Consider the following 115343-nt stretch of genomic DNA (forward strand, 5'->3'; position numbering starts at 1 on the left):
CGATGACCACCGACACCACCGTCCAGGACGCCGCGTCCGGCGCCACCGACCCCGGCGAGACCGTGCTCGACGCACGCGGCGTGACCATGCGCTTCGGCGGCCTGACCGCCGTCCGCAATGTGAACCTCACCGTCAACAGCGGCGAGATCGTCGGTCTGATCGGCCCCAACGGCGCCGGCAAGACCACCTTCTTCAACTGCCTGACCGGCCTGTACATCCCCACCGAGGGCGAGGTCCGCTACAAGGGCCAGGTGCTGCCGCCGAAGTCCTTCAAGGTCACGGCGGCCGGTATCGCCCGTACCTTCCAGAACATCCGGCTGTTCGCCAACATGACGGTCCTGGAGAACGTCCTGGTCGGCCGGCACACCCGCACCAAGGAGGGCCTGTGGTCCGCGCTGCTGCGCGGCCCCGGCTTCCACCGCGCCGAAGCGGCCTCCCGGGCCCGGGCCATGGAACTCCTGGAGTTCGTCGGCCTGGAGCGCAAGGCCGAGCACCTGGCCCGCAACCTGCCCTACGGCGAGCAGCGCAAGCTGGAGATCGCGCGCGCCCTCGCCAGCGAGCCGGGGCTGCTGCTGCTCGACGAGCCGACGGCCGGCATGAACCCGCAGGAGACCCGGACCACCGAGGAACTGGTCTTCAAGATCCGCGACAGGGGCATCGCCGTCCTCGTCATCGAGCACGACATGCGCTTCATCTTCAACCTCTGCGACCGGGTCGCGGTCCTGGTACAGGGCGAGAAGCTCATCGAGGGCGACAGCGCGACCGTGCAGGGCGACGACCGGGTCATCGCCGCGTACCTCGGCGAGCCGTTCGAGAACGCGCCCGGTGACGAGGAGGCCGCCGAGGTCGAGGCGGCCGAGGCGCATGCCGAGTCCACGACCGACGCCGTGCCCGGCAAGGAGAACGACCGATGACCGCACTGCTCGAAGTAGAGGACCTGCGGGTCGCCTACGGCAAGATCGAGGCCGTCAAGGGCATCTCCTTCAAGGTCGAGGCCGGCCAGGTCGTCACCCTGATCGGCACCAACGGCGCCGGCAAGACGACGACCCTGCGCACGCTGTCCGGGCTGCTCAAGCCGGTCGGCGGGCAGATCCGGTTCAACGGCAGGTCGCTGAAGAAGATCCCGGCGCACAACATCGTCTCGCTGGGCCTGGCCCACTCCCCCGAGGGCCGGCACATCTTCCCGCGCATGACCATCGAGGACAACCTGCGCCTCGGTGCGTTCCTGCGCAACGACAAGCCGGGCATCGAGAAGGACATCCAGCGGGCGTACGAGCTGTTCCCGATCCTCGGCGAACGGCGCAAGCAGGCCGCGGGCACCCTCTCCGGCGGTGAGCAGCAGATGCTCGCGATGGGCCGGGCGCTGATGTCCCAGCCCAAGCTGCTGATGCTGGACGAGCCGTCCATGGGGCTGTCGCCGATCATGATGCAGAAGATCATGGCGACGATCGCGGAGCTGAAGTCCCAGGGCACGACGATCCTGCTGGTCGAGCAGAACGCGCAGGCGGCGCTGTCGCTGGCCGACCAGGGGCACGTCATGGAGGTCGGCAACATCGTCCTGTCGGGGACCGGACAGGACCTGCTGCACGACGAGTCGGTCCGCAAGGCCTACCTGGGCGAGGACTGACACCAGGGTTCGATACGCCGAGGCCCGCGCTCCCTTCTCCGGAGCGCGGGCCTCGGCGTCGCTACGACGGCCGGTCAGCCCTTGTTGGACTTCTTCTCGTCGCTGTCCACGATGACCGCCTCCGCGACCTGCTGCATCGACATGCGGCGGTCCATCGACGTCTTCTGGATCCAGCGGAACGCGGCCGGCTCGGTCAGGCCGTACTCGGTCTGCAGGATGGACTTCGCGCGGTCGACCAGCTTGCGGGTCTCCAGGCGCAGGGTGAGGTCGGCGACCTCCTTCTCCAGCTGCTTCAGCTCGGTGAAGCGGGAGACGGCCATCTCGATCGCCGGGACCACGTCGCTCTTGCTGAACGGCTTGACGAGGTACGCCATGGCGCCCGCGTCCCGCGCCCGCTCGACCAGGTCGCGCTGCGAGAACGCGGTGAGCATCAGGACCGGGGCGATGGACTCCTCGGCGATCTTCTCGGCCGCCGAGATGCCGTCCAGCTTGGGCATCTTGACGTCCAGGATGACCAGATCGGGGCGGTGCTCGCGGGCGAGTTCGACCGCCTGCTCGCCGTCGCCGGCCTCGCCGACGACGGTGTACCCCTCCTCCTCCAGCATCTCCTTGAGGTCGAGCCGGATCAGGGCCTCGTCCTCGGCGATGACGACACGGGTCGTCAGCGGAGGCACGTGCGACTTGTCGTCGTCGGGTGCGTCGACTGGCTGGGGCGACTCGGCGGCGGTCACGGGGGCTCCTCGTTCAGGGCAGGGGTGCTGCTGACAAGAGCCTACCTAGCTGCGATAAGGTAGGGGCACAGCGGGTGACCGCTGACCTTCACATTGAAGGGGCCCCGGTAGCCCAGCGGTAGAGGCCATGGATTCAAAACCCATCCAGCGTCGGTTCGAATCCGACTCGGGGCACTTTTCCTTCAGTTCCAAGGTCACAAATCATAAGCGGATGCGCACGTTCTCGTGAACATCCGCTTATTACTGTGTGTCGCCGCGATCCATCTCGCACGTTGTTCACATGTACGACGTAAGCACACGCAAGCGAGCCCTCGCACTGGTGGCTCAGGGTCGAAGCCTGAACTCCGTCAGCAAGGAGACGGGCGTATCCCGGGCTGCGATTCGCTCCTGGCAGCACCGCCTGGAGCCGCTCCCCCGCATGGCATCTCCGGACCCCGGACCACCCGCTGACGAGCGCGCGTACGCCTACCTGCTTGGTCTCTATCTCGGCGACGGCTGCATCAGCCCCCATGTGCGCGGCACCGGGTACTACCTCAGGATCGCGTGTGCCGACGCGTGGCCGGGTCTGATGCAGCAGTGCAGCGACGCCATCACGAAAGTGCGTCCCGGCATCGGCGTCTACATCCTTCAGAAGCAGGGCTACTCAATGGTGACCAGCTACTCCCGACACTGGCCACGTCTGTTCCCGCAGCACGGCCCCGGCAAGAAACACGAGCGCCCCATCGTTGTCGAACCCTGGCAGCAGGCGATCGTCGACGCCCACCCCTGGGAATTCATCCGCGGCCTCATCCACTCCGACGGCTGCCGCATCACCAACTGGACGACCCGCATGGTCAGCGGTGAGCGGAAGCGCTACGAATACCCGCGTTACTTCTTCACCAACAAGTCCGACGACATCCGGACCCTCTACACGGACACCCTCGACAAGCTCGGCATCGGGTGGACGCACTGCACCCGCGGCGGCACCCCGTACAACATCTCCGTCGCCAGGAGAGCCGACGTGGAACTCATGGACGACCACGTCGGCCCCAAGCACTGACGGGGATCCGTCCCGTCACTTCGGGCTGTCGTCCTCGCCGATGTGGTGGACGCGCACCATGTTCGTCGAGCCGGACACCCCCGGAGGCGAGCCCGCCGTGATGACCACGATGTCGCCCTTCTCGCAGCGGCCGTACTTCAGCAGCAGCTCGTCGACCTGGTCGACCATCTTGTCCGTCGAGTCGACGTGCGGGCCGAGGAAGGTCTCGACACCCCAGGTCAGGTTGAGCTGGGAGCGGGTGGCCGGTTCCGGGGTGAAGGCGAGCAGCGGGATCGGCGAGCGGTAGCGGGACAGCCGGCGGACGGTGTCTCCCGACTCGGTGAACGCGACCAGGAACTTCGCGTTCAGGAAGTCGCCCATCTCGGCGGCGGCCCGGGCGACCGCGCCGCCCTGGGTGCGGGGCTTGTTGCTCTCGGTCAGCGGCGGCAGCCCCTTGGCGAGGATGTCCTCCTCGGCCGCCTCGACGATCTTCGCCATCGTCCGGACGGTCTCGACGGGGTACTTGCCGACGCTGGTCTCGCCGGACAGCATCACCGCGTCCGTGCCGTCGATCACCGCGTTGGCGACGTCGGAGGCCTCGGCGCGGGTGGGCCGGGAGTTGTCGATCATGGAGTCGAGCATCTGGGTGGCGACGATGACCGGCTTGGCGTTGCGCTTGGCCAGCTTGACGGCGCGCTTCTGCACGATCGGCACCTGCTCCAGCGGCATCTCCACGCCCAGGTCGCCGCGCGCGACCATGATGCCGTCGAAGGCGGCCACGATGCCCTCGATGTTCTCGACGGCCTGCGGCTTCTCCACCTTGGCGATCACCGGGAGCCGACGGCCCTCCTCGGCCATGATGCGGTGGACGTCCTCGACGTCCTGGCCGCTGCGTACGAAGGACAGGGCGATCACGTCGAAGCCGGTGCGCAGCGCCCACCGCAGGTCGGCCTCGTCCTTGTCGGACAGGGCCGGGACGGAGACGGCGACGCCGGGGAGGTTGAGGCCCTTGTGGTCGGAGACCATGCCGCCCTCGACGACCGTGGTGTGCACTCGGGGTCCGTCGACGTGGGTGACCTCCAGGCAGACCTTGCCGTCGTCGACGAGGACGCGCTCACCGGGGGTGACATCGCCGGCCAGACCGGCGTACGTCGTCCCGCACTGCCGGCGGTCGCCCTCGGCGCCCTCCTCCACCGTGATGACGAAGGAGTCGCCGCGTTCGAGGAGTACCGGTCCCTCGGTGAAGCTGCCGAGGCGGATCTTCGGGCCTTGAAGGTCGGCGAGCATCCCGACGCTGCGACCGGTCTCGTCGGAGGCCTTGCGGACACGCTGGTAGCGCTCCTCGTGCTCGGCGTAGCTGCCGTGGCTGAGGTTGAATCGGGCGACGTCCATTCCGGCCTCGACCAGGGCCTTGATCTGGTCGTACGAGTCGGTGGCGGGCCCCAGAGTACAAACGATCTTTGCTCGGCGCATACTTCGAGCCTAGGCCTTACCGGCGGGTAGAGAATTGGTCGCACATGACGACCCAACAACCTTTGAGTGAAGGCCTATTGACAAGTGTTGAATTGTGCGGTGACCCGCTCCGATGAGCATCTCGCACATGTTGAACGCAGGAATGCCGCCGCTCATACATTCGAAATACCGAACGGGCGCCTCGTGGTCACAGCTCCGGCGGCGCCATCGTGAATCGCGCGCCGACCTGAGCGGTCACGCGCAGTCGCGGAGGTTCGAGATCGAGGGGTTCGGCGGGCTCGGCGGTTTCGGCGGCGGCCGCCATCCGGCGGACCCCGCCGCCGAAAGCCGCCCGGCGCGGCTGAGGACCGTCGGTCCCCGTGTCGGCAAGCTCGACCAGGGAGGCCAGGGAGGTGCCGAGGGCGCTCGCGTACTCCCGGGCGCGCTGCACCGCCTCGGCGACCGCCTGCCGCCGCGCCTCGCCGTGCACGGGTGAGTCGGGACGCAGCGACCACCAGGGGCCGTCGACCCGGGTCAGCTCCAAGTCGGCGATTCTCGTGACGAGTTCGCCGAGGACGGTGAAGTCCGCGAACTCGGCGGTGAGCTGTACCCGCCCGTGATAGCCGCGCACCCGTTCGCCCCGCCCGCGCTCGGCGAACTCGGGGGCGATCGAGAAGGTCCCGGTCGACAGCCGTTCCACCGCGTCGCCGTACGACTTGATGAGGTCGAGGGCGGCGGTGTTGCGGCGGGTGAGGTCGTCCAGGGTGGAACGGCGGTCGCGGCCACGGGCGGCGACCGTGACGCCGATGCGGGCGAGTTCGGGCTCGACCTCCAACTCGGCCTCGCCGCGGACGACGAGAAGCGGGGCGTCGGGCGTGCCGGCCGGCCGGTGTTCCTCAGGTGAGGTCATACGCCCCACTCTGTCATGTCATCCCCGCTTGTGCGGCCCGCAGTTCACCGTTCAGGTCACCAGATCGCAACCTCCCGGACCTGTTGCCGTCGGTCCTGCCCGAGACAGAATCTACGCGCGTCGTTGACCATTTCCCGAGGAGATCAAGACATGCCCTTGAATCGCCGGAAGTTCCTGACGAAGTCCGCCGCCACCGGCGCGGGAGTGGCGGTCGCCGGAGTGGCGGCGGCTCCGGCGCGGGCCGCCGAGGCCTCCCCGAAGCCCGCCAAGCACCCCAAGCGGTACTCCCTCACCGTCATGGGCACCACCGACCTGCACGGAAACGTCTTCAACTGGGACTACTTCAAGGACGCGGAGTACACCGACGCCAAGGGCAACGCGCTGGGTCTGGCGCGCGTCTCGACCCTGGTGAACCAGGTGCGCGAGGAGAAGGGCCGTCGCAACACGCTGCTGCTGGACGCCGGTGACACCATCCAGGGCACCCCGCTGACGTACTACTACGCCAAGGTCGACCCGATCACCGCCAAGGGCGGCCCGGTGCACCCGATGGCACAGGCCATGAACGCGATCGGGTACGACGCGGCGGCGCTCGGCAACCACGAGTTCAACTACGGCATCGAGACCCTGCGCAGGTTCGAGGACCAGCTGCGCTTTCCGCTGCTCGGCGCCAACGCGGTCGACGCGAAGACCCTGAAGCCCGCCTTCCCGCCGTACTTCATGAAGAAGTTCCACGTCCCGGGCGCCCCGCCGGTCAAGGTCGCCGTGCTCGGCCTGACCAACCCGGGCATCGCGATCTGGGACAAGGCCTACGTGCAGGGCAAGCTGGCCTTCCAGGGGCTCGAGGAGCAGGCCGCGAAGTGGGTGCCCAAGCTGAAGGCGATGGGCGCGGACGTGGTCGTGGTCTCGGCCCACTCCGGCACCTCGGGCACCTCGTCCTACGGCGACCAGGTGCCCTACGTCGAGAACGCGGCCGCGAACGTGGCCAGGCAGGTGCCGGGCATCGACGCCATCCTGGTCGGCCACGCGCACGTGGAGATCCCGGAGCTGAAGGTCACCAACGAGGCCACCGGCAGGACCGTCGTCCTCTCCGAGCCGCTGTGCTACGCCGAGCGCCTCACCCTCTTCGACATCGAGCTGGTGTTCGCCAAGGGCAGGTGGGAGGTGGAGTCGGTCGCCGCCTCGCTGCGCAACTCCAACACGGTCGCCGACGACCCGAAGATCACCCGGCTGCTGAAGGACGAGCACGCCAAGGTGGTGGCGTACGTCAACCAGGTCGTCGGCTCCGCCACCGAGACCCTCACCACGGTCGAGGCCCGCTACCGGGACGCCCCGATCATCGACCTGATCACCAAGGTCCAGGAGGACGTGGTCAAGGCGGCCCTGGCGAGCACCGAGTACGCCGCGCTCCCCGTGCTCGCGCAGGCCTCGCCGTTCTCCCGGACCTCCCAGATCCCGGCCGGCGAGGTCACCATCCGGGATCTGTCCAGCCTCTACGTCTACGACAACACCCTGGTCGCCAAGGTGATGACGGGCGCTCAGCTCCGCGCCTACCTGGAGTACTCGGCGGAGTACTTCGTGCAGACGGCGGCCGGCGCGCCTGTCGACGTGGAGAAGCTGACCAACGCGGGCAACCGTCCGGACTACAACTACGACTATGTCTCGGGCCTGCGGTACGAGATCGACATCGCGCAGCCGGCCGGGTCCCGGATCAGGAACCTCACCTACGACGGTGCGGCCCTCGACGACGCCCGGCAGTTCGTGCTCGCGGTGAACAACTACCGTGCCAACGGCGGTGGCGCGTTCCCGCACGTGGCCTCGGCCAAGGAGCTGTGGTCGGAGTCGACGGAGATCCGCACCCGGATCGCGGAGTGGGTGACCGCCAAGGGCGTCCTGGACCCGAAGGACTTCGCGTCGGCGGACTGGAAGCTGACCCGCGACGGCACGCCGGTGTTCTGACGTGGCGGAGGGCGCCGGTCCCCGTACCGGCGCCCGTCGCTCAGTCGACCAGCGGGGTGAGCTGCCTCGGCCGCTGCCCGTTCTGTGTCGGAACCCTCTCCTCCGACCGATCCAGGCCGAAGCTGGTGAAGGCCGTGCGGGTGGGCAGCGGGTAGGGCTCCTTGCCGGTCAGGGAGTTGAGGATGGTGGCGCTGCGCCAGGCGGCGAGGCCCAGGTCGGGGGCGCCGACACCATGGGTGTGCAGTTCGGCGTTCTGCACGTACGCGGATCCGGTCACCGACGGGTCGAGGACGAGCCGGAACCGCTCGTCCACGCGCGGGCGTTCGCTGCTGTCCCGGCGCAGATAGGGGTCGAGCCCGGCGAGCAGCCGGCCCAGGGGGCGCTCGCGGTAGCCGGTGGCCAGCACCACGGCGTCGGTGGCGAGCCGGGAGCGGCTGCCCTGCTGGAGGTGTTCCAGGTGGAGTTCGATCTTGGTGGTGGCGATGCGTCCGGCCGTTCGGACCTGGACCCCGGGCGTGAGGACGGCGTCGGGCCAGCCGCCGTGCAGGGTGCGGCGGTAGAGCTCGTCGTGGATGGCGGCGATGGTGTCGGCGTCGATGCCCCGGTGCAGCCGCCACTGGGAGGCGACCATCCGGTCCCGGACGGGCTCGGTCAGGGCGTGGAAGTAGCGGGTGTGGTCGGGCGTGAAGTGTTCCAGGCCGAGTTTGGAGTACTCCATGGGCGCGAAGGCCTCGCTGCGTCCGATCCAGTGCAGCTTCTCGCGGCCGGCCGGGCGGTGCCGCAGCAGGTCGAGGAAGACCTCGGCGCCGGACTGTCCGGAGCCGACGACGGTGACATGCTCGGCGGCGAGGAAGGCCTCCCGGTGGTCGAGGTAGTCGGCCGCGTGCACGACGGGCACGCCCGGTGCCTCCACCAGGGGCTTGAGCGGGTCGGGCACGTGGGGAACCGTGCCGACCCCGAGCACGACGTTCTTCGTGTACGTACGGCCCAGGGCCTCGGCCTCCCCCTCGGCGTCGAGCTGGGTGAAGTCGACCTCGAACAGGTCCCGTTCGGAGTTCCAGCGGACCGCGTCCACCTGGTGCGAGAACCGCAGCCCGGGCAGGCTCTCGGCGACCCAGCGGCAGTACGCGTCGTACTCGGCGCGCCGGATGTGGAAGCGCTCGGCGAAGTAGAACGGGAAGAGCCGGTCGCGGGACTTCAGGTAGTTCAGGAACGACCAGGGGCTGGCGGGGTCGGCGAGGGTCACCAGGTCGGCCAGGAACGGGACCTGGATGGTGGCTCCGTCGATCAGCAGCCCGGGGTGCCAGTCGAAGCCGGGGCGCTGCTCGTAGAAGACGGCGTCCAGTTCGGCGAGGGGGTGGGCGAGGGCGGCGAGGGAGAGGTTGAACGGTCCGACGCCGATGCCGACCAGGTCGCGGGGTGCTTCCGGCTCCTGGTGTGGGGGGGTGGGCAGCGAGCTCATTGGGGCGTCGTTCCTTCCACGAGTTTGAGGAGGACGGCCAGTTCGTCCGGCCGGGTGTGGGGGTTGAGGAGGGTGGCCTTGAGCCAGAGCCGGCCGTCGAACCGGGCTCGGCCGAGGACGGCCCGGCCGTCGTGCAGCAGCCTGCGCCGTATGCCGGCGACGTCCTCGTCGGTGGCTCCGGTGGGGCGGAACAGAACCGTGCTGATGTTCGGGCGGTCGTAGAGTTCAAAACCGGGGTGCTCCTGGACCAGGGCCGCGAACTCCCGGGCCCGTGCGCACACCTGGTCGACCAGTGCGCCGAGTCCGGAGCGGCCCAGGGTCCGGAGGGTGACCGCGATCTTGAGGACGTCGGGGCGCCGGGTGGTGCGCAGGGACCGGCCCAGCAGGTCGGGGTAGCCGGCCTCGGTGTCGTCGTCGGCGTTGAGGTAGTCGGCGCGGTGGTGGAGCACGCCGAACTCGGCCGGGCGGGCGACCGCGAGGAGGCCGGCGGCGACCGGCTGCCAGCCGAGTTTGTGCAGGTCGAGGGTGACGGTGTGGGCACGCTCCAGACCGGCGAGCTTGTCCCGGTGCCGGTCGCTGAAGGCGAGGCCGCCCCCGTAGGCGGCGTCGACGTGCAGCCGGGCCCCGTGGGCCGCGCACAGGCCGGCGATCTCGGGGAGCGGGTCGATGAGACCGGCGTCGGTGGTGCCGGCGGTGGCGGCCACGACGAACGGTTTCGGCAGGTGGGCGAGGGCGGCGTGCAGGGCGGCCGGGTCGAGGGTGCCGTTCGGCGCCGGGACCACGACCGGGTCGGGCAGGCCCAGCAGCCAGGCGGCCCGGGGCAGCGAGTGGTGGGCGTTGGCGCCGCAGATCAGCCGGGCACCGCTGCCCAGGGCCTCGCGGGCGAGGAGCAGGGCGAGTTGGTTGGACTCGGTGCCGCCGCTGGTGACCACGGCGTCGGAGAGGCCGATGGCATGGGCGAGGGTGCGGGTGACCATGGCCTCCAGGGCGGAGGCGGCCGGGGCCTGGTCCCAGGAGTCCAGCGAGGGGTTGAGGGCGCTCGCGGCGAGGTCGGCGGCGGTGGCGACGGCGAGCGGCGGGCAGTGCAGATGCGCCGCGCACAGCGGGTCGGCGGGGTCGGCCGCGCCCGCCGCGAGGACGGTCACCAGGGTGCGCAGGGCGTCGGGGTCGCCGTCGTCCGGGAGTACGTCTCCGACGGCGTCCGCGACCCGCTCGGCGACCGCCTCCGGACCGCCTGCCGGCAGCGGTCCGCCGCGGGCCCGGCCGCCGTCGCGCAGCGCGTCGAGCACCGTGTCGAGCAGGGGCCGCAGGGCGTCGGGGCCCTGGGGTCCGGATGCGAGGGGCGGCGTGCTCATGGGTCTCCTCGGGGCGCCGGCCGAAAGGGGTTGTCCATGGGGGGAGTTCCAGCTTGTACGGGATTGGGTCTGCGCGCCCCCAAAGCTCAACGATCGAGACCCGAAAGTGGGTACTGCCGTGCGGGGAAAACTTGTCGGGGCGGTGTGCCCGGGGTGCGTCGGAGCAGGCGGCGACGGGGCGTTGAGGCCGGGGCTGACCGGGGTTAACGTCGGTCGGGTGGTTGACGCGTGGATGATCGACGTGCCCGGTGAGCGGGTGCTGGTGCGGGAGCCGCTGCCCTCGGACGAGGCGTCGCTGCTCGACCTGTTCGAGGCGTGCGAGGACTGGTTCGTGGCGGCGACGGGACTGCCGTCCGGGCCGGGCGACGTGCAGAGCCTGTTCTACGGCCTCCCCGAGGGCGCCGACCCGGATGACAAGGTGCTGCTCGTGCTGGAACGGGACGGGGTCGTCTCGGGCCTGGTGGACGCGGTACGCAACCATCCGGTGCCCGGGGCGGTCGCGGTGGGCCTGTTCCTGCTGGCGCCCTGGGCACGGGGCCGGGGCCTCGGGCGGGCGCTGGCCGAGTCGCTGCTCGCGCACGCCGAGGGGGTGTCCCTGGTGACGGCGAGCGTGCCGCCGGGCTGGCGGTCCGGGGAGTGCTTCCTGGAGCGCCTCGGCTTCACGCTGGGCGTGGAGGCGCCCAGGGCGACCGAGGTGGGCAACCGCCGCGCGGGGCCCCGGGAAGGGGGCGTGCGGCGGGCGGAGCTGCGGCCGGCGACGGGCTGAGGGCCCTGGTCAGGACGTCGGAACCTGCGAGGCCGTCAGGATCTCGCGGTCTTCGAGGCCGTCAGGGACGTCAGGGCTGGAAGTCGGTCGCGTGGTCCTCGGCCCACTGCTCGAACGTGCGGGCCGGGCTGCCGGTGATCTCCTCGACGGTGGCGGTGATCTCGGGAGCGACGCCTACGGTGTCCGCGAAGGTCTTCAGGAGGCCCCTGACCAGCTCCGGCGGTGTCTGCGGGAAGAGCAGCGGGCCCGCCTCCTCCGGTCCCACCTCGACGAAGGCCAGGTCCCGGCCGACGGCCCGCCCGATCGCGGCGATCTGGTCGGTGTTGGTGGTCGCGGCGGGGCCGGTGAGGCGGTGGACGGCACCCTCGTGGCCGTCGTCGAGGAGGGCGCGTTCCGCGACGGCGGCGATGTCGTCCTCGTGGATGGGGGCCGTGAGCATGTCGGCGAAGACACCGCGGACGGTGTCGCCGGCCCGGATCTGGGGCGCCCACTGGAGGGCGTTGGTGGCGAACGCGTTGGGGCGTAGGAACGTCCAGGCGAGGCCGCTGTCGCGGATCTGCCGCTCGGCGGTGGCGTGCATGGCGTGGATCGGGTGGGACTCGTCGGCGCCCTCCCGGATGATCCCGGAGGAGAGCAGGACGGCCTGCCGCACCCCGGCCGTGCGGGCCGCGTCCAGCAGCTCGGGCATCCGACCGCCCGCGCCCTGGACGTACAGGAAGACCTTGTCCGCGCCCTCGAACAGGGCGGCCTGGTCGTCCGGCCGGAACCTCACCACCTCGGCCTTGTCGGGCAGGCCGGCCGTCTCCGGGGCGCGGGTCAGGGCCCGCACGGCCCGTCCGTCGGCGACGAGACGTGCGACGAGGGCGCGGCCGACGTTGCCGGTGGCACCGGTGACTACGATCACGGTTCTCTCCCTGGGGCTCTGGTGCTCCTTCGACACCGAGCCTAGGAGCGGCGACCGGTCCCCGCATCGTCATCGGGGACCAGCCGCGCCCGTGTCGCCCCAGGTCCGCCGCCCTACGCCTCGCGGACCCGCAACGCCCGTTCCAGGTCGTCGAGTTCGTCGGTCAGCCGGCGGCGCAGGGCCGTGACCGGGTCGGTGTCGCGCAGACAGGCCCGGCCCAGGGCGAGGTTCTCGGCGTCGACGGCGTGGGTGGGGAAGGCCTCCCGGCCGGCGGCGACCGCGATGGCGGGGCCGCGCCGGGCGGCGACGGCGGCCGCGTCCCCGTAGTACCGCGGCACGTACTCCCGGACCAGGTCGGCCTGTTCGGGGTGCCAGAAGCCCTGGGCGGTGGCGGTGAACAGGTAGTTGGACAGGTCGTCCGTGCTGAACATCGCCTCCCAGGCCCTGCGCTTGGCCTCCGGGTCGGGCAGTGCGGCCCGGCAGCGGGCGGCGCCCTCCTGGCCGCTGGCGCTGGGGTCGCGGGCCAGCTCGGCGGCGATCTGCGCCTCGTCGGTGGCGCCGAGGACGGCGAGCCGGCCCAGGATGCGCCAGCGCAGCTCGGGGTCGAGCTCGGGGCCGCCCGGCACGGTGCCCTCGGCGAGCCAGGCGGCGATGGTGTCGGGGTGGGCGGCCGCGCGGACGAAGTGCCGTACGGCGATCAGGCGCAGGCCGGGGTTGTCGCCGTCCTCGGTGCGCCGGATGAAGTCGCGGCACAGGGCGGAGACGGTGGCGAGGGCGGCCGGGCGGTCCTCGGGCCTGAGGTACCGGTCGACGACATGGACCGCGGTGAAGGCCAGTACGCCCTGGACGAGGGCGAGGTCGGTCTCGCGCGGGAGATGGACGCGGGCGGTCTCCAGGTAGTCGGCGGGTGCGAGTTCGCCGTCGCGGACCGCGTCCCGCAGGGCGTTCCACACCACCGCGCGGGTGAGTGGGTCGGGCAGGCCCGACAGGACGGCGCGGACGGTCCTGGCGGACTCGGCGTCGAAGCGGACCTTGGCGTAGGTCAGGTCGCCGTCGTTGAGCAGGATCAGCGCGGGGCTCTTGCCCAGGGCCTGTGGGGCGCTCTGCGGGACGTCGAGGTCGATGCGCTCGCGCAGGGTCAGCCGGCCCTCGTCGGCGAGGTCCCGGTCGTAGACGCCGACGCAGACGCGGTGCGGGCGGCTGCCGGTGCGCTCGACGGTCAGGGTGCGGGTGCCGTCGGGGGCGGTGGCGAGGACCGGGGTGAGGGTGTCGACGCCGGTGGTGCGCAGCCAGGCGTCGGCCCAGGCGGGCACGTCACGCTCGGTGGCGGCGGCGAGGGAGTCGATGAAGTCGGCCAGGGTGGCGTTGCCGAACCGGTGCCGCCGGAAGTGGATGTTGATGCCGGCGAGGAAGTCCTTCTCGCCCATCCAGGCGACCAGCTGGCGCAGTGCGGAGGCGCCCTTGGCGTAGGAGATGCCGTCGAAGTTGAGCAGGGCGGCGGCGGTGTCGTCGACGGCCTCGGGGGCGACCGGGTGAGTGGAGGGGCGCTGGTCGGCGTCGTAGCCCCAGGCCTTGCGGGAGACGCCGAAGTCGACCCAGGTCTCCGTGAAGCGGGTGGCTTCGGTGAGGGTCTGGTAGCCCATGTACTCGGCGAACGACTCGTTCAGCCAGATGTCGTCCCACCACCTGAGGGTGACGAGGTCGCCGAACCACATGTGGGCCATCTCGTGGGCGATGACCATGGCGCGGGTCTGCCGCTCGGTGTCGGTGACGGCGGAGCGGTAGACGAACTCGTCGCGGAAGGTGACCAGGCCGGGGTTCTCCATGGCGCCGGCGTTGAACTCGGGGACGAACGCCTGGTCGTAGGAGTCGAAGGGGTACGGCTCCTCGAACTTCTCGTGGTAGCGGTCGTAGCACGCGCGCGTGATGTCGAGGATCTCCTCGGCGTCGGCGTCGAGGTACGGCGCCAGCGAGCGGCGGCAGTGGATGCCGAAGGGCAGACCGCGGTGCTCGGTACGCACCGAATGCCAGGGGCCGGCGGCGACGGCGACCAGGTAGGTGGAGATCAGCGGGGTGGCGGCGGCCCGCCAGCGGCCGTCGCCGAGGTGCTCGGTGACCCCGTTGGCGAGCACGGTCCAGTCCTCGGGGGCCTTGACGGACAGCTCGAAGACCGCCTTCAGGTCGGGCTGGTCGAAGGCGGCGAAGACGCGCTGTATGTCGTCCAGGAAGAGCTGCGTGTAGACGTACGTCTCGTCGTCCGTCGGGTCGGTGAAGCGGTGCATGCCCTCGCCGGTGCGGGAGTAGCGCATCGTGGCGTCGACGCGCAGCTCGTGCTCCCCGGCGGTGAGGTTCTTCAGGGGCAGCCGGTCCTGGTCCAGCGCCCCGGGGTCGAGGGGCTGTCCGTCGAGGCTGACGGCGCGCAGTTCGACGGGCTTCATCTCGACGAAGGTGTCGCCGTCGGATCGGGCCGTGAACCTGATCACGGTCCGGGAGTCGAAGGTCTCGTCCCCGGTGGTCAGGTCGAGGTCGATCGTGTAGCGGTGGACGTCGAGGAGCTCGGCGCGGCTCTGCGCTTCGTCGCGAGTCAGTACGGACATGCGGGCCATGCTGCCCGATGACACCGACAACGCACAGAGGTGGGGGCGGTACGCGGCTTATGTCCGATCCGTAGTCGCGCGGCGGGACGGGACGGCACGGGCGGGCGCGGCACGGCCGGCGGCGGCCCGGCCGTTGCACGCCCGTTCGGGCACCGGCTCACCGCCGGCGGACCGGCGGGGCCGGGGCGCTCGTCGGGGCGTACGGCCGGGTCAGTGCGCGTCCGCGGTCCGGTCGCCGACGGTGTCCTCGGCGATGGACTCGTGGTGTCTGATCACCTCGGCGATGATGAAGTTCAGGAACTTCTCGGCGAAGGCGGGGTCGAGCTTGGCGTTCTCGGCGAGGGCGCGCAGCCGGGCGATCTGGCGGGCCTCGCGGGCCGGGTCGGCCGGGGGCAGCCGGTGGACCGCCTTGAGGCGGCCGACCTGCTGGGTGGCCTTGAAGCGTTCGGCGAGCATGTGGACGACGGCCGCGTCGATGTTGTCGATGCTGTCGCGCAGCCGGCCGAGCTCGGCGCGGACGGCGGGGTCGACGTCACCGGTACCGGTGTTGCTGGTGGTCATGGGCGTCAACCCTAAGGGGACTACCGCGTGATCACTAAGGGCCTTCACCGAGGCCGTCTCCGCCGAGGCCCTCCACGTCGAGACCGTCCTCGCCGAGGCCGTCGTTCCAGTCGTCCGGGACGGCGCGGCTCTGCTGGGCGCGGAAGCGCACGGGGGCCATGCCGACGCGGCGGGTGAACAGGCGGGAGAAGTAGGCGGGGTCGTCGTAGCCGACGCGGCGGGCCACGGCGGCCACGGACAGTTCGGTGGTGGCGAGGAGTTCCTGGGCGCGGCCGAGCCGGATGCCGATCAGGTAGTCCTTGGGGCTGCACCCGGCGATCCGGCGGACCGCGGTACGCAGCTCGGCCGGGGTCATGCCGTGCCGGGCCGCGTGGTCGGCCACGGTCATGCCGGTGCAGGCGTCCCGGGCGAGCGCCTGCAGCACCGGGTCCCCGTCGGGGGCGAGGTCGGCACGCGCGCGACGCAGGGCGACCAGGAGCTCGTGCACGGCGGCGCCGGTCTCGACCTCCAGGAGGGGGTTTCCGTGGCGGGCGGCCCGGGCGATGCGGGCGATGACGTCCCGGGGTCCGGCGGCGTCCGCGAGGGGCACCACGGGACGCTCGGGCTCGATGTAGCCGAGTTCCGTGTAGGTCGCGGTGTCGGGCCCGGTGAAGGTCACGAAGCCCTCGTCCCAGCCGCTGTCCGGGTCGGGCCCGTAGTGGTGCGGGACGCCCGGTGTCAGCCACACCAGCGCGGGCGCGGTCACCGTCGTACGGCGCCCGTCGGGTGCGCGGTACCAGCCCCGGCCGGAACTGATCACCACGGCGACGTGCCCGTCGAGCACGCGCGGGCCGACGGCGGGCACCGCGCCGTACTGGAGGCCGACGCCCTGGCAGACCAGGCCGAGACGGTGCTGGACGGGGCCGGGTGTGAAGAACCGCATCCAGGTGTGGAAGACGGGCGCCCCTCCCGGCACTGCGCGCTCCTTCTTCTCGGCTCTTCAGTCCAACTGCTGCCGATCTTTGTCCATGGTCTCGGCGCCCACCAGGGGTCCAGGGTGAACCTATGAGCGACTTCACGGTGGGCGAAACGGATTTCCTGCTCGACGGCCGCCCGGTACGGCTGCTGTCCGGCGCGCTGCACTACTTCCGGGTGCACGAGGCACAGTGGGACCACCGGCTGGCGCTGCTGCGCGCCATGGGGCTGAACTGCGTGGAGACCTACGTCCCGTGGAACCTGCACGAACCGCGCCCGGGCTCCTTCCAGGACGTCCAGGCCCTCGGCCGCTTCCTGGACGCGGCGCGGGACGCCGGCCTGTGGGCGATCGTGCGCCCCGGGCCGTACATCTGCGCGGAGTGGGAGAACGGCGGTCTGCCGCACTGGGTGACGGGCGAGCTGGGCGCCCGGGCACGCACGCGTGACGAGCGTTTCCTCCAGTACGTGGACCGCTGGTTCCGCCGGCTGCTGTCCGAGGTCGTACCCCGGCAGCTGGACCGGGGCGGCCCGGTGATCATGGTCCAGGTCGAGAACGAGTACGGCAGCTACGGCTCCGACGCCGACTACCTGGCGCACCTCACCGGCCTGCTGCGCGCGGAGGGCGTCACGGTGCCGCTGTTCACCTCGGACGGCCCCGAGGACCACATGCTCACCGGCGGCTCGGTCCCCGGGCTGCTCGCGACGGTGAACTTCGGCTCCCACGCGCGCGTGGCCTTCGAGACGCTGCGCCGGCACCAGCCGCGGGGCCCGCTGATGTGCATGGAGTTCTGGTGCGGCTGGTTCGACCACTGGGGCGGTGAGCACGTCGTACGGGACGCGGAGGACGCGACGGCGGCGCTGCGGGAGATCCTCGGCCACGGGGCCTCCGTGAACGTCTACATGGCGCACGGCGGCACCAACTTCGCCGGCTGGGCGGGCGCCAACCGGCCCGGCGGCGAGCTGCACGAGGGCCCGCTGGAGCCGGACGTGACCTCGTACGACTACGACGCGCCGATCGACGAGTACGGCCGCCCCACGGAGAAGTTCTGGCGCTTCCGGGAGGTGCTGGCCGAGTACCACGCCGAGCCGCTGCCCGAACCGCCGCCCGCCCCGGCCGTGTTGCCTTCGGCGGCGGACGTGGCGATCACCGGCTGGGCGCCCCTGGCCGGCGTCCTGGAAGCGCTCGGCGGCCCGGAACGCGTGCACGCCGTCCCGCCCACCTTCGAGGAGCTGGGCATCGGCCGGGGCCTGGTCCGCTACGAGGCGGACGTGCCGGGACCCCGCCGGCCGTATCCGCTCACCGCGCGGGGGCTGCGCGATCTGGCGGTCGTGTACGTCGACGGGGAGCGGGCCGGCGTGCTCACCGAGGAGGAACCCCAGCTCAAGAAGCCGATCGCCGGCCCCGCGCGCGTGGAGCTCTGGGTGGAGTCCCTGGGCCGCGTCAACTACGGCCCCCGCTCGGGCGAGACGAAGGGCATCACCGGCGGCCTCCTGCACGAACGCCAGTTCCTGCACGGGGTACGCGCGCGGGGGCTGGATCTGGACGCGTTCGAGGGGGGTGTGGAGGCGGTTGCCTTCGACCCGCTCCCGCAGGACGGCACGCCCGGGCTCTACCGGGGCACGGTGACGGTCCACGGCGCCGGGGACGCCCGCGTGGAACTCCCCGGCTGGACCCGGGGCTTCGTCTGGATCAACGGCTTCAACCTGGGGCGGTACTGGTCCGCCGGCCCTCAGGAGTCGCTGTACGTGCCGGGTCCGGTCCTGAGGGAGGGCACGAACGAGGTCTGGATCCTGGAACTCCAGGGGACGGACCAAGGAACGGCACGCGTAGCGCCCCTCTAGGGCGCGGGGAACTGCGCGACAAGCCCCCGCGAGCCCGCAGGCACCGAACAGCCTTCCGCCCCCGATTTTCGTCCGTCCCCCCGCATACTGAGAAAGACAGCTCCGGCGACGTCGGTGGGGGTAAGGGACGTGGCGAACGGCGGCCCGGTGGAACACGGCTACCCGCACCTGGACACCGTGCGGGCCGCCATCACGGCGTTGTACCGGCGCCTGTCGTACGACACCGTCCAGACCTTCGCGACCAGCGTGCTCCCCGCCGACGTCGCGTTCTGCGACACCGACGACCTCCACCTCGGCGCCCAGCGGGTCGCCCACGAGATGGTCCGGCACTTCCGGCTGCCGGACGCCCGGATGATCGTCGGCTTCCGGGAGATGACCCACGCGGCGAACGTCGAACTCACCGCGGGCCCCGAGTACTTCATCGAGCTGAACGACCGTTTCCGCACCCACCGCAGGGACATCGGCGCGGCCCTCGCCCACGAGGTGATGCACGTCTACCTGCACCGGCTGGACCTGTCCTTCCCGAGCACCCCGGCGAACGAGATCCTCACGGACACGGCGACCACCTACCTGGGCGCGGGCTGGCTGCTGCTCGACGCCTACCGGGAGCACGGGGAGGCGTCCCAGAAGCTCGGCTACCTCACCCCGGAGGAGTTCGGCTACGTCCTGGCGAAGCGAGCCCTGGTCTTCCATGAGGACCCGTCCGTCTGGTTCACCAGTCCGCAGGCCTACACGGCGTACGAGAAGGGCATGGCCCGGGCCCGCCAGGACGAGGAGCAGCCGCCGCTGACCGCGGCGGGCTGGGCGGGCCGCCGCCGCTACGCCCGGGACCGCCGGCACGCCCCCGCGGCCCCGGCCCCGCACTCCGGTACCCCCTACACCTTCACGCCCGACGGCGGCGGTCAGTTGCGGGTCTCGTTCCCGTGCCCCACCTGCCACCAGCGGATCAGGGTGCCGGTCCGGGGCCGGGTCCGGGCCCGGTGCTCACTGTGCCGGACGGTGCTGGAGTGCGACACGTAGGCCGACCCGCCGGTCAGGCTCCGTACACCGCCCCCGGCGCCGTCGCCTCGGCCAGCAGTTTCAGTGCCGTCTCCCCCGCCTCGGCCGGGCTCCGGCGGGCGCCCTTGCCGGCGGTCGGCCCCGCTCGCCAGCCCTCCATGACGGTGATCCGGCCGCCCTCGGTCTCGAACACCCGCCCGCTGACTCCGGCGCTCGCGGCGGAGCCCAGCCAGACCACCAGCGGGGAGACGTTCTCGGGCGCCATGGCGTCGAACCCGGAGCCCGGGGCGGCCATGGTCGCGGCGAAGGCGCGCTCGGTCATCCGGGTGCGGGCGGCCGGGGCGACGGCGTTGACCTGGACGCCGTAGCGGGCCAGTTCGGCGGCCGCGACCAGGGTGAGGCCGACGATGCCGGCCTTGGCGGCGCTGTAGTTGCCCTGCCCGACCGAGCCCAGCAGTCCGGCTCCGCTGCTGGTGTTGACGATCCGGGCCACCGGGGTGCGACCCGCCTTGGCCTCGGCCCGCCAGTGTGCGGCCGCGTGCCGCAGCGGCAGGAAGTGCCCCTTGAGGTGCACCCGCACGACCGCGTCCCAGTCGTCCTCGCCGAGGTTGACGAGCATGCGGTCGCGCAGGAACCCGGCGTTGTTCACGAGGGTGTCGAGGCGGCCGTAGGTGTCCACGGCCGTCCCGATCAGCGAGGCGGCGCCGGCGGTGGTCGCGATGTCACCGCCGTGCGCGACCGCCTCACCGCCGGCCGCGCGGATCTCGTCCACGACGGCCCCGGCGGGACTGTCCGGGCCCGGCACGCCGTCGAGGCCGACACCGAGGTCGTTGACCACGACCCGGGCGCCCTCGGCGGCGAAGGCCAGCGCGTGGGCCCGGCCGAGCCCGCGCCCGGCGCCGGTGACGACCACGACCCGGCCCGCGCAGATTCCGCTCATCTCAGTCCTCCTGGTCGGACGGCTTGTTGGCAGTTGCGGCATCGAGAAAGGGGGGCCGTTCCCCGCCGCCGTGCACGAGCAGGCTCGCCCCGCTGATGTAGGCGGCCGCGTCGGAGGCGAGGAAGACGGCGGCGGCGCCGATGTCGGACGGGGCGGCGAGGCGGCCCAGCGGGACGGTGCGGGAGACGGCGTCGACGCCGTCCTGGCCGCCGTAGTGCAGGTGGGCCAGCTCGGTGCGGACCATGCCGACGACCAGCGTGTTGACCCGGACCTCCGGCGCCCACTCCACCGCCATGGACCGGGCGAGGCTCTCCAGTCCCGCCTTGGCAGCGCCGTAGGCGGCCGAGCCCGGCGAGGGGCGGCCGCCGCTGACACTGCCGATCATCACCACCGCTCCACGGGCCCGCCGCAGGTGCTCGTACGCGGCGAGGGAGGCGGTGAGCGGGGTGAGGAGGTTCAGCTCGATCACCCGGGCGTGCCGCTCGGCGTCCGCCTCGTCGAGCCGCCGGTAGGGGGTGCCGCCCGCGTTGTTGACGAGCACGTCGACCCGGGGCAGGGCGTCGAAGAAGGCGCGCACGGCGGGCGGGTCGCGCAGGTCGAGAGGGGTGAACTCGACGCCGTCGAGGGGTTGTCCGGGCGGTCGGCGGGCACAGGTCAGAACGTGTGCGCCGGCCTCGGCGAAGGCCCGGGCGATCCCGGCGCCCACGCCCCGGGTACCGCCGGTGACCACGACGGTCCGGCCGTGCATCGAGTCGTCCACAGGGCCTCGGGCCAGGTTTTCCACAGGGCCTCCCGCTTGCTCGCACCGGCTGCTAGCTTCGAAGCCTCACACCTAACAAATGTTTGGTGGAAAGGTAGCTGAGTGCGAAGGTAGCTGATGCGTCCATGGGTGTCTCCACCTCGTTTCCAGAAAAGGGCGTCACGCTGGTCACCGTCGATCACCCGCCGGTGAACGCGCTGCCGGTGCGCGGCTGGTTCGCGCTGGCGGACGCGGTGCGCGCGGCGGGCCGCGACCCCGAAACCCGGTGCGTGGTGCTGGCGGCGCAGGGCCGCGGTTTCAACGCGGGCGTGGACATCAAGGAGATACAGGCAGAGGGGAACGAGGCGCTGCTCGGCGCCAACCGGGCCTGCGCGGAGGCGTTCGCGGCGGTGTACGAGTGCGAGACCCCGGTGGTGGCGGCCGTGCACGGCTTCTGCCTGGGCGGCGGGATAGGCCTGGTGGGCAACGCGGACGCGATCGTGGCGAGCGAGGACGCCGTCTTCGGGCTGCCCGAGCTGGACCGGGGCGCGCTGGGCGCGGCCACGCATCTGGCCCGGCTGGTCCCGGCGCATCTGATGCGGGCGTTGTACTACACCTCGCGCACGGCGACGGCGGCCCAGCTGCACGCGCACGGCTCGGTGTGGCGGGTGGTGCCGCGCGGGGAGCTGTTCTCCGCGGCGCTGGAGCTGGCGCGGGAGATAGCCGCCAAGGACGGCCGGCTGCTGCGCCTGGCCAAGGCCGCCATCAACGGCATCGACCCCGTCGACGTGCGGCGCAGCTACCGCCTGGAACAGGGCTTCACCTTCGAGGCCGCCCTCAGCGGGGTGGCCGACCGGGTCCGTGACACCTTCGGGAAGGAGGGTGCGGGGAGTGACTGACAAGACGATGACCGCGGACGAGGCCGTCGCACGGCTGAGCAGCGGCATGACCCTGGGCATCGGCGGCTGGGGTTCCCGACGCAAGCCGATGTGCCTGGTCAGGGCCGTGCTCCGGAGCGGCATCGACGACCTCACCGTGGTCTCCTACGGCGGCCCGGACGTCGGGATGCTGGTCGCGGCCGGCCGGGTGCGCAGGCTGGTGGCGCCCTTCGTCACCCTCGACTCCATCCCGCTGGAACCGCACTACCGGGCGGCGCGCGAGCGCGGGGCCCTGGAGCTGACGGAGGTCGACGAGGGCATGTTCATGTGGGGCCTGCACGCGGCCGCGAACCGGTTGCCCTTCCTGCCGGTGCGCGCGGGGCTCGGCTCGGACGTCATGCGGGTCAACCCCGGCCTGCGGACGGTGACGTCGCCGTACGACGACGGGGAGACCTTCGTGGCGATGCCCGCCCTGCGCCTGGACGCGGCCCTGGTCCACGTCAACCGCGCCGACCGGCTGGGCAACGGACAGTATCTGGGCCCGGACCCGTACTTCGACGACCTGTTCTGCGAGGCGGCGGAGACGGCCTATGTGTCCTGCGAACAGATCGTGGACACGGCCGAGTTGACGAAGGCGGCGGCCGCGCAGTCGCTGCTGGTCAAGCGGCTGCACGTGACGGGGGTCGTGGAGGCGCCGGGCGGTGCGCACTTCACCTCCTGCGCACCCGACCACGGGCGGGACGAGGAATTCCAGCGGCTGTACGCGACGACCCCGTGGGCGGAGTTCTCCGAGCGGTTCCTGGCCGGGGACGAGCAGGCCTACCGCTCCGCGGTGCGGAACTGGCAGGAGGAGCAGGGCTGATGGGTGTACTGCGCGCCGACTACTGCGTCATCGCCTGCGCCGAGGCCTGGCGCGGCTCCGGTGAGATCCTGGCGAGCCCGATGGGCCTGATCCCCTCCCTGGGCGCCCGGCTGGCCCGGCTCACCTTCGCCCCCGACCTGCTGCTGACCGACGGCGAGGCCCTGCTGGTCCGCCCGGACGGCACCCCCGAGGGCTGGCTGCCCTACCGGCAGCACCTCACCCTGGTGGCCGGTGGCCGCCGGCACGTGATGATGGGCGCGAGCCAGCTCGACCGGTACGGCAACCAGAACATCTCGGCCATCGGTGACTGGTCGCGACCCCGCCGCCAGCTGCTCGGGGTGCGCGGAGCACCCCTGAACACACTGAACAACCCGACGAGTTACTGGGTCCCGAAACACTCCCGACGGGTGTTCGTGGCGAAGGTCGACATGGTGTGCGGGGTGGGGTACGACCGGGTGGCCGAGCACCCGGGCACGGAACGCTTCCACCGCATCCCGAGGGTCGTCACCGATCTGGGCGTCTTCGACTTCGAGACGCCGGACCGCTCGATGCGGCTGGCCGCACTGCATCCGGGGGTGAGCGTGGGGCAGGTGCGGGAGGCCACGGACTTCGAGCTCACCGTCCCGGAGGAGGTGCCGTACACCCGCGAACCCGGCCCGGAGGAACTGCGGCTGCTCCGTGAGGTGCTGGATCCCGGCGGCGCGCGGACGAAGGAGGTCGCGGGCTGATGGAGACCGCGCTGACCCGGCTGGTCGGGGTCCGGCATCCGATCGTGCAGACGGGGATGGGCTGGGTGGCGGGCCCCCGGCTGGTCTCCGCGACGGCCAACGCCGGGGCGCTCGGCATCCTGGCCTCCGCGACCATGACCCTCGACCAGCTGCGTGCCGCGATAGCCGAGGTGCGATGCCGTACGGACGCCCCGTTCGGGGTGAATCTGCGGGCGGACGCGGCCGACGCCGGCGACCGGGTCCGGCTGATCGTCGACGGGGGTGTGCGGGTGGCGTCGTTCGCGCTCGCCCCCTCCGCCGAGCTGATCGCCGAGCTGAAGGGGGCGGGCGTGGTGGTGATCCCCTCGGTCGGGGCCCGGCGGCACGCCGAGAAGGTCGCGGCCTGGGGTGCGGACGCGGTGATCGTGCAGGGCGGTGAGGGCGGCGGGCACACCGGTGAGGTGGCGACGAGCGTGCTGCTGCCGCAGGTGGTGGACGCGGTACGGATACCGGTGGTGGCCGCCGGGGGCTTCTTCGACGGCCGGGGGCTGGTGGCGGCGCTGGCCTACGGGGCGGCGGGGGTGGCGATGGGGACCCGTTTCCTGCTCACCTCGGACTCGACCGTGCCGGACGCGGTGAAGGCGAGATATCTGGCGGCCACGGTCAGGGACGTCACGGTGACCAGGGCGGTGGACGGGCTGCCGCACCGGATGCTGCGCACCCCGCTGGTCGACTCCCTGGAGAACACCGGCCGCACGCGACGGCTGCTGCGAGCCGCACGCCACGCGGCCGTCTTCCGCGGACTCTCCGGCCTCACCTGGCCGCAGATGGCCCGCGACGGCCTGGCCCTGCGGCACGGCAAGTCCCTGTCCTGGAGTCAGCTGCTGCTCGCCGCCAACACCCCGATGCTGCTCAGGTCGGCGATGGTGGACGGCCGCACGGACCTCGGGGTGATGGCCTCCGGACAGGTCGCCGGCGTGATCGACGACCTGCCGTCGTGCGCGGAGCTGGTGGCCCGCATCGTGAAGGAGGCCGAGGAGGTGCTTCAGGGGCTGGAGCGGCTCAGAGCCGCTCGATGATCGTCACATTGGCCTGGCCGCCGCCCTCGCACATCGTCTGGAGACCGAAGCGGCCGCCGGTGCGCTCCAGTTCGTGCAGGAGGGTGGTCATCAGCTTGACCCCGGTGGCGCCGAGCGGGTGGCCGAGGGCGATCGCGCCGCCGTTGACGTTGACCTTGGCGGGGTCGGCGCCGGTCTCCTTGAGCCAGGCGAGGACGACCGGGGCGAAGGCCTCGTTGATCTCGACGAGGTCGATGGCGTCGATGGTGAGGCCGGTCTTCTTCAGGGCGTGCGCGGTGGCCGGGATCGGGGCGGAGAGCATCCGGATGGGGTCCTCGCCGCGGACGGAGAGGTGGTGGACGCGGGCGCGGGGGCGTAACCCGTGTTCGCGGACGGCCCGTTCGGAGGCGAGCAGCATCGCGGCGGCGCCGTCGGAGACCTGGGAGGAGCAGGCGGCGGTGATGGTGCCGCCGTCGACGACCGGCTTCAGGGCGGCCATCTTCTCCAGGGAGGTGTCCCGGCGCGGGCCCTCGTCCACGGCGGCCGGGCCGTAGGGCACGATCTCGCGCTCGAAGCGGCCCGCGTCGATGGCGCGCAGCGCCCTGCGGTGGGAGTTCAGGGCGAACTCCTCCTGGTCCCGGCGGCTGATGCCCCACTTGGCGGCGATCATCTCGGCGCCGGCGAACTGGTTGACGGGCTGCCTGCCGTACCGGGCGCGCCAGCCCTCGCTGCCCAGGAAGGGGCCCTCGGTCAGCCCCAGCGGCTCGGCGGCCTGCCGGGAGGCGAAGGCGATCGGGATCTGGGACATGTTCTGGACACCGCCGGCGACCACCAGGTCCTGGGTGCCGGAGAGCACGGCCTGCGCGGCGAAGTGCACGGCCTGCTGGGAGGAGCCGCACTGCCGGTCGACGGTCACGCCCGGCACCTCCTCGGGCAGCCCGGCCGCCAGCCAGGCGGTCCGGGCGATGTCGCCGGCCTGCGGTCCGACCGCGTCGAGGCAGCCGAAGACGACGTCCTCGACGGCCGCCGGGTCGATGCCCGACCGCTGGACCAGGGCGGTCAGCACATGAGCGCCCAGATCGGCCGGGTGGACACCGCTCAGTCCACCCCCGCGCCGCCCGACGGGCGTACGCACCGCTTCGACTATGTAGGCCTCGGCCATGTCAGCGACTCCCTCGACAGAAAGGGGTTTTCAGCGAATGGGTGAGCTATTCACGGACGGCGATCCCGTCCAGCACCATCGACAGGTACTGCCGGGCGATCTCCTCCGGGCTGTGCTGTCCGCCGGGCCGGTACCAGGAGGCGGCGACCCACACGGTGTCGCGCACGAACCGGTAGGTGAGCCGGACGTCGAGGTCGGCGCGGAAGACGCGCGCGGCGACCCCGTGCTCCAGCGTGGACAGCCACGCCTTCTCGAACTTGCGCTGCGACTCGGCGAGGAAGGTGAACCTCTCCTGCGCGACCAGTTGCTTGCTCTCCTTCTGGTAGATCGCCACGGCGGCACGGTGCCGGTCGATCTCCCGGAAGGACTCGGTGACCAGGGCTTCGAGGGTCTCGCGGGGACCGAGCCCGGCGTCCAGGACGGTGTCGTAGCCGCCCCAGAGCTCGTCGAGGAAGGTCCGCAGGATCTCCTCCAGCATCGATTCCTTGGAGTCGAAGTGGTAGTAGAGACTGCCCGCGAGCATGCCCGCGTGGTCCGCGATCTTGCGTACGGTGGTGGCGTTGTAGCCCTGCTCGGCGAAGACCTCGGCGGCGGTTTCGAGGAGTTCGCGGCGTCGAGCCGGCGCGGCGGCGGCCGCGCGCCTGCTTGTGGCGGTCACCTGGGGCTTCTTCTTGGTCGGCACGGGTCCATTGTCGGCGCTCCGGTGGTCAGGGATGCTGACTGCTGACGGAGACGACCTCTCCGGTGAGGTACGAGGAGTAGCCGGACGCCAGGAAGACGATCGCGTTGGCCACCTCCCAGGGCTCGGCATACCGCCCGAAGGCCTCGCGCGCGGTCAGCTCCGCCAGCAGTTCGGCGGAGGTCACCTTCACCAGGTGCGGATGCATGGCGAGGCTGGGCGCCACGGCGTTGACCCGCACTCCGTACTCGGCCGCCTCGATGGCCGCGCACCGGGTCAGCGCCATCACCCCGGCCTTGGCGGCGGCGTAGTGCGCCTGCCCGGCCTGGGCACGCCAGCCGACGACGGAGGAGTTGTTGACGACGACCCCGCCCCGTCCGCTCTCGCGGAAGAGCCGCAGGGCGGCGCGCAGGCACCGGAAGGTGCCGTTGAGAGTGACGTCCAGGACCCGCGCCCACTGCTCGTCGTCCATGTCGACCAGGGTCGAAGTCCCGCCCAGGCCCGCGTTGTTGACGACGATGTCCAGCCGCCCGTGGTCCCGTACGGCGGTGTCGAACAGGGCCCGCACCTGCCCCTCGTCGGTCACGTCGCAGGGCACCGCGGTCACGGCGCCCGGATGCGCACCCGACAGCTCGGCCTCGTACTCCTTCAGCCGGCGCGCGTGCGCGTCGCTGATGAGCACGCGCGCGCCCTCCTCCAGGAAGCGGCGCGCGGTCGCACCGCCGATCCCCGCCCCGGCCGCGGCGGTCACGACGGCGGTGCGCCCCTCCAGCAGCCCGTGCCCGGGCACGTATTCCGGACTCTCGACGCCTGTCATGGGCCCACGCTAACCTACCAAACACTTGTTAGGGAAGGACGGTGACGACGACCGTGGACCTGACCCACACCCCGGCCGACGAGGAGTTCCGCGCCGAAGCCCGCGCCTGGCTGGCGGAGCATGTACCCGACCCGCCGCTCCCCTCCCTGGAGACCGCGGAGGGCTTCGCGGCACATCGCGCGTGGGAGGCCGAACTGGCCGCGGACCGCTGGTCGGTGGTGTCCTGGCCCGAGCGGTACGGCGGCCGGGACGCGGGGCTGATCCGCTGGCTGGTCTTCGAGGAGGAGTACCACGCGGCGGGCGCGCCAGGCCGGGTCGGCCAGAACGGCGTCAGCCTGCTCGCCCCGACCCTCTTCGACCACGGCACGGAGGAACAACGCGCCCGGGTGCTGCCGCCGATGGCCACCGGCGAGGTGGTCTGGGCGCAGGCCTGGTCCGAGCCCGGGGCCGGTTCCGACCTGGCCTCCCTCACCTCCAGGGCGGTGCGGACGGACGGCGGCTGGCTGCTCCGCGGCCAGAAGACCTGGTCGTCACGGGCCGCGTTCGCCGACCGCGCGTTCGGCCTGTTCCGCAGCGATCCGGACACGCCCAAGCCGCACCAGGGGCTCACCTATCTGATGTTCGACCTGCGCGCCCCGGGGGTCACGGTCCGCCCGATCGGCCGCCTCGACGGCAAACCGGCGTTCGCGGAACTCTTCCTGGACGACGCGTTCGTCCCCGACGAGGACGTGATCGGCGAGCCGGGCCAGGGCTGGCGGACAGCGATGTCGACGGCGGCCAACGAGCGAGGGCTGACGCTGCGGTCACCGGGACGGTTCCTGGCCGCCGCCGACCGGTTGCTGCACCTGTGGCGGGCGCGGGGCGCCCCGGAGTCCGCCGCGGGCCGGGTCGCCGACGCGGTCATCGGCGCCCGCGCCTACCAGCTCTTCACCTACGCGGCCGCCTCCCGTTTCCTGGACGGCGAGGCGCTCGGCCCCGAGTCCAGCCTGAACAAGGTGTTCTGGTCCGAGCTGGACCTGGCACTGCACGAGACGGCTCTCGATCTGCTGGGCCCGGAGGGCGAGTCGGCGGACACCTCGTGGTCCGAGGGATACGTCTTCTCCCTCGCCGGGCCCATCTACGCGGGCACCAACGAGATCCAGCGCGACATCATCGCCGAGCGCCTGCTCGGCCTGCCGAAGGGACGCCGCTGAGATGCGTTTCCTCCTCGACCCCGAGCAGCGCGACTTCGCCGCCTCCCTGCGGGCGCTGCTGACGGCGGCGGACACTCCGGCGGTGATACGGGAGTGGAGCCGCGGGGAGCACAGGAGCGGACGGGCCCTGTGGGGGCGTATCGGCGCGGCGGGGGTGTTCGGTCTCGCGGTGCCCGAGGAGTACGGCGGGGAGGGGCGCCGGGCCGTCGAGCTCGCGCTCGCGTTCGTGGAGTTGGGGCGGCATGCGGTACCCGGGCCGCTGGTGGAGACGGTGGCCGCGGCGGTGCTGCTCGGTGAGAGCCCGGATCTCGCCAAGCGGTTCCTGCCCGGGATCGCCTCGGGAGAGACCCTGGCGACGGTGACGGTCGCCGAGCACGGGTACGGGTACGCGCTGGACGGGGACGCGGCGGATGTGCGGCTCGCCGCGACGCCGGAGGGCTTGCGGCTGTCCCCCGGCGCCGGTGCGGTACGCCGGTCCCTGGACCCCGCGCGCCGGCTCACCCCGCTCGCCCCGGTCGGTGAGCTGATCAGCGCGGAGCCGGCCTGGGCGGGTGCGCTGACCTGGGCGCGGCTGGCGGTGGCCGCGCAGGCGCTGGGGGTCGGGCTGGCGCTGCTCGACAGCACGGTGGCGTATGTGAGGCAGCGGAGTCAGTTCGGGGTGCCCGTCGGCTCGTTCCAGGCGGTCAAGCACCGGCTGGCCGATGTGAAGATCGCGCTGGAGTTGGCCCGGCCGGTGGTCTTCGGGGCGGCGGTGACGATGACTCCGTCGGATGTGGCCGCGGCGAAGCTCGGCGCGTGCGAGGCGGCGTACCTCAGCTCGCGGGCCGCGCTGCAACTGCACGGGGCGATCGGCTACACGGCGGAGTACGACCTGTCGTTGTGGCTGACCAAGGCGCGGGCGTTGCGGGCGGCTTGGGGGACGCCGGAGGAGTGCAGAGACACGGTTCTCCACGGCCGTACGTGAACTGCGGGCCGGTGGGGGGCGGGGCGCCCACGCGGCGGTAGCCGCATATCCGGTACAGCCCCGCGCCCCTGAAGCGACGCCTAGTGGTGATCGCCGCTCGTGAGCTCCTTGTACTCCTCCTGCGTCGGCTTCGGGATGTGGGTGTCCGGGCCGAACATGCCCTTCGCCAGGCTCGCGCGTACCCGCTGGACGACCGTGGCCTTTCGGCGCACCCCGTTCGCGTCCTCCAGCGGGCCGATCTCGTACGGCGGGTTCTGTTCGTGCTGGGTGAGGACGAACAGGCTGCCCTGGCTGAGGGGTTCGTGGACCTCGATGTACTCGCCGTGCGGAAGCATCTTGATGAGGCCGGTCTCCCTGCCGTGCAGCACCTTGTCGCGGTCCCGGCGCTGCAGGCCCAGGCAGACCCGCTTGGTGGCGATGAAGGCGAGCACGGGAACGACGAAGACGGAGATCCGCACGAACCAGGTGATCGAGTTGATGGAGAGATGGAGATGGGTGGCCACGATGTCGTTGCCGCCGCCGATCAGCAGGACGAAGTACAGGCTGAGCCAGGCCACTCCGAGGCCGGTGCGGACGGGGACGTTGCGCGGCCGGTCGAGGATGTGGTGCTCGCGCTTGTCGCCGGTGATCCACGCCTCGACGAACGGATAGACGCCGATGGCCACGAGGAAGAGCGGGAAGACCGAGAAGGGGATGAGGACACCCAGCGCCAGCGTGTGGCCCCAGGCGTTGATCTCCCAGCCGGGCATCACGCGGATCAGCCCCTCGGAGAAGCCGAGGTACCAGTCGGGCTGGGCGCCGGTCGTCACCAGGTCCGGACGGTAGGGGCCGAAGGCCCACACCGGGTTGATGGTGGCGATGGCGCCGATGACCGCGAGGATGCCGAAGGTGAGGAAGAAGAAGCCGCCGGCCTTGGCCATGTAGACCGGCAGGAAGGGCATGCCGACGACGCTCTTCTGGTCGCGTCCGGGCGCGGGGTACTGGGTGTGCTTGTGGTAGAAGACCAGGATCAGATGGGCCACCACCAGTCCCAGCATGATCCCGGGGAGCAGCAGGACGTGGATCGGGAAGAACCGGGAGATGATGTCGTGGCCCGGGAACTCCCCGCCGAACAGGAACATCGAGATGTACGACCCGACGATCGGGATCGACAGGATCGCGCCGTCGGCGAACCGGACGCCGGTGCCGGAGAGCAGGTCGTCGGGGAGCGAGTAGCCGGTCAGGCCGGTGAGGATGGCCAGGAACAGCAGGGTCCAGCCGAACAGCCAGTTGACCTCGCGGGGCTTGCGGAAGGCGCCGGTGAAGAACACCCGCATCATGTGGACGAGCATCCCGGCGACGAATACCAGCGCCGCCCAGTGGTGGATCTGCCGGATCAGCAGTCCGCCGCGTACGTCGAAGCTGATGTGCAGCGTCGACTCGTACGCCTTGGTCATGATGATGCCGTTCATCGGCCCGTAGGAGCCGTGGTACACGACCTCGGCGCCGCTGGGCTCGAAGAAGAGCGTGAGGTAGATGCCCGTGAGGATCAGGATGAGGAAGCTGTAGAGGCAGACCTCGCCCAGCATGAAGGACCAGTGGTCCGGGAACACCTTGCGCATGTTGGCCTTGGCCAGGCCGTATATCCCGAGCCGCCCGTCGGCCCAGTCCGCGAGCTTCTCACCCTTGCCCGGCGGGTTCTCCCTGCCCGCCGAAGTCCCCACCCGTGCCGAGCCGTTCACCGTTCGTGCCGCGTCGTCCATACGTCGCGTCGCCTCCCCGCCGGATCATCCCTCAGGGTGGCACGACAGGCCCCCGACAGCCAACGGTGCCGCTCGAAGTCGGTCGGCTCAGCCGGCTCGTACGATGCCCGCCGCCCGGGCCGCCGCCAGCCACTGCGGGAACTCGCCGACGAGAAGGTCGTACAGCCGGCCGTCCGGCATCTTCATCGGGTCCGAACCGGCGTGGAAGAAGCCCGCGTTGTCCACCGCCCGCCTGTCCGGCACCACCAGTTCGTCGAGCTTGCGCAGGAAGTCGAACTGTTTGCTGTGCGGGTCGCCGAAGCCGACGAACTGCCAGAACAGCGGCAGCTTGGCCGCCTTGCACAGGTAGCGTTCGGCGGCGAGCTTGTTGATCGGGCCGCCGTCGGTCTGGAAGACGACCAGGGCGGGCGCGGTGGCGCCGCTGTCGAGGTAGTGGTCGATGACGGCGTCCATGGCCAGGTGGTAGCTGGTCTTCCCCATGTGCCCGAGCCCGGCCGCGATCTTCTCGATCCGGCCCTCGTGCCCGGCGAGTTCGATGTCGGTGACCGCGTCGATGTCGGTGGAGAAGAAGACGACGGGGACGCGGCCGTCGTCGTCCAGGTGCGCGGAGAGGCCCAGCACCCGGTCGGCGAGGGCCTGCACACTGCCGTCGGCGTAGTACGGCTTCATGGAACCGGAGTAGTCGACCACCAGGTAGACGGCGGCCCGGAGTCCGTCGAGTCCGTGCTTGGTGAGGGAGATCCCGGCGGAGCGGTAGGAGCCGACGAGCGCGGGCGCGGTCTGCGCCACCTTGCTGGGACTGATCGCGGCCATCCCCGCTCCCCCTGATTCCCCCGGATGCACGGTCGGGATGCCGAGGTTACTTGATCGGGGAACTGCTGCGGCACCTGCCCAGTCGTCCGGTCGGGGACTGGCGGGCAGGCGCCGCATGGTGTTCCGTACGCCTTTGTACGGGACGTTCTCAGGGGTGGGTCAGACCATCAGCGAGCGGTCCGTCGGGCGGATCGGGGCCGGGAGTTCGCTCGCTCCGGTCAGGAAGCGGTCGACGCCCTTCGCGGCCGAGCGGCCCTCCGCGATCGCCCAGACGATCAGGGACTGGCCACGGCCGGCGTCACCGGCGACGAAGACGCCCGGCACGTTGGTCTGGAAGTCGGCGTCGCGGGCGACGTTGCCGCGCTCGTCGAGGTCGAGACCGAACTGCTCGACCAGGCCGTTGTCCTGGTCGGTGCCGGTGAAGCCCATCGCGAGGGTGACCAGCTGGGCCGGGATCCGGCGCTCGGTGCCCGGCTTCGGAGTCAGCCTGCCGTCGATGAACTCCACCTCGGTGAGGTGCAGCCACTGGACGTTGCCGTCCTCGTCGCCCTCGAAGTGGGTGGTGGAGACGGAGTAGACCCGCTCACCGCCCTCCTCGTGCGCCGAGGTGACCTTGTAGAGCATCGGGAAGGTCGGCCACGGCTGGTGCGGCGCCCGGTCCTCGCCCGGCCTGGGCATGATCTCCAGCTGGGTGACCGAGGCCGCGCCCTGGCGGTGGGCGGTACCCACGCAGTCCGCGCCGGTGTCGCCGCCGCCGATGACGACGACGTGCTTGCCCTCGGCCGAGATCGGGGAGGTGACGTAGTCGCCCTCCTGGACCTTGTTCGACAGCGGCAGGTACTCCATCGCCTGGTGGACGCCCTTCAGCTCCCGCCCGGGGACCGGGAGGTCACGGGCGGTCGTGGCACCGGCGGCGATCACGATCGCGTCGTACCGCTTCTTCAGGTCGGTCGCCTTGAGGTCGCGGCCGATCTCGATACCGGTACGGAAGCGGGTGCCCTCCGCGCGCATCTGCTCGATACGGCGGTTGATGTGCCGCTTCTCCATCTTGAACTCGGGGATGCCGTAGCGGAGCAGGCCGCCGACGCGGTCGGCGCGCTCGTAGACGGCGACCGTGTGGCCGGCCCGGGTCAGCTGCTGGGCGGCGGCGAGGCCGGCCGGGCCCGAGCCGATCACGGCGACGGTCTTGCCGGACAGGCGCTCCGGGGCCTGCGCGGCGACGGTGCCCGCGTCCCACGCCTTGTCGATGATCGAGACCTCGACGTTCTTGATGGTGACGGCCGGCTGGTTGATGCCGAGCACACAGGCCGACTCGCACGGAGCCGGGCAGAGGCGACCGGTGAACTCCGGGAAGTTGTTGGTCGCGTGCAGGCGCTCCGAGGCGGCCGTCCAGTCCTCGCGGTAGGCGAAGTCGTTCCACTCGGGGATCAGGTTCCCCAGCGGACAGCCGTTGTGGCAGAACGGGATCCCGCAGTCCATGCACCGGCCGGCCTGCTTGCTGATGATCGGCAGCAGCGAGCCGGGGACGTAGACCTCGTTCCAGTCCTGGACGCGCTCGGTGACGGGACGGGTCCGGGCGACCTCACGGCCGTGCGTCAGGAAGCCCTTCGGGTCAGCCATTGATCGCCGCCTCCATCATCTTCTCGGTGATCTCGGTCTCGGAGAGACCCGCTCGCTCGGCGGCGTCCTTGGCGGCGAGCACTGCCTTGTACGTGCTGGGGATGATCTTGCTGAACCGCCGCACCGCCTCGTCCCAGTCGGCGAGCAGCTTCTCGGCGACCGTGGAGCCGGTCTCCTCGGCGTGCCGGCGCACCACGTCGTGCAGCCACTGCTTGTCCGTGTCGTCCAGGGCCTCGACGGCGTCCACGTTGCCGGCGTTGACGTTGTCGCGGTTCAGGTCGATGACGTAGGCGATGCCGCCGGACATACCGGCCGCGAAGTTACGGCCCGTCTCGCCCAGGACCACCGCGTGACCACCGGTCATGTACTCGCAGCCGTGGTCGCCCACGCCCTCCGAGACCACCAGCGCACCGGAGTTGCGGACGCAGAACCGCTCGCCGGTACGACCGCGCAGGAACAGCTCGCCGCCGGTCGCGCCGTACGCGATGGTGTTGCCCGCAATGGTGGAGAACTCGGCGAGGTGGTCGGCGTTGCGGTCGGGGCGCACGATGACCCGGCCGCCGGAGAGGCCCTTGCCGACGTAGTCGTTGGCGTCGCCCTCCAGGCGGAGCGTGACACCGCGCGGCAGGAAGGCTCCGAAGGACTGGCCGGCCGAGCCGGTGAAGGTGATGTCGATGGTGTCCTCGGGCAGGCCCGCACCGCCGAACTTCTTCGTCACCTCGTGGCCGAGCATGGTGCCGACCGTGCGGTTGATGTTGCGCACCTTGATCTGGGCGCGCACCGGCTGGGCGTCGGTGGCGCTGGAGGCGGCCAGGGCGTCCGAGGCGAGCTTGATCAGCTCGTTGTCCAGGGCCTTCTCCAGACCATGGTCCTGCCGGACGGTCTGGTGCAGGGCCGCGCCCTCGGGCAGCTCGGGCACGTGGAAGAGCGGGGTCAGGTCCAGGCCCTGCGCCTTCCAGTGGTTCACGGCGCGGGTGACGTCGAGCGCCTCCGCGTGGCCGACGGCCTCCTCGATGGAGCGGAAGCCCAGCTCGGCGAGGATCTCGCGGACCTCCTCGGCGATGAACCGGAAGAAGTTGACGATGTACTCGGCCTTGCCGGAGAAGCGGTCGCGCAGCACCGGGTTCTGGGTGGCGACGCCGACCGGGCAGGTGTCCAGGTGGCAGACGCGCATCATGATGCAGCCGGAGACGACGAGCGGCGCGGTCGCGAAACCGAACTCCTCGGCGCCGAGCAGCGCGGCGATGACCACGTCCCGGCCGGTCTTCAGCTGGCCGTCGGTCTGGACCACGATCCGGTCCCGCAGGCCGTTGAGCAGCAGGGTCTGCTGGGTCTCGGCGAGGCCGAGCTCCCAGGGGCCGCCCGCGTGCTTCAGCGACGTCAGCGGGGAGGCGCCCGTGCCGCCGTCGTGGCCGGAGATGAGCACGACGTCCGCGTGCGCCTTCGACACACCGGCGGCGACCGTGCCGACGCCGACCTCCGAGACCAGCTTGACGTGAATCCGCGCCTGCGGGTTCGCGTTCTTGAGGTCGTGGATCAGCTGGGCCAGGTCCTCGATGGAGTAGATGTCGTGGTGCGGCGGCGGCGAGATCAGGCCGACGCCCGGGGTGGAGTGCCGGGTCCTGGCGACCCACGGGTAGACCTTGTGGCCGGGCAGCTGGCCGCCCTCGCCGGGCTTGGCGCCCTGGGCCATCTTGATCTGGATGTCGTCGGCGTTGACCAGGTACTCGGAGGTCACGCCGAAACGGCCGGACGCCACCTGCTTGATGGCGCTGCGCCGCGCGGGGTCGTACAGCCGGTCCGGGTCCTCGCCGCCCTCACCGGTGTTGGACTTGCCGCCCAGCTGGTTCATGGCGATGGCGAGGGTCTCGTGGGCCTCGCGCGAGATGGAGCCGTACGACATGGCGCCGGTGGAGAAGCGCTTGACGATCTCGGAGACCGGCTCGACCTCGTCGACGGAGATCGGCGCGCGGCCTTCGTCACCGGACTTGAAGCCGAAGAGCCCGCGGAGCGTCATGAGCCGCTCGGACTGCTCGTTCACCCGGTCCGTGTACTTCTTGAAGATGTCGTAGCGGTTGGCACGCGTCGAGTGCTGGAGGCGGAAGACCGTCTCCGGGTCGAACAGGTGCGGCTCGCCCTCGCGGCGCCACTGGTACTCGCCGCCTATGTCCAGGGCGCGGTGGGCCGGCGCGATGCCGGAGGCCGGGTACGCCTTGGCGTGGCGGGCGGCGACCTCCTTGGCGATGACGTCGATGCCGACGCCGCCGATCTTGGTGGCGGTGCCGTTGAAGTACTTCTCGACGAACGCGGTGTCGAGACCGACGGCCTCGAAGACCTGGGCGCCCCGGTAGGAGGCGACCGTGGAGATGCCCATCTTGGACATGACCTTGAGGACGCCCTTGCCGAGGGCGTAGATCAGGTTGCGGATGGCCTGCTCGGACTCCATGCCCGGCAGGAAGGTGCCCGCGCGGGTCAGGTCCTCGACGGACTCCATGGCCAGGTACGGGTTGACGGCCGCGGCGCCGAAGCCGATCAGCAGGGCCACGTGGTGGACCTCGCGGACGTCACCGGCCTCGACCAGCAGGCCCACCTGGGTGCGCTGCTTGGTGCGGATGAGGTGGTGGTGGACGGCCGCGGTGAGCAGCAGCGAGGGGATCGGCGCGTGCTCGGCGTCCGAGTGCCGGTCCGACAGGACGATCAGCCGGGCGCCGTTCTCGATGGCCGCGTCGGCCTCGGCGCAGATCTCCTCGATCCGCGCGGCGAGGGTGTCACCGCCGCCGGAGACCCGGTACAGGCCGGACAGGGTCGCGGCCTTGAAGCCGGGCATGTCGCCGTCGGCGTTGATGTGGATGAGCTTGGCCAGCTCGTCGTTGTCGATCACCGGGAAGGGCAGCACGACCGAGCGGCACGAGGCGGCGTTCGGGTCGAGCAGGTTGCCCGCGGGGCCGAGGGACGAGCGCAGACTCGTCACCAGCTCTTCCCGGATCGCGTCCAGCGGCGGGTTGGTGACCTGCGCGAACAGCTGGGTGAAGTAGTCGAAGAGCAGCCGCGGGCGCTCGCTGAGCGCCGCGATCGGCGAGTCGGTGCCCATGGAGCCGATCGGCTCGGCACCGGCCTTGGCCATCGGCGCGATGATGACGCGCAGCTCTTCCTCGGTGTAGCCGAAGGTCTGCTGGCGGCGGGTGACCGAGGCGTGGGTGTGCACGATGTGCTCACGCTCGGGCAGGTCGCTCAGCTCGATCTCGCCGGCCTCCAGCCACTCGGCGTAGGGCTCCGCGGCGGCGAGGCCCGCCTTGATCTCGTCGTCCTCGATGATGCGGTGCTCGGCGGTGTCGACGAGGAACATCTTGCCGGGCTGCAGCCGGCCCTTGCGGACGACCTTGGCGGGGTCGATGTCGAGGACGCCGACCTCGGAGCCGAGCACGACCAGGCCCTCGTCGGTGACCCAGTAGCGGCCGGGACGCAGACCGTTGCGGTCGAGAACGGCGCCGACCTGGGAGCCGTCGGTGAAGGTGACACAGGCGGGGCCGTCCCAGGGCTCCATCATCGTGGAGTGGAAGCCGTAGAAGGCACGCCGGGCCGGGTCCATGGAGTCGTGGTTCTCCCACGCCTCCGGGATCATCATCAGCACCGAGTGCGGCAGCGAGCGCCCGCCCAGGTGCAGGAGTTCCAGCACCTCGTCGAAGGAGGCCGAGTCGGAGGCGTCGGGCGTACAGATCGGGAAGACGCGGTCCAGCTTCTCCTGCGGGCCGAACAGGTCGGAGACCAGCTGGGACTCGCGGGCGACCATCCAGTTGCGGTTGCCCTTGACGGTGTTGATCTCACCGTTGTGGGCGACGAAGCGGTAGGGGTGCGCGAGCGGCCACGACGGGAAGGTGTTGGTGGAGAACCGGGAGTGCACGAGCGCGATCGCGGATGCGAAGCGGCGGTCGGACAGGTCCGGGAAGAAGGGCTCCAGCTGGCCGGTGGTCAGCATGCCCTTGTAGACGATGGTCCGGGCGGACAACGAGGGGAAGTAGACGCCCACCTCGCGCTCGGCGCGCTTGCGCAGCACGAACGCCCTGCGGTCCAGCGCGATGCCCTCGCTGGCGCCGTCGGTGACGAAAACCTGCCGGAAGACCGGCATGGTGGAGCGGGCGGTGGCGCCGAGCAGCCCCGGGGCGACCGGAACCTCGCGCCAGCCGAGGACGGTGAGGCCCTCCTCGCCCGCGATCGTCTCAATCCGCGAGATGGCGTCCTGGGTGCCGTCCTCGGGCAGGAAGGCGATACCGGCGGCGTACGAACCGGCCGCCGGCAGTTCGAAACCGGCCACCTCGCGGAAGAAGGCGTCGGGCACCTGGGAAAGCAGTCCGGCACCGTCACCGGAGTCGGGCTCGGAGCCGGTCGCGCCGCGGTGCTCCAGGTTGCGCAGAACCGTGAGTGCCTGCTCGACCAGCGCGTGGCTCGCCTCGCCGGTGAGGGTGGCCACAAAGCCGACGCCACAGGCGTCATGCTCGTTGCGGGGGTCGTACATACCCTGCGCAGCAGGGCGAGCATCCATGAACGACCAGTTCAGGCCATTCGTGGAGTGCTGGGACGGCTGGCGCGGCGTACGCATCGGCTCTCCCGTCGTCGTCAGTGGCATATAGCAGGTGCCGAGGGACGACGCTGGCCCTCTGCGTTTTTGTTGCGAAATTTCACGCAGGTTACATGATGGAGCGGTTCTCGGGAACTGGATACACCGTTCCAACATGCGGACGCCGTAGGGGTTTACGGCGGGGTACCGCTCATGCGGTGAAGGTGGTGGGGGACCGATCCGGACAGATCCGTGTCCATCGGTCCGCAGGGGCGGGGGTGAGCGTCGCCGACACCCCACATGTGCACGTCAGGCGTCCTTGCCTGCGGTGCTTACGGCTCATGCCCAGTGGTTAAGCATTCGAAACCAGCGAGTAACGGCTACTTATGCGGCCCAACGCATAAGTAGCGGTCCAGCTATCCTACGGCGGTTCCGAACAGGCTGCCCAGGGCGTACGTCACACCGGCCGCGGCGCCACCCAGCGCGAGCTGCCGCAGACCGCTGAACCACCAGGTCCGCGCGGTCACCCTGGCCACCACGGCACCACAGCCGAACAGCCCGACGAGCGCCAGCAGCAGGGCGGGCCAGAGCGCGCCGGCGCCGAGCAGGAACGGCAGTACGGGCAGCAGCGCGCCCAGCGCGAACGAGCCGAAGGACGACACGGCGGCGACCAGCGGCGAGGGCAGGTCGCCGGGGTCGATGCCGAGCTCCTCGCGGGCATGTATCTCCAGCGCCTGCTCCGGGTCGGCGGACAGCTGCCGGGCGACCTCCCGCGCGAGCGGCGCGTCGACCCCTCTCGCCTCGTAGAGCGCGGCGAGCTCTGCCTCCTCGTCCTGCGGATGCCTGCGCAGCTCCCTGCGCTCCACGTCCAGCTCGGCCTCGACGAGCTCGCGCTGCGAGGCGACGGAGGTGTACTCGCCGGCGGCCATCGAGAAGGCGCCGGCGGCCAGCCCCGCGAGTCCGGTGATGACGATGGTCTGATGGCTGACGGCCCCGCCGGCGACGCCGGTGATCAGGGCGAGGTTGGAGACGAGCCCGTCCATGGCACCGAAGACCGCGGGCCGCAGCCACCCTCCGTTCACGTCCCGGTGGGTGTGGTTGTCGCGGTGCGCCTCGTGCAGCGTCGCCTGGGTCTCGATGACGGCCATGCGGGTCCCCCAACAGGTCTCGAACATGCCTCACCTAAGCTGAGGCAAAGCTAAGTCTGGACTGATTCCATCTTTTGACAACCTTGACACTACGCCCCGCCATTCCCTGCCGCCAGCAAGGAAAGGCTCGGCTAACCTGCGGCTTTACCCTTCTCCACTCAGTTGTGCGATGTACTGCACAAATGTCGACCGGGTGATGTGGCGGCCCGGCAGGCTGCGGTCAACCGCCGTTGGTGGGACACATCCGCAAACGGTTCCGCGCCCCGGCGCGAAGCCCCTCCCGGAGAGGCCCGCCCATGTCATCGATCGTCTGCACCCCGCCGGCCCCCGCCCCCGACGAGCGCGCCTCCCCGCTGCACGACCGGGCACGGGGCGCGCTGCTGGGCCTGGCGGTGGGCGACGCGCTCGGGGCGCCGGCGGAGAACATGAAGCCCTCCGAGATCCGCGCCCGCTGGGGCCGCATCACGGGGTACGTCACCGACACCCCGGCCGGCACGGACGACACCGAGTACGCGATCTTCTCCGGCCTGCTCCTCGCCCGCCACGGCTCGGCACTCACCCCGGCCCATGTCGAGGCGGCCTGGCACGAGTGGATCGCCGACCGCGCCGAGGGCCCCTTCAAGGGCGCCGGCTTCAGCGAGCGGGGCACCCTGGAGAACCTCCGCCGGGGCCTCGCCGCCCCCATCTCCGCCCAGCACCGGCACGCCTGGAGCGACGGCCTGGCCATGCGGGCGGCCCCCTTCGGCGTCTTCGCGGCGGGCCGGCCCGTCGAGGCGGCCCGGCTGGTCGCGATCGACGGTTCGGTGAGCCACGAGGGCGAGGGCATCTACGGCGGCCAGGCGGTGGCGGCGGGCGTGGCGGCGGCGATGGCGGGAGCCCCGCCGACGGCGGTGGTCGCGGCCGCGCTGGCGGTGATCCCGGACGACTCCTGGACGGCACGCTCCCTGCGCCGAGCCGTCTCGGTGGCCCACCGGGGCGAACGGGCGGTGCGCTCCGCGGTCGTCATCGGCGGCTACCCGTGGACCGACCTGGCCCCGGAGGCGGTGGCCCTGGCCTTCGGCGCGTACGCGGCGGCGGACGGCGACTTCCGGGACGCGGTACTGACGGCCGTCAACATGGGCCGCGACGCGGACACGACGGCGGCGGTGGCGGGGGCGCTGGCGGGGGCGACGCAGGGTGAGAAGGCGATCCCGCCGGACTGGGCTGCGGCAATCGGCCCGGCGAGGGGAAGCTGCCTGCCGGCGATGGCGGGCCGACACGTACTGGAGGTGGCGGCACTCCTGACAGGAGCGCCCCCGAGAACACCGGCCCCGACCTCCTCCCCACCAACCGACCCACCCCCTCCGCCCCACACCGCCCCCCACCCCACGACACCCACCTCTCAGCCGACCGAGCCCCCCTCGACCCCAATCTCCCTGCCGACCGAACCACGACCCTCGACGCCGACACCTCTGCCGACCGAGCCACGGACCTCCGCACCGACATCTCCACCGACCGAGCGGCCCTCGGCCCCGGTCTCCCTATCCGCTGAAGCACGACCCTCGACGCCCACCTCCCTTGCACCCGAGCAGCCCACGCCCCCGGCCTACCCGCCGACCGAGCCACGGACCTCCGCACCGACATCTCCACCGACCGAGCGGCCCTCGGCCCCGGTCTCCCTGTCGGGCGAGCGGCGGACTTCGGTGGCGGACTTCGCACGCACCGAGCCACGACCCTCGACGCCGACCCTTCAAGAAACCGAGTCGGGTGGTGGGTGGGCGAGGGATCGGGGCGGTCGGGGGCGGAGCCCTCTGGGGGGCGGCTGCGGCGAGGGGCTGCGGTGATGCGGCGTCGTATCGAGGGGCTCCTGCTCGGCCTCGCCGCAGGCGACGCCGCCGGCTGGCCCGCCGCCCGGCACCGCGCCGCCCGCATGCCGGAGTGGACCCGCCGTCTCACCCGGGAACTCGACACCTTCGCCGAACAGAACGCGACCACCACCCTCCCCGTCCCCATCGCCCTCAACCAGCCCCCCGAGCCCCTCCGCCTCGGCCCCTCCGACGACGCCGAGTGGGCGGCCTTCGCCGCGGAGGCCGTCCTGCGTGCCGGCGACGACACCGCCCTCGCCGACCTCAGCCGTGAGCTCCGTACCCGCGCCGCCATCGACCTGACCTGGACCGCCATGGCCTCCGAGGTCGCCGCCGCCGCGGAACGCGCCCCCGAGATCGAGTCGGCCGTCCTCCCCCTGCGCGCCCGCATCTCCGTCCGCGCCGGCCTCGGCAACCTCGCGACCGGTCTGCGCCCGCCCGCCACCGGCCACGACAACCCGCACTACTTCGACGACGCCGCCTGCGTCCGCGCCTGCGCACTCGCCGTCGCCCACCCCGGCGACCCCCAACGCGCCGCCGACCTCGCCGAGTTCGACGCCCACTACACCCAGGACGGCGACGGAGTGCACGGCGCCCGCGCCATGGCGGCGGCCCTCGCCCTCGCCCTCGTCGGCGCCGAGGTGGAGACCTGCGTGGCCGCCGCGCTCGCCGAACTCCCCGAGGCCACCGAGATCGGCCGCAACGCCCGGCACGCCCTGACCCTCACCGCCACGGCCGACACCGCCTTCGCCCTCGTCCCCCTCCTCGAACACCAAATCGTCGACCACGTCTACAGCTACGGCATCGCCGCCGCCGAAACCGTCCCGGTCGCCCTCGCCCTCGCCACCGCCGCGCGCGGCCGGATCGCCGAGGCCGTCCCCGCCGCCGCCTGTCTCTCCCGGGTCGCCGACTCGGCCCCCGCCCTGGCCGGCGCACTCACCGGCGCCCTCGGCGGCGGTGACTCGATCCCGCCGCCCTGGCGGGACGCCTGCCGCACCCTCTCCGGCTGCGCCCTCCCCCGCCTCACCGGCACCGACCTCGTGGAACTCGCCGAACTCCTGGAAGCCACGCAACCGGCCCGTCCAGGTGGATGATTCGGTGCATGACGCCCAAAGCACAAGAAAGCACCGGCGCTTCGCTGGACGAACGGATCACCGGAGCCCTCGTCGGAGCCGCCGTGGGTGACGCCCTCGGCGGCCCGGTCGAGGGCTACTCCCCCGACCAGATCCTGGAACGCCACGGCGGCCGCGTCCACGGCGTCGTCGGCCCCTGGAACGGCGACGCCTGGCGCACCGCCCGCCCCCTCGCCCCGTACCACAAGGGCGACGGGCACGTCACCGACGACACCTTGATGACCCATGCGCTGGTACGGGTGTACGACCGCGTCCGCGACCACCTCGACGCGTACGCGATCGCCGACCACCTGGTCCCCGACCTGATGACCAACCCCCGCTGGATCCCGGAGCTGGAGACCGAGACCATCCCCCTCCAGCGGGTCTTCCTCGCCGAGAAGTGGCTGGCGACCCGCCTGCACTATGGCCATGTCGACCCCCGCGAGGCCGGCACCGGCAACATCGTCAACTGCGGCGCGGCGATGTACATGGCCCCGGTCGGCCTGGTCAACGCGGCGAACCCGCGGGCCGCGTACGCCGAGGCCCTGGACATCGCCGGCGCCCACCAGTCGTCGTACGGCAGGGAGGCGGCGGGCGTCTTCGCGGCGGCGGTGGCGGCGGCCGCCGCGCCCGGAGCGACAGCGGACTCCGTAGTCACCGCGTGCCTGTCCCTGGCGAAGGACGGCACGCGCACGGCGATCGAAGCGGTCTGTGAAGTGGCCGCGCACCACACCGACTTCGAGTCTGCCCTCACCCCCCTCCGGGAGGCGGTCACCCCCTACGACACGGTCGGCCCCGACTACCGCGCCCCCTCGCTCGGCGCCCGCCGCCCCTCCCGCCTGCACGCGATCGAGGAACTCCCCGTCGCGCTCGGCATGTTGCTGGTGGCAGGCGGCGACTACCGGCACGCCGTCCTCGGCTCCGTCAACTACGGCCGGGACTGCGACTCGATCGCGACGATGGCGGGTGCGATCGCCGGGGCGCTGGGCTCCGCCGTACCGGAGGAGTGGTCGAAGCGGGTCGCCGAGGCGAGCCGCCTCGACCTCTGGGAGCCGCCGCGCACGCTGGCCGTCGTGGCCAGGGAGGTCTTCCTCCGCGACACGGACCTCCGGCGTGCCCACGAGGAGTCCTTCACGCGCCTCGGGGGCCCGGGATGCTCCGCCTGACCTGGGTCCAGCCGGAGGATCTGCTGGGCCACGAGATCCGCCAGGCCCGGCAGGACGGGCGGGAGCCGTCGGCCGTCGAGGCGAGGTGGCGGGCGGCGGGCGGCGCGTCCGCGCCGAGCCGGGCCGGTGCGTCACCGGAGCGGGCGTCCCGCTATCTCCGCCAACTGGCGGAGGACCTCCTCGACGAACTCGCGGACCTGCCAAGCAGGTTGAACGAGCCGACGGATCTGGCAGCGATCAAGGCGCTGTGTCCGCAGTGGCCGACCGCGCAACGGGGAGGGCGGTGCGGACCGTCGTGCGACTGCGGGTGCGATGTGGTTGCTCGCGCAGTTCCCCGCGCCCCTGACGGGGCGCCGGCAGGCGAAACCCCCGAGCCCCCGCCCACCCGCGCCTACCACGCCGCCTGGCTCGGCAGAGCCGTTGGCTGTCTCCTCGGCAAACCCGTCGAGAAGCTTCCCCTCCACGCCATCCGCGAACTCGCCCAAGCAGCCGGCAACTGGCCCCTGAACCACTACTTCACCGCCCGCGGGGTCCCCGCCGAGCTCCTCGCCGCCCACCCCTGGAACCGCCGCTCCGCCGCCACCTCTCTCGTCGAGAACATCGCCGGCATGCCCGAGGACGACGACCTCAACTACCCCCTCCTCAACCTCCTCCTGCTCCAGCGCCGCACCAGAGCCTTCACCACCACCGACGTAGCCGCCCTCTGGCTCGACGAACTCCCGGCCGGCCGCACCTTCACCGCCGAGCGCGTCGCCTACCGCAACCTCCTCACCGGCGTCGAACCGCCGCACACCGCCCGCCACCGCAACCCCTTCCGGGAGTGGATCGGCGCCCTGATCCGCGCCGACGTGCACGGCTGGACCAACCCCGGCGACCCGGCCGCCGCGGCCGAACAGGCCCATCGCGACGCCGCCCTCACCCACACGGCCAACGGCGTCTACGCGGCGATGTTCACGGCGGCCACCATCGCCACCGCCGCCAGCGGAACCCACGACATCCACGCCTGCCTGCGCTCCGGCCGCACGGTGATCCCGCCCCGGTCCCGCCTGGCACAGGCGATCGACCGGGCGATCCGGCTGGCCGAGACCCACGAGGACTTCGAGGCGGTCGTGGCGGAGCTCCACCGCACCCACTCCCCCACCCACCACTGGGTGCACGCCATCCCCAACACCGCGCTGATCGCCGCCGCCCTCACCCACGCGGACGGCGACTTCACCGGCTCCGTCTGCCGTGCGGTGAGCGGCGGCTGGGACACCGACTCGAACGGCGCGACGGCCGGCTCGGTCGCCGGGCTGCTCGCCGGCGACCCCGACGCCCTCCCCGACCGCTGGACGACCCCGCTCAAGAACCGACTCGCCACCTCCGTCGCCGGCTTCGACGGCACCGGCTTCGACACCCTCGCCCACCTCACCCACCTGGAGGCGACCCGCCCATGACCCAGATCGCCGTACTCGGCAGCACGAACATGGACCTCGTCGCGTACGTCGAGAAGGCCCCGCAGCTCGGCGAGACCGTGACCGGACGGGAGTTCCGTACGATCCCCGGCGGCAAGGGCGCCAACCAGGCGATCGCCGCCGCCCGCGCGGGCGCCACCGTCTCGATGATCGGCGCGGTCGGCCATGACGCCTACGGCACCCGGATGCGGGAGTCCCTCGAACACTCCGGCGTGGACACCGACTCGCTGCGCACGATCGAGGGCCCCTCCGGCACCGCGCACATCGTCGTGGACGACGAGGGCGGCAACGCGATCGTCGTGATCCCCGGCGCGAACGGCACCGTCGACCATCTCTCCCCCGGCGACGAGGGCGTCATCGCCTCCGCCGACACCCTCCTGCTGCAACTGGAGATCCCGCTGCCCGCGGTCGTCGCCGGTGCGCAGGCCGCCCGCCGGCACGGCGTCCGGACCATCCTCACCCCGTCCCCCGTCCGCCCTCTCCCGTCCGAACTCCTCGACAGCATCGACCTGCTGGTGTCCAACGAGCGTGAGGCCGCCGCGCTCACCGACCGCGCCGACCCGCGGGACGCGGCCGCCGCCCTGCTCGGCCTGGTGCCGCAGGTGGTGGTCACCCTGGGCGCCGCCGGCAGCCTCTACCTCACCCGGGACGCCGCGCCCCTCGTCATCCCGGCGCCCCGGGTGACCGCCGTCGACTCGACGGGCGCGGGCGACACTTTCGTCGGCGCCCTCGCGGTCGCCCTGGCCGAGGAGAAACCCATCCGGGAGGCCCTGTCCTGGGCGGCGGCCGCGGCCGCGCTCGCCGTACAACGGGAGGGGGCGTCGACGTCCATGCCGTACCGTCCGGAGATCGAGGCCCAGTACACCGCATGAGTACGACAACACAGCCCCAGCCCCTCGCCGGTCTGCGCGTCCTGGACCTCGCCACCCTCTTCGCCGGCCCCCTCGCCGCCACCCTGCTCGGTGACTTCGGCGCCGAGGTCGTCAAGGTCGAGCACCCCGGCAAACCCGACCCCTCCCGGGGGCACGGCCCGGCCAAGCAGGGCGTCGGCCTGTGGTGGAAGCTGCTCGGCCGCAACAAGCGGACCATCACCCTCGACCTGTCCAAGCCCGGTGGCCGCGCCACGCTGCTCCGGCTCGCCGCCACCGCCGACGTGATCGTGGAGAACTTCCGGCCCGGCACCCTGGAGAAGTGGGACCTCGGCTGGGAGGAACTCTCCGCCGCCAACCCCCGGCTGATCCTGACCCGGGTCACCGCCTTCGGCCAGTTCGGCCCCTACGCCCACCGCCCCGGCTTCGGCACCCTCGCCGAGGCGATGAGCGGCTTCGCGGCGATCACCGGCGAACCGGACGCCCCGCCCACGCTGCCCCCGTTCGGGCTCGCCGACTCCATCGCGGCACTGGCGACCGCGTACGCCGTGATGACCGCGCTCGCCGCCCGGGACCGCACCGGCGAGGGCCAGGTCGTCGACATGGCGATCATCGAACCGATCCTCACCGTCCTCGGCCCCCAGCCCACCTGGTACGACCAGCTCGGCTACGTCCAGGCGCGCACCGGCAACCGCTCCGCCAACAACGCCCCGCGCAACACCTACCGCACGGCGGACGGGACCTGGGTCGCCGTCTCCACCTCGGCCCAGTCGATCGCGGAACGCGTACTGCGGCTGGTCGGGCGCCCGGAGCTGATCGACGAGCCGTGGTTCGCGACCGGCGCCGACCGGGCCGCGCACTCCGACGTCCTGGACGCGGCCGTCGGCGACTGGATCGCCACCCGCTCCCGTGCCGAGGTGCTGGCCGAGTTCGAGAAGGCGGAGGCGGCGGTCGCCCCCATCCAGGACGTGCGGGACGTGATGGCCGACCCGCAGTACCTGGCGCTGGACACGATCACCACCGTGCCCGACCCCGAACTGGGGCCGCTGCGCATGCAGAACGTCCTCTTCCGGCTCTCCTCGACCCCCGGCGCGATCCGCTGGACCGGCCGCCCGCACGGTGCCGACACGGACGAGGTCCTCACCGAGCTGGGCCTGACCCCGGCCCAGCTGCTGGCCCTGCGCGAGGAGGGCGCCGTATGACCCCCGCCCCCTTCCCGCTGACCTGGCTGTACGTCCCCGGTGACCGGCCGCATGTCGTCGCCAAGGCGCTGGCCTGCGGCGCGGACGTGGTGGTGGTCGACCTGGAGGACGCCGTCGCCCCCGACCGCAAGGACTGCGCCCGCGCCGCCACCGCCGACCTCCTGGCCCACCCCCAGCCGGTCCCGGTGCACGTCCGGGTCAACGGCCTGGACACCCCCTGGGCCGCGGCCGACCTGCGGGCCCTGCTCGGCCTCCCCGGCCTCGCCGGACTGCGTCTCCCCAAGGTGACCGGCCCCGACGACATCCACCACATCGCCTCCCGGACCGCCGCCCTCCCTCTCTACGCCCTCCTCGAATCGGCCCTCGGCATCGAGCACGCCTACGCCATCGCCACCGCCCACCCCGCCCTGCGGGGCATCTCGCTCGGGGAGGCGGACCTCCAGGCCGACCTGGGCGTGTACGACGACATCGGCCTCGACTGGTCCCGTTCCCGGATCGTGGTCGCCGCCCGGGCCGCGGGCCTCGCCCCACCGCCCCAGTCGGTCCACCCCGACACCCGGGACCTCAAGGGCCTCGCCACCTCCTGCGCCCGCGGCCGCGCCCTGGGCTTCCTGGGCCGCGCCGCCATCCACCCCCGGCAGCTCCCGATCATCGAACGCGCCTATCTCCCCACCCAGGCCGAACTGGAACAGGCCGAAAAGATCATCAAGGCGGCCACCACGGAACAGGGCGCCCAGGCCCTCCCGGACGGCAGCTTCATCGACGCGGCGGTGGTGGCGACGGCCCGCAGAACCCTGTCCCTGCTGAACCGCCGCTGACACCGACGGCCCGATCCCTTCTTCGGCCCTTCGCCGGCGAGCTTCTTCCGCCGTGGCGGCGAGCGCTTCCGCGGCGGTGTCCGGCGGTGCCGGGCTCGCCGGGATCCGTCGGCACGTACGCGAAGAGGGCGCCCGGTTCCGTCCCGGGCGCCCTCTTCGTCGTATCGCGGCAGGTCAGCTCTTCTTGGTCGCCGACCCGGCCTCGGCTTCGTGCTCGGCTTCGGCCTCGTCCTTGGCCTCGTGCTCGGCTTCGTCCTTGACCTCGTGCTCGGCCTCGCCTTCGGAAGCCTCCGCCTCGGAAGCCTCCTTGGTTTCGGCAGCCGCGGCGGCGTCACCCGTACCGTCGGTCTCCCCGTCGGAGACGCCCGGCTCGACCACCGGCTCCCGGCCCGGCCGCTTCTTCGCGGAGAGCACGATGTACAGCACCGCGAGCAGGAACACGATCATCGCGGTCCAGTCGTTGAGCCGCAGGCCGAGGATGTGGTGGGCGTCGTCGACGCGCATGTACTCGATCCAGCCGCGGCCCACGCAGTACGCGGCGACATACAGCGCGAACGCCCGCCCGTGCCCCAGCTTGAATCGGCGGTCGGCCCAGATCACCAGGAAGGCGACGCCGATGCACCACAGCGACTCGTAGAGGAAGGTCGGGTGGTAGTAGCCGGGGACCCGGCCGCCCTCGGACGAGGTGATGTGCAGGGCCCACGGCACATGCGTCTCGCGGCCGTACAGCTCCTGGTTGAACCAGTTGCCCCAGCGGCCGATCGCCTGGGCCAAGGCGATGCCGGGGGCGATGGCGTCGGCGTAGGCCGGGAGCGGGATGCCCCGGCGCCGGCAGCCGATCCACGCACCCACCGCGCCGAGCGCGATCGCGCCCCAGATACCGAGGCCGCCCTGCCACACCTTGAACGCGTCGACCCAGTCACGGCCCTCGCTGAAGTACAGCTCGTAGTCCGTGATCACGTGGTACAGACGCCCGCCGACCAGGCCGAACGGCACGGCCCAGACGGCGATGTCGGCCACGGTGCCGGCCCGCCCGCCCCGGGCGATCCAGCGCCTGTTTCCGAGCCAGACGGCTACGAAGACACCGATGATGATGCAGAAGGCGTAGCCGCGCAGCGGAATGGGACCGAGGTGGATCACCCCGCGCGAAGGGCTGGGAATGTAGGCAAGATATTCCATGGCAGGGTCGACGCTACCGTGCCGGACCGGGCCGACGGCAACCAGCCCGGCTACGGCTCCATAACAGGGGCGTGAGAAATGCTTACCCCGCTCACCCCTTGTTGGCGTCCTCCACTAGCTGCTTCAGCTTGGCCGGGGTCATGGTCTGGTCCTGGTAGATGTTCTTGCCGTCGAGCAGAACGGTCGGGGTGCCGCCGAACTTGGCCGCCTGGAAGGCCTCGTTGGACTTCACGACCCAGGCGTTGTGCTTGCCGTCCTTGACACATTTCTGGAACGCCGGCGTATTCAGGCCCTGGACCTTGCCGGCCAGCTCGATCAGCTTGTCGTTGCTCGAGAAGGTGTCGTCGGTTTCCTTCGGCTGGTTCTCGTACAGCACGTCGTGGTAGTCGCGGAACTTGCCCGCGTCCTGGGCGCAGGCCGCCGCGTTGGCCGCGTTCCGGGAGCCGCTGCCGCCGAGGTTGCCGTCGATCAGCGTGACCAGGTGGTACTCGATTCTGAGCTTGCCGGAGTCGGTCAGCTCGTGGAGCGTCGGGCGGTACGCCGTCTCGAAGGCCTGGCAGGCCGGGCAGCGGAAGTCCTCCCAGATGGTGAGCGTCGCCTTGGCATCGTCCTTGCCGACCGGGATCGCGAGGCTGTCCTTGCCCTGCGCGCCCGAGGGCGCCACGACCGGGCCCGAGCTCTTGCTGTTCTTGTCCTTGCCCGCGTTCGCGGCGACGACGCCGATCACCGCCGCCAGGCCGAGGACACAGACGACGCTCGCGCCCACGATCAGCGCGCGCCGTCGCTTCTCCGCGGACTGATGCTTCTCGCGGTCGGCTGCGATCCGCTCGCGGGCCGTCCGCTTTCCGTCACGATTCTTCTCGCTCACACCACCAGAACGAACCGGGGAGGCGCACCGCGCCTCCCCGGTCCCAGGTCCACCCGTTCGAGTGACCGAATGGTCCGTGGTGTTCCGTTACGCCTGTCCGCGCACGCCCTTCGCCAGGTCACCGGCGAGTTCCCGGACGGCCACCACGCCGGCCGCGTCGTCCGGCGCGTCCAGCATCCGCTTCACGAAGGCCGAGCCGACGATCACCCCGTCGGCGAAGCCGGCGACCTCGGCGGCCTGGGCCGCGTCGGAGACACCGAGGCCGACGCAGACGGGCAGCCCGGTGCCGGTGCCACGGGTGCGTTCCACCAGGTCCTGGGCCTGTGCGCCGACGGATGCCCGGGTACCCGTGACGCCCATCAGGGAGGCCGCGTAGACGAAGCCGCTGCCGGCCGCCGTGATCTGCGCGAGCCGCTCGTCCTTACTGCTGGGCGCCACGACGAAGACCGTCGCGAGGCCGTGCTTCTCGGCGTGCTCCCTCCACAGGGCCGACTCCTGGACGGGCAGGTCGGGCAGGATGCAGCCCGCGCCGCCCGCCTCGGCCAGCTCGGCGGTGAAGCGCTCGACGCCGTAGCGGTCGATGGGGTTCCAATACGTCATGACGAGGATCGGCTTGCCGGTGGCCGCGTAGGCCTCCTTGACCGTGCGCATGACGTCCGCGATCTTGACGCCGCCGCGCAGGGCGATGTCGTCGGCGGTCTGGATGACCGGGCCGTCGAGCACCGGGTCGCTGTGCGGCAGCCCGACCTCGACGACGTCCGCGCCGCCGTCCAGGACCGCCTTGATCGCCTCGATGCCGCCTGCCACCGTCGGGAACCCGGCCGGGAGGTAGGCGATCAGGGCGCTGCGGCCCTCGGCCTTGGCACCCGCGAGGGTGTCGGACAGCAGTTGGATGTTCCCGCTCACTTGGCGTCCCCCTCGATCTCGGCGGTGGCGGTGGCGTCGGCGGCGACCTCGGCGTCGGTGTCGTACAGCCCGAAGTAGCGCGCGGCGGTGTCCATGTCCTTGTCGCCGCGGCCGGACAGGTTGACGACGATCAGGCCGTCCTTGCCGAGCTCCCGGCCGACCTCCAGGGCGCCGGCCAGGGCGTGCGCGCTCTCGATGGCCGGGATGATGCCCTCGGTGCGGGACAGCAGACGCAGGGCCTGCATGGCCGCGTCGTCGGTGACCGCGCGGTACTCGCCGCGGCCGGAGTCCTTGAGGTAGGAGTGCTCCGGGCCGATGCCCGGGTAGTCCAGACCGGCCGAGATCGAGTACGGCTCGGTGATCTGGCCCTCGTCGTCCTGGAGGACGTAGGACCGGGAGCCGTGCAGGATGCCGGGCTCGCCGGCGGTGAGGGTGGCGGCGTGCTCGCCGGTCTCGATGCCGTGTCCCGCGGGCTCGCAGCCGATGAGGCGGACGCCCTCGTCGGGGATGAAGGCGTGGAAGAGGCCGATGGCGTTGGAGCCGCCGCCGACGCAGGCGATCGCCGCGTCGGGGAGGCGGCCGGCCCGCTCCAGGAGCTGGCGGCGGGCCTCGACGCCGATGACCCGGTGGAAGTCGCGGACCATCGCCGGGAAGGGGTGCGGGCCGGCGACCGTACCGAAGAGGTAGTGGGTGCGGTCGACGTTGGCCACCCAGTCACGGAACGCCTCGTTGATGGCGTCCTTCAGGGTGCGGCTGCCGGACTTCACGGAGATGACCTCGGCGCCGAGCATGCGCATCCGGGCCACGTTGAGGGCCTGCCGCTTGGTGTCGATCTCACCCATGTAGATGGTGCATTCGAGGCCGAACAGCGCGCAGGCGGTGGCCGTCGCCACGCCGTGCTGGCCGGCGCCGGTCTCCGCGATCACCCGGGTCTTGCCCATGCGCCTGGTGAGCAGGGCCTGGCCGAGCACGTTGTTGATCTTGTGCGAGCCGGTGTGGTTGAGGTCCTCGCGCTTGAGGAAGATCCGGGCGCCGCCCGCTTCCGCGGCGAACCGGGGGACCTCGGTGAGGGAGCTGGGGCGGCCGGTGTAGTTGACCAGCAGGTCGTCGAGCTCGCGGGCGAACTCGGGGTCGTGCTTGGCCTTGTCGTACTCGACGGCGACCTCGTCCACGGCGGCGACGAGGGCCTCCGGGATGAACTTGCCGCCGAAGGCGCCGAAGTAGCCCTCCGGGGAGGGCACCTGGCCTTCTGGGTCAGGGAAGAAGTAGTCGCTGGGCATGCGGAAACCTCACGGTGAGTGCGTGTGAAAAGACACTATTCGCCGTGGGGCGTGGGGATTGTCTGTCGGCCGCGAGCCGTCAGTGGTTGCTCGCGCCCGCGCGGCGGCAGCCGCACATCGACGAGAGCCCCGCGCCCCTGATGGGGCGCTGCCATCGCATGCCGTTCACCTGACCCGGCTCGGCACCGATGACGTAACGCACGCGGCGGCCGTGGACGCGCCTCGCCGGGGCTCGGCAGCCCCGGGGGCGGCAGCCGCGCGCGAGGCGGGCGTACCGGTCCACGTTCGTCACGGTCACAGTCATCGGTGTCAGCCTACCGGGTGATCAGGGGCGGCCGTGGCGCAGTGCCGGGTGTTCGCCCGCCGCCACCAGGTCGGCCACCGCCGCCTTGGGGTCGCGGCCGGTCACCAGGGACTCGCCGACCAGGACCGCGTCGGCGCCCGCGTTGGCGTAGGCGATCAGGTCGTGCGGGCCGCGGACGCCGGACTCGGCGACCTTGACCACGGTGTCGGGGATCTCCGGGGCGACCCGCTCGAAGGTGGAGCGGTCGACCTCCAGGGTCTTCAGGTTGCGCGCGTTGACGCCGATAACCTTGGCGCCCGCGTCCACCGCGCGCTCGACCTCGTCCTCGTCGTGCACCTCGACGAGCGGGGTGAGGCCGATGGAGACCGCGCGCTCGATCAGCGACTCCAGGGCCGGCTGGTCGAGGGCGGCGACGATCAGCAGCGCGAGGTCGGCGCCGTACGCGCGGGCCTCCCACAGCTGGTACGACGTGACGATGAAGTCCTTGCGCAGGACCGGGATGTCCACACGGGCCCGGACCGCCTCCAGGTCGGCCAGCGAGCCGCCGAAGCGGCGCTGCTCGGTCAGGACCGAGATGACGGCCGCGCCGCCCGCCTCGTAGTCCGCGGCGAGCCCGGCCGGGTCGGCGATCGCGGCCAGCGCACCCTTGGACGGGCTGGAGCGCTTGACCTCGCAGATCACCTTGACGCCGTCGCCGCGCAGTGCGGCCACGCCGTCCTTGGCGGCGGGTGCCTTCGCCGCGCGCTCCTTGAGCTCGTCGAGGCTGACGCGCGCCTGCCGCTCCGCGAGGTCGGCACGGACTCCGTCGATGATCTCGTCGAGCACACTCACGCGAGCGGTCCCCTTTCGGTTCCGGACGGTTCTTCCGAGCGGGTCGAAACCCCTGCGGGTCAAAACCCATGGTCACATCGATGGTATCCGCAGGACGGCGCCGACCTCGCATCCGGCCGAGGCCCGATCCCCCTACCTGGACGTTTGCCAGTCGATCAAGGATGCAACCAGCCGACGAAGGGCAGGTTCCGGACAACGGTGAAGACCAGCAGCACCGCGCCCAGCGTCCACATCGGGACCGGCCTGAGTTCGATCCGGACGGGCCGGCCGCGTGCCGCGCGCACCACCCAGACGGTCCACACCACGGCGAAGGCCAGATAGGCGGCCACGCCCGCCGCGTTATCCCGCAGCGCGGCCAGGAAGTCGCCGTGGATGAACGCGTGCGCGCTGCGCAGGCCGCCGCAGCCGGGGCAGTACAGGCCGGTGAGCCGGTACAGGGGGCAGACCGGGTAGTGGCCGGGCTGGTTGGGGTCGACCGTGCCGACGTAGGCGAAGGCCCCGACGACGGCGGCCAGCACCCCCGCGGGCACGGCCAGCCGTCCTCGCAGGGAGGGCGGCGCCGGGGCGGCTGCGCTGGAGGTGTCGGCGTTCACGCCTCGCATTGTGCCCCGTACGGTCGGCACATGCGCGCGAGGGGCGTCCCGATCTCTCGGGACGCCCCTCGGGAAGCGCTGCGAGCGCTGCCGGTCAGCCTTCGGCGGTGACCGGCTCGCGGGTGACGGCCGGCGCGGTGTGCGCCGTCACCAGGGCGGTCTGCTTCGGCATGCCGAGGCCCATGGCGCGCATGATCATGCCGACCACGCCACCGAGGACCACGATCACCATGCCGGCCCAGAAGCCCGCCGGCTGGGCCATCACCATGAAGGCGCCCGCGACGCAGAAACCGATGAAGGCGATGGTGACGCCCGTCCAGGCGGCCGGGGTGTGACCGTGGCTGCTGCCCGCCATGACTTGCTCCTCGTTAGCTGGTGCGTGTCGTACGTGCCGTCCGTGGCCGCGCTCGTACGGGTCCGTTCCGGACGCTCGACTTCCATTGTCCCGTATGCGCACGCCCGCCGTGAGCGGGGGTGGCGTCTGATTCGCCACACCCGGGCACTCGAGGCCTCGTCAGTCGCCCGAAGGGGCGCGGGGCTGTGTTCGGCGGCTCCGCCACGTGGGCGCGACCAGCCGCGACGCGGCGCCGCAGACGGCAGACGGCAGACGGCAGACGGCAGACGGCAGACGGCAGACGGCAGACGGCAGACGGCAGACGGCAGAGCATCTCATCGCGGCGCCCCAGCGGAGCGCTCAGGCTCCCGTAGGGTCCTCGCCCCGGTCCAGGGCCTTCCAGATGTCCTCGGGCCGGTCCGGGTCGACCGGCTTCGGCGCGCGGCGCGGCCGCTCCGCCCCCGTGCCGCGCTCGTAGCGGCCGGACATGGCGGGCCAGAGGCGGCCGTAGCGCAGCGCGAGCAGTCCGGCGATCAGGATGAGCGCGCCGCCGGCCGCGGCGACGTACGGCCAGCCGGTGTGGCTGAGGGCGTCGACCGCGGCAGAGGTGTCGCCACTGGCCTCGGCGGCCTTCTCGTCCAGCGCGGAGCCGTCGGAGGCGCCCGCCAGGGCGGCGACGACGATACCGGCGCCGGAGAGCGCGAGGAGCCCGGAGACCAGGAAGCGGCCGGCCCTGCGGACGGCGAAGACGGCGACGAGCGCGGCGAGGCCCACTATGGCGAGGGCCGCGGGGACGCCCGTGACGTCGCTGCCCCTGGCGGTCAGCGGGAAGGCGCCACCGGCCACCGTCGCGGTGCCCTCCGCCCAGCGCTGCCGGCTGGACAGCAGGGCCACGGCCGCGCCGAGCGCACCGAACAACAGCGCGACGGCGAGGCTGCGGCGGCCGGACCCGCTGGGCGCGGCGGCTTCGGAACGGGGGTGAGGAACGGCAGTCACGTACTCCACTATCGCTTGAACCCCGGGCGAACGGTCACCCGGGGTTGAGTGAGAAGCGCCCTACTTGCCCAGTCTGTTGGCCGTGTGCACCGCGCGCAGCACCGCCGCCGCCTTGTTGCGGCACTCCTGGTCCTCCGCGACCGGGTCGGAGTCGGCGACGATGCCCGCGCCCGCCTGGACGTACGCCGTGCCGTCCCGCAACAGGGCGGTGCGGATGGCGATCGCGGTGTCGGAGTCGCCGGCGAAGTCGAGGTAGCCGACGCAGCCGCCGTACAACCCTCTTCTGGACGGCTCCAGTTCGTCGATGATCTGCATCGCCCGGGGCTTGGGGGCGCCGGAGAGGGTGCCGGCCGGGAAGCAGGCGGTCAGGACATCGAAGGCGGTGCGGCCCTCGGAGACCTTGCCGGTGACCGTCGAGACGATGTGCATGACGTGCGAGTACCGCTCGACGGACATGAAGTCGACGACCTCGACGGAGCCCGGTTCGCAGACCCGGCCCAGGTCGTTGCGTCCGAGGTCGACGAGCATCAGGTGCTCGGCGCGCTCCTTGGGGTCGGCCATCAGCTCGTCGGCGAGGTCCTGGTCCTCGCGCGGGGTGGCCCCGCGCGGCCGGGTGCCGGCGATGGGGTGGACCATGGCCCGCCCGTCCTCGACCTTGACCAGGGCCTCGGGGGACGAGCCGACGACGTCGAAGCCCTCGAAGCGGAAGAGGTACATGTACGGCGAGGGGTTGGTGGCCCGCAGGACGCGGTAGACGTCCAGCGCGCTCGCCGTGCACGGGGTCTCGAAGCGCTGCGAGGGGACGACCTGGAAGGCCTCGCCCGCGCGGATGCGCTCCTTGATGTCCTCGACCGCGGCCTGGAAGTCGGGACCGCCCCACAGGGCGGTGTACTCGGGGAGCTCGGAGGGGGGCAGGGCGGCCGGGGGCTGGGCGACCGGGCGGGAGAGGTCGGCCTCCATGGCGTCCAGGCGGGCGATCGCGTCGCTCCAGGCCTCGTCGACGCCGGTGTCGAGGTCGTTGTGGTTGATCGCGTTGGCGATCAGCAGGACCGAGCCCTCCCAGTGGTCCATCACCGCGAGGTCGCTGGTGAGGAGCATGGTCAGCTCGGGCAGCCCGAGGTCGTCGCGCTCCCCCGGGCCGATCTTCTCCAGGCGGCGCACGATGTCGTAGCCCAGATAGCCCACCATGCCGCCGGTGAACGGGGGCAGGTCCTCCGCGTGCGGGGTGTGCAGGGCCTCGATGGTGGCGCGCAGGGCGGCCAGCGGGTCGCCGTCGACGGGCACGCCGACCGGCGGGGCGCCGAGCCAGTGGGCCTGGCCGTCACGAGCGGTGAGAGTGGCCGCGGAGCGGACGCCCACGAACGAGTAGCGAGACCATTGGAAGGCTGTGCGGCCGTTCTCGGCGGACTCCAGCAGGAAGGTGCCGGGGCGCTCGGCGGCGAGCTTGCGGTAGAGCGCGACCGGGGTGTCGCCGTCGGCGAGGAGTTTGCGGGTGACCGGGATGACGCGCCGGTCGGTCGCCAGCTTGCGGAAGGTCTCCAGTTCCATGGCGGCAGACCTTACTGATCGGAGGCCGGGTCGCCGGAACCGGCGCCGTCCTTGAGGAGCACGTCGGCGTCGAAGCAGGTGCGGTCGCCGGTGTGGCAGGCGGCGCCCACCTGGTCGACCTTGACCAGCAGGGTGTCGGCGTCGCAGTCGAGGGCGACGGACCTGACCCACTGGAAGTGGCCGGAGGTGTCCCCCTTGACCCAGTACTCCTGGCGGCTGCGCGACCAGTAGGTGCAGCGGCCGGTGGTGAGGGTGCGGTGCAGCGCCTCGTCGTCCATCCAGCCGAGCATCAGTACCTCGCCCGTGTCGTACTGCTGGGCGATGGCGGGCAGGAGGCCGTCGGCGCTGCGCTTGAGGCGGGCGGCGATCTCCGGGGCGAGGCCGCTGGGCGGGGGCGTACCGGTCGTACTGGTCATGGGTGCCATTGTGCCGCGCGGCACCGACAGTCACGGACCGTGTCCACTGTCCGGACCGTGCGTGGGGCCGTAGGCTGGCAACATGTCGACCTTCGCCAAGCGTGAACGGCTTCTGCTCGCCGACCTCTTGGAGACCGCCGGTCCCGAGGCGCCGACCCTCTGCGAGGGCTGGGTGACCCGTGATCTGGCCGCGCACGTGGTGGTGCGTGAGCGCCGGCCGGACGCGGCCGGGGGCGCGCTGATCAAACAACTCGCGCCACGCCTGGAGAAGGTGATGGCCGAGTTCGCCGCGAAGCCGTACGAGGAGCTGATCCAGCTGATCCGTACCGGCCCGCCGCGGTTCTCGCCGTTCCAGCTCAAGCAGATCGACGAGACGGCCAACACGGTGGAGTTCTACGTCCACACCGAGGACGTCCGCCGTGCCCAGCCGGACTGGGCGCCGCGCGAGCTGGACCCCGTCTTCCAGGACGCCCTGTGGTCCCGTCTGGAGCGCACCGCACGGCTGCTGGGCAGGGGGGTGCCGACGGGCCTGGTGCTGCGCCGTCCGGACGGCCAGACGGCCGTCGCCCATCGCGGCGCCCCGGTGGTCACGGTGACCGGCGAGCCCTCCGAGCTGCTGATGTTCGCCTTCGGCCGGCAGAACGCGGCGAAGGTCGCGGTGGACGGCGACGAGGACGCGATCGCCAAGCTGCACGAGGCCAAGCAGCTGGGCATCTGAGGAGCCCGTGATGATCAAGGTCGCGATGACCAACGTGTACGTCGACGACGTGGTCAAGGCGCACGCCTTCTACACCGACGTCCTCGGCTTCGAGACCCGCACCCGGCTGGACCTCGGCGGAGGCACCCTGTTCATCACGGTCGGCGCGCCCGGCGGCGCCCAGCCGGACCTCCAGCTGCTCCTGGAGCCCGGCCAGGGCACCATCGCGGAGCCCTACCGCAAGGCCGTGTACGAGGCGGGCCTGCCGGCCATCGTCTTCTCGGTCGACGACATCCGCGCGGAGTACGACCGCCTGCGCGCCCTGGACGTCCGCTTCGCCCACGAGCCGCAGGAACAGGGCCCGGTGATCGCGGCCGTCCTGGACGACACGGTCGGCAACCTGATCCAGCTCACCCAGCCGAAGGGCTGAGGAGCCGCGGCCGGGCCGAGGCCCGGCGTGGTGTCAGCGGACGGGGTGGCCGGCTCCTCGCAGGGCCTGCTTGACCTCGCCGATGCGCAGGTCGCCGAAGTGGAAGACGGAGGCCGCGAGGACGGCGTCCGCGCCCGCTGCGACGGCCGGGGCGAAGTCGGCCAGCTTGCCGGCGCCGCCGGAGGCGATGACCGGGATGGTGACGTGCTTGCGGACGGCTGTGATCATCTCCAGGTCGTAGCCGTCCTTGGTGCCGTCCGCGTCCATCGAGTTGAGCAGGATCTCCCCGGCGCCCAGTTCGGCGGCCCGGTGTGCCCACTCGACCGCGTCGATGCCGGTGCGGCGGCGGCCGCCGTGGGTGGTGACCTCGAAGGTGCCTTCGGGGGTGCGGCGGGCGTCCACCGACAGGACCAGGACCTGCCGGCCGAAGCGCTCCGCGATCTCCCGGATCAGGTCCGGACGCGCGATCGCCGCGGTGTTGACGCCCACCTTGTCGGCGCCGGCCCGCAGCAGTTTGTCGACGTCCTCGGCCGTGCGCACCCCGCCGCCGACGGTCAGCGGGATGAAGACCTGCTCGGCGGTGCGGCGCACCACGTCGTAGGTGGTCTCCCGGTCGCCGGAGGACGCGGTGATGTCCAGGAAGGTCAGCTCGTCGGCGCCCTCCGCGTCGTACACCTTGGCCATCTCGACCGGGTCGCCCGCGTCGCGCAGGTTCTGGAAGTTGACGCCCTTGACGACCCGGCCGTTGTCCACGTCCAGGCAGGGGATGACTCGGACCGCCAGGGTCATGCCGTGGTCTCCCCTCGGTATGCCTCCACCTCGACCTCGACGACCAGGCTGGGGTCCACGAAGCCGGAGACGATGATCATGGATGCGGCGGGCCGGACGGAGTCGAACAGTTCCTTGTGGGCGCGTCCGACATCGTCCACGTCCCGTGCGTGGGTGACGTACATACGTGTCCGGACCACATCGTCACGGCCGAGGCCCAGCTGCTCCAGCGCCGCGAACGCGACGTTGAAGGAGTTGACCGTCTGTTCGTAGGGGCCGCCCCCGGCGATCTCGCCGTCCACTATGGAGGTGCAGCCGGAGACCAGGACCAGGCCGTTGGGCAGTTCCACCGCGCGGGAGTACCCGAAGGCGTCTTCCCAGGGCGCGCCCGTCGTGACACGTCGCAGCTCGCTCACGGGGACACCGCCTCCAGTGCTTCTTCCAAGGTGAACGCCTTGGCGTAGAGGGCCTTTCCGACGATGGCGCCCTCGACACCGAGGGGTACCAGCTCGGCCAGCGCGCGGAGGTCGTCCAGCGACGACACGCCGCCGGAGGCCACGACCGGCCGGTCGGTCGCCGCGCAGACGTTCTTCAGGAGCTCCAGGTTCGGGCCCTGGAGGGTGCCGTCCTTGGCGATGTCGGTGACGACGTACCGCGCGCAGCCCTCCTGGTCGAGGCGGGCCAGCGTCTCGTAGAGGTCGCCGCCGTCGCGGGTCCAGCCGCGGCCGCGCAGCGTCGTGCCCTTGACGTCCAGGCCCACCGCGATCTGGTCACCGTGCTCGGCGATGACCTTGGCGACCCACTCCGGGCTCTCCAGGGCGGCCGTGCCGAGGTTCACCCGGCGGCAGCCGGTGGCCAGGGCGGCCGCCAGCGAGGCGTCGTCCCGGATCCCGCCGGAGAGCTCCACCTTGATGTCCATCGCCCCGGCGACCTCGGCGATCAGCTCGCGGTTGTCGCCGGTGCCGAACGCGGCGTCCAGGTCGACCAGGTGCAGCCACTCGGCGCCCGACCGCTGCCAGGCGAGGGCGGCCTCCAGGGGGGAGCCGTAGGAGGTCTCGGTCCCCGACTCGCCGTGCACGAGGCGGACGGCCTGGCCGTCGCGGACGTCGACGGCGGGGAGGAGTTCGAGCTTGCTCACAGTGTTCCGATCCAGTTGGTGAGGAGCTGGGCGCCGGCGTCGCCGGACTTCTCGGGGTGGAACTGGGTGGCCCACAGGGCGCCGTTCTCCACGGCGGCCACGAACGGCTTGCCGTGCGTCGACCAGGTCACCAGCGGGGCCCGCAGCGCGGCGTTGTGCGTCTCCAGCGACCAGTCCTGGACGGCGTAGGAGTGCACGAAGTAGAAGCGTGCGTCGGCGTCCAGGCCCGCGAACAGCTCGGAGCCGGCCGGCACGTCCACGGTGTTCCAGCCCATGTGGGGCACGATCTCGGCCTGCAGCGGCTCGACCGAGCCGGGCCACTCGTCGAGGCCGTCGGTCTCCACGCCGTGCTCGATGCCGCGCGCGAACAGGATCTGCATGCCGACGCAGATGCCCATCACCGGCCGTCCGCCGGACAGCCGCCGGTCGATGATCCAGTCCCCGCGAGCCCCGCGCAGGCCCTCCATGCAGGCGGCGAAGGCGCCGACGCCGGGCACCAGCAGGCCGTCGGCGTTCATCGCCCTGTCGAAGTCACGGGTTATCTCGACGTCGGCCCCGGCGCGGGCGAGCGCCCGCTCGGCGGAGCGGACGTTCCCGAAGCCGTAGTCGAAGACGACGACCTTCTTGGTGGATCCGCTCAATTCCACACCTCCAGCCTCACGACACCCGCCACCAGGCACATCGCGGCGCCGATCGAGAGCAGCACGATGAGGCTGGTGGGCATCTTCTGCTTGACGAAGGAGATGATTCCGCCGACCAGGAAGAGGCCGACAACGATCAGTATGGTGGACAGCCCGGTCATGGCTTTACAGCGCGCCCTTCGTCGACGGGAGGATGCCGGCCGCGCGCGGGTCGCGCTCGGAGGCATAGCGCAGCGCCCTGGCGAGCGCCTTGAACTGGCATTCCACGATGTGGTGTGCGTTGCGCCCATAGGGCACGTGCACATGGAGGGCGACCTGGGCCTGGGCCACGAAGGACTCCAGGATGTGCCGGGTCATGGTGGTGTCGTACTCGCCGATCATCGGGGCCATGTTCTCCGGCTCCGTGTGCACGAGGTACGGGCGGCCCGACAGGTCCACCGTGACCTGGGCGAGGGACTCGTCCAGCGGGACCGTGCAGTTGCCGAAGCGGTAGATGCCGACCTTGTCGCCGAGCGCCTGCTTGAAGGCGGCGCCGAGGGCGAGGGCGGTGTCCTCGATGGTGTGGTGCGAGTCGATGTGCAGATCGCCGTCGGTCTTCACGGTGAGGTCGAACAGGCCGTGCCGGCCGAGTTGGTCGAGCATGTGGTCGTAGAAGCCGACACCGGTGGCGATGTCGGTCTTCCCGGTGCCGTCGAGGTCGATCTCGACGAGGACCGAGGTCTCCTTGGTGGTGCGCTCCACGCGCCCTACGCGGGTCATGCGTCCAGCTCCTTCTTGACTTCACGTACCGCGTCGAGGAACGCGTCGTTCTCTTCGGGGGTTCCGGCGGACACCCGCAGGAAGCCGGGCACGCCGTTGTCGCGGACCAGGACCCCGCGGTCGAGGATCGCCTGCCAGACGCGGTGGGGGTCCTCGAACCGCCCGAACTGCACGAAGTTCGCGTCGGACGCGGTGACTTCCAGGCCGAGCGCGCGCATCTCGGCGACCAGCCGGTCCCGCTCGGCCTTCAGCTGCTCGACGTACTTCAGCAGGGTGTCGGTGTGCTCCAGGGCGGCCAGCGCGGTCGCCTGGGTGATCGCCGACAGGTGGTACGGCAGCCGGACGAGCTGTACGGCGTCCACCACCGCGGGGTGCGCGGCGAGGTAGCCGAGGCGCAGACCGGCCGCGCCGAAGGCCTTCGACATGGTCCGGGAGAGGACGAGATTCGGCCGACCTTCGAGCAGCGGCAGCAGCGAGGCGCCGTGGCTGAACTCGACGTACGCCTCGTCGACGATGACCATGGACGGCCGGGCCGCCTGGGCCGCGTCGTACAGCGCGAGGACCGTCTCGGCGGGCACCGCGTTGCCGGTGGGGTTGTTGGGGGTCGTGATGAACACGACGTGCGGCCGGTGCTCGGCGATCGCACGGCCGGCGACCTCGACGTCGAGGGTGAAGTCGTCCTCGCGCGGGCCGGAGATCCACTCCGTGCCGGTGCCGCGCGCGATCAGCGAGTGCATCGAGTACGACGGCTCGAAGCCGAGCGCGGTACGGCCGGGTCCGCCGAAGGTCTGCAGCAGTTGCTGGATGACCTCGTTGGAGCCGTTGGCCGCCCAGACGTTCTCGACTGCGAGCTGGTGGTTGCCGGTCTTCGTCAGGTACCTGGCCAGCTCGGTGCGGAGCTGGACCGCGTCCCGGTCGGGGTAGCGGTTCAGGTCCCGGGCGGCCTCGCGGACCCGCTCGGCGATCCGCTCGACCAGCGGCTCGGGCAGCGGGTAGGGGTTCTCGTTGGTGTTCAGGCGTACGGCGACGTCCAGCTGGGGCGCGCCGTAGGGGGACTTGCCGCGCAGCTCGTCCCGTACGGGGAGATCGTCGATTCCGAAGTTCACTTGCTCGCCGGTACCTTCCACCCGAACCTCGCCTTGACCGCCGCGCCGTGTGCCGGCAGGTCCTCCGCCTCCGCCAGCGTGACCACGTGGTGCGCGACGTCGGCCAGCGCCTCCCGCGTGTAGTCGACGATGTGGATGCCTCGCAGGAAGGACTGCACGGACAGCCCGGAGGAGTGGCAGGCGCAGCCGCCGGTGGGCAGCACGTGGTTGGACCCGGCGGCGTAGTCGCCGAGGGAGACCGGCGCCCAGGGGCCGACGAAGATCGCGCCCGCGTTGCGGACCCGGTCGGCCACCGCCGCGGCGTCCGCGGTCTGGATCTCCAGGTGTTCGGCGCCGTACGCGTCGACGACCCGCAGGCCTTCCTCGACGCCGTCGACCAGGACGATCGCGGACTGCCGGCCCTCGAGCGCCGGGACGATCCGGTCGTCGACGTGCTTGGTGGCCGCGACCTGCGGTTCCAGCTCCTTCGCCACCGCGTCCGCGAGCTCGACGGAGTCGGTGACCAGGACGGCGGCGGCCAGCGGGTCGTGCTCGGCCTGGCTGATCAGGTCGGCGGCGACGTGCACCGGGTCGGCGGTGGCGTCGGCGAGGACCGCGATCTCGGTCGGGCCGGCCTCGGCGTCGATGCCGATCCGGCCGGTGAAGTAGCGCTTGGCGGCGGCGACCCAGATGTTGCCGGGGCCGGTGACCATGGTGACGGGCGGGCAGGACTCGGTGCCGTACGCGAACATCGCGACGGCGGAGGCTCCGCCGGCCGCGTACACCTCGTCGACGCCGAGCAGGGCGCAGGCGGCGAGGATCGTCGGGTGCGGCAGGCCGCCGAACTCCGCCTGCGGCGGCGAGGCGAGCGCGATGGACTCGACGCCGGCCTCCTGCGCGGGCACGACGTTCATGACCACGGACGAGGGGTAGACGGACCGGCCGCCGGGCGCGTAGAGCCCGACCCGTTCGACCGGCACCCACTTCTCGGTGACCGATCCGCCGGGGACGACCTGGGTGGTGTGGCTGCTACGGCGCTGCTCGCGGTGGACCAGACGGGCGCGCCGGACGGACTCCTCCAGGGCCGCGCGCACGGCCGGGTCCAGCTCCTCCAGCGCCCTGGTCAGGGCCTCGGCGGGCACCCGCACCTGCTTCAGGGCGACCCCGTCGAACCTCTCGGCGAAGTCGATCAGCGCCGCGTCGCCCCGATGATGCACGGCCTCGCAGATCGGACGCACCTTCTCCAGGGCGGCCGAGACGTCGAAGTCGGCTCGGGGCAGCAGGTCGCGCAGGGCCAGTCCCTCGGGGAGGGCGTCGCCGCGCAGATCGATTCGGGAGATCACAGGCTCAATTCTCTCAGACGGCACTCGGGGCCCGTTCGCGCGTATCAATGGCTGATACAGAACGTGAGCCGAAAGCCGGTACATAGCCTGGCCGGAACCCGGAAGATCACCTTCACGTGTTGTGTTCGAGAGGTGACGGACCGGGCATCACCGCTGGGCGAACACCTGACTGACGAGTAGCTGAGGAAGAAGGAAGAGCCGTGACCGAGGGGGTCCGGGACGGGGATCTGCCGGACGATCTGACCGCGGCCGAGGCCGGCATGTGGCAGGCCTTCCGCAACGGCAGTGTGTACGACCTGAGCAGCGGCGACGCGCAGATGGACGATCCGCACGGCGGCCACCCCTGGGGGCCCGAGCGGACCGTGCGGGCGCGGATCGTCTGCTGGCTGCTGCTCGACGGCCCGCCGGCGCTCGCGGGCCGGGTGGCCGCGCTGAAGCTGGCCGGCCTGCGGATCACCGGCGCCCTGGACCTGGCGGGTGGCACGGTCACCCCGTACGTGGAGCTGCGCGGCTGCCGGTTCGACGACGAGGTCCTGCTGCCGGAGGCGCACTTCACCACCGTCCGGTTCGTGGGCTGCGCGGTGCCACGCCTCGAGGCGGCCCGGGTGCGCACGGAGGGTGACCTGCACCTGCCGCGCTGCCGCTTCCTGGGCGGGGTCCGGCTGACCGACGCGCACATCGGCACCGACCTGCTGCTGAACCAGGCGGTGGTGTACCGGGACCGCAGCGGCCGGTCGATCGCGGCGGACGGCATGACGGTCGGGCAGGATCTGCAGGCGGAGCTCCTGGAGTCGTACGGGGAGCTGAGCCTGCGCAGCGCCAAGGTGGGCGTCTCGCTGAGCCTGCGCGGGGCCCGGTTGCGCAATCCACACGGGCGGTTCGCGCTGAACGCGCCCCAGCTGACCGTCGGCCGCACCCTGTACCTGACCCCCGCCGGGGTGGGCGGCCCCTGGCAGAGCGGCACGACCCCGGCGCGCGGGACCCGGATCCAGCGGTTCGAGTGCCAGGGCGGGATCCGGCTGGACGACGGGCGGTTCGGGGACGCCGTCGACCTGGAGCGGGCGCGCTTCACCTTCACGGACGACCAGGAGCTGTCGCTGCGCCGGGTGCAGGCTCCGGAACTGCGGTTCCTCGGGGAGGAGCCGCAGCGTGGCCGGGTGGTGCTGTCGGGCGCCCGGACCGTGAACCTGGTGGACCGGGCGACCAGCTGGCCGGGCCCCGGGCGGCTGCACATGGGCGGCTTCGCCTACGAGAACCTGGTTCCGCAGGGCCCGTTCCCGCTGACCCGGCGGCTCGGCTGGGTGGCGGCGGCGACCGCCGAGTACAACCCGGAGCCGTACGAGCGGCTCGCGACCGTGCTGCGGGCCGCCGGCGAGGACGAGGACGCGCGCGAGGTGCAGCTCGCCAAGCAGCGCCGGCGCCGCGAGACGCTGCCGGTCGCCGCCAAGTTCTGGGGGTACGCGCAGGACCTGACGGTGGCCTACGGCTACCGGCCGGGCCGGGCGGCGGTGTGGATGGCGGTGCTGTGGGCGGCGGGCACGCTCGCCTTCGCGCACGCCCCGCATCCGCCGATGACCTCCGGCGGGCATCCGGTCTGGGACCCGGCGCTGTTCGTCCTCGATCTGCTGCTGCCGGTGATCGACCTGGGCCAGGTCGATCAGTGGCGCCTCAGCGGGGGCTGGCAGTGGGCGGCCGCCGCGATGATCCTGCTGGGCTGGATCCTGGCGACGACGGTGGCGGCGGGGGCCACCCGGCTGCTGAGGCGCGGTTAGGCGCGGTGGGCGCCGTCAGGCGCTGGTCGGGCACGGTAGGCACGGCGGGGCGCGGTAGGGCACGCTAGGCACGGCTGGGTGCGCCTGGCAGGTACCCCATAGGTGAGCAACAGTCACCTTTTACCTTCCCTTGACCTGTAACCGTACAACTTTCACGGAGTTGGCCTGGTGGTCTGGCGCGCGCTCGACCTGCGGACTTTCAATGGCGACACCATGGCTTCGCTGCGCGCGCTGTTCCGCCCCACACGGACGGCAAGGATCACCCCACGCCCCGCCCTCGGTCCGCTGCCGGCCGACGACGAGGTCTTCCTCGACGCGCCCGACGAACGGCTCGCCCCCGTGCTGGTCGCGGCGGGCCGTGGCGAGTACCAGCCCGCCGCACGACTGCTGGCCGGTACCCGGGCCGCGGCCGAGTGGGAGGCGCGGGACCGCTACGTGCACCGGCTCGCCCTCTTCGCCCGCTCCCGGGCCGAGTGGCTGGGCGACTGGTCCGCGGCCGCTCCCCACGACCCGGACCTGCTCCTGCTCCGGGCCCAGCTGGCGGTGGACCAGGCCTGGCCCTCCCCGGCCCGGACCGAGTTGCTACGCGCGGTGAGTCCCCTGATCACGGCCGCCGCACGGGGCGACGACCGCGACCCGGTGCCCTGGCGGGTGGCGCTGGACCACGCGCGCGGCTCCGACGCCGGTCACAAGTACTTCGAGGAGCTGTGGGAGGCGGCGGTCCGGCGCGCCCCGCACCACTACGGCTGCCATGTGGCGGCCCTGCGCTATCTGGGCACGTACTGGCACGGCTCGCACGGCGAGTGCTTCGACTTCGCCGACCTGGCCGCCCAGGACGCCCCGGCCGACTCCCTCGTCCAGGCCCTCCCGGCCCGCGCCGCCTTCTCCTACCTCGCCGACGGCTGCGGACCGGTGGTGCCGCGCGCCCGCCTGGAGGCGGCGGCCGACCGGGCGATCGCCCTCTCCGGGCGGTTCCCGGCGGCCGACCCCTGGCCGGCCGAGGTCCGCAACAAGCTGATGTACCTCCTGGTCCGGCTGGAGCGCTGGGAGGCCGCCCGCACCCAGCTGCACCTGATCGGCCCGTACGTCACGTCGTTCCCCTGGGACCGCCTGTCCGACGACCCGCTGGGCCATTTCGTACGGCTGCGGGCGCACCTGCTGGCCGGTACCGAACCGCTCCCCGAGACCGGACCGGTCCCCTCGCAGCGGAGCGCGGGACGCCCACAGGCCGAGCACGGCGGACACGTTCCCGCCGATGACCACTAGGCTGTGGCGCCGTGACCACCGTCCGTCTTCCCCTCTTCCCACTGAACTCGGTGCTGTTCCCGGGGCTCGTGCTGCCGCTGAACGTCTTCGAGGAGCGCTATCGCGCCATGATGCGCGATCTCCTGAAGACCCCCGAGGAGGAACCACGCCGGTTCGCCGTCGTGGCGATCCGCGACGGCCACGAGGTGGCACCGAGCGCGCCGGGCATGCCGGATCCGACGGCCCAGCCCGACCGGGGGCCGACGGCCGGCTTCGGGCCCGACCCCCTCAAGTCCTTCCACCGGGTGGGCTGCGTGGCGGACGCGGCGACGATCCGGGAGCGGGCGAACGGCACGTTCGAGGTGCTGGCGACCGGGACCAGCCGGGTGCGGCTGCTCTCCGTCGACGCGTCGGGGCCGTTCCTGACGGCGGAGCTGGAGGAGCTGCCCGAGGAACCGGGCGACGAGGCGGGCGCGCTGGCGGAGGGGGTGCTGCGGGCCTTCCGCCAGTACCAGAAGCGGCTGGCGGGGGCGCGGGAGCGCTCGCTGTCGACGGGCGTCGAACTCCCCGACGAACCGTCCGTGGTCTCCTACCTGGTCGCCGCGGCGATGATGCACGACATCCCCACCAAGCAGCGGCTGCTCCAGGCGCCCGACACCGCGTCCCGGCTCCGCGACGAGCTGAAACTGCTTCGCTCCGAGACGGCGATCATCCGTAACCTGCCGTCACTGCCCGCGGCGGAGCTGACGCGGACGCCGACGAGCCTGAACTGAGCCGGGGTTTCCTGACATGCCGAAGAAGTCGAAGAAGCAGCAGTCCGGCGGCACCCCGGCGACGGTGGCCCTGACCGCGGCGGGCGTGGACTTCACCGTCCACTCCTACGACCACGACCCCTCCCACCCGTCCTACGGCGAGGAGGCGGCGGAGGCGATGGGTGTGTCCCCCGACCGGGTCTTCAAGACCCTGGTCGCGGACGTCGACGGCGCACTCACGGTCGCGGTGGTGCCGGTGGCCGGCAGCCTGGACCTGAAGGCCCTGGCGACGGCGGTCGGCGGCAAACGCGCGGCGATGGCGGACCCGGCCCTGGCCGAGCGCACGACGGGCTACGTCCGCGGTGGCATCTCCCCGCTGGGCCAGCGCAAGAAGCTCCCCACGGTCCTGGACGCGTCGGCGTCCAGCCACCCCACGATCTGCGTCTCGGCGGGCCGCCGCGGCCTGGAGGTCGAGCTGTCCCCGACGTCCCTGGCCGACCTGACGGACGCGACCGTGGCACCCATCGGGCGTGCGTGACCTCTCGACGCGGCTCCCGTTCTCGGTTAATTACGGGAGACATGTCAAAGAAGACACGGAAACGAAAGTGGCGCACGAAGAAGGGCCACGCGAACCACGGTCGCCGTCCGGCATAGGGAATGGGAGCACGGGCGAACTGCCGACCACGGCCCGCCGCGGTCGGATCGCGCGGTTCCCCGCGCTCGTGAGCCTCGCAGCCGGTCCGCACCCCCACCACTCGGCCCGTCCGGCGTTCGAGGACGAGGCCGTTCAGACCGATGCGGGGGTCCGGGGCGGCAGCCGCCGGGTGCGGGGGCCGAAGGGGGCCGAGCCCCCTGGACAGATGGGACGGGTAAGGGCGGCGGGGGCGGAGAACTACGCCGGCGGAGCCGCGTACGGTCCGTCCTCGTAGGGCGGCTCCGGATCCCGCGGCCCGAACAACGCCGTCAGCCCCAGGTGCACCACCAACGCCGACAGCGACCACGCCAGCAACGCCCCCTTCGCCCCCAACTTCAGCGGCGCCGAGAACGTGACCCCCTTGCCCACGGCCTTCGCGTGCGCGATCACGTCGTGCTCCGGCCCCAGCCACACGCCCAGCCGCCACGCCAGCAGCGACCCGAGCACCCCTCCGACCCCCAGCGCCACCACCAGCGGCACGCCGCCGCGCCGCTGCCACAGGAACGCCACCGCCGCGCTCACCGCCCCGAACGCCAGCGCCAGCAGCGTGAACGTCCCGTCCACCCCCACCGCCTGCTCGCCCTCGGTGTCCTCGAGGTAGACCACCCAGCCCTTGGTGGTGTGGTCCCCCACCAGCGGGACGTGTGGCGCCAGCCACAGCCACAGCAGGCCGAGCAGCACCCCGCTCACCGCCACCGCGAGAACGATCACCGTGGCCTGACGCAGCTCGGTCTTCATCCCGGGACCGTCCTGTCCGTACGATGCTTCGACCGTCCTGGCAGGCGGCGGCGCCTGCCAGGCCTGGTGCGAGGACTGGTCGTGCGGCGGCGGAGGCGGCGTCAACGGTGCGGTCACCCTGACATCGTGCCAGGTCGGCCTGTGCGGCGCGTCACCGGACGGCGGCCCGACGGTACGCCCAGGTGGCGACGGCCAACGAGACGACCCCCACCCCGGCGCACACGCCCAGGTCAGCAAGGACGACGGCCCAGTCGGGCCGCGCCCCGAAGGTCCGGGCGTAGGCCTCCACGCCGTACGTCGAGGGCAGCAGGTCACGTGCGAACTGGATGATCCCCGGCATCCGGTCCGGCGGCAGCACACCGAGCAGCAGTGCCGCCGACATGCCCAACTGCCCCAGCAGCGTGGCGAGTTCGGGCCGGGGCGCGAGCAGCCCACAGGCGGCGCCGAGCCCGGACAGAGCGGCCCCCGCCAGCGGGATCACGGCCAGCAGAATCCACAGGTTGCTCAGCGGCAGCCCGAACAGCACACACCCGAAGACGGCCGTCACCAGCGTCCCCGGCACGGTGAAGGAGGCGTACGCCGCGGCCGCCCCGAGCACCACGGAGGCCGGCGGCACCGGCAGCGTGGCGTAGTGGTCGAGGCCGCCGCTCGCCCGCAGCTGCCCGAAGTACTGCGCGAGCAGGTTCAGGGCCACGTAGGCGACGACGACCACCGACGACCCCGCCACCACGGACTGGGCCTCGCCCCGGCTGTCCACCACCCCGCGCATCATGATCATGATGCCGACGGACTGGAAGGTCGCGACGAACAGCAGCGGGATGCGCGCCACCCGGGCACGGGACAGCTGCGCCCGGTAGACGGCCGCCAGCGACGGCCACAGACGCGCACGCGGGCCCAGCTCGGCCGCCGCGCGCGGCGCCGTCTCCTCCAGGGCCAGGGCACCGCCCGGCAGAACCTCCGCGGGTACGACACTCACGTCGCGCAGCTCCTCTTCCCAACGGCATCCACGGCACGTACGGCCGCCGCGCCTTCCCGTACGGGCCCGGTCGCCCCGGCGTTCACGCTCATGCCTTCACCAGCCCCTGCCGTGCGGCGCCGCCCAGCTCCAGATAGACGTCCTCCAGGCTGGGCGTGGCGAGGGTGAAGTCGTCGAGGGCCGCGAAGGCGGCCCCGCCGGTCACCGTGGCGACGACGGCACGCGCCTCCTCGGGTGCGAGCCGCAGCGTCCAGCGCCGGCCGGACTCGACGGCACGCTCCCGCAGGACGGCCACCTCGGGCACGTCCAGCGGGGGCCGATCCCGCCACACCAGTTCCACCCGCACCTCGCCGGCGACCCGTTCCTTGAGCCCGGCCGGGGTGTCACAGGCGATGACCCGCCCCTGGTCGAGCACGGCGACCCGGTCGAGCACCGTCTCGGCCTCGATCACGTTGTGGGTGACCAGGACGACGGTCGCGCCGTGCTCGGCCCGGCGCCGGTCGACAGCGGCCCACACGGCCCGCCGGGCCACCGGGTCCATCCCGGTCGTCGGCTCGTCGAGCACCAGCAACGGCCGCTGTCCGACCAGCGCCGCGGCGAAGCAGGCCAGCCGCCGCTGGCCGCCGGAGAGTTTCTTGATCGCCCGCCCGGCGAGGGGCGCGAGCCCCAGCTCCGCCAGCACCGCGTCCCGCTCGGCACGGGCCTGCCGTACGTCCAGGCCGCGCAGCCGCCCGGTGGTCTCGGCGGCGAGGGACACGGTCAGCTCGTCGAGGGCGCTGGACTCCTGGCCGAGGTAGGCGAGGATCCGCGCGGCCCGCTCAGGATGTCGCACGATGTCGTGGCCGAGGATCTCGACGGTGCCGGCGTCGGGCCGCAGCAGCCCGGTGAGCTGTCGTACGAGGGTGGACTTGCCGGCTCCGTTCGGCCCGAGCAGCCCGAAGATCTCCCCGCGCCGGACATCGAGGTCCACCCGGTCGGTGGCCCGGACCTCGGGCACCGCGGGAGTCCCACGCCGCCCTTTGACCGCGGCGTAGGTCTTCGTCAGCCCACGCACGGCACACACCACGTCGCTCTGCTGCCGAAGTGCCCGACCCACGCCCGTACTCACAAGGGACGAGACTACGGGGTCGGTCCCGTTTACTCGCCTTTGGGGCCGTCGGCTTCACGACCCCGGGGCCGACTCATTCGCCGGCGCATGCTCCGCGGCCCCCGCCGGCACGTCGATCTCGCGCCAGAACCCCGCCCGAATGGCGTACCGGTCGTGCTCGTCGATCTGGTCGTCCTTGTGCGCCAGCAGCCCGAACCGGGCCGCGTACCGCAACAGCTCCCCGTCGATCCGATGCGGAATCCGCGGGTACATCCCGGACAGCTTCTGCACGTGGTTCTGGTCGCCCAGCCGCGAGATCCACCGCCGTGCGAACACCTGCCCGACCTCGTACGGATCCCCGCCGACGGTCGTGATGTCCTCCTCCCGGTCGGCCCACCGCTGCTCCGCCGTCGTCAGCTGGGCCAGCGTCGGCATGGAGACGGCCTCCGCGGGCTCCGCGACGGCGCCCGGCCGGTCCACCCACCCCTTGTCGGAGGACCACCGCAGGGTCGCCGTGGTCGCCGTGGGCTGCACCGGCTGCGCGCCCGGCGCCCGCAGCGCGGCGAGGTCCTTCGGCGTGGGCACCCCCTTGGGCGCCGGCACCCGATCGGCCGCCCCGTTCTCCGCCGCGCCCGCCACGGGCGCCCGCTCGGCCTCGTCGGCCCCCGGCTCGGCCGCGGCCGCCAGCCCCGAGTCGGGCAGCGGCGCCGAGAGGATCGCGGCGATCTCCGGCCGCGGCGCCGGCGGCGGCGCGCAGACCCCGGTCAGCTCCTTCGCCCGCACCGCCTGGGTGATCCACGCGCGGTCCAGGACCCGCCGCTCGTCGGCCTCCGCGACCAGGTCCTCGGACTGGTTGTAGTCCCCGTCGGCGGCCTGCACGGCCCACAGGTGCACGGCGACCCCGTGCTCCTTCGCGGCCATCATGCCCGGCAGCAGATCACCGTCGCCGGTCACCAGCACGACGTCCGAGCAGGCGCGGTTGCGGGCCAGCTCGGTCAGCTCGGCGTGCATGGCCGCGTCCACGCCCTTCTGGGCCCAGCGTCCGTCGCTGCGGGTCAGCGCGCCGAGCCGGACGGTGACCCGGGGCATCACGCGCAGCCGTCGGTGTTCCGGCTGCGGGACGCGGTCGGGGGCGCCGTCGAACCAGTAGATGCGCAGCAGTGGACGCTCGGTGTCGGATTCCGCGCGGTCGCGCAACGCCTGGATGAGCGCGGCGTGGTCGACGGTGATCCGGGATCGGGAGGGCTCACCGGCGAGGAGACTGGCGGCGGCACCCAGCAGATACCCGGCGTCCACCAGGACAATGCAGCGGTCCACGCGACTCACCCTCTTTCCGGGAGGTTTGCTTTCGGGGCTTCCTTCGAGTCTGCCCGACGGCGCGGGGGTTAACGGCCCGAACTCGATCTTCGGCGTGGCGTTTCGGCTCCTCGCTCTCCGACAAACCCTGTCACACACGGTAATTATCCGAAATGCGTCTGTTGTCAGCCTATGTGAATCTGAATTCGGCCCCTAGATCCCCCACAGGAGGCAGATCACCATGGCCAAGAACAAGAACCGCAAGGGTGGCTCTCAGAACCGCACCTCGCAGACCGAACAGACCCACGAGCACCCGCAGCGTACGTCGACGGAGTCCCAGGACTCGCCGGTGTCGCACATCCAGGGCAGCCCGGCGGACGTTGCTCGCAAGAAGCAGAAGAGCTTCGGCCACAACTGAGCGGACTGACCAGGTCCCGCCGGGCTGTTGAAGCCCAGGGACGCGGAAGGGGCGCACCCGGTGCGGGTGCGCCCCTTCCGCGCGCGTACGACCGGAGAACCTATCCGGCCAGGCAGGACGGGCCGAGCAGCACCTTCAGGTCGCCGAACAACGCCGGGTCCGGCTTCACCCGGTGCCGGTCCAGGCGCAGCACGGTCGTCTTCGTCGGCCCCTGGAGCTTGATCCGGACCTCGCTGTCGCCCTTGTGGTGGCTGAGGATCTCGCCGAGGCGGCTGACCATCGGCGGGGTGATCCGGGTGGCCGGGATGGTGAGGATCACGGGCGCGTTGGCACCCGCGGCGGACAGGTCCGGGATCGCCAGCTCCATCGCCACCAGGCGGGGCACGTCCTCGCGCTTGTCGAGGCGGCCCTTGACGAACACGACCGCGTCCTCGACGAGTTGGGTCGAGATGAGCTGGTAGGTCGCCGGGAAGAACATGCACTCGATGGAGCCCGCGAGGTCCTCGACGGTGGCGATCGCCCAGGCGTTGCCCTGCTTGGTCATCTTGCGCTGCAGGCCGGAGATGATGCCGCCGATGGTGACGACCGCGCCGTCGGCGTGCTCACCGCCGGTCAGCTGCGCGATGCCCGCGTCGGCCTTGTCGGAGAGCACGTGCTCCAGGCCGAAGAGCGGATGGTCGGAGACGTACAGACCGAGCATCTCCCGCTCCTGGGCGAGCAGATAGGTCTTGTCCCACTCGTCGGTGGTGAACTCCACGTCGAGGCCGAACCCGGGCTCGCTGCTCTCCTCCTCGCCCATCCCGCCGAAGAGGTCGAACTGGCCCTCGGCCTCCTTGCGCTTGACCTGCACCACGTTGTCGATCATCGGCTCGTACTGGGCGGTGAGGCCCTTGCGGGTGTGCCCGAGCGCGTCGAAGGCGCCCGCCTTGATGAGGGATTCCGTGGTCCGCTTGTTGCAGGCGGTGGCGTCGACCTTGTCCAGGTAGTCGGGGAAGGAGGCGAACTTCCCCTTCGCCTTGCGGGCCTTGATGATCGACTCCACGACACCCGTGCCGACGTTGCGCACGGCCTCCAGGCCGAAGAGGATCACGTCGTCGCCCTGGGCGGCGAAGTTGTGCACCGACTCGTTGACGTTCGGCGGGAGCACCTTGATGCCCATGCGGCGGCACTCGTTGAGGTAGACGGCCGACTTGTCCTTGTCGTCCTTGACCGAGGTGAGCAGCCCGGCCATGTACTCGGCGGGGTGGTTCGCCTTCAGATAGGCGGTCCAGTACGAGACCAGGCCGTACGCGGCGGAGTGCGCCTTGTTGAACGCGTATCCGGCGAACGGGACCAGCACGTCCCACAGCGCCTGGATGGCCTCGTCGCTGAAGCCCTTGTCCCGGGCGCCCTTCTGGAACAGGACGAAGTTCTTCGCCAGTTCGTCGGGCTTCTTCTTGCCCATCACACGGCGCAGGATGTCGGCCTCGCCGAGCGAGTAGCCGGCGATGATCTGCGCGGCCTTCTGCACCTGCTCCTGGTAGACGATCAGGCCGTAGGTGACGGCCAGGACCTCTTCCAGGGGCTCCTCCAGCTCCTTGTGGATCGGGGTGATCTCCTGGAGCTTGTTCTTGCGCAGCGCGTAGTTGGTGTGCGAGTCCATGCCCATCGGGCCGGGACGGTAGAGCGCGGAGACGGCGGAGATGTCTTCGAAGTTGTCGGGCTTCATCAGACGCAGCAGCGAGCGCATGGGGCCGCCGTCGAACTGGAAGACGCCGAGGGTGTCGCCGCGCTGGAGGAGTTCGAAGGTCTTCGGGTCGTCGAGCGGCAGGGCCAGCAGGTCGAGGTCGATGCCCTTGTTGGACTTCACCATCTTGACGGCGTCGTCCATGATCGTCAGGTTGCGCAGGCCGAGGAAGTCCATCTTCAGCAGGCCGAGCGACTCGCACTGCGGGTAGTCCCACTGCGTGATGGTCACACCGTCGGTGTGCCGCACCCAGATCGGGGCGTGGTCGACGATGGGCTCGCTGGACATGATCACGCCGGCCGCGTGCACACCCATCTGCCGGACCAGGCCCTCGACGCCCTTGGCGGTGTCGATGACCTTCTTGACGTCCGGCTCGTTCTCGTACATCCCGCGGATCTCGCCCGCCTCGTTGTACCGCGGGTGCGAGGGGTTGGTGATGCCGTCCAGGTCGATGCCCTTGCCGAGGACGTCGGCGGGCATCGCCTTGGTGAGGCGGTCGCCCATCGCGTACGGGTAGCCCAGCACGCGCGCGGAGTCCTTGATGGCGTTCTTGGCCTTGATCTTGCCGTAGGTGCCGATCATGGCGACCTTGTCGGCGCCGTACTTCTCGGTCACGTACCTGATCACCTCGACGCGCCGGCGCTCGTCGAAGTCGATGTCGACGTCGGGCATGGAGACGCGCTCGGGGTTGAGGAACCGCTCGAAGATCAGACCGTGCGGGATCGGGTCGAGGTCGGTGATGCCCATGGCGTACGCGACGATCGAACCGGCCGCGGAGCCTCGGCCGGGGCCGACCGCGATGCCGTTGTTCTTGGCCCACATGATGAAGTCGGCGACCACGAGGAAGTAGCCCGGGAACCCCATCTGGATGATGACGTCCAGCTCGTACTCGACCTGCTTCTGGCGGTCGTCCGGGACGCCGCCGGGGAAGCGGCGCTCCATGCCGCGGCGGACCTCCTCCTTGAACCAGGTGACCTCGGTGTAGCCCTCGGGGATGTCGAACTTCGGCATGAGGTTCTTCGCCTCGAACATGCCGGTGGTGTCGACCATCTCGGCGACCAGGAGCGTGTTGGCGCAGCCCTGCTGCCAGGCGTCCGAGGAGTCGACGGCGTACATCTCGTCCGTGGACTTCAGGTAGTAGCCGGTGCCGTCGAACTTGAAGCGGTCCGGGTCGGAGAGGTTCTTGCCGGTCTGGATGCACAGCAGGGCGTCGTGGGCGGTCGCCTCGTGCGCGTACGTGTAGTGCGAGTCGTTCGTCACCAGCGGCGGGATGCCGAGCTTCTTGCCGATCTCCAGGAGGCCGTCGCGGACCCGGTGCTCGATCTCGATGCCGTGGTCCATCAGCTCCAGGAAGTAGCGGTCCTTGCCGAAGATGTCCTGGTAGTCGGCGGCCGCCTTCAGCGCCTCGTCATACTGGCCGAGGCGGAGCCGGGTCTGCAGCTCGCCGGAGGGGCAGCCGGTGGAGGCGACGATCCCCTCGGACCACTGGGAGATCGTCTCCTTGTCCATCCGGGGCCACTTCTGCAGCCAGCCCTCGGCGTAGGCGTCGGAGGAGAGCCGGAAGAGGTTGTGCAGGCCGGTACTGTTCACCGCCCACATCGTCTTGTGGGTGTAGCCACCGGAACCGGAGACGTCGTCCCGCTTCTGGTGCGGCTGGCCCCACTGGATCTTGCGCTTGTTGCGCCGCGACTCGGGCGCGACGTACGCCTCGATCCCGATGATCGGGGTGACTCCGGCCTTCTGCGCGGTGTGGAAGAAGTCGTACGCCCCGTGCAGGTTGCCGTGGTCGGACATGGCGATGTGCGTCATGCCCATCTCGTTGCAGGCGTTGAACATGTCCTTCAGCCGCGCGGCACCGTCCAGCAGCGAGTACTGGGTGTGGACGTGCAGGTGCGTGAACGGCGGCTTTGACACGGTTTCGGCCTCCAGAGGAAACAAGCGTCGACGATCTTCCGACCGACTGCGGACCGACTGCGGACAGTCTGGTGGGACGGCGAAATCCTATGCCTCGGCACTGACAATCCGCCCGCCACCCCGCGTACCTTCAGGCGAAGAAAGCGGGCACTCCCCCGGACCTTCGCACGTTGGCCCGAAGGAGAGATCCGCCCCACATGTCACGCACCACCCGTACCAGGAGGCACCCAGCGATGCCGGACCCCCAGCTCAACGGCGAGCAGCGCGGCGAGGAGATCCTCGCCGTCTTCGACACCGCCTTCGGCGAGCTCCTGGCCGCCGACCCGGCCGCGTTCCGCGTGAAGTTCCGGAAGATGGCGGCCTCGGCCTTCGCCTTCTACCGGGGCACGGCGGCGCTCTTTTACCACGACGTGGACGCCGAGAAGCGCGGCGGCCCGTTCCTGGACGAGCGCACCTCGCGCGTGTGGATCCACGGCGACCTGCACGCGGAGAACTTCGGCACGTACATGGACTCCAACGGCCGCCTGGTCTTCAACGTCAACGACTTCGACGAGGCCTACGTCGGCCCCTTCACCTGGGACCTGAAGCGCTTCTCGGCCTCCATCGCGCTGGTCGGGTACGCGAAGGCCCTCAGCGACGAGCAGATCACCGAGCTGGTCGAGGTGTACGCGGGCGCCTACCGGGAGCGGATCCACGCGCTGGCGACCGGCGCCAAGAGCGACGAGGTGCCGCCCTTCACCCTGGACAGCGCCGAGGGCCCGCTGCTCGGCGCGCTGCGCGCGGCCCGCTCGCTGACCCGCTTCGAGCTGCTGGACTCGATGACGGAGATCCGCGACTGGGAGCGCCGCTTCGCCTCCGGCGGCGGCTCCATCGAGCTGGACGCCGCCACCCGCTACAAGGTCCTCGCCGCCTTCGACGGCTACCTGGAGACGCTTCCCGAGTCGTCCCTGTCCCGCCCGGACTCCTACCGCGTGAAGGACGTCGTCGGCCGGCGCGGCATCGGCATCGGCTCGGCCGGCCTGCCGTCGTACAACATCCTCCTGGAGGGCTCCACGGACGCCCTGGAGAACGACGTCGTGATCTACATCAAGCAGGCCCAGACCCCGGCCGTCTCCCGGCACATCACGGACCCGGCCATCCGCGACTACTTCCAGCACGAGGGCCACCGCACGGTGATCTCCCAGCGCGCCCTGCAGGCGCACGCCGACCCGTGGCTGGGCTGGACCGAGCTGGACGGCTCCGGGCAGCTGGTCGCCGAGGTGTCCCCGTACGCGGTCGACCTGGACTGGAGCGACATCGACGACCCGGAGGAGATCGCGGCGGTCGTCGCGGACCTCGGCCGGGCCACGGCGTCGATGCACTCGGCGGCGGACGACACCTCCGGCGAGTCCCTGGTGCCGTTCTCCACCGAGCGGGCCATCGACGCGGCGATCGCGGCGGACCCCGACGACGGCGCGGGCTTCGATCAACTCCTTGTGGACTTCGCGCACAGCTACGGCGCACGCGCGCGTGCCGACCACCAGATCTTCGTCGACCTGTTCCGCAACGGCCGTATTCCGGGCCTGTAACCTTCGCGGATTCACAGGGCTCTTTTAGGGGTCCCTTACATGAGTACGTGACAGACTCTCCACCGCTATGGACATATCCGGGACCCAGCTCAGAGCCGTGCGCGCGGCGCTGTTCACGGCATTCGTCGTGACGCTCAGCACCGCGTCGCACGTGCTGCTGTCCCGGGCCCCGCTGCCGTTCACCACGGTGGCCGCGGTCGCCGCCGGCGTGTTCGTCACGGCGTACGCGCTGGCGGGCCGCGAGCGCGGCTTCGGCCGGATCGCGGCCCTGCTGGTCCCGCTGGAACTGGCCGCCGACACGGTCTTCACCACCGGCCAGCACGCCTGCTACGGCCGGGCCGGCGGCCCCATCGCCGGCCCGCTGCGCGCGGTCGGCTTCGACGTGCTGTGCCACGGCGGCGCCGTCGGCACCCCGCTGGCCCAGATGACCGGCGGCTCCCGGGCCACCGCGGCGCTCGCCCACGCCGACCCGACCGCGGCCTGGCTGCTGCTGGCCGCGCACGTCGGCGTCGGTCTGCTGGCCGCCGCCTGGCTGCGTCGCGGCGAGCGCGCCCTGACCCAGCTGCTGCGCGCGGTCGCCGCCACCACCTTCCGCCCGCTGCTCCTCGCGGTCGCCGCGGGCACGGTCCGCCTGGTTCCGGTACGACGGCTGCCGCGTCCGGCGCCGCGTGCGGCCGCCGCCCGCGACCTGGTGCTCGTGCACTCCCTGGGACGGCGTGGACCGCCGTGCTCCCGGGCGCTCGCCCTGCCCTCCGCCTGAGCGCCCCTCCCTCGCCAGCAGGCCCGTCGTTCGAACACGACGAGTCCCCCACACGTATCCCGCGTACGACATGTGCGCGTCCCATATGGAGATCACCAACATGAGCCAGCGGAACAGCCAGTCCGCCAAGAACGCGGCCCGGGAGCGACTGCGCGTCGAGCGCGAGAAGCAGGCCAAGCGCGCCAAGGTCAAGCGCCAGGTCGTCGTGGCCTGCTCGGTCGTGGCCGTGCTGGCCGCGGCGGGCGGCATAGGTTACGCCGTCGTCCAGGCCAACAAGCCGGGCTACTGGGAGGACGAGAAGGACGCCAAGGTCGTCGCCCCGGCCAACACCACGGGCACCGACGGCACCACCGTCGTGATCGGCAAGTCCACCGCCCCGAAGACCCTCAAGGTCTACGAGGACCCGCGCTGCCCGATCTGTGCCCAGTTCGAGCAGACCGTCGGCTCGACGGTGAAGAAGGACATCGACGACGGCAAGTTCAAGATCCAGTACATCGGTGGCACGTTCATCGACGGCGACTCGCTGGGCAAGGACAAGATCGGCGCCAACGGCGAGGGCTCCAAGAACGCGATGAGCGCCATGGGCGCCGCGCTGAACGTCAGCCCCGAGGCGTTCCTGGAGTACAAGACCGCCCTCTACTCCACGAAGTGGCACCCCGAGGAGACGGACGACAAGTTCAAGAACGACAGCTACCTCATCCAGGTCGCCAACACCGTCCCGGCGCTGAAGAACAACAAGGCGTTCCAGGACGCCGTGAAGTCCGGCAAGTACGACGCCTGGGCGCTGGCCATGTCGAAGACCTTCGACACCAACAAGGACGGCGTGACGGGCACCCCGAGCTTCGTCATGAACGGCCAGATACTCAAGGCCGACTCCAACGGCAACCCGCCGATGACGGTCGCGGCCTTCAACTCGTTGGTGGACGCGGCCCTCAAGGCGTAACGCGCCGCAGTGCACAGGTACAGCACCCGCTCCGGGTGAAGAGCAGGCGAACTTTTTCTGGTTCGCCTGCTCTTGTTCATACCGGTCAGTAACCTGATCGGACGTGACCAGTCGATACAGATCAACTCAGGCTTCCGAGGGTGCCAACTCCCTCTCCCCGCGCCGCCGTACGGTCGTCAAGGCCGCGGCGGCGACGGCTGTCCTGGCCGCCCCGCTCGCCGCCGCGCTGCCGGCCCGGGCCGCCTCGGACGCCCCTGCCTTCCTGCACGGCATCGCCTCCGGCGACCCGCTGCCCGACGGCGTCCTGCTGTGGACCCGGGTGACGCCGAGCGCCGACGCGACCCCGGGCTCCGGTGTCGGCGCCGACACCGAGGTCAGCTGGGTCGTCGCCACCGACAAGGCGCTGACCAACGTCGTCTCCCGCGGCTCCACCACCGCGACCGCCGCCTCCGACCACACCGTCAAGGCCGACATCCGCGGGCTCGCCCCGGCCACCGACTACTGGTTCCGCTTCTCGGCCGGCGGCACGGACTCCGCGGTGGCGCGCACCCGCACCGCCCCGGCGACCGACGCCGCCGTCTCCGGCCTGCGCTTCGGTGTCGTCTCCTGCGCCAACTGGGAGGCCGGCTACTTCGCCTCCTACCGTCACCTGGCCGCCCGGAGCGACCTGGACGCGTGGCTGCACCTCGGCGACTACATATACGAGTACGGCACCGGCGAGTACGGCACCCGGGACACCGTGGTCCGCCAGCACGCGCCGACCCACGAGATCATCACCCTGGCCGACTACCGCACCCGGCACGGCAAGTACAAGACCGACGCCGACCTGCAGGCCCTGCACCTCAAGGCGCCGGTCATCGCGATCTGGGACGACCACGAGTTCGCCAACGACTCCTGGTCCGGCGGTGCCGAGAACCACACCGAGGGCGCCGAGGGCACCTGGACGGCCCGTCAGGCCGCCGCCAAGCAGGCCTACTTCGAGTGGATGCCGGTCCGCCCGGCCATCGCCGGCACCACCTACCGCCGGCTGCGGTTCGGCAAGCTCGCCGACCTCTCCCTGCTCGACCTGCGCTCCTTCCGCTCCCAGCAGGTCTCCACGGGCAGCGGCTCGGTCGACGACCCGGACCGCACCATCACCGGCCGCGCCCAGCTCGACTGGCTGAAGGCCGGATTGAAGGCCTCCGACACCACCTGGCGGCTGGTCGGCAACTCGGTGATGATCTCGCCGTTCGCCATCGGCTCGCTCTCCGCCGACCTGCTCAAGCCGCTCGCCAAGCTGCTCGGCCTGCCGCAGGACGGTCTCGCCCTCAACACCGACCAGTGGGACGGCTACACCGACGACCGCCGCGAGCTGCTGGCCCACCTGCGCTCCAACGCGATCGGCAACACGGTGTTCCTGACCGGCGACATCCACATGGCCTGGGCCAACGACGTGCCGGTGGACGCCGGCACCTACCCGCTCTCCGCCTCCGCGGCCACCGAGTTCGTGGTCACCTCGGTGACCTCCGACAACCTGGACGACCTCCTCAAGGTCTCCCCGGGTGTCGTCTCCACCGTCGCCGCGCCGGTCATCCAGCTGGCCAACCGCCATGTGCACTGGGTGGACACCGACCGGCACGGCTACGGCATCCTGGACATCACCGCCGCCCGGGCGCAGATGGACTACTACGTCCTCTCCGACAAGACGAAGGCCGACGCGACCTCGTCCTGGGAGCGTTCGTACCGCACCCGCAGCGGCACTCAGAAGGTCGAGCGCACCTACGACCCGGTGTAGCCGTCACCTACAGCGTGTCGAGGAAGCCGAGCGCCACCCGCCAGGTGGCCTCGGCGGCCTCCTCGTCCCAGTCCGGCAGCCCGGGGTCGGTGTAGAGGTGTCCGGCGCCCGGGTACCGGTAGATCTCCACATCGGCGCCGGCCCGGCCCATCTGCAGGTACCAGGCGCTCAGCCAGTCGTCCGTCTCGAAGGCGTCCGGTTCGGCCACGTGCAGCTGGACCGGCAGCTCGTCCACCGAGACGTTCGGCGCGATGTCCGAGGTGCCGTGCAGGAGCAGCAGCCCACGCGCCCGCTCGTCGCCCAGCGCCAGCGTCTGTGCGATCGAGGCGCCCAGCGAGAACCCCGCGTACACCAGTCCGCGCTCCGAGTAGGGCGCCGCCGCCAGCACGGCCCGCTTCAGCAGCTCGTCCTTGCCGATCGACTCGTTGAACTCCATGCCCTCCTCGACCGTGTCGAACGTGTGCCCCGCGAAGAGGTCCGGCGTCCACACCTCGTGCCCCGCGGCACGCAGCCGGTCCGCGGCCTCGCGCACCGCGGGCCTGAGGCCATGGGTCGAGTGAAAGAGCATGATGTTCATGCGCCCATGGTGCCAGCCTGCACCGACGGCACTTGTGACGCCCTCGACACCGGTCGGCATGTTCAGGACCCCGTCGATCTGGTTACGTTCGGACCCATGGACATGGAGAACCTACTCCGCCCGCTGATCGTGGTCGGCGGCGCCGTCGTCCTCACCCTGCTGATCGGCTGGGCGACCGACCTGCTGCTGCGCAAGGCCGACGCCCGGCACAGCGAGACACCCCTGTGGGGGCTGCTGCGCCGGGCCCGCATCCCCTACCAGCTGGTGCTGTGCGCGGCGCTGCTCAGAGGCTCCTACGGCAAGGCTGAGCTGCTCCTGGGTCACCGGGTCGCCGTCGGTCAGATGCTGACCCTGGTGCTGATCGGGTCGGCCGCCTGGCTGGTGGTGCGGATCGCGGCGGCCGTCGTCGACACCTCGTACACCCGCTATGCCCGGGGCCACACCGACGCGGCCCGGGTCCGCCGGGTACGCACCCAGGTCTCGCTGATCATGCGGGTGGTGACGGCGATAGTCGGCGTGATGGCCGTGGCGGCGATGCTGCTGACCTTCCCGGCGATGCGCGCGGCCGGCGCCTCGCTGCTGGCCTCCGCCGGGATCCTCGGCATAGTCGCCGGTGTGGCCGCCCAGTCCACGCTGGCGAACATGTTCGCGGGTCTGCAGATCGCCTTCGGCGACATGGTGCGCCTCGGCGACACCGTCGTGGTCGACGGCGAGTGGGGCACGGTCGAGGAGATCACCCTGACCTTTCTGACGGTACGGACCTGGGACGAGCGGCGGATCACCATGCCGGTGTCGTACTTCACCTCCAAACCCTTCGAGAACTGGTCCCGGGGCACTCCGCAGATGACCGGGGTCGTCTACTGGCACCTCGACCACTCGGCGCCGATCGAGTCGATGCGCGAGAAGCTCCGGGACATCCTGCGCGAGTGCCCCGCCTGGGACGGGCGGGACTACAGCCTGGTCGTCACCGACGCCACGCCGAACACCATCCAGGTGCGGGCGCTGGTGACCGCCAAGGACTCGGACGACGTGTGGAAGGTCCGGGTCGTGGTCCGCGAGCAGATGATCACCTGGCTGTCCGCCGAGCACCCCTACGCCCTGCCCCGGGTGAACACCGCCGACGCGGTCCTGCCGCCGGGCGGGATCATCCCCTCCCAGGACGGGGCGGCGGCCCGGCGTCTGCACGAGCCGCCCCGCACCGGCCGCGGCGCCTGACCGCTCTCCTTCCCGTCAGTGGCCGCGCTCGGCGCCGCCGTTGACCTGGACGATCTGCGAGGTGACGTGTCCGGCGGCCGGGGAGGCCAGCCAGTGCAGGGTGGCGGCGACGTCGCCCGGTATGCCGGCCCGCCCGGTGGCCGTCTCGGCGACGAGCCGGGCCCGCCGCGCCTCCTCGACCGGGCCGCCGAAGAACTCGGTGTCCTCGACGTACCCGGGCGCGACCACGTTCACGGTGACCCCGCGCGGTCCCAGCTGCCGGGCCAGGTCGTGGGCGTACGGATGCAGGGCCGCCTTGGCGGCGGCGTAGGAGCCGGTCCCCGAGCCCCGGTAGGCGGCGATGGAGCTGAGGAACAGCACCCGTCCGCCGGGGTCGGCGAGCCGGTCCTTCAGTGCCTCCGTGAGCAGGACGGCGGTCAGCGTGTTCTGCTGGAAGTTTCCCGTCCAGGTGCGGGCGACGGCGTCGAGCGGGTCGCCGGCCTCCGCGTCGGGCGCGAACGCCGTGTTGCCTCCGGCGCTGTGGACGAGCACGTCCACGGTGCCGATCTCGTCGGCGACGTACCGTGCCACGCCCCGTACGCCGGCCGGTTCGGTCAGGTCGGCGGCGTACCAGAGCGCCCCCGGCACCCCGGCCTGCTCCAGCACCTCTCTACGCCGCCCGAGCAGCAGCACCCGATCCCCGTCGGCGGCGAACACCCGCGCCGCGGCGAGCCCGATCCCTGTTCCGCCACCACTGATCACAATGTTCCGAGCCATGATCCGAGACTACGAGCGCACCGCCGACCCCGCCTTCGGATATCCACAACGGCCATACGTTTGTATTACTGCACGTGTGTATTACCGCGCTCGGGGGCGGACGGTCAGCGCAGGCTACGGACGTCCAGATGCCGCAACACCCGGTCCACGATCTCCGGATCCGCCCCCGGCTCGCTCCGCGCTGCCAGCACCTCGTGCCGCGCCGCGCTGAGCATCTCCTGCTGGATCCGCCGCAGCCGCTTCAACCGCCTGGCCCGTTTGTCGTGCCCCTCACGCCGCTCGTCCTCCACCACCTCGGGGCTGATCCGGAACCCGATCTCGAAGGCCCGCCGCAGCATCTGCTCCGTCACCTCCTCCGGCAGGTCCTCGACCTGCTCGATCTCCTTCAGCCGCCGCCGTGCCGCCTTCGCCGCCCGGACCGCCAGTTCCTTCTCGAACTCCTTCTCCTGGTCGGTGTCGGCCCGCACCCCCAGCCGCTTCACCAGCCACGGCAGGGTCAGCCCCTGGAGCACCAGTGTTGCCATGATCACGCCGAACGCGATGAAGACGATCTCGTCCCGGTCCGGGAAGGGGGATCCGTCGTCGGTCCTCAGCGGAACGGCCAGGGCCAGCGCCACCGACGCCACCCCGCGCATCCCGGACCACCACATCACCACGGTCTCCCGCCAGCTGGTCGGGATCTCCTCGTCGTAGTCCCGCCGGGCGTGCAGCCGCTTGGTCAGCCAGGTCGCCGGCAGCAGCCACACCAGCCGGACCACGACGACCACGCCCACGATCGCTGCCGCCCAGCCGAGCAGTTCGCCCCAGCGGCCGGACGCCGTACGGATCGCGTTGTGCAGCTCCAGGCCGATCAGCCCGAACGCGACCCCGGTGACGAGCGTGTCGACGATGTCCCAGAAGGTGTATCCGGCGAGCCGGGTCATCACGTCGTCGGCGTCGGTGGCGTACTCGGAGATGAACAGCGCGGTGGTGAGCACGGCGAGCACCCCGGAGCCGTGCAGTTCCTCGGCGAGCACGTACGAGGCGTAGGGGACCAGCAGGGTCAGGCCGATCTGGAGGGTCGCGTCACCGAGGACGTCCATCAGCTTGTTCGCGCCCCAGCCGAGCACCAGCCCCACACCGACCGCGACCACGGCGGACAGCAGGAAGTCCAGCCCGGCCTGCCAGGGCGAGAAGGCGCCGCTGACCACGGCGGCGATCGCCACGTGGTACAGGACGATGGCCGTGACGTCGTTGAAGAGGCCCTCGCCCTCCAGGATCGACACCAGCCGGCGCGGCAGACCGAGTTGCCCGGCGACGGCGGTCGCGGCGACCGGGTCGGGCGGGGCGATCAGCGCGCCCAGCGCCACCGCCGCGGCGATCGGCAGCCCCGGCACGATCGTGGTGGCGACGACGGCCACGCACAGCGTCGTGACGAACACCAGGGCCACGGCGAGCAGGAGGATCGGCCGTACGTTGGCCGTGAACTGCCGCCACGACGTCCGCCGGACGGCGGCGTACAGCAGCGGCGGCAGCAGACCGGGCAGGATCAGCTCGGGCGGGATGTTCACGTTCGGCACGAAGTCGGCAACCGCGAGGACGATGCCGAACAGAGTCACCAGGATGGGCGCCGGCAGCCCGAGCCGGTCTCCCAGCGGGACGCTCACCAGGGCCCCGAGCAGCAGCACGAACAACAGGGCCAACTGATCCACGGCCAGCGCTCCGGGAGTCGATGATCACACGGCGGGCCTCAAGCCTGCCATGCGGTCTTCCGGCATGGGCCGCGCTACAGGGCGCGCCGCATCCCCCGGTGCGGGATGCCCGCCTCCTCGTACTCCGGGCCGTAGGGCTCGTAGCCCAGCCGCTCGTAGAAGCCCAGCGCGTGCGTCTGCGCGTGCAGGTCCACCGCGCTCAGGCCACGCGCGCGTGCCGCGTCCTCGATGGCCCGGACCAGGGCCACGCCTATGCCGAGTCCGCGGGCCTCCTGGGAGACCGCGAGCCGGCCCAGTGAGCCGAGGGACGGATCGCCGCCGGTCTTCTCCGGGGCCGTCTCGCCGTACAGCAGCCGGCCGGTGCCGAGCGGTACGCCGTCCTCGCGGATCGCGAGCACGTGCAGGGCCACGGGGTCGTACTCGTCGTACTCCAGGTCCTCGGGGACGCCCTGTTCGACGACGAAGACCTGCTTGCGTACGGCGAAGCACGCCTCCAGGTCGGCGGGGTCCTCGGCGACCCGCACCTCGTACGCGCGCGTGCTCATCCGTACGTCTCCTCGCGGACCTGGTCCAGCGCCTTGCTCAGGTCGGCCGGGTAGTCGCTCTCGAACTCGACCCAGTCACCGGTGCCGGGGTGCTCGAAGCCGAGCCGGACCGCGTGCAGCCACTGCCGGGTCAGGTGCAGCCGCTTGGCGAGCGTCGGGTCGGCGCCGTAGGTGAGGTCGCCGACGCAGGGGTGGCGGTGGGCCGCCATGTGGACGCGGATCTGGTGGGTGCGGCCGGTCTCCAGCTTCACGTCCAGCAGGGAGGCCGCGCGGAACGCCTCGATGAGGTCGTAGTGGGTCACCGAGGGCTTGCCGTCGGCCGTGACCGCCCACTTGTAGTCGTGCTGCGGGTGACGGCCGATGGGGGCGTCGATGGTGCCGCTGGTCGGGTCCGGGTGGCCCTGCACGAGCGTGTGGTAGCGCTTGTCGACCGTGCGTTCCTTGAACTGGCGCTTGAGCGAGGTGTACGCGCGCTCCGACTTGGCGACCACCATCAGGCCCGAGGTGCCGACGTCGAGGCGGTGCACGATGCCCTGGCGCTCGGCGGCGCCTGAGGTCGAGATCCGGTAGCCGGCGGCCGCCAGACCGCCGATGACGGTCGTGCCGGTCCAACCGGGGCTGGGGTGCGCGGCCACGCCGACCGGCTTGACGATGACGACCACGTCATCGTCGTCGTACACGATCTCCATGCCCTCGACGGGCTCCGCGACGATCTGCACGGGCGCGGGCGCCCCGGGCATCTCGACCTCCAGCCAGGACCCGCCGCTCACCCGCTCGGACTTGCCGACCACCGCGCCGTCGACCTGGACCTTGCCCGCCGCCGCCAGCTCGGCCGCCTTGGTGCGGGAGAAGCCGAACATCCGGGAGATGGCGGCGTCGACGCGCTCGCCCTCCAGGCCGTCGGGCACGGGCAGGGTTCGGATCTCGGGAAGCGTACTCACCCGTCGAGTATGCCGGACCGCGCCGACAGCGCCGTACGCAAGCCCGTCCGGACCCCGCTCCGGCCCCGGTCAGTCCTTGTGGACGGTGCCGTCCGGGTCCAGGCCGCGGAAGGAGAGCAGGACGATCAGGATGCCGCCGCAGACGATCGCCGAGTCGGCCAGGTTGAACACCGCGAACCCCTTGGGCGCGATGAAGTCGACGACCTGGCCCTCGAAGACGCCGGGCGAGCGGAAGATCCGGTCGGTGAGGTTGCCCAGCGCGCCGCCCAGCAGGAGGCCGAGGGCGACCGCCCAGGGGAAGCTGTAGAGCTTGCGGGCCAGCCGGAAGATCACGACGATCACGGCCGCCGCGATCACCGTGAAGATGATCGTGAAGGCGCCGCCGAACCCGAAGGCCGCGCCCGGGTTGCGGATCGCGTGGAACTCCAGCCAGTCGCCGATGACCTCGATCGGCGCGTGGTGCTCCAGCTTCGCGACCACGATCATCTTGCTGACCAGGTCGAGGGCGTACGCGAAGGCGGCGACCGCGAACAGCACGGCGATCCGGCGTCCGCGCCCGGGGCGTCGTTCTTCGCCGGCCCGCTGCTGCTCCGCGCCGGACACGCCGGGTGCCGCCGTCTCCTCACCGCCGTCGTCCGGAGTGTCCGGCGTACCGATGATGCGCTCCGCCTCTGCCACGTGAGTCCCTCAACCTAGGTGCCTGCCTCGGGACGAGACTACGGCACGCCCCACGCGACCCCGATGCTCAGTAGCGGCGTTCCTGCTTCTGCTTGCACTCGACGCACAGAGTCGCCCTCGGGAAGGCCTGCATCCGGGCCTTCCCGATGGGGTTTCCGCAGTTCTCGCAGAGTCCGTAGGTGCCCGCGTCGAGCTTCCCGAGGGCCCGCTCGGTCTGTTCCAGCATCTCGCGCGCGTTGGCGGCCAGCGCCAGCTCGTGCTCGCGGGTGATGTTCTTGGTGCCGGTGTCGGCCTGGTCGTCACCGGCACCGTCCCCGGAGTCCCGCATCAGACCGGCCAGGGCGCTGTCGGAGGCGTCCAGCTCGGTGCGCAGCCGCAGTGCCTCGGTCATCAGCTCGGTGCGCGCCTCCTCGACCTCATCCGGCGTCCACGGGTCCTCGCCGGGACGCACCGCGAGTTCGCCCGGAGCCGCCGCGGCGACCCGCGCCTTGGGGACGGCGGTCTCCGCCGCCGCAGTGGCCGAGCCAGGGGTCTTCTTCGCAACCACTGTCGTGGCTCCCGTCTGCTTCGCGGCCCGCGCCGCGCCCGCTTTCTTGGCCGTGCTCTTCTTGGCCGTGCTCTTCGCCGCCGCGGTCTTCGTCGCCGCGGCCTTGGACGCGCTCTTCTCCGGCTTCCCCGCGGCGCCCTCGGCAGCCGCGGTCGCCTTGTCCCCGGCCGCCCCCGACTCGGCCGCCGACGTCCCGGCCGCCTCCGACTCCGCGGCTCGCTTCCCGTCGGCTCGCTTCCCGTCGGCTCTCTTCCCGTCCACTTTCCTCACCGGCGTCTTCTTTGCGACCGTCTTTCTGGCGGAACCCTTCTCACCAGCCGTTTTCTCCGCCACGACGGTCTCCCCCGCGCGCGTGCCCCGCTTTCCGCCGCCCCCCTTGGTGTCGCCGTCGGAGGCAGCCGCGACCTCGGACCGGCCGGACGCCGACTGCTGTACGGCGGTCTTCTTCGCCACCATGGCCGCGGCCCCTTCACATATTGTGATCTTGCACGCGAATCGTGCTGGGACGATAAATCGACCTGAGTCCCTCGGCAACGGGGCACGCCGCCCGATCCGCCTGCCCCGCACCCCCCACGCAGCCGGTATGCATGCGTTGTGCCCAGCTCCCCGCCCGGTAATCCGCCGAGCCGGACATCCCAGGATGCGAACACGCGTACCGCGCCATTCGGGTCATCTCGGCAGGTGGACGGCCTGGCGCCGCCGGTGCCCGGAAAACGGGTCGGCCGCTGTCCGTGCGGCGCCGTACACTGGGCGGAGCGAGAAGCGTGGATGGGGACGAGTAGCGGCGTACGCAGCCCAGAGCGACCCGGGGACGGTGGGAGCCCGGGGGCGAGCGCGACGTGAAGATCACCCCGGAGCCGCCGGAAGAAAGCCGTGCAGGACCTGCTACGGCGAGTAGAACCGGTTTCGCGACCCCAATGAGGGGGCTCACCGGCGCGCACGGCGACCGGGGAGCCAAGGAGGGTGGTACCGCGGGAGCGCGCCGCACACGGCGTAGGCAGGACAAAGCTCTCGTCCCTCCGACGGAAGGCAGCAAGTCCGTTGGAGGAAGCTCGCAGATGACAGCGCCGACGTACCGCCAGGTGCCCGCACAGGTCGACCTGCCCGCCCTCGAGCACGCCGTGCTCGACTTCTGGCGCGAGCAGAAGATCTTCGCCAAGACCCTGGAGCAGTCCGAGGGCCGCCCCGAGTGGGTGTTCTACGAGGGCCCGCCCACCGCCAACGGCATGCCCGGCGCCCACCACATCGAGGCGCGTGTCTTCAAGGACGTCTTCCCCCGCTTCCGCACCATGCGCGGCTACCACGTGGCCCGCAAGGCCGGCTGGGACTGCCACGGCCTGCCCGTGGAGCTGGCGGTCGAGAAGGAGCTGGGCTTCAGCGGCAAGCCGGACATCGAGAAGTACGGCATCGCCGAGTTCAACGCCAAGTGCCGTGAGTCCGTGCTCCGCCACACCGACGCGTTCTCCGAGCTGACGACCCGCATGGGCTACTGGGTCGACCTCGACGACGCGTACGTGACCATGGACCCCGAGTACATCGAGTCGGTGTGGTGGTCGCTCAAGGAGATCTTCGACAAGGGCCTGCTGGTCCAGGACCACCGGGTCGCCCCCTGGTGCCCGCGCTGCGGCACCGGCCTGTCCGACCACGAGCTGGCGCAGGGCTACGAGACGGTCGTCGACCCCTCCGTGTACGTCCGTTTCCCGCTCACCTCCGGTCCGCTCGCCGGCCAGGCCTCGCTCCTGGTGTGGACGACCACCCCGTGGACCCTGGTGTCCAACACGGCGGTCGCCGCGCGCCCCGACGTCACCTACGTCGTCGCGACCAACGGCGAGGAGCGGCTCGTCGTCGCCGAACCGCTGGTCGCCAAGGCGCTCGGCGAGGGCTGGGAGACCACGGGCCAGACCTTCACCGGCGCCGAGATGGAGCGCTGGACCTATCAACGTCCGTTCGAGCTGGTTGAGTTCCCGGAACCGGCGCATTACGTCGTGAACGCGGAATACGTCACGACCGAGGACGGCACGGGTCTGGTCCACCAGTCCCCCGCCTTCGGTGAGGAAGACCTCAAGGTCTGCCGCGCCTACGGCCTGCCGGTGGTGAACCCGGTCCGCCCGGACGGCACCTTCGAGGAGGATGTCCCGCTGGTCGGCGGCGTCTTCTTCAAGAAGGCCGACGAACGCCTCACCGAGGACCTGTCGCAGCGCGGCCTCCTCTTCAAGCACCTGCCGTACGAGCACAGCTACCCGCACTGCTGGCGCTGCCACACCGCGCTGCTCTACTACGCGCAGCCGTCCTGGTACATCCGCACCACGGAGATCAAGGACCGGCTCCTTCAGGAGAACGAGAAGACGAACTGGTTCCCGGAGACCGTCAAGCACGGCCGTTACGGGGACTGGCTGAACAACAACATCGACTGGGCGCTGTCCCGTAACCGCTACTGGGGCACCCCGCTGCCGATCTGGCGCTGCGAGGACGACCACCTCACCGTCGTCGGCTCCCGCGCGGAGCTGACCGAGCTGACCGGCACCGACCAGTCGGGGCTGGACCCGCACCGCCCGTTCATCGACGAGGTCACCTTCGCCTGCCCGCAGTGCCGGAAGACGGCCACCCGCGTGCCGGAGGTCATCGACGCCTGGTACGACTCGGGTTCGATGCCGTTCGCGCAGTGGGGCTACCCGTACAAGAACAAGGAGCTGTTCGAGAGCCGCTACCCGGCCCAGTTCATCTCCGAGGCGATCGACCAGACGCGAGGGTGGTTCTACACCCTCATGGCGGTCGGCACGCTGGTCTTCGACAAGTCGTCGTACGAGAACGTGGTCTGCCTCGGCCACATCCTCGCCGAGGACGGCCGCAAGATGTCCAAGCACCTGGGCAACATCCTGCAGCCGATCCCGCTGATGGACCAGCACGGCGCGGACGCGGTGCGCTGGTTCATGGCGGCCGGCGGCTCCCCGTGGGCGGCCCGCCGGGTCGGCCACGGCACCATCCAGGAGGTCGTCCGCAAGACCCTGCTGACGTACTGGAACACGGTCGCCTTCCAGGCCCTGTACGCCCGTACGTCGAACTGGGCGCCGAGCGCGGCGGACCCGGCTCCGGCCGACCGCCCGCTGCTGGACCGCTGGCTGCTCTCCGAGCTGCACGCGCTCACCGACCAGGTGACCCAGGCGCTGGAGGCGTACGACACCCAGCGCGCCGGCAAGCTGCTGTCCGCGTTCGTCGACGACCTGTCCAACTGGTACGTCCGCCGCTCGCGCCGCCGCTTCTGGCAGGGCGACAAGGCCGCGCTGCGCACGCTGCACGAGGTCGTGGAGACCGTCACCAAGCTGATGGCCCCGCTGACCCCGTTCATCACCGAGCGGGTCTGGCAGGACCTGGTGGCGCCGGTCACCCCGGGCGCACCGGAGTCGGTGCACCTGGCGGCATGGCCGGATGCCGATCTGGGCGCGATCGACCCGGAGCTGTCCAAGCAGATGGTTCTGGTACGACGGCTCGTGGAGCTCGGCCGGGCCACGCGCGCGGAGTCGGGCGTCAAGACCCGTCAACCGCTGTCCCGGGCGCTGGTCGCGGCCGTGGGCTTCGACGCGCTCGACCCGGAGCTGCACGCGCAGATCACCGACGAGCTGAACGTCTCCTCGCTGGCGTCGCTGTCCGAGGTGGGCGGCTCGCTGGTGGACACCACGGCCAAGGCCAACTTCCGGGCGCTGGGCAAGCGGTTCGGCAAGCGGGTGCAGGACGTGGCGAAGGCGGTCGCCGCGGCGGACGCGGCCGCGCTGTCGCTGGCGCTGCGCGAGGGCACCGCGTCGGTGCAGGTCGACGGCGAGACCGTGACGCTGGCGCCGGACGAGGTGATCATCACGGAGACGCCGCGTGAGGGCTGGTCGGTGGCGTCGGACTCGGGTGCGACCGTCGCGCTCGACCTGGAGATCACGGAGGAGCTGCGCCAGGCGGGGCTCGCCCGGGACGCGATCCGGCTGATCCAGGAGGCGCGGAAGAACAGCGGGCTGGACGTGGCCGACCGAATCGCACTGCGGTGGGTGTCGACCGACCCGGCGGTGATTGCGGCGTTGGCCGAGCATGGCTCGCTGATCGCCGACGAGGTACTGGCGACGGACTTCACCCAGGGCGAGGCCGACGGCGGGTACGGCGAGCCGTTCGTGGACGAGGGGCTGTCTCTGACGTTCCGGCTGCGGAAGGCGTAGTCGCCGACCTGACGTTCCGGCCCGGGAAGGCGTAGCCGCCGACCCTGGTGAGAAAGGGCCCGGTCTCCACGGTGGGGATCGGGCCCTTCTCGTATGCGCGGACCGGAGCAGGTCGGGGATCGGGCCCTTCTCGTAGGTGCGGGTCGGGGCAGGTACCGTGCGCGGTTCCCCGCGCCCCTTCCGGACCCCCTCCGCACACCTGCGGGTCGGCGCCCTGAGCGTGCGCGGTTCGCCGGGTGGGGCCGCGCAACGCGCATAAACAGGGCGGGACCCCGGTTGGTGAACCGGGGTCCCGCCCTGTGGTGCTCTGCCGATGCCTACGGCGTTGCTACGCGCCCGCCGTCAGTTGTCGTCCTCGTCGATGAGGAAGCCGCGCATCGGGGACGGCGCCTGGCCCATCGGAGAGGGGCCCTGCGGGCGTACCGGCGCCATCGGCTGGGTCATCGCCGGCGTCATCTGCTGCTGGCCGCCGTAGGACGGCGGAGCGGGGGACGGGCCGCCCATCGGCTGGTTGCCGCCGTAGGACGGGGCACTCGCGCCGGCCGGGGCCATGGAGGGCGCCGGGGACGGCGGGAGGGAGGCCGCGGCCGGGGTACGCGGCGGCGCCAGGGAGTCGTCGGCCTGGGTCTCCAGCTGACGCAGCTGCGACTCCAGGTACGACTTCAGACGCGTGCGGTACTCGCGCTCGAAGCCTCGCAGGTCCTCGACCTTGCGCTCCAGCGTGGCGCGCGCGGACTCCAGGGAGCCCATGGCGACGCGGTGCTTCTCCTGCGCGTCCCGCTCCAGCGCGTCCGCCTTGGCACGGGCGTCACGCTCGAGACCCTCGGCGCGGCTGCGGGCCTCGCCGACGATCTTGTTGGCCTCGGAGCGGGCCTCGGCGATCGCCTGGTCGGCGGTCTGCTGAGCCAGCGAGAGGACTCGGGCGGCGCTGTCGCCACCGGGGCCCTGACCGGGGCCGCCCATCGGACCGCCCATGGGGCCACCCATCGGGCCACCCATCTGCTGCTGCATGGGGGGCTGGCCACCCATCGGGCCCTGGCCCATGCCCTGACCCATGGGGCCTTGACCCATGGGGCCCTGGCCCATCGGACCGCCCTGGCCCATCGGACCCTGGCCCATCGGACCCTGACCCATGGGGCCCTGGCCCATCGGACCGCCCTGGCCCATCGGACCCTGACCCATCGGACCAGGACCCTGCGGACCGCCCTGGCCACTGGGACCGGCCGGCAGCTGCGGGGCGCCGCTCGGCAGCTGCGGGGGGCCACCCATGGGGCCACCCATCTGCTGCTGCGGCGGGCCCGATATGCCGGCGGGCACCGGAGCGCCGGGACCTCGCATGCCCTGCTGCGGCATGCCACCCTGCTGCGGCATGCCGCCCTGGGGCATACCACCCTGCTGGGGCATGCCGCCCTGAGGCATGCCGCCCTGCTGGTCCTGCGGCTCCGGAGGCTTGCGCATGTTCTGCTGGTTCTGGGCGGCCGCGCGCGTGGCCGCGGCCAGTTTGGCGCGCAGGTCCTCGTTCTCGCGCAGCAGGCGCGTCAGTTCGGCTTCGACCTCATCGAGGAAGGCATCGACCTCGTCCTCGTCATAGCCTTCTCGGAGGCGGACGGTCGTGAACTGCTTGTTCCGCACGTCCTCGGGGGTCAACGGCATCTCTTCACCTCAACGTAGTCGTCGGCATCGGCAAGACGGTAGGTCACATCGCTCATCACAGCCGACCAACGATCGCGATCAGGATGTAGACGATGATCATCAGTACGAAGAAGGACAGGTCGAGCGCCACGCCCCCGAGACGCAGCGGCGGAATGAACCGCCGCAGAAGCTTGAGCGGTGGATCGGTGACAGTGTAGGTGGCCTCAAGTACGACCACCATCGCCTTGCCGGGTTGCCATGAGCGGGCGAACTGGAACACGTAGTCCATGACCAACCGGAAGATGAGCACGATGAGGAAGCACATCAGCGCGATGTAGATCACATCCAGGAACACGCTCATGGTTCGTGCTTCCCTCTCCCCTGTTCCGTGCTTCGTACCGGTGTTGCGTCTCAGCTCTGGTTGAAGAACCCGCCCTCTGCGATGCGGGCCTTGTCCTCCGCCGTGACATCGACGTTAGCAGGCGACAACAGGAACACCTTCTGCGTCACCCGCTCGATGCTGCCGTGAAGACCAAACACCAAACCGGCCGCAAAGTCGACAAGTCGCTTCGCGTCTGTGTCATCCATCTCAGTCAGATTCATGATCACCGGGGTGCCCTCACGGAAGTGTTCCCCGATGGTACGGGCCTCGTTGTAGGTCCGGGGGTGGAGCGTGGTGATCCGGTAAGGCTCTCGTTCCGACACGACCTTGGGCATGATCACCGGTGCGTTCTTCTCCAGGCTCGCGCGTTCTTGTGTGATGGACGCCACGGGGGCGATTCGCGCCGGGCGTCCCGATTCCGCGGACAGCGATGCGGAATGCGACACCGGTTCACGCGGCGCCGGCGGTTGTACCACTCGTACCGAATCGTCCCTTTGGGACTGGTGTGCACCGTGGGACTGGTGTGACGGCTCATGCCGTCGGTGGTCCCGTTCGGGCTCCGGGTCCAGTTCGGGCTCGAAGTCGTCGTCGGGGTCAAATCCGCGGCCGTCGTACCCATCGTCCTCCACGAGGCCGAGGTAGACCGCCATCTTGCGCATCGCGCCGGCCATGCTCTGAGTCCTCCGCTCTGTGGTGGATCGGTGACGACTGCCAAGTCCCGCGATCCACGTGGCCGTTGTGCCCGTCTTGGGCCGCATTGACCATATTTTCTGCTGTGGTCCGACTTCTTGGCGACGTTACCCGAGCCTGGGGCGGACGCCGAGTACCGCAGTGCCGACGCGCACATGTGTCGCCCCGGCGGCCACGGCTTCCTCGAGGTCCGCACTCATCCCTGCGGAGACCATGTTCGCAGCCGGATGGGCTCGGCGCAGGTCGGTCGACAAATCCATCAACCGCTCGAACGCCGCCTGTTGGCGCCCCGCGTACTCGCCGGTGAGCGGAGCGACGGTCATCAGTCCGCCGAGCCGCAGTCCCGGCGATCCGGCGACCAGGTCGGCCAACTCTTCGATTCCGCCCGGCGCCACACCACCGCGCTCACCCCTTCCGCTCGCACCCGCGTCGAGCGCGACCTGGAGGAGACACCCCACCTCGCGCCCGGCCCGCACCGCCTCCTTGGACAGCGCCTCCACGAGCTTGGAACGATCGACGGACTGCACGAGATCCGCGTAACCCACCACGGATCGCACTTTATTGGTCTGCAATTGACCAACAAAGTGCCAAACAAGAGGCAGATCGGCACATTCAGCAGCCTTGGGGGCGGCGTCCTGGTCCCGGTTCTCGGCGACATGGCGCACGCCGAGTTCCGACAGAATCCGCACATCGCTCGCCGGGTAGGTCTTGGTGACCACGATCAGGGTCACCTCCGCCCGCTTGCGCCCGGCCGCCGCGCAGGCGGCGGCGACGCGTTCCTCCACTTTCGCCAGGTTTCCGGCGAGTTCGGTCCTACGGTCCGTCATGCCCCATCAGTCCAGCCACACATAGCCTGCGAGCCGCCCGGTGATGCGGTCGCGACGGTAGGAGAAGTGATCGCCCGACTCCAGCGTGCACACCGGCGACTGCGCCCGGTCGAGCACCCCGGCGCGCGCGAGCTGCGCGTGCACTCCGGCGCTCACGTCGACCGCCGGAGTGCCCCAGCTGGTCTCGGCGTGCGCCGCCGGCTCGACGGCGGCCACTTCGGCGCGCATCGCCTCCGGCACCTCGTAGCACCGTCCGCAGACGGCGGGTCCGGTGCGGGCGACGATCCGGGCCGGGTCGGCGCCGAGCGACTCCATGGCGTCGATCGCGGCCGACACGATGCCCTTCACCATGCCGGGCCGTCCGGCGTGGGCGGCGGCGACCACCTCGGCCACCGGATCGGCCAGCAGCACCGGCACGCAGTCGGCGGTCAGTACGGCGAGGGCGAGCCCTCGGGTCGCGGTCACCAGTCCGTCGACCGGCGGAGTCTGCCGGGTGGTCCAGGGCCCCTCGACCTCGGCGACGAGATTGCCGTGCACCTGGTTCATCCAGACCACCCGGCCGGGATCCAGACCGAGCGACTTGGCGGCGAGATCCCGATTGGTCCGCACCACGTCGGGGTCGTCGCCGACCGCCCCGCCCAGGTTGAGCTGCTCGTACGGAGCGGCGCTCACCCCGCCCCACCTGTCGGTGAAGGCGAAGTGCGCGCCGCTCACGGTTTCGCGCTGTCCTATCACGTCTGAAGGATCACTTGAGGAAGTCCGGTACGTCCAGTTCCTCGGCCGCGCTGTCCGTGTAGGAACGCGACGGCGGGACCGGCGGGGCGACCGGGATGTCGGCGACCGGCTCGGGCGCCGGCTCCGGCTCCTCCTTCGGGGTCACGCTGCCGAGCGAGCCGAAGGACGGGCGGGACTCGGGCTGCCGGGCCGGAATGGGCTCCTCGCGGCGGCCCGAGGACGAGGACGACGAGGAGGACGAGCCGAGCACGGTGTCCCGGCGGGCCGGGGGCTGACCCCCGTCGAAGCCGGCCGCGATGACCGTGACGCGGACCTCGTCGCCGAGGGCGTCGTCGATGACCGCACCGAAGATGATGTTGGCCTCGGGGTGGGCGGCCTCGCTGACCAGCTGGGCGGCCTCGTTGATCTCGAACAGGCCGAGGTCGGAGCCGCCGGAGATGGAGAGCAGCACGCCCCGGGCGCCGTCGATGGAGGCCTCCAGGAGCGGCGAGGAGATCGCCATCTCGGCGGCGGCCACCGCGCGGTCGTCGCCGCGGGCCGAGCCGATGCCCATGAGGGCCGAACCGGCCTCGGACATGACCGACTTGACGTCGGCGAAGTCGAGGTTGATCAGGCCGGGGGTGGTGATGAGGTCGGTGATGCCCTGGACACCGGAGAGCAGGACCTGGTCGGCCGACTTGAAGGCGTCGAGGACCGAGACCTGGCGGTCCGAGATGGAGAGCAGCCGGTCGTTCGGGATGACGATGAGGGTGTCGACCTCTTCGCGGAGTTCCGCGATGCCGTCCTCGGCCTGGTTGGCGCGGCGCCGGCCCTCGAAGGTGAAGGGGCGGGTGACCACGCCGATGGTGAGGGCGCCGAGGTTGCGCGCGATGTTGGCCACGACGGGCGCGCCGCCGGTGCCGGTGCCACCGCCTTCGCCGGCCGTCACGAAGACCATGTCGGCCCCCTTGAGGACCTCCTCGATCTCCTCACGGTGGTCCTCGGCGGCCTTGCGGCCGACGGCCGGGTTGGCGCCGGCGCCGAGTCCCCGGGTGAGTTCACGGCCGACGTCGAGCTTGACGTCGGCGTCGCTCATCAACAGCGCCTGTGCGTCGGTGTTGATGGCGATGAACTCGACGCCCTTGAGACCGACCTCGATCATCCGGTTGATGGCATTGACACCACCGCCGCCGACACCGATGACCTTGATGACTGCGAGGTAGTTCTGCGGTGCTGCCACGTCGAAGGCCTCTCGCCTCGAATTACGTTGCCGTCGCCATGCGATGCCCGCGTGGGACGGCAGATGCCGATTGGGACGGTCCGTAGCGCCGACCCGAACCCTAACGTTGAAGTTTAGGGTTACCAGTGTGTCTGTTCCCTGGAGTCTTCTGAACAGGACACTAAGTCGACAAGTGGCGCGCGTTCAACGAACACGCCGAACCTCCCGTTTTTCTTTTCACCCTATGTGATCAGCCGTAGCAGTGCCCAACCAGGGTGTTGGCCTGCGCTGATGTGCGTCAACTCGCTGATGACGCAGGCGCGGTGGGAACACTCACGTCGAAGTACCGCGCGCCGGAAGCGGCTTTCATGAGAGCGGTGAGCGTGCGCGCCTTGGCGGCGCCGTTCTCGGCACTGCCCCACTCGACCGTGCGGCCGCCGCTCAACTCCAGCGTGATGTCGTCGTAGGAACGGACCTTGAGGGTTCGGGTGTCCCGGCGGACGGCGGCCGGAATGTCACCCGCGACCCGCACGGCTTCCCGCACCAGCCGGTCGGTGCCGAAACGGCGCAGACTGGCGGTGGCCGAACCCGACCGGGACAGACTCAATTCCAGCGCCGGAGCGCCTTTCGGCGCCTGCGAAACCGTCGCGAAACGGACGCCTTCCTTGTCCACTTCGGTGAACTTTCCACCCTTTTCGATGAGCAGCACCGGCATGCGCTCGGTCACTTTCAGCCCGATTCCATGGGGCCAGGCACGGACGACGTCGATCTCATCAATTCGGGGCAGTTTCCGGCGCAGTCGGGCCTCGATGCCGTCGGTGTCGACGGAGACCATTGGCGCCCCGACGGGGACGTCGGCCGCCTCCCGCACCTGCCCGGGCGTCAGAACGACCGTACCGGAGACGGAGACGTGCCGTACCCGCAGCCACGGGGAGCCGTACAGCAGCCAGACGGAACCGGAACCCAGGAGCACAACTCCCAGAACCAGAATGACCATCGTACGAAAGCGGCGGTTCCTCCATCGCCGGGCGGGCGGCGGGCCGGACGACTCCTGCTGGCGTTGACCGCGCTCGGCGGTGGTCGGTCCGGCCACGCTGCTCACTTGCCTTTCGTCATACGGCCTAACGGCTGGAGGCGATCGCCTCGTACACCATCCCGACGAGCAGGTCGTCGGCATCGCGGCGGCCGAACTCGCTTGCCGCACGGGACATCTCGTACAACCGGTGCGGATCGGCGAGCACCGGCAGCACGTTCTGCTGCACCCACTCCGGGGTGAGTTCCGCGTCGTCGACCAGCAGGCCGCCGCCGGCCTTGACCACCGGCTGGGCGTTCAGCCGCTGTTCGCCGTTGCCGATGGGCAGCGGGACATAGGCGGCCGGGAGTCCGACGGCGGAGAGTTCGGCGACGGTCATCGCACCCGCACGGCAGAGCATCATGTCGGCCGCGGCGTACGCGAGGTCCATCCGGTCCACGTAACTTACCGGGACATACGGGGGCATCCCCGGCATCTGGTGAACCTGCGGCAGTTCGTTCTTCGGGCCGACCGCGTGCAGGATCTGGATACCGGCCTGCTGCAGCCAGGGCGCGACCTGCTGGGTGACCTCGTTGAGGCGGCGGGCACCCTGGGAGCCGCCGGAGACCAGCAGCGTGGGCAGGTTGGGGTCGAGGCCGAAGCGGTGGCGGGCCTCGGGCCGGGCGGCGGCCCGGTCCAGCACGGAGATGGAGCGGCGCAGCGGGATGCCGATGTAGCGGGCGTCGCGCAGCTTGCTGTCGGGGGTGGAGACCGCGACCCGGGCGGCGTACCGGGAGCCGATCTTGTTGGCGAGGCCGGGCCGGGCGTTGGCCTCGTGGATCACGATCGGCACACCGAGGCGCTTGGCGGCGAGATAGGCGGGCAGGGCGACATAGCCGCCGAAGCCGACGACACAGTCCGCCTTGGTGCGCTCCAGGATCTGCTCGGCCGCCTTGATGGTGCCGCGCAGCCGACCCGGGACGGTGATCAGTTCAGGGGTGGGCTTGCGGGGCAGCGGCACCGCCGGGATCAGGGCGAGCTCGTAGCCGCGCTCGGGCACCAGCCTGGTCTCCAGCCCGCGCTCCGTGCCCAGGGCCGTGATCCCCACGGTGGGGTCCTGCCTGCGCAGGGCGTCCGCGAGGGCGAGCGCGGGCTCGATGTGGCCGGCGGTCCCCCCACCAGCGAGTACGACATGCACCGAAATTCACCGCTCTCCGGACGAGCGCGCCGCGGAGGCACGCCGTCGCATCGTGTTCCATCTCCGAGGCCCCTGAGGGCCCCCGGCTCCCCGCTTTCTACCAAAGCGAGGTTGCCGCATCGCAAGCGCCGCCCGCGCAGCGGGCTCGTCGCGCGCGAAGGCGATCAGCAACCCGATGGCGAACATGGTCGGCAGCAGGGCGGAGCCTCCGTAGGAGAACAGCGGGAGGGGGACGCCGGCGATCGGCAGCAGGCCGAGCACCGCACCGATGTTGATCACCGCCTGTGCGGTGATCCAGGTGGTCACGCCTCCCGCGGCATACCTCACGAAGGGGTCCTCCGTGCGTCCGGCCACGCGGATACCCGCATAGCCTAGAGCCGCGAAGAGGGCCAGTACCGACAGCGTCCCCGCCAGGCCCAGTTCCTCACCGGTGACGGCGAAGATGAAGTCGGTGTGGGCTTCGGGTAGTTGGCCCCATTTTTCCACACTCGCACCGAGTCCGGAGCCGAAAAGTCCGCCGGAGGCCAGGGCATAGATGCCATGAACCGCCTGCCAGCAGTCGGCGACGCCGCTCTTGGGCTCGGTGGCGCCGATACAGGCGAGCCGGGCCATTCGGTTGGGGCTGGTCTTGATGAGGATCACGCCGAGCAGCCCGGCGATCGACAGCACCCCGGCGAACAGCCGGGTGGGTGCCCCCGCCAGCCAGAGCAGGCCGAACAGGATCGCGGTCAGGATGATCGCCGTACCCATGTCGCCGCCGAGCATGATCAGGCCGAGCAGCAGGAAGCTGACCGGGACCAGCGGCACCAGCATGTGCTTCCACTGGGTCAGCAGCCGCTTCTCCTGTTTGCGCGCCATCAGGTCGGCGCCCCAGAGCACCAGGGCGAGCTTGCCGAACTCGCTGGGCTGGATCTGGAAGGAGCCGCCCAGGGAGATCCAGTTCTGGTTGCCGTTGACCGACATCCCTATCCCGGGGACCTGCACCAGGGCCATCAGGAAGACGGCACCGGCGAGGATCGGGTAGGCGAGCGCCCGGTGCAGTTTCACCGGCATGCGGGACGCCACGAACAGCAGCACGCCCCCGATACAGGCGGCCAGGAACTGTTTGCGGAAGAAGAACGAACCCGGCAGCGACATCTGCAGCGCGGTGATCTGGGAGGCCGAGTAGACCATCACCAGACCCAGCACGATGATCAGCAGACTGCCGCCGAGGATCAGGTAGTACGCGGTCAGCGGCCGGTCCCAGGCCCGGTGCAGGCGCGTGTGGAGCCGCCGCAGCGGATTGTCGCGCGACGCGCGGGGGGCGGCGGGCCTGCGGACTGCTCGCTGTACGGGCGGTCGCCCGGTGCGGCTACCGGGCATCAACGCCTCCGCTGAACGTCGAGCGTCCCACGCGTCCCTCCCAAGGTCGCCCGGCTGGCGGCCGGGTCAGGCGCCGAGTTCGCGAACAGCCTGAGCGAACGCGTCACCGCGCTTGTTGTAGTTGGCGAACATGTCCATGGAGGCACAGGCGGGGGCAAGGAGCACCGTGTCGCCCTGGACCGCCAGTCGCCGCGCCTCCTGGACCGCCGCGAGCATCGCCCCAGTGTCGGTCCGGTCGAGGTCGACGACGGGTACTTCCGGCGCGTGTCGCGCGAGGGCCTGCCGGATGAGGGCGCGATCGGCGCCGATCAGCACCACCCCGCGAAGTCGCTTTGCCGACCTGGCGACCAGTTCGTCGAAGGTCGCGCCCTTCGCCAGACCGCCCGCAATCCATACGATCGACTCATATGACGCCAACGAGGCTTCCGCCGCGTGCGTGTTGGTCGCCTTGGAGTCGTCGACGTACGCGACCCCGTCCACGTCGGCCACGTGCGCGATGCGGTGGGCGTCCGGGGTGAAGTTCCGCAGCCCGTCCCGTACGGCCGTGGCGGGCACCCCGAAGGCGCGCGCCAGGGCCGCCGCGGCAAGGGCGTTGGCGATGTTGTGCGGGGCGGGCGGGTTGACGTCGGAGACCTCGGCCAGCTCCTGGGCGTTCTTCTGCCGGTTCTCGACGAAGGCGCGGTCGACCAGGATGCCGTCCACGACACCGAGTTGGGACGGCCCCGGGGTGCCGAGGGTGAAGCCGATGGCCCGGCAGCCCTCCTCGACGTCGGCCTCCCGCACCAGGTCCTCGGTGAGCTTGTCGCCGACGTTGTAGACACAGGCGACCCGGTTGCCCTCGTAGATACGGCCCTTGTCGGCGACGTACGCCTCCATGGAGCCGTGCCAGTCGAGGTGGTCGGGGGCGAGGTTGAGCACGGCCGCCGAGTGGGCGCGCAGGGAGGGCGCCCAGTGCAGCTGATAGCTGGACAGCTCGACGGCCAGGACGTCGTACTCCTCGTCGCCGAGGACCGCGTCGAGCAGCGAGACGCCGATGTTGCCGACGGCGGCCGTGCGCAGGCCCGCGGCCTTCAGGATCGACGCCAGCATCTGGACGGTGGTGGTCTTGCCGTTGGTGCCGGTGACGGCCAGCCAGGGGGCCGGCTTCCTGCCGTCCCGACCCCGCAGCCGCCAGGCCAGCTCCACATCGCCCCAGACCGGGACGCCCGCCTCGGCCGCCGCCGCGAACAGCGGCTTGTCCGGCTTCCAGCCGGGCGCGGTGACGATCAGCTCGGTGCCCTCCGGCAGGGTCCCGCCGTCACCGAGGCGCACGGTGATGCCGAGCGCCTCCAGCTCCGCGGCCTGTGTGCGCGCGCGTTCGTCGTCGCCGTCGTTGACGACCGTGACGATCGCCCCGCGCGCGTGCAGCACCTTCGCCGCCGGGACGCCGGAGACGCCGAGCCCGGCGACGGTGACGTGCGTGCCGTGGAATTCCGGGGACACCGAGGAGGTCACTTGTCCGCTGCCCATCCCGCATAGAAGAGGCCCAGTCCGACAATCACGCAAATACCCTGGATGATCCAGAAGCGGACCACCACAAGTACCTCGGACCAGCCCTTGAGTTCGAAGTGGTGCTGGAGTGGCGCCATCCGGAAGACGCGCCTTCCGGTGAGCCGGAAGGAGCCGACCTGGATGACGACCGACATGGTGATGAGGACGAACAGGCCGCCCATGAGGGCCACGAGGAGTTCCGTGCGGGACAGGATCGCGAGGCCGGTGAGGACACCGCCGAGCGCGAGCGAACCGGTGTCACCCATGAAGATCTTGGCCGGCGAGGTGTTCCACCACAGGAAGCCGAGGCAGGAACCCATCAGCGCGGAGGCGATGACCGCGAGGTCCAGCGGATCGCGGACCGTGTAGCAGGCGTTGGGGTTGGTCAGGGTCATCGCGTTGGCGCAGGACTCCTGGAACTGCCAGACGCCGATGAACGTGTAGGCGCCGAAGACGAGCACGGAGGCGCCGGTGGCCAGACCGTCCAGACCGTCCGTCAGGTTCACGCCGTTGGACATCGCGAGGATCATGAAGAGCGCCCAGACCACGAACAGCACCGGGCCGATGGTCCAGCCGAAGTCCGTGATGAAGGACAGCTTGGTGGACGCCGGGGTGTTGCCGATGGCATCCGGGAACTGCAGCGAGAGGACCGCGAAGGAGATGCCGACGATCAGCTGGCCGGCCATCTTCGCCTTGGCCCGCAGACCCAGCGAACGCCGCTTGACGATCTTGATGTAGTCGTCCAGGAAGCCGACCAGGCCCATGCCGCACATCAGGCCCAGCACCAGCACACCCGAGTAGGTCGGGGCGTAGCCGGTGATCACCTTGGACAGGAAGTAGGCGGCGACCGTCGACAGGATGAAGGCGATACCGCCCATCGTCGGCGTACCGCGCTTGCTGGCGTGCTCGCGCGGGCCGTCGTCACGGATGTACTGGCCATAGCCCTTGCGCGCGAGGAGCTTGATCAGCAGCGGAGTGCCGATCAGCGTCAGGAAGAGACCGATGACGCCCGAGAAGAGGATCTGCTTCATCATCGGGCATCAACACCCTCGGCACCGCTCTGGAGGAGCGCCTGGGCAACGCTCTCCAGGCCCACCGACCGTGACGCCTTCACGAGGACGACGTCCCCCGGGCGCAACTCGCTGCGCAACAGGTCGACCGCCGCCTGTGCGTCGGACACGTGCACCGACTCCTCACCCCACGAACCCTCGTTATATGCGCCCAGTTGCAGCCAGGAGGCTTCTACCCCCCCGACCGCGACGAGCTTGCCGACATTGAGCCGGACGGCGAGCCGTCCGACCGCGTCGTGCTCGGCGAGCGCCTCGTCCCCGAGCTCGGCCATCTTGCCGAGCACCGCCCACGTGCGGCGCCCCTTGCCCATGGCCGCGAGCGCGCGCAGCGCGGCTCGCATGGACTCGGGGTTGGCGTTGTAGGCGTCGTTGACGATGGTCACGCCGTCCGGGCGCTCGGTGACCTCCATACGCCAGCGGGAGAGGGAGCCAGCCTCGGAGAGCGCGGTGGCGATCTCTTCCGCGGACATGCCCAGCTCATGGGCGACGGCGGCCGCGGCGAGCGCGTTCGACACGTGGTGCTCACCGTACAGGCGCATGGTCACATCGCTTGCACCGGAGGGTGTGTGAAGGCTGAACGCGGGCTGTCCCGTGTCCGTGAGTCGTACGTTCTCGGCGCGTACGTCCGCTTCGGCCGACTCTCCGAAAAGGACCACCTTCGCCTTGGTACGGGATGCCATCGCCCGCACCAGGGGGTCGTCCGCGTTGAGGATCGCGGCGCCGCCGTCCTCGGCCGGGGGCAGGGCCTCGACCAACTCGCCCTTCGCCTGGGCGATCTGCTCGCGGCCGCCGAACTCGCCGATGTGGGCGGTGCCGACGTTGAGGACCAGGCCGATCCTCGGGGGCGTCAGATCCGCCAGGTAGCGGATGTGGCCGATGCCGCGGGCGCCCATCTCCAGCACCAGGAACTTCGTCTCCTCGGTGGCGGACAGGGCGGTCAGCGGCAGGCCGATCTCGTTGTTGAGCGAGCCCGGCGTGAACACGGTCGGCGCCTTGGTGCGCAGCACCTGGGCGATGAGGTCCTTGGTGCTGGTCTTGCCGGCCGAGCCGGTGAGGGCCACCAGGGTCGCGCCGAGCCGTCGTACGACATGGCGGGCGAGGGCGCCGAGGGCGGTCTGGACGTCGTCCACGACGATCGCGGGCACGCCGACGGGGCGGGACGCCAGCACGGCGACCGCGCCCTGTCCGACGACCTGTGCGGCGAAGTCGTGGCCGTCCACGCGCTCACCCACGAAGGCGGCGAACAGGCTGCCGGGGCCCGCCTCGCGGGAGTCCCGGACGACCTCCGAGGTGACCTGGACGGACGGATCCGGTATGTCATGCGTCTGCCCGCCGACGACTGCTGCGATCTCGGCGAGGGAGAGGGCGATCACAAGTTCATCCCTGGGTCTTCTGGATAGCTTCGCGAAGCACCTGGCGGTCGTCGAACGGACGGATCACGCCGGCGATGTCCTGGCCCTGCTCATGGCCCTTGCCGGCGACCAGCACGGTGTCGCCGGGGTGGGCGCGGGCGACGGCCGCGGCGATCGCGGCGGCCCGCTCCTCGAAGAGGAGCACCTCGCCGCGCTCGTGGGCGGGCACCGCGGCGGCGCCTTCCAGCATGGTCGCGAGGATGGCGAGCGGGTCCTCGGAGCGCGGGTTGTCGGAGGTCAGTACGGCCGTGTCGGCGAGCCGGGCCGCGGCGGCGCCCATCGGGGCCCGCTTCGTCCTGTCGCGGTCGCCGCCGCAGCCGAGGACGATGTGCAGCCGGCCCTTGGTGACCTTGCGCAGGGCCTTGAGGACCGATTCGACGGCGTCCGTCTTGTGGGCGTAGTCGACGACCGCGAGGTAGGACTGTCCGGCGTCCACCCGCTCCAGGCGGCCCGGGACACCCGGGACGGCGGCGACGCCGTCGGCGGCGGTCTGCGGGTCGAGGCCCGCGGCGGCCAGGGCGACGATCGCGGCGAGGGTGTTGGCCACGTTGAAGGGGCCCGGCAGCGGCGACTTGGCGGCGACCTGGACGTCCCCGGGCCCGACGACGGTGAACGTCGAGTCCATCGGGCCGATGTGGACGTCCGCGGCCCGCCAGTCGGCGTCGGGGTGGCCCTCGGCGGAGTAGGTGACGACCGGGACGCCGGCCTCGCGGGCGAGCCTGCGGCCGTACTCGTCGTCGACGTTGACCACCCCCCGTTTGCTGCGTCTCGGGGTGAAGAGCTGTGCCTTGGCCCGGTAGTAGTCCTCCATGTCGGAGTGGAACTCCATGTGTTCCGGGCTGAGGTTGGTGAAGACGGCGATGTCGAAGACGCAGCCGTCGACCCGGCCGAGGACCAGGGCGTGGCTGGAGACCTCCATGGCGACCGCCTCGACGCCGCGCTCGCGCATGACGGCGAACAGGGCCTGGAGGTCGGTGGCCTCGGGGGTGGTGCGCTCGGACTTGATGCGCTCGTCGCCGATGCGCATCTCGACGGTGCCGATGAGTCCGGTGCTGCGCGTGTTCTTCAGACCGCCCTCGACCAGATAGGCCGTGGTGGTCTTGCCGGACGTGCCGGTGATGCCGATCTGGAGCAGGTCGCGCCCGGGGTGGCCGTAGATGGTGGCCGCGAGTTCGCCCATCAGCGCGCGCGGGTCGTCGGCGACCAGGACCGGCAGGCCGGTCGCGGCGGCGCGTTCGACGCCCGTCGGGTCGGTCAGCACGGCGACCGCGCCGAGGCCGGCGGCCTGGGCGACGAAGTCGGCACCGTGCAGCCGGGCGCCCGGCAGGGCGGCGTACACGTCGCCGGGGCGGACCGCGCGCGAGTCATGGGTGATGCCCGTGACCTCCACTGTGTCCGCGGTGTCCGGGACGGCGGCGCCCAGCTGATCGGCGAGCTCCGCGAGGGGTGTGGCGGAGACCTGAACCGGCCTGGGCGGCCCCGGATATGTCACGGAAGCGCCCTTCTGGGTGGTTTGGGACTGATCAGCGTGTGGCACGGCGGTGAGCGTACCGGGCGCACCCGCTCCGGAGCGAAGTGAGGGCTCGGGGGCCCGGTGGTTCCCGGGATCGGGGGTGATCGTTGTCACTGGCTCGTTCCTGGTGGTCATTCCGAAAAGCTGAGGCGCTGATCAGGGCTTGTAGTCGACGGGCAGGTTCGCCGCCTTGGCACCGGTCGGCGGGATCTGCAGGGTCTTGAGGGCGAACTCCATCACCTGCTTGTAGATCGGGCCGCAGATCTGGCCGCCGAAGTAGCTGCCGGCGGTGGCGTTCTGGATGGCGCAGTAGACGGTGACGCGGGGCTTGTCCGCGGGCGCGAACCCGGCGAACGACGAGGTGTAGCCGCGGTATCTGCCGGTGGCCGGATCCACACGGTTGGCGGTGCCGGTCTTGCCCGCGACGTTGTAGCCGGGGATGGCCGCCTTGGCGCCCGTGCCCTGCTCGTCGTCCACGACGGACTCCAGCATCTCGGCGAGCGTCTTTGCGGTCTTCTCACTGACCACGCGGGTCTTCTTGGGCTGCGCGGACGGGGTGAAGCGGCCGTCGGCACCCTTGGAGCCGCGCACCAGGGTGGGCTCCACCCGGACTCCGCCGTTGGCGATCGTCGAGTAGACGGAGGCCGCCTGCATGGCGTTGATGGAGAAACCCTGACCGAAAGGGATCGTGTACTGCTGCGAGGTGGACCACTTGCCCGGGGCGGCCAGGATGCCCCGGGTCTCGCCGGGGAAGCCGAGCCCGGTGTAGCCGCCGATGCCGAACTTGCGCAGATACGAGTAGAGGACCCGGTTGGCCTGCTCCTGGGTCTTGCCGAGCTGGCCGGTGGCGAGGATGGTGCCGATGTTGCTGGACTTGGCGAGCACGCCGTTGAGCGTGAGGTGCCAGGTCGCGTGGTCGACGTCGTCCTTGAAGAGCCGGTCGCCGCGGTGCAGCCGGTTGGGCACCACCACGTGCGTGAGCGGGGTGGCGGCGTTCTCCTCCAGGACGGCCGCCATCGACATCACCTTGGCGGTGGAGCCGGGCTCGTAGGCGTCCTGGAGGGCCGCGTTGCCCATCGCGGCGGCGTCGGCCGTCGACAGGTCGTTCGGGTCGAAGCCGGGCGAGTTGGCCATCGCCAGGATCTGCCCGGTCCTGGTGTCCTGGACGACCACGTAACCGCGGTCCGCCCGGGACTTCTTGACCTGCTCGGTGATGGCGTTCTGCGCGGCCCACTGGATGTCCCGGTCGATGGTCAGCTCGACGTCCGAGCCGGGTACGGCCGGGGTCTCCGTGGAGCCCGCGGTGGGCACCTCACGGCCGCCGGACTGGGCGTAGCGGATCTTGCCGTCCTTGCCGGTCAGCTGCTTGTCGAGCTGCTGCTCGACACCGCCGCCGCCCTTGCCGTCGACGTTGACCCAGCCCAGTATCCCGGCGGCCAGGTCGCCGTTCGGGTACACGCGCTGGCTGCTGGGGTCGGCGAAGACACCGGCGAGCACGTTGACGGCGCCGCCGTCGGTCTCGGCCTTGTTGGTGAGCGCGGTCTTCAGGTCCTTGATCTGCTTCCAGACCTGCGGGGTCTGCCGGGTGGCGAGCCGGACGTAGCGCAGTTCCCGGTTCTCGGGCCGGAGCAGCTTGACGAGGGCGGCCTGGTCCTTGCCGAGGATCGGGGCGAGCAGCGCGGCGGCCTGCTCGGGGCCGTCGTTCACCTTGAGCTGCTTGCTGGTGAACATCGTGGGGTCGGCGGTGATGTCGTACGCGTCCTCGCTGATCGCCAGTTCCACGCCGTTGCGGTCGGTGATCCCGCCGCGCTCGGCGGCCAGGGTGTGCACGACGTACCGGTTCTGTTCGGCCTTCGCGGCGTACGCGCGGGCGTCGACGGCCTGCACCTGGAGCAGGCGCCCGACGAAGACCAGCAGCACGAGGGTCAGGGCGAAGCCGACCATGCGCAGCCGGGGCCGGGGGCTGCCGAGCCGCAGGGGGCGCTGGGCCGGCGGGCGCGGCGCGCCCGGGCGGCGGACCGGGCGGGCGCCGGGGCCGGGCCCGCGCCGGACCGCGCCACGCGGCTCCCGGGGGCGGGGCGGCCGGGCGGGGCCGGGCACGCGGCGGCGCGGCGATTGCCTCTCTCCAGAAGTGTCTGGCACGTCCGTCACCTGCCGGGGGTCGTGGTCGGGGTGGTCACGGGCGTGAGTGCCGGCGCCGGGGTCGTCACCGGTGTGGTGACCGGCGTGGGTGTCGGTGCGGTCACCGCGGCGGAGCCGGCCGGCGTCGGTACGGCGGCGGGCGGCGTGCCGATGGCCTCGGGGGCGGGCGGCTGGGTGGTCCCCCGGAGGGCGGCGGTGCTGGGGACGCCCTTGACGGTGCCGTCGGGGCCGAGGAAGGCCGGGTCGCCGCCGGGGACCATGCCGAGTTCACGGGCCCGGCGCTGGAGGGCGTCGGGGGCGGAGTAGGCGTCGATGTCCCGCTGCAGGGCCTGTTCCTCGTCGGTGAGGTTCTTGGTCCGCTTCTGCAGGTCGTCGAGTTTGAACGAGCCCTCGCTGAGCGCCGAGTTCAGCACCAGCAGGCCGATCAGGCCGCCGCCGAGCAGCAGGACGACCAGCAGGACGAACGGGGTGCGGGCGGCCTGGTTGGCCCGGCCGACCGGAAAGAGCCGGGCGAGCCGGGCGGCCCGCCCTTTCAGCTCGGGTTTCCTACTCACGTGTCCTCCGGCGGGTCCGGAAACCCGGCGTGCTCACACCGCTCATTCAATGGACTCCCTGATGCGCTGGGCCCCTCGAAGACGCGCGGGCGCGGCCCGGCGGTTCTCGGCGACCTCTTCCTCGGTGGGAAGTTCGGCACCGCGCGTGAGCAGCTTGAGCCGGGGCTGGTACTGCTCGGGCACGACCGGCAGCCCGGGCGGCGCGGTGGTGGCGGCACCGGCCGCGAACACCTGCTTGACGAGGCGGTCTTCGAGCGAGTGGTACGACAGTACGGCGATCCGACCGCCGACGGCGAGGGCCTGCACCGCGGCCGGGATCGCCCTTTCCAGGACGGCCAGTTCGCCGTTGACCTCGATGCGCAGCGCCTGGAAGGTCCGCTTGGCCGGGTTGCCGCCGGTGCGCTTGGCGGCCTGCGGCAGGGAGTCCCGGATCAGCTCGACGAGCCGGGCGCTGTTGCTGAAGGGCTCCTTCTCGCGCTCCCGGACGATCGCCGAGACGATCCGCTTGGCCTGCTTCTCCTCGCCGTACGCGAACAGGATGCGCACCAGGTCGCCGGCCGGGTAGGTGTTGAGGACCTCGGCGGCGCCGATGCCGGTCGTCTGGTCCATGCGCATGTCGAGGGGGGCGTCCTGGGCGTAGGCGAAGCCGCGGTCCGCCTCGTCGAGCTGCATGGAGGAGACACCGAGGTCGAACAGCACGCCCTGTACGCGCGCGATGCCGAGACGTTCGAGTACGTCGGGCAGCTCGTCGTAGACGGCGTGCACCAGGGTGGCACGGTCGCCGAAGGGGGCGAGGCGCTCGCCGGACAGGCGCAGGGCCTCCTTGTCGCGGTCGAGGGCGACCAGACGGGCCTCGGGGAAGCGGGCCAGCAGCGCCTCGCTGTGGCCGCCGAGGCCGAGGGTGCAGTCGACGACCACGCTGCCCGGCGCCGCCAGGGCGGGTGCCAGCAGATCCAGGCACCGCTGGAGCATCACCGGAACGTGTCGACTCTGGCTCAAGGGGGCCTCTCAGGTCCGCGCGGGAGATACGCACCGCCGGGTCCCCGCCCGCTCGGTACGCGCGCCGCGCACGTGGGGAGACGGTCCGGGCGCCGTGCCGGGGTCTCCAGGGGATTTCACCAGCGGGGAGAGCCTCGTCTCCCGCTTCGCGTCACTTTAGTCCACCGTGTCGCCCGGTCAATCAACCGGCCTGCGCGGCGCGTACGGCATGGCAGCGAGGGCGGGGATTGGAAAGGAATCACCCGTACAGCCCTGGTTTGCCCTCCGTGTGGGTTAGCTCACAACAAGCCACGGTGGCGTTCTTTGTGCCCTCTCACAGCAGGCTTTGAACGCCCGTGACCAGTACCGTCGTGTCTATGACGACTTCCGCAGCAGCTCCCACTGGATCCGAAGGCGCCATAACCAGCGACGGCACCGTGACCGATCGCCTGGTCGACGCCAACCGTACGTACGCAGCCGCCTTCACCGACCCCGGTATGGACGCCCGGCCCGTGCTGCACGTGGCCGTGGTGTCCTGTATGGACGCCCGTATCGACCTGCACAAGGCGCTCGGCCTGCAGCTCGGCGACTGTCACACCATCCGCAACGCGGGCGGCGTGGTCACCGACGACGTGATCCGCTCCCTCACCATCAGCCAGCGCAAGCTCGGCACCCGCAGCGTGGTCCTCATCCACCACACCGGCTGCGGCCTGGAGGCCCTCACCGAGGACTTCCGCAGCGAGCTGGAGATGGAGGTCGGCCAGCGCCCGGCCTGGGCGGTGGAGTCCTTCCGGGACGTCGACCAGGACGTACGGCAGTCCATGCAGCGGGTGCGCACCTCGCCGTTCCTGCTGCACACCGACGACGTACGCGGCTTCGTCTTCGACGTCCGCACCGGCCTGCTCCGTGAGGTCGACCCCGCCTGAGCCCACCGGCTCCGACGGACCGCCCGCCCCGAAAACCGCCGCCGTACCCTGTCAGGACGCTGTCGAATACGCGGCCGAAAGGCCGTAAGACCGACATAGTGCGGGCAGTTGTCCACAGGCGAGTGACACGAATCGGTAACGGCAGCAAGAATGCGGTGTGGGACGTCACGCGGAACTATTCACGCGTGGTGTCCGTGTTTCGGGGTGGGCCGGTTCCGCTGACAGAGCGCCGGCCCGGGCAATAAGGGGCCGAGGAGGGCCGGGTGACGACCTATGACGATCGAGCGAGCCTTACTGATCTGACCGCCACTGTGGAGCGTGTCCGCAGTTCGGTGGAGGGTGTGATCGAGGGCAAGCCGGAGGTCGTACGGCTTTCGCTGACCGTACTGCTCGCCGAGGGACATCTTCTGATCGAGGACGTCCCGGGTGTCGGCAAGACGATGCTGGCGAAGGCGCTGGCGCGGTCCATCGACTGTTCGGTGCGACGCATCCAGTTCACGCCCGACCTGCTGCCGTCGGACATCACCGGCGTGTCCATCTGGGACCAGCAGCGCCGGGACTTCGAGTTCAAACCGGGCGCCATCTTCGCCCAGATCGTGATCGGCGACGAGATCAACCGCGCCTCGCCCAAGACCCAGTCCGCGCTGCTGGAGTCGATGGAGGAGCGGCAGGTCACCATCGACGGGCAGACCTATGAACTGCCCAGCCCGTTCATGGTGGTGGCCACCCAGAACCCGGTCGAGATGGAGGGCACCTACCCGCTGCCGGAGGCCCAGCGCGACCGCTTCATGGCCCGCGTCTCGGTCGGCTACCCCAGCGTGGAGGCCGAGTTGCAGATGCTCGACATCCACGGCGGGGCGAACCCCCTGGACGACCTCCAGCCGGTGGCGCACGCGCACGACATCGTGAAGCTCGTCGAGACCGTGCGGGGCGTCCATGTCGCCGAAACGGTCCGGCGGTACGCGGTGGACCTGGTCTCCGCCACCCGTACCCACCCCGACCTCAGACTCGGCGCCTCCCCGCGCGCGACGCTGCACCTGCTGCGCGCGGCGAAGGCGTCCGCGGCCCTGAGCGGCCGGGAGTACGCGCTCCCGGACGACGTCCAGGCACTCGCCGTGGCGGTCCTGGCGCACCGACTGCTGCCCACCGCCCAGGCCCAGCTCAACCGGCGCACCGCGGAGCAGGTCGTCCAGGAGATCCTGCAGCAGACCCCGGTGCCCGCGGCCCCCCAGCAGCAGAACGGCTTCGGCGGTCTGGGCCGGGGCGTGCCGGCGTATCCCCAGCAGCCCCCGCGGAGTCTGTGATGAGCGCCCCGGCGGAGGCCGACCGCGAGGAGTCGGGCGGCGTCCGCACGGCCCTGGCCGGGCTGACCACCCGCGGCCGCTCCTTCCTGGCGGCCGGCATCGCGGCGGTGATCTGCGCGTACGTTCTCGGCCAGAGCGATCTGCGCCGGGTCGGGCTGCTGCTCGCCGTGCTGCCGCTGATCTGCGTGGCCGTGCTCTACCGCACCCGCTACCGGGTGGCCGGCAGCCGCCGGCTCTCCCCCTCGCGGGTGCCGGCCGGCAGCGAGGCCCGGGTCCATCTGCGGATGGACAACGTCTCGCGGCTGCCCACCGGCCTGCTGATGCTCCAGGACCGGGTGCCCTACGTCCTCGGCCCGCGCCCGCGCTTCGTCCTGGACCGGGTCGAGCCGGGCGGCCGCCGGGAGGTCTCCTACCGGGTCCGCTCCGACCTGCGCGGCCGCTATCCGCTGGGCCCGCTCCAGCTGCGCCTGACCGACCCGTTCGGGATGTGCGAACTGACCCGGTCCTTCTCGACGTTCGACACCCTGACCGTCATCCCGCGCGTGGAGCCGCTGTCGCCGATCCGGCTCAGCGGCGAGGCGAAGGGGTACGGCGACGGGCGGCAGCGCTCGCTGGCCCTGGCAGGCGAGGACGACGTGATCCCGCGCGGCTACCGGTACGGCGACGACCTGCGCCGGGTGCACTGGCGCTCCACCGCCCGCTACGGCGAGCTGATGGTGCGCCGCGAGGAGCAGCCGCAGCGCGCCCGCTGCACGGTGCTCCTGGACACCCGGGGCATCGCCTACGAGGGCGCGGGCCCCGACTCGGCGTTCGAGTGGGCGGTCTCCGGCGCCGCCTCGGTCCTGGTCCACATGCTCGAACGCGGTTTCTCGGTCCGGCTGTTGACGGACACCGGCAGCGCGGTGCCCGGTGAGGGCGCCGACGGTTTCGCGGGCTCCGGCCAGGACTCGGCGGACGCGGCCGGGTTGCTGATGGACACCCTGGCCGTGGTCGACCACTCGGACGGCACCGGCCTGTCCCGGGCCTACGACGTCCTGCGCGGCGGGAACGAGGGGCTGCTCGTGGCCTTCCTGGGCGACCTCGACGAGGAACAGGCGGCGGTGGTCACCAAGATGCGCCGGCGCAGCGGCGGTGCCGTCGCCTTCGTCCTGGACCCGGACACCTGGGTACGGGAGCCCACCGACGTGCCCGCGCCGGGCAACGCGCACGAGGAACGGCTGCGGATGCTGCGCGAGGCCGGCTGGACGGCGGTCAGCGTGGCGCGCGGTGCCCCACTGGCCGAGCTGTGGCGGCAGGCCGACCGGGAGCGTCTCTCGGTGGCCGTGGCGGGCGGGGAGGCCCGGTGATGAGCGGACGGGCCCGGCTGGCCCTCACCGCGGCGGCGGCGACGCTGATGGCGTCCTGTTCCCTGCTGCCCCTGGTCTCCCCGACGACCTGGCTGTTCCAGGCGGCGTTCCTGGTGGCGATCCAGACCGGCGTGGGCGCGGCCGCCCGGCGGGTGCCGCTGGCCCGGCCACTGACCGTGGCCGCGCAGGCCCTGGTCACCCTGCTGATGCTGACCCTGGTCTTCGCCCGGGGCCACGCGATCGCCGGGCTGATCCCCGGCCCGGACACCTTCCGGTACTTCGCCGACCTGCTCCAGCAGGGCTCCGACGACGTCAGCCGGTATGCGATACCCGCGCCGCTGTCGGACGGCATCCGGCTGATGGTGATCGGCGGGGTACTGATCGTCGGGCTGATCGTCGACACCCTCGCGGTGACCTTCCGCAGCGCGGCCCCGGCCGGACTGCCGCTGCTCGCGCTGTACTCGGTGGCGGCGGGCCTGTCCGACGGACCGACCGACTGGCTCTGGTTCCTGGTGGCGGCGGCCGGCTACCTGCTGTTGCTGCTCGCCGAGGGCCGGGACCGGCTCTCGCAGTGGGGCCGGGTGTTCGGCGGGGTCTCACGCACCCCGGGCGGCCCGGAGAGCGGCGCGGTGGCCCCGGTGCGCACCGGACGCCGGATCGGCTTCGCGGTGCTGAGCGTCGCCCTGTTCGTGCCGTTCGTGATGCCCTCGATCGAGGGCGGCCTGCTGGACGGCACCGGGAACGGCGTCGGCGTGGGCAACGGGAACGGCGGCACGATCTCCGCGGTCAACCCGCTGGTGTCGCTGCGGGACAGCCTCAACGTGGACGAGGACCGGCAGGTGCTGTCCGTACGGACCAGCACCGCCGACATCTCCGACCTGTATCTGCGGATCGTCTCCCTGGACGACTTCGACGGCACCACCTGGAAGCCGGCCCAACGGCACATCACCGGAGTCCCGGACACCTTCCCGACCCCGGTCGGCCTGGGCGGCGACGTCAAGCGGGCGCCGGTGCGGACCACGATCTCGGCCGCCGACTGGTACGCCCAGGACTGGCTGCCGATGCCGTACCCGCCGAGCGGGGTGAAGATCGCCGGCTCCTGGCGCTACGAGCCCGTCGGGATGACCCTGG

At 71.3% G+C, this 115343-nt stretch carries 102 protein-coding genes, 1 tRNA gene and 1 pseudogene (1 of these 104 only partly in view); 38 read left to right on the top strand and 66 right to left on the bottom strand.

Features of this window, described 5'->3' with window-relative positions; all coding sequences use genetic code 11:
* Window positions 1-2 precede the first annotated feature (2 nt).
* Together ABZ642_RS13735 and ABZ642_RS13740 are read left to right on the top strand one after the other, a co-directional pair.
* Window positions 3-914, top strand: coding sequence for an ABC transporter ATP-binding protein (locus ABZ642_RS13735; RefSeq protein WP_360482490.1), 912 nt, complete (start codon window positions 3-5; stop codon window positions 912-914).
* Complete coding sequence (locus tag ABZ642_RS13740) at window positions 911-1627, top strand: ABC transporter ATP-binding protein (protein WP_360482055.1); 717 nt, start codon at window positions 911-913, stop codon at window positions 1625-1627. Before ABZ642_RS13735 ends, ABZ642_RS13740 begins: the two co-directional genes overlap by 4 nt.
* A gap of 74 nt (window positions 1628-1701) precedes the next feature.
* Here ABZ642_RS13740 and ABZ642_RS13745 read toward each other — a convergent pair whose 3' ends face one another.
* Window positions 1702-2358, bottom strand: a complete 657-nt coding sequence (locus ABZ642_RS13745) for a response regulator (protein WP_360482057.1) — start codon at window positions 2356-2358, stop codon at window positions 1702-1704.
* A gap of 101 nt (window positions 2359-2459) precedes the next feature.
* On the opposite strand from ABZ642_RS13745, the gene ABZ642_RS13750 reads away from it, so the two are divergent.
* Both ABZ642_RS13750 and ABZ642_RS13755 read left to right on the top strand, forming a co-directional pair.
* Window positions 2460-2532 (top strand) — tRNA-Leu (locus ABZ642_RS13750).
* 106 nt (window positions 2533-2638) lie between these two features.
* Complete coding sequence (locus tag ABZ642_RS13755; protein WP_360482060.1) at window positions 2639-3397, top strand: helix-turn-helix domain-containing protein; 759 nt, start codon at window positions 2639-2641, stop codon at window positions 3395-3397.
* A gap of 15 nt (window positions 3398-3412) precedes the next feature.
* On the opposite strand, the gene pyk is transcribed toward ABZ642_RS13755, so the two are convergent.
* Both pyk and ABZ642_RS13765 read right to left on the bottom strand, forming a co-directional pair.
* On the bottom strand, window positions 3413-4849 hold the full coding sequence (gene pyk, locus ABZ642_RS13760) for a pyruvate kinase (RefSeq protein ID WP_360482063.1): 1437 nt from the start codon (window positions 4847-4849) through the stop codon (window positions 3413-3415).
* Between the two features lie 187 nt (window positions 4850-5036).
* The gene (locus tag ABZ642_RS13765) at window positions 5037-5738 is read right to left on the bottom strand and encodes an SIMPL domain-containing protein (RefSeq protein ID WP_360482064.1); all 702 of its coding nucleotides are present in this window, start codon (window positions 5736-5738) and stop codon (window positions 5037-5039) included.
* A 150-nt stretch (window positions 5739-5888) separates the two neighbouring features.
* Here ABZ642_RS13765 and ABZ642_RS13770 point away from each other — a divergent pair, with 150 nt between their 5' ends.
* The gene (locus tag ABZ642_RS13770; protein WP_360482066.1) at window positions 5889-7694 is read left to right on the top strand and encodes a 5'-nucleotidase C-terminal domain-containing protein; all 1806 of its coding nucleotides are present in this window, start codon (window positions 5889-5891) and stop codon (window positions 7692-7694) included.
* Window positions 7695-7734: 40 nt separating this feature from the next.
* Here ABZ642_RS13770 and ABZ642_RS13775 read toward each other — a convergent pair whose 3' ends face one another.
* On the bottom strand, window positions 7735-9156 hold the full coding sequence (locus tag ABZ642_RS13775) for a SidA/IucD/PvdA family monooxygenase (protein ID WP_360482069.1): 1422 nt from the start codon (window positions 9154-9156) through the stop codon (window positions 7735-7737).
* Window positions 9153-10511, bottom strand: a complete 1359-nt coding sequence (locus ABZ642_RS13780) for an aminotransferase class V-fold PLP-dependent enzyme (protein ID WP_360482072.1) — start codon at window positions 10509-10511, stop codon at window positions 9153-9155. Before ABZ642_RS13780 ends, ABZ642_RS13775 begins: the two co-directional genes overlap by 4 nt.
* Before the next feature lie 217 nt (window positions 10512-10728).
* Between ABZ642_RS13780 and ABZ642_RS13785 the strand changes: the two genes are divergently transcribed.
* Window positions 10729-11277, top strand: coding sequence for a GNAT family N-acetyltransferase (locus ABZ642_RS13785; protein ID WP_360482075.1), 549 nt, complete (start codon window positions 10729-10731; stop codon window positions 11275-11277).
* A 70-nt stretch (window positions 11278-11347) separates the two neighbouring features.
* Here the strand turns inward: ABZ642_RS13785 and ABZ642_RS13790 are convergent, their stop codons facing one another.
* The 4 genes from ABZ642_RS13790 to ABZ642_RS13805 form a co-directional block, all read right to left on the bottom strand.
* Window positions 11348-12181 carry an NAD(P)H-binding protein gene (locus ABZ642_RS13790; protein ID WP_360482078.1) on the bottom strand — a complete coding sequence of 278 codons (834 nt, stop codon included), beginning with the start codon at window positions 12179-12181 and terminating at the stop codon, window positions 11348-11350.
* 113 nt (window positions 12182-12294) lie between these two features.
* A complete protein-coding gene (gene pepN / locus ABZ642_RS13795) occupies window positions 12295-14778 on the bottom strand; it encodes an aminopeptidase N (protein WP_360482080.1) in 2484 nt (827 codons plus the stop codon).
* A gap of 210 nt (window positions 14779-14988) precedes the next feature.
* A complete protein-coding gene (locus ABZ642_RS13800; protein WP_360482083.1) occupies window positions 14989-15339 on the bottom strand; it encodes a chorismate mutase in 351 nt (116 codons plus the stop codon).
* A gap of 34 nt (window positions 15340-15373) precedes the next feature.
* Complete coding sequence (locus ABZ642_RS13805) at window positions 15374-16261, bottom strand: AraC family transcriptional regulator (RefSeq protein WP_360482493.1); 888 nt, start codon at window positions 16259-16261, stop codon at window positions 15374-15376.
* A 122-nt stretch (window positions 16262-16383) separates the two neighbouring features.
* On the opposite strand from ABZ642_RS13805, the gene ABZ642_RS13810 reads away from it, so the two are divergent.
* Window positions 16384-18135: a beta-galactosidase family protein gene (locus ABZ642_RS13810; RefSeq protein WP_360482086.1), complete on the top strand. Its 1752-nt coding sequence runs from the start codon at window positions 16384-16386 to the stop codon at window positions 18133-18135.
* 129 nt (window positions 18136-18264) lie between these two features.
* Entirely contained in the window at window positions 18265-19155 is an 891-nt protein-coding gene (locus ABZ642_RS13815; RefSeq protein WP_360482089.1) for a hypothetical protein, read from the top strand.
* Window positions 19156-19168: 13 nt separating this feature from the next.
* Here the strand turns inward: ABZ642_RS13815 and ABZ642_RS13820 are convergent, their stop codons facing one another.
* Window positions 19169-20074 (bottom strand): SDR family oxidoreductase, encoded by a 906-nt coding sequence (locus tag ABZ642_RS13820; RefSeq protein WP_360482092.1) that lies wholly within the window; start codon window positions 20072-20074, stop codon window positions 19169-19171.
* 1 nt (window position 20075) lies between these two features.
* Window positions 20076-20822, bottom strand: a complete 747-nt coding sequence (locus ABZ642_RS13825; RefSeq protein ID WP_360482095.1) for an SDR family oxidoreductase — start codon at window positions 20820-20822, stop codon at window positions 20076-20078.
* Window positions 20823-20959: 137 nt separating this feature from the next.
* Between ABZ642_RS13825 and ABZ642_RS13830 the strand changes: the two genes are divergently transcribed.
* From ABZ642_RS13830 to ABZ642_RS13845, 4 genes are read left to right on the top strand one after another with little or no spacing between them, the layout of a single operon-like run.
* Window positions 20960-21712, top strand: a complete 753-nt coding sequence (locus ABZ642_RS13830; protein ID WP_360482098.1) for an enoyl-CoA hydratase family protein — start codon at window positions 20960-20962, stop codon at window positions 21710-21712.
* Window positions 21705-22553: a CoA-transferase gene (locus tag ABZ642_RS13835; RefSeq protein ID WP_360482101.1), complete on the top strand. Its 849-nt coding sequence runs from the start codon at window positions 21705-21707 to the stop codon at window positions 22551-22553. Before ABZ642_RS13830 ends, ABZ642_RS13835 begins: the two co-directional genes overlap by 8 nt.
* On the top strand, window positions 22553-23281 hold the full coding sequence (locus ABZ642_RS13840; protein WP_360482104.1) for a CoA-transferase: 729 nt from the start codon (window positions 22553-22555) through the stop codon (window positions 23279-23281). Before ABZ642_RS13835 ends, ABZ642_RS13840 begins: the two co-directional genes overlap by 1 nt.
* Window positions 23281-24339 carry a nitronate monooxygenase gene (locus tag ABZ642_RS13845; protein WP_360482107.1) on the top strand — a complete coding sequence of 353 codons (1059 nt, stop codon included), beginning with the start codon at window positions 23281-23283 and terminating at the stop codon, window positions 24337-24339. The genes ABZ642_RS13840 and ABZ642_RS13845 overlap by 1 nt, the downstream gene beginning before the upstream one ends.
* On the opposite strand, the gene ABZ642_RS13850 is transcribed toward ABZ642_RS13845, so the two are convergent.
* Genes ABZ642_RS13850 through ABZ642_RS13860 form a run of 3 tightly spaced genes read right to left on the bottom strand, consistent with a single transcriptional unit; the run spans window position 24323 to window position 26976 of the window.
* Window positions 24323-25480, bottom strand: coding sequence for an acetyl-CoA C-acetyltransferase (locus ABZ642_RS13850; protein WP_360482110.1), 1158 nt, complete (start codon window positions 25478-25480; stop codon window positions 24323-24325). The genes ABZ642_RS13845 and ABZ642_RS13850 overlap by 17 nt on opposite strands.
* Window positions 25481-25526: 46 nt before the next feature.
* Window positions 25527-26162 carry a TetR/AcrR family transcriptional regulator gene (locus tag ABZ642_RS13855; RefSeq protein ID WP_360482112.1) on the bottom strand — a complete coding sequence of 212 codons (636 nt, stop codon included), beginning with the start codon at window positions 26160-26162 and terminating at the stop codon, window positions 25527-25529.
* Window positions 26163-26187: 25 nt separating this feature from the next.
* Window positions 26188-26976, bottom strand: coding sequence for an SDR family oxidoreductase (locus ABZ642_RS13860; protein WP_360482115.1), 789 nt, complete (start codon window positions 26974-26976; stop codon window positions 26188-26190).
* A gap of 53 nt (window positions 26977-27029) precedes the next feature.
* On the opposite strand from ABZ642_RS13860, the gene ABZ642_RS13865 reads away from it, so the two are divergent.
* A complete protein-coding gene (locus ABZ642_RS13865) occupies window positions 27030-28169 on the top strand; it encodes an acyl-CoA dehydrogenase family protein (protein ID WP_360482496.1) in 1140 nt (379 codons plus the stop codon).
* A gap of 1 nt (window position 28170) precedes the next feature.
* Window positions 28171-29133 carry an acyl-CoA dehydrogenase family protein gene (locus tag ABZ642_RS13870; RefSeq protein WP_360482118.1) on the top strand — a complete coding sequence of 321 codons (963 nt, stop codon included), beginning with the start codon at window positions 28171-28173 and terminating at the stop codon, window positions 29131-29133.
* Window positions 29134-29213: 80 nt separating this feature from the next.
* Here the strand turns inward: ABZ642_RS13870 and ABZ642_RS13875 are convergent, their stop codons facing one another.
* The 5 genes from ABZ642_RS13875 to ABZ642_RS13895 form a co-directional block, all read right to left on the bottom strand.
* Window positions 29214-30875: a cytochrome bc complex cytochrome b subunit gene (locus tag ABZ642_RS13875; RefSeq protein WP_360482121.1), complete on the bottom strand. Its 1662-nt coding sequence runs from the start codon at window positions 30873-30875 to the stop codon at window positions 29214-29216.
* A gap of 87 nt (window positions 30876-30962) precedes the next feature.
* Entirely contained in the window at window positions 30963-31688 is a 726-nt protein-coding gene (locus ABZ642_RS13880) for a VWA domain-containing protein (protein ID WP_360482124.1), read from the bottom strand.
* A 159-nt stretch (window positions 31689-31847) separates the two neighbouring features.
* Complete coding sequence (locus ABZ642_RS13885; RefSeq protein WP_360482127.1) at window positions 31848-33308, bottom strand: glutamate synthase subunit beta; 1461 nt, start codon at window positions 33306-33308, stop codon at window positions 31848-31850.
* Complete coding sequence (gene gltB, locus ABZ642_RS13890) at window positions 33301-37905, bottom strand: glutamate synthase large subunit (RefSeq protein WP_360482130.1); 4605 nt, start codon at window positions 37903-37905, stop codon at window positions 33301-33303. The genes ABZ642_RS13885 and gltB overlap by 8 nt, the downstream gene beginning before the upstream one ends.
* Window positions 37906-38279: 374 nt before the next feature.
* Complete coding sequence (locus ABZ642_RS13895) at window positions 38280-39011, bottom strand: VIT1/CCC1 transporter family protein (protein WP_360482499.1); 732 nt, start codon at window positions 39009-39011, stop codon at window positions 38280-38282.
* Between the two features lie 296 nt (window positions 39012-39307).
* Here ABZ642_RS13895 and ABZ642_RS13900 point away from each other — a divergent pair.
* From ABZ642_RS13900 to ABZ642_RS13930, 7 genes and pseudogenes are all read left to right on the top strand, one after another.
* Window positions 39308-40294: pseudogene (locus ABZ642_RS13900) on the top strand (ADP-ribosylglycohydrolase family protein); the annotation flags it as partial.
* Between the two features lie 539 nt (window positions 40295-40833).
* Window positions 40834-41949: an ADP-ribosylglycohydrolase family protein gene (locus tag ABZ642_RS13905; protein ID WP_360482133.1), complete on the top strand. Its 1116-nt coding sequence runs from the start codon at window positions 40834-40836 to the stop codon at window positions 41947-41949.
* An 8-nt stretch (window positions 41950-41957) separates the two neighbouring features.
* Window positions 41958-43133, top strand: a complete 1176-nt coding sequence (locus ABZ642_RS13910) for an ADP-ribosylglycohydrolase family protein (protein WP_360482136.1) — start codon at window positions 41958-41960, stop codon at window positions 43131-43133.
* Window positions 43121-44569: an ADP-ribosylglycohydrolase family protein gene (locus ABZ642_RS13915; RefSeq protein WP_360482139.1), complete on the top strand. Its 1449-nt coding sequence runs from the start codon at window positions 43121-43123 to the stop codon at window positions 44567-44569. Before ABZ642_RS13910 ends, ABZ642_RS13915 begins: the two co-directional genes overlap by 13 nt.
* The gene (gene rbsK, locus ABZ642_RS13920; RefSeq protein WP_360482142.1) at window positions 44566-45459 is read left to right on the top strand and encodes a ribokinase; all 894 of its coding nucleotides are present in this window, start codon (window positions 44566-44568) and stop codon (window positions 45457-45459) included. Before ABZ642_RS13915 ends, rbsK begins: the two co-directional genes overlap by 4 nt.
* Window positions 45456-46658, top strand: coding sequence for a CoA transferase (locus ABZ642_RS13925; protein ID WP_360482144.1), 1203 nt, complete (start codon window positions 45456-45458; stop codon window positions 46656-46658). The genes rbsK and ABZ642_RS13925 overlap by 4 nt, the downstream gene beginning before the upstream one ends.
* Window positions 46655-47476 (top strand): CoA ester lyase, encoded by an 822-nt coding sequence (locus tag ABZ642_RS13930; RefSeq protein WP_360482147.1) that lies wholly within the window; start codon window positions 46655-46657, stop codon window positions 47474-47476. Before ABZ642_RS13925 ends, ABZ642_RS13930 begins: the two co-directional genes overlap by 4 nt.
* Before the next feature lie 174 nt (window positions 47477-47650).
* On the opposite strand, the gene lgt is transcribed toward ABZ642_RS13930, so the two are convergent.
* The 11 genes from lgt to hisI all read right to left on the bottom strand — a co-directional run bounded on the left by lgt (window position 47651) and on the right by hisI (window position 56731).
* On the bottom strand, window positions 47651-48655 hold the full coding sequence (gene lgt / locus ABZ642_RS13935) for a prolipoprotein diacylglyceryl transferase (RefSeq protein ID WP_360482150.1): 1005 nt from the start codon (window positions 48653-48655) through the stop codon (window positions 47651-47653).
* Window positions 48656-48746: 91 nt separating this feature from the next.
* Window positions 48747-49523, bottom strand: a complete 777-nt coding sequence (locus tag ABZ642_RS13940; RefSeq protein WP_360482152.1) for a thioredoxin domain-containing protein — start codon at window positions 49521-49523, stop codon at window positions 48747-48749.
* A gap of 87 nt (window positions 49524-49610) precedes the next feature.
* Entirely contained in the window at window positions 49611-50429 is an 819-nt protein-coding gene (gene trpA / locus ABZ642_RS13945) for a tryptophan synthase subunit alpha (protein ID WP_360482155.1), read from the bottom strand.
* Entirely contained in the window at window positions 50426-51709 is a 1284-nt protein-coding gene (gene trpB, locus ABZ642_RS13950) for a tryptophan synthase subunit beta (protein WP_360482158.1), read from the bottom strand. Before trpB ends, trpA begins: the two co-directional genes overlap by 4 nt.
* Before the next feature lie 79 nt (window positions 51710-51788).
* Window positions 51789-52013: a tryptophan synthase subunit(beta) gene (locus ABZ642_RS13955; RefSeq protein ID WP_360482161.1), complete on the bottom strand. Its 225-nt coding sequence runs from the start codon at window positions 52011-52013 to the stop codon at window positions 51789-51791.
* Between the two features lie 21 nt (window positions 52014-52034).
* Window positions 52035-52844: an indole-3-glycerol phosphate synthase TrpC gene (trpC, locus tag ABZ642_RS13960; protein WP_360482164.1), complete on the bottom strand. Its 810-nt coding sequence runs from the start codon at window positions 52842-52844 to the stop codon at window positions 52035-52037.
* A 155-nt stretch (window positions 52845-52999) separates the two neighbouring features.
* Window positions 53000-53446, bottom strand: coding sequence for a DUF2752 domain-containing protein (locus ABZ642_RS13965; protein ID WP_360482167.1), 447 nt, complete (start codon window positions 53444-53446; stop codon window positions 53000-53002).
* 85 nt (window positions 53447-53531) lie between these two features.
* Entirely contained in the window at window positions 53532-53792 is a 261-nt protein-coding gene (locus ABZ642_RS13970; RefSeq protein WP_360482170.1) for an HGxxPAAW family protein, read from the bottom strand.
* A 339-nt stretch (window positions 53793-54131) separates the two neighbouring features.
* Window positions 54132-54776, bottom strand: a complete 645-nt coding sequence (locus ABZ642_RS13975) for a TIGR02234 family membrane protein (RefSeq protein WP_360482173.1) — start codon at window positions 54774-54776, stop codon at window positions 54132-54134.
* A gap of 51 nt (window positions 54777-54827) precedes the next feature.
* Window positions 54828-56315 (bottom strand): anthranilate synthase component I, encoded by a 1488-nt coding sequence (locus tag ABZ642_RS13980; RefSeq protein WP_360482176.1) that lies wholly within the window; start codon window positions 56313-56315, stop codon window positions 54828-54830.
* 11 nt (window positions 56316-56326) lie between these two features.
* On the bottom strand, window positions 56327-56731 hold the full coding sequence (hisI, locus tag ABZ642_RS13985; RefSeq protein ID WP_360482179.1) for a phosphoribosyl-AMP cyclohydrolase: 405 nt from the start codon (window positions 56729-56731) through the stop codon (window positions 56327-56329).
* 82 nt (window positions 56732-56813) lie between these two features.
* Between hisI and ABZ642_RS13990 the strand changes: the two genes are divergently transcribed.
* The gene (locus ABZ642_RS13990) at window positions 56814-57449 is read left to right on the top strand and encodes a TIGR03085 family metal-binding protein (RefSeq protein ID WP_360482182.1); all 636 of its coding nucleotides are present in this window, start codon (window positions 56814-56816) and stop codon (window positions 57447-57449) included.
* Between the two features lie 10 nt (window positions 57450-57459).
* A complete protein-coding gene (locus tag ABZ642_RS13995; protein ID WP_360482185.1) occupies window positions 57460-57858 on the top strand; it encodes a VOC family protein in 399 nt (132 codons plus the stop codon).
* Between the two features lie 33 nt (window positions 57859-57891).
* Here the strand turns inward: ABZ642_RS13995 and hisF are convergent, their stop codons facing one another.
* Genes hisF through hisD form a run of 8 tightly spaced genes read right to left on the bottom strand, consistent with a single transcriptional unit; the run spans window position 57892 to window position 63592 of the window.
* Window positions 57892-58647: an imidazole glycerol phosphate synthase subunit HisF gene (gene hisF / locus ABZ642_RS14000; protein ID WP_360482188.1), complete on the bottom strand. Its 756-nt coding sequence runs from the start codon at window positions 58645-58647 to the stop codon at window positions 57892-57894.
* Window positions 58644-59042: a RidA family protein gene (locus tag ABZ642_RS14005; protein ID WP_360482191.1), complete on the bottom strand. Its 399-nt coding sequence runs from the start codon at window positions 59040-59042 to the stop codon at window positions 58644-58646. Before ABZ642_RS14005 ends, hisF begins: the two co-directional genes overlap by 4 nt.
* The gene (priA, locus tag ABZ642_RS14010) at window positions 59039-59764 is read right to left on the bottom strand and encodes a bifunctional 1-(5-phosphoribosyl)-5-((5-phosphoribosylamino)methylideneamino)imidazole-4-carboxamide isomerase/phosphoribosylanthranilate isomerase PriA (protein ID WP_351732568.1); all 726 of its coding nucleotides are present in this window, start codon (window positions 59762-59764) and stop codon (window positions 59039-59041) included. Before priA ends, ABZ642_RS14005 begins: the two co-directional genes overlap by 4 nt.
* On the bottom strand, window positions 59761-60411 hold the full coding sequence (gene hisH, locus ABZ642_RS14015; RefSeq protein ID WP_360482194.1) for an imidazole glycerol phosphate synthase subunit HisH: 651 nt from the start codon (window positions 60409-60411) through the stop codon (window positions 59761-59763). The genes priA and hisH overlap by 4 nt, the downstream gene beginning before the upstream one ends.
* The gene (locus tag ABZ642_RS14020; protein WP_351732562.1) at window positions 60402-60566 is read right to left on the bottom strand and encodes a hypothetical protein; all 165 of its coding nucleotides are present in this window, start codon (window positions 60564-60566) and stop codon (window positions 60402-60404) included. Before ABZ642_RS14020 ends, hisH begins: the two co-directional genes overlap by 10 nt.
* Before the next feature lie 4 nt (window positions 60567-60570).
* Window positions 60571-61164, bottom strand: coding sequence for an imidazoleglycerol-phosphate dehydratase HisB (hisB, locus tag ABZ642_RS14025; RefSeq protein ID WP_028422551.1), 594 nt, complete (start codon window positions 61162-61164; stop codon window positions 60571-60573).
* A complete protein-coding gene (locus ABZ642_RS14030) occupies window positions 61161-62270 on the bottom strand; it encodes a histidinol-phosphate transaminase (RefSeq protein WP_360482199.1) in 1110 nt (369 codons plus the stop codon). The genes hisB and ABZ642_RS14030 overlap by 4 nt, the downstream gene beginning before the upstream one ends.
* Window positions 62267-63592 (bottom strand): histidinol dehydrogenase, encoded by a 1326-nt coding sequence (hisD, locus tag ABZ642_RS14035; RefSeq protein ID WP_360482202.1) that lies wholly within the window; start codon window positions 63590-63592, stop codon window positions 62267-62269. Before hisD ends, ABZ642_RS14030 begins: the two co-directional genes overlap by 4 nt.
* Before the next feature lie 200 nt (window positions 63593-63792).
* On the opposite strand from hisD, the gene ABZ642_RS14040 reads away from it, so the two are divergent.
* The 4 genes from ABZ642_RS14040 to ybaK all read left to right on the top strand — a co-directional run bounded on the left by ABZ642_RS14040 (window position 63793) and on the right by ybaK (window position 67899).
* The gene (locus ABZ642_RS14040; RefSeq protein WP_360482205.1) at window positions 63793-65364 is read left to right on the top strand and encodes an oxidoreductase; all 1572 of its coding nucleotides are present in this window, start codon (window positions 63793-63795) and stop codon (window positions 65362-65364) included.
* A gap of 213 nt (window positions 65365-65577) precedes the next feature.
* Entirely contained in the window at window positions 65578-66630 is a 1053-nt protein-coding gene (locus tag ABZ642_RS14045; protein ID WP_360482208.1) for a hypothetical protein, read from the top strand.
* Window positions 66631-66641: 11 nt separating this feature from the next.
* Window positions 66642-67382, top strand: coding sequence for an LON peptidase substrate-binding domain-containing protein (locus ABZ642_RS14050; RefSeq protein WP_360482211.1), 741 nt, complete (start codon window positions 66642-66644; stop codon window positions 67380-67382).
* A gap of 16 nt (window positions 67383-67398) precedes the next feature.
* Complete coding sequence (gene ybaK, locus ABZ642_RS14055; RefSeq protein WP_360482214.1) at window positions 67399-67899, top strand: Cys-tRNA(Pro) deacylase; 501 nt, start codon at window positions 67399-67401, stop codon at window positions 67897-67899.
* A gap of 354 nt (window positions 67900-68253) precedes the next feature.
* Here the strand turns inward: ybaK and ABZ642_RS14060 are convergent, their stop codons facing one another.
* The 4 genes from ABZ642_RS14060 to ABZ642_RS14075 form a co-directional block, all read right to left on the bottom strand.
* Window positions 68254-68910, bottom strand: coding sequence for an AAA family ATPase (locus ABZ642_RS14060; RefSeq protein ID WP_360482217.1), 657 nt, complete (start codon window positions 68908-68910; stop codon window positions 68254-68256).
* A 34-nt stretch (window positions 68911-68944) separates the two neighbouring features.
* Window positions 68945-69769, bottom strand: a complete 825-nt coding sequence (locus ABZ642_RS14065) for an ABC transporter permease (protein WP_360482220.1) — start codon at window positions 69767-69769, stop codon at window positions 68945-68947.
* A gap of 88 nt (window positions 69770-69857) precedes the next feature.
* Window positions 69858-70832, bottom strand: coding sequence for an ABC transporter ATP-binding protein (locus tag ABZ642_RS14070; protein WP_360482502.1), 975 nt, complete (start codon window positions 70830-70832; stop codon window positions 69858-69860).
* A gap of 99 nt (window positions 70833-70931) precedes the next feature.
* Window positions 70932-72173: an NYN domain-containing protein gene (locus ABZ642_RS14075; RefSeq protein ID WP_360482223.1), complete on the bottom strand. Its 1242-nt coding sequence runs from the start codon at window positions 72171-72173 to the stop codon at window positions 70932-70934.
* 220 nt (window positions 72174-72393) lie between these two features.
* Between ABZ642_RS14075 and ABZ642_RS14080 the strand changes: the two genes are divergently transcribed.
* Complete coding sequence (locus ABZ642_RS14080; protein ID WP_360482226.1) at window positions 72394-72570, top strand: hypothetical protein; 177 nt, start codon at window positions 72394-72396, stop codon at window positions 72568-72570.
* Window positions 72571-72670: 100 nt separating this feature from the next.
* On the opposite strand, the gene dnaE is transcribed toward ABZ642_RS14080, so the two are convergent.
* Window positions 72671-76210, bottom strand: coding sequence for a DNA polymerase III subunit alpha (gene dnaE, locus ABZ642_RS14085; protein WP_360482229.1), 3540 nt, complete (start codon window positions 76208-76210; stop codon window positions 72671-72673).
* 233 nt (window positions 76211-76443) lie between these two features.
* Here dnaE and ABZ642_RS14090 point away from each other — a divergent pair, with 233 nt between their 5' ends.
* From ABZ642_RS14090 to ABZ642_RS14105, 4 genes are all read left to right on the top strand, one after another.
* Window positions 76444-77778: a DUF2252 domain-containing protein gene (locus ABZ642_RS14090; protein WP_360482232.1), complete on the top strand. Its 1335-nt coding sequence runs from the start codon at window positions 76444-76446 to the stop codon at window positions 77776-77778.
* 67 nt (window positions 77779-77845) lie between these two features.
* Window positions 77846-78538: a hypothetical protein gene (locus ABZ642_RS14095; protein ID WP_360482235.1), complete on the top strand. Its 693-nt coding sequence runs from the start codon at window positions 77846-77848 to the stop codon at window positions 78536-78538.
* Between the two features lie 100 nt (window positions 78539-78638).
* Window positions 78639-79481, top strand: coding sequence for a thioredoxin domain-containing protein (locus ABZ642_RS14100; protein ID WP_360482238.1), 843 nt, complete (start codon window positions 78639-78641; stop codon window positions 79479-79481).
* A gap of 103 nt (window positions 79482-79584) precedes the next feature.
* The gene (locus ABZ642_RS14105; RefSeq protein WP_360482241.1) at window positions 79585-81255 is read left to right on the top strand and encodes an alkaline phosphatase D family protein; all 1671 of its coding nucleotides are present in this window, start codon (window positions 79585-79587) and stop codon (window positions 81253-81255) included.
* A gap of 7 nt (window positions 81256-81262) precedes the next feature.
* Here the strand turns inward: ABZ642_RS14105 and ABZ642_RS14110 are convergent, their stop codons facing one another.
* Window positions 81263-81832: a dienelactone hydrolase family protein gene (locus ABZ642_RS14110; protein WP_360482244.1), complete on the bottom strand. Its 570-nt coding sequence runs from the start codon at window positions 81830-81832 to the stop codon at window positions 81263-81265.
* Window positions 81833-81934: 102 nt separating this feature from the next.
* On the opposite strand from ABZ642_RS14110, the gene ABZ642_RS14115 reads away from it, so the two are divergent.
* Window positions 81935-83047: a mechanosensitive ion channel domain-containing protein gene (locus ABZ642_RS14115; protein ID WP_360482505.1), complete on the top strand. Its 1113-nt coding sequence runs from the start codon at window positions 81935-81937 to the stop codon at window positions 83045-83047.
* Window positions 83048-83062: 15 nt separating this feature from the next.
* Here the strand turns inward: ABZ642_RS14115 and ABZ642_RS14120 are convergent, their stop codons facing one another.
* From ABZ642_RS14120 to ABZ642_RS14145, 6 genes are all read right to left on the bottom strand, one after another.
* Window positions 83063-83803 (bottom strand): SDR family oxidoreductase, encoded by a 741-nt coding sequence (locus ABZ642_RS14120; RefSeq protein WP_360482247.1) that lies wholly within the window; start codon window positions 83801-83803, stop codon window positions 83063-83065.
* Window positions 83804-83907: 104 nt separating this feature from the next.
* Complete coding sequence (locus ABZ642_RS14125; RefSeq protein WP_360482250.1) at window positions 83908-85494, bottom strand: Na+/H+ antiporter; 1587 nt, start codon at window positions 85492-85494, stop codon at window positions 83908-83910.
* Between the two features lie 74 nt (window positions 85495-85568).
* Entirely contained in the window at window positions 85569-86039 is a 471-nt protein-coding gene (locus ABZ642_RS14130) for a GNAT family N-acetyltransferase (RefSeq protein ID WP_360482253.1), read from the bottom strand.
* Window positions 86036-86980 carry an RluA family pseudouridine synthase gene (locus tag ABZ642_RS14135; protein WP_360482256.1) on the bottom strand — a complete coding sequence of 315 codons (945 nt, stop codon included), beginning with the start codon at window positions 86978-86980 and terminating at the stop codon, window positions 86036-86038. Before ABZ642_RS14135 ends, ABZ642_RS14130 begins: the two co-directional genes overlap by 4 nt.
* Before the next feature lie 69 nt (window positions 86981-87049).
* Window positions 87050-87658, bottom strand: coding sequence for a signal peptidase II (lspA, locus tag ABZ642_RS14140; RefSeq protein ID WP_360482259.1), 609 nt, complete (start codon window positions 87656-87658; stop codon window positions 87050-87052).
* Window positions 87659-87725: 67 nt separating this feature from the next.
* Window positions 87726-88661, bottom strand: coding sequence for a TraR/DksA C4-type zinc finger protein (locus ABZ642_RS14145; protein ID WP_360482262.1), 936 nt, complete (start codon window positions 88659-88661; stop codon window positions 87726-87728).
* 602 nt (window positions 88662-89263) lie between these two features.
* On the opposite strand from ABZ642_RS14145, the gene ileS reads away from it, so the two are divergent.
* Window positions 89264-92401: an isoleucine--tRNA ligase gene (gene ileS / locus ABZ642_RS14150; protein WP_360482265.1), complete on the top strand. Its 3138-nt coding sequence runs from the start codon at window positions 89264-89266 to the stop codon at window positions 92399-92401.
* Window positions 92402-92743: 342 nt separating this feature from the next.
* Here the strand turns inward: ileS and ABZ642_RS14155 are convergent, their stop codons facing one another.
* The 16 genes from ABZ642_RS14155 to rsmH all read right to left on the bottom strand — a co-directional run bounded on the left by ABZ642_RS14155 (window position 92744) and on the right by rsmH (window position 110657).
* Complete coding sequence (locus ABZ642_RS14155) at window positions 92744-94054, bottom strand: DivIVA domain-containing protein (RefSeq protein ID WP_360482268.1); 1311 nt, start codon at window positions 94052-94054, stop codon at window positions 92744-92746.
* 55 nt (window positions 94055-94109) lie between these two features.
* Window positions 94110-94394, bottom strand: coding sequence for a YggT family protein (locus ABZ642_RS14160; RefSeq protein ID WP_046729537.1), 285 nt, complete (start codon window positions 94392-94394; stop codon window positions 94110-94112).
* A 50-nt stretch (window positions 94395-94444) separates the two neighbouring features.
* Window positions 94445-95086 (bottom strand): cell division protein SepF, encoded by a 642-nt coding sequence (sepF, locus tag ABZ642_RS14165; RefSeq protein WP_360482271.1) that lies wholly within the window; start codon window positions 95084-95086, stop codon window positions 94445-94447.
* A 126-nt stretch (window positions 95087-95212) separates the two neighbouring features.
* Window positions 95213-95932: a YggS family pyridoxal phosphate-dependent enzyme gene (locus ABZ642_RS14170; RefSeq protein ID WP_360482274.1), complete on the bottom strand. Its 720-nt coding sequence runs from the start codon at window positions 95930-95932 to the stop codon at window positions 95213-95215.
* A 6-nt stretch (window positions 95933-95938) separates the two neighbouring features.
* Window positions 95939-96667 (bottom strand): peptidoglycan editing factor PgeF, encoded by a 729-nt coding sequence (pgeF, locus tag ABZ642_RS14175; protein WP_360482277.1) that lies wholly within the window; start codon window positions 96665-96667, stop codon window positions 95939-95941.
* A 10-nt stretch (window positions 96668-96677) separates the two neighbouring features.
* Complete coding sequence (gene ftsZ, locus ABZ642_RS14180) at window positions 96678-97886, bottom strand: cell division protein FtsZ (RefSeq protein WP_360482280.1); 1209 nt, start codon at window positions 97884-97886, stop codon at window positions 96678-96680.
* Between the two features lie 277 nt (window positions 97887-98163).
* Window positions 98164-98958 (bottom strand): FtsQ-type POTRA domain-containing protein, encoded by a 795-nt coding sequence (locus ABZ642_RS14185; RefSeq protein ID WP_360482508.1) that lies wholly within the window; start codon window positions 98956-98958, stop codon window positions 98164-98166.
* A gap of 28 nt (window positions 98959-98986) precedes the next feature.
* Window positions 98987-100075 (bottom strand): undecaprenyldiphospho-muramoylpentapeptide beta-N-acetylglucosaminyltransferase, encoded by a 1089-nt coding sequence (gene murG / locus ABZ642_RS14190; protein ID WP_360482283.1) that lies wholly within the window; start codon window positions 100073-100075, stop codon window positions 98987-98989.
* 6 nt (window positions 100076-100081) lie between these two features.
* Complete coding sequence (ftsW, locus tag ABZ642_RS14195; protein WP_360482286.1) at window positions 100082-101437, bottom strand: putative lipid II flippase FtsW; 1356 nt, start codon at window positions 101435-101437, stop codon at window positions 100082-100084.
* A gap of 66 nt (window positions 101438-101503) precedes the next feature.
* Window positions 101504-102919: a UDP-N-acetylmuramoyl-L-alanine--D-glutamate ligase gene (murD, locus tag ABZ642_RS14200; RefSeq protein WP_360482511.1), complete on the bottom strand. Its 1416-nt coding sequence runs from the start codon at window positions 102917-102919 to the stop codon at window positions 101504-101506.
* An 8-nt stretch (window positions 102920-102927) separates the two neighbouring features.
* Window positions 102928-103998 carry a phospho-N-acetylmuramoyl-pentapeptide-transferase gene (gene mraY / locus ABZ642_RS14205; protein WP_360482513.1) on the bottom strand — a complete coding sequence of 357 codons (1071 nt, stop codon included), beginning with the start codon at window positions 103996-103998 and terminating at the stop codon, window positions 102928-102930.
* Entirely contained in the window at window positions 103998-105410 is a 1413-nt protein-coding gene (gene murF / locus ABZ642_RS14210) for a UDP-N-acetylmuramoyl-tripeptide--D-alanyl-D-alanine ligase (RefSeq protein ID WP_360482289.1), read from the bottom strand. Before murF ends, mraY begins: the two co-directional genes overlap by 1 nt.
* 4 nt (window positions 105411-105414) lie before the next feature.
* Complete coding sequence (locus ABZ642_RS14215) at window positions 105415-107076, bottom strand: UDP-N-acetylmuramoyl-L-alanyl-D-glutamate--2,6-diaminopimelate ligase (protein ID WP_360482292.1); 1662 nt, start codon at window positions 107074-107076, stop codon at window positions 105415-105417.
* A 42-nt stretch (window positions 107077-107118) separates the two neighbouring features.
* On the bottom strand, window positions 107119-109104 hold the full coding sequence (locus tag ABZ642_RS14220) for a penicillin-binding protein 2 (RefSeq protein ID WP_360482295.1): 1986 nt from the start codon (window positions 109102-109104) through the stop codon (window positions 107119-107121).
* Between the two features lie 5 nt (window positions 109105-109109).
* Complete coding sequence (locus tag ABZ642_RS14225; protein ID WP_360482298.1) at window positions 109110-109658, bottom strand: septum formation initiator family protein; 549 nt, start codon at window positions 109656-109658, stop codon at window positions 109110-109112.
* A 42-nt stretch (window positions 109659-109700) separates the two neighbouring features.
* Window positions 109701-110657, bottom strand: coding sequence for a 16S rRNA (cytosine(1402)-N(4))-methyltransferase RsmH (gene rsmH, locus ABZ642_RS14230; protein WP_360482301.1), 957 nt, complete (start codon window positions 110655-110657; stop codon window positions 109701-109703).
* A 356-nt stretch (window positions 110658-111013) separates the two neighbouring features.
* On the opposite strand from rsmH, the gene ABZ642_RS14235 reads away from it, so the two are divergent.
* The 4 genes from ABZ642_RS14235 to ABZ642_RS14250 form a co-directional block, all read left to right on the top strand.
* Entirely contained in the window at window positions 111014-111562 is a 549-nt protein-coding gene (locus ABZ642_RS14235) for a carbonic anhydrase (protein ID WP_360482304.1), read from the top strand.
* Between the two features lie 263 nt (window positions 111563-111825).
* Window positions 111826-112866: a MoxR family ATPase gene (locus ABZ642_RS14240; protein WP_360482307.1), complete on the top strand. Its 1041-nt coding sequence runs from the start codon at window positions 111826-111828 to the stop codon at window positions 112864-112866.
* Entirely contained in the window at window positions 112866-114212 is a 1347-nt protein-coding gene (locus ABZ642_RS14245; protein ID WP_360482310.1) for a DUF58 domain-containing protein, read from the top strand. Before ABZ642_RS14240 ends, ABZ642_RS14245 begins: the two co-directional genes overlap by 1 nt.
* A protein-coding gene (locus ABZ642_RS14250) for a DUF3488 and transglutaminase-like domain-containing protein (protein WP_360482313.1) crosses the window boundary here: on the top strand, window positions 114212-115343 show its beginning. 1253 nt of this gene lie beyond the right edge of the window; the window shows 1132 of its 2385 coding nt (coding positions 1-1132); the start codon lies at window positions 114212-114214; its stop codon lies beyond the right edge, outside the window. Before ABZ642_RS14245 ends, ABZ642_RS14250 begins: the two co-directional genes overlap by 1 nt.

Source organism: Streptomyces sp. NPDC007157, assembly GCF_040634235.1.
In the GTDB taxonomy this organism is placed as follows: domain Bacteria; phylum Actinomycetota; class Actinomycetes; order Streptomycetales; family Streptomycetaceae; genus Streptomyces.

Excerpts from the sequence above, each read along its gene's own strand:
- ABZ642_RS13735 (WP_360482490.1), top strand. The coding sequence starts at position 3 with ATGACCACCGACACCACCGTCCAGGACGCCGCGTCCGGCGCCACCGAC.
- ABZ642_RS13740 (WP_360482055.1), top strand. The coding sequence starts at position 911 with ATGACCGCACTGCTCGAAGTAGAGGACCTGCGGGTCGCCTACGGCAAG.
- ABZ642_RS13755 (WP_360482060.1), top strand. The coding sequence starts at position 2,639 with ATGTACGACGTAAGCACACGCAAGCGAGCCCTCGCACTGGTGGCTCAG.
- pyk (WP_360482063.1), bottom strand. The coding sequence starts at position 4,849 with ATGCGCCGAGCAAAGATCGTTTGTACTCTGGGGCCCGCCACCGACTCG.
- ABZ642_RS13765 (WP_360482064.1), bottom strand. The coding sequence starts at position 5,738 with ATGACCTCACCTGAGGAACACCGGCCGGCCGGCACGCCCGACGCCCCG.
- ABZ642_RS13770 (WP_360482066.1), top strand. The coding sequence starts at position 5,889 with ATGCCCTTGAATCGCCGGAAGTTCCTGACGAAGTCCGCCGCCACCGGC.
- ABZ642_RS13775 (WP_360482069.1), bottom strand. The coding sequence starts at position 9,156 with ATGAGCTCGCTGCCCACCCCCCCACACCAGGAGCCGGAAGCACCCCGC.
- ABZ642_RS13780 (WP_360482072.1), bottom strand. The coding sequence starts at position 10,511 with ATGAGCACGCCGCCCCTCGCATCCGGACCCCAGGGCCCCGACGCCCTG.
- pepN (WP_360482080.1), bottom strand. The coding sequence starts at position 14,778 with ATGTCCGTACTGACTCGCGACGAAGCGCAGAGCCGCGCCGAGCTCCTC.
- ABZ642_RS13800 (WP_360482083.1), bottom strand. The coding sequence starts at position 15,339 with ATGACCACCAGCAACACCGGTACCGGTGACGTCGACCCCGCCGTCCGC.
- ABZ642_RS13805 (WP_360482493.1), bottom strand. The coding sequence starts at position 16,261 with ATGCGGTTCTTCACACCCGGCCCCGTCCAGCACCGTCTCGGCCTGGTC.
- ABZ642_RS13810 (WP_360482086.1), top strand. The coding sequence starts at position 16,384 with ATGAGCGACTTCACGGTGGGCGAAACGGATTTCCTGCTCGACGGCCGC.
- ABZ642_RS13820 (WP_360482092.1), bottom strand. The coding sequence starts at position 20,074 with ATGAGCGGAATCTGCGCGGGCCGGGTCGTGGTCGTCACCGGCGCCGGG.
- ABZ642_RS13825 (WP_360482095.1), bottom strand. The coding sequence starts at position 20,822 with ATGCACGGCCGGACCGTCGTGGTCACCGGCGGTACCCGGGGCGTGGGC.
- ABZ642_RS13830 (WP_360482098.1), top strand. The coding sequence starts at position 20,960 with ATGGGTGTCTCCACCTCGTTTCCAGAAAAGGGCGTCACGCTGGTCACC.
- ABZ642_RS13840 (WP_360482104.1), top strand. The coding sequence starts at position 22,553 with ATGGGTGTACTGCGCGCCGACTACTGCGTCATCGCCTGCGCCGAGGCC.
- ABZ642_RS13845 (WP_360482107.1), top strand. The coding sequence starts at position 23,281 with ATGGAGACCGCGCTGACCCGGCTGGTCGGGGTCCGGCATCCGATCGTG.
- ABZ642_RS13850 (WP_360482110.1), bottom strand. The coding sequence starts at position 25,480 with ATGGCCGAGGCCTACATAGTCGAAGCGGTGCGTACGCCCGTCGGGCGG.
- ABZ642_RS13860 (WP_360482115.1), bottom strand. The coding sequence starts at position 26,976 with ATGACAGGCGTCGAGAGTCCGGAATACGTGCCCGGGCACGGGCTGCTG.
- ABZ642_RS13870 (WP_360482118.1), top strand. The coding sequence starts at position 28,171 with ATGCGTTTCCTCCTCGACCCCGAGCAGCGCGACTTCGCCGCCTCCCTG.
- ABZ642_RS13875 (WP_360482121.1), bottom strand. The coding sequence starts at position 30,875 with ATGGACGACGCGGCACGAACGGTGAACGGCTCGGCACGGGTGGGGACT.
- ABZ642_RS13880 (WP_360482124.1), bottom strand. The coding sequence starts at position 31,688 with ATGGCCGCGATCAGTCCCAGCAAGGTGGCGCAGACCGCGCCCGCGCTC.
- ABZ642_RS13885 (WP_360482127.1), bottom strand. The coding sequence starts at position 33,308 with ATGGCTGACCCGAAGGGCTTCCTGACGCACGGCCGTGAGGTCGCCCGG.
- gltB (WP_360482130.1), bottom strand. The coding sequence starts at position 37,905 with ATGCGTACGCCGCGCCAGCCGTCCCAGCACTCCACGAATGGCCTGAAC.
- ABZ642_RS13895 (WP_360482499.1), bottom strand. The coding sequence starts at position 39,011 with ATGGCCGTCATCGAGACCCAGGCGACGCTGCACGAGGCGCACCGCGAC.
- ABZ642_RS13905 (WP_360482133.1), top strand. The coding sequence starts at position 40,834 with ATGCGGCGTCGTATCGAGGGGCTCCTGCTCGGCCTCGCCGCAGGCGAC.
- ABZ642_RS13910 (WP_360482136.1), top strand. The coding sequence starts at position 41,958 with ATGACGCCCAAAGCACAAGAAAGCACCGGCGCTTCGCTGGACGAACGG.
- ABZ642_RS13915 (WP_360482139.1), top strand. The coding sequence starts at position 43,121 with ATGCTCCGCCTGACCTGGGTCCAGCCGGAGGATCTGCTGGGCCACGAG.
- rbsK (WP_360482142.1), top strand. The coding sequence starts at position 44,566 with ATGACCCAGATCGCCGTACTCGGCAGCACGAACATGGACCTCGTCGCG.
- ABZ642_RS13925 (WP_360482144.1), top strand. The coding sequence starts at position 45,456 with ATGAGTACGACAACACAGCCCCAGCCCCTCGCCGGTCTGCGCGTCCTG.
- ABZ642_RS13930 (WP_360482147.1), top strand. The coding sequence starts at position 46,655 with ATGACCCCCGCCCCCTTCCCGCTGACCTGGCTGTACGTCCCCGGTGAC.
- lgt (WP_360482150.1), bottom strand. The coding sequence starts at position 48,655 with ATGGAATATCTTGCCTACATTCCCAGCCCTTCGCGCGGGGTGATCCAC.
- trpB (WP_360482158.1), bottom strand. The coding sequence starts at position 51,709 with ATGCCCAGCGACTACTTCTTCCCTGACCCAGAAGGCCAGGTGCCCTCC.
- ABZ642_RS13955 (WP_360482161.1), bottom strand. The coding sequence starts at position 52,013 with ATGACTGTGACCGTGACGAACGTGGACCGGTACGCCCGCCTCGCGCGC.
- ABZ642_RS13965 (WP_360482167.1), bottom strand. The coding sequence starts at position 53,446 with ATGCGAGGCGTGAACGCCGACACCTCCAGCGCAGCCGCCCCGGCGCCG.
- ABZ642_RS13970 (WP_360482170.1), bottom strand. The coding sequence starts at position 53,792 with ATGGCGGGCAGCAGCCACGGTCACACCCCGGCCGCCTGGACGGGCGTC.
- ABZ642_RS13980 (WP_360482176.1), bottom strand. The coding sequence starts at position 56,315 with ATGGAACTGGAGACCTTCCGCAAGCTGGCGACCGACCGGCGCGTCATC.
- hisI (WP_360482179.1), bottom strand. The coding sequence starts at position 56,731 with ATGACCAGTACGACCGGTACGCCCCCGCCCAGCGGCCTCGCCCCGGAG.
- ABZ642_RS13990 (WP_360482182.1), top strand. The coding sequence starts at position 56,814 with ATGTCGACCTTCGCCAAGCGTGAACGGCTTCTGCTCGCCGACCTCTTG.
- ABZ642_RS13995 (WP_360482185.1), top strand. The coding sequence starts at position 57,460 with ATGATCAAGGTCGCGATGACCAACGTGTACGTCGACGACGTGGTCAAG.
- hisF (WP_360482188.1), bottom strand. The coding sequence starts at position 58,647 with ATGACCCTGGCGGTCCGAGTCATCCCCTGCCTGGACGTGGACAACGGC.
- ABZ642_RS14020 (WP_351732562.1), bottom strand. The coding sequence starts at position 60,566 with ATGACCGGGCTGTCCACCATACTGATCGTTGTCGGCCTCTTCCTGGTC.
- hisB (WP_028422551.1), bottom strand. The coding sequence starts at position 61,164 with ATGACCCGCGTAGGGCGCGTGGAGCGCACCACCAAGGAGACCTCGGTC.
- ABZ642_RS14045 (WP_360482208.1), top strand. The coding sequence starts at position 65,578 with ATGGCTTCGCTGCGCGCGCTGTTCCGCCCCACACGGACGGCAAGGATC.
- ybaK (WP_360482214.1), top strand. The coding sequence starts at position 67,399 with ATGCCGAAGAAGTCGAAGAAGCAGCAGTCCGGCGGCACCCCGGCGACG.
- ABZ642_RS14080 (WP_360482226.1), top strand. The coding sequence starts at position 72,394 with ATGGCCAAGAACAAGAACCGCAAGGGTGGCTCTCAGAACCGCACCTCG.
- ABZ642_RS14090 (WP_360482232.1), top strand. The coding sequence starts at position 76,444 with ATGCCGGACCCCCAGCTCAACGGCGAGCAGCGCGGCGAGGAGATCCTC.
- ABZ642_RS14095 (WP_360482235.1), top strand. The coding sequence starts at position 77,846 with ATGGACATATCCGGGACCCAGCTCAGAGCCGTGCGCGCGGCGCTGTTC.
- ABZ642_RS14100 (WP_360482238.1), top strand. The coding sequence starts at position 78,639 with ATGAGCCAGCGGAACAGCCAGTCCGCCAAGAACGCGGCCCGGGAGCGA.
- ABZ642_RS14110 (WP_360482244.1), bottom strand. The coding sequence starts at position 81,832 with ATGAACATCATGCTCTTTCACTCGACCCATGGCCTCAGGCCCGCGGTG.
- ABZ642_RS14115 (WP_360482505.1), top strand. The coding sequence starts at position 81,935 with ATGGAGAACCTACTCCGCCCGCTGATCGTGGTCGGCGGCGCCGTCGTC.
- ABZ642_RS14120 (WP_360482247.1), bottom strand. The coding sequence starts at position 83,803 with ATGGCTCGGAACATTGTGATCAGTGGTGGCGGAACAGGGATCGGGCTC.
- ABZ642_RS14130 (WP_360482253.1), bottom strand. The coding sequence starts at position 86,039 with ATGAGCACGCGCGCGTACGAGGTGCGGGTCGCCGAGGACCCCGCCGAC.
- ABZ642_RS14145 (WP_360482262.1), bottom strand. The coding sequence starts at position 88,661 with ATGGTGGCGAAGAAGACCGCCGTACAGCAGTCGGCGTCCGGCCGGTCC.
- ileS (WP_360482265.1), top strand. The coding sequence starts at position 89,264 with ATGACAGCGCCGACGTACCGCCAGGTGCCCGCACAGGTCGACCTGCCC.
- ABZ642_RS14155 (WP_360482268.1), bottom strand. The coding sequence starts at position 94,054 with ATGCCGTTGACCCCCGAGGACGTGCGGAACAAGCAGTTCACGACCGTC.
- ABZ642_RS14160 (WP_046729537.1), bottom strand. The coding sequence starts at position 94,394 with ATGAGCGTGTTCCTGGATGTGATCTACATCGCGCTGATGTGCTTCCTC.
- sepF (WP_360482271.1), bottom strand. The coding sequence starts at position 95,086 with ATGGCCGGCGCGATGCGCAAGATGGCGGTCTACCTCGGCCTCGTGGAG.
- ABZ642_RS14170 (WP_360482274.1), bottom strand. The coding sequence starts at position 95,932 with ATGACGGACCGTAGGACCGAACTCGCCGGAAACCTGGCGAAAGTGGAG.
- ftsW (WP_360482286.1), bottom strand. The coding sequence starts at position 101,437 with ATGCCCGGTAGCCGCACCGGGCGACCGCCCGTACAGCGAGCAGTCCGC.
- mraY (WP_360482513.1), bottom strand. The coding sequence starts at position 103,998 with ATGAAGCAGATCCTCTTCTCGGGCGTCATCGGTCTCTTCCTGACGCTG.
- ABZ642_RS14235 (WP_360482304.1), top strand. The coding sequence starts at position 111,014 with ATGACGACTTCCGCAGCAGCTCCCACTGGATCCGAAGGCGCCATAACC.
- ABZ642_RS14245 (WP_360482310.1), top strand. The coding sequence starts at position 112,866 with ATGAGCGCCCCGGCGGAGGCCGACCGCGAGGAGTCGGGCGGCGTCCGC.